Genomic DNA, 112,626 nt, shown 5'->3' on the forward strand with positions numbered 1-112,626 from the left:
GCCGATGGCATCGACCGGATCCCACAGGTTGATATGACCATCGCCGTTAAAGTCGACCGCATAGCTTTTGAAGGAGGAAGGCATGAACTGCCCGTAGCCCATCGCGCCGGCGAAGGAGCCACGCAGCTCGAGCGGATCGTCGCCTTCGGTGCGCGACATCAGCAGGAAGGTTTCCAGCTCACCGGCGAAGTAATCGGCGCGGCGCGGATAGTCAAAGGCCAGCGTCGCCAACGCATCGATAATGCGGGTTTTACCCATTACGCGGCCCCAGCGGGTCTCCACGCCGATAATCCCCACGATGATCTCCGGCGGCACGCCGTACACCTGCCAGGCACGCTGCAGCGCATCCTGATATTGGTTCCAGAACACCACGCCGTTCTGCACGTTATCCGGCGTAATAAATTTGTTGCGATAGCGCAGCCAGGAGCCATTCGGCCCGGTTGGCCCCTGGGTAGACGGCGTCGGCGCTTGCCTGTCCATCAGCCGCAGCACCGAATCCAATCGTCGGGCCTGCGCCAGCACATCGTGCAGCTGCTGCCGATCAAAGCCGTGTTCCTGCACCATCTTATCGATAAAGCGCGCGGTATTCGGGTTATTGGCGAAATCCCCCCCCAGCGGCGCGCCGCTGTGCGCCGGGCTCAGCAAAAAGCCGCCTTTTACCGGGGCGTTCTGCGGCGTAGCGGTGGTACTGGGTTTCGGCGTGCTGCTACAGGCAGCAAGCAAGGTAATCAGCGGTAAAAGCGCAACCAGGTGACGCATCGGATATCCATATAGCCATGCAAGAGATAAGTGAGAGTTATGTTAATGCATTGTTCGGTGCGAACAAACAGGATTATGTCGCCAATTACCGCCTCAGGTAGCCAAACGTGCCAAATTGTGACGTTTTACGTGATGGAAGGACGCCTGAGGCGGTCACGCTGAATCTCAACCGCGAATAAATGATAATAATTATCACCTTGACGCTCCCGGTTACCCGGATAAAATGCCCCGCTGTTTGCCCTGCTTACCGCCAGACGGCGATTCATCGCCATTATCGCGACAACGGACTGTTATGGAATCTCTCGGACAACTCGCTAAAGGCCTCTATCGTGGGCGCGTCTCGCGCAAAACCTTTATTTTTTCGCTGGCCATCTTCGCCATCGGCATCGCGCTGCTGTCGTTTCTGTCGACCTATCTGGACAAAAATCATTTTCGCGCCCATGCACACAGCGATACCGCCGAATTCGTCGCGGTGCTGCTGTATCTGCTGTGCATTATGGTGTGGGCGCTGTTCTGCTTCGGTCTGGTGACGTGGTTCATGGCCAAAACCGCGTTCCGGTTCAACGATATCGGTCTGCCCGGTTGGGCGCTGGCCGTGGCGTGCTATGTGTGTTCGGTGCTGAACAATTACTCCCCTGGCCCGGTGGCCCGCTGGCTGCCGCTGTTCAGTCTGGCGGGGATGATCTGCGCCCTGCTGTTGCCGCCCGACGGGCTGCGCCGCAAGCCGGACGGCAACGCTGACGACTAACGCAGCTGCACCACCTTGTTCGCTGCCGGTTCGGCCGCCGTCAGCCTGCCGCTGACCTGGCTGATGCCGCCGCCGCTGTTATGGGACACCACGGCGATCGGCAAACGCCGCAGCTGCCGGGTCAGCTCCGGCGTGATATAGCCGATGTGGGTGTTCTGTTGCTGTTTCCGCCAGCGGCCAGCGGCCCTGCGGCGGGAGAAATACTGGTTGTATTTGGCCCAGGCGATCAACGTGACGGCATTGAACAACGCCACAATGATATACAGCGAGATCACCTCCAGCAGCGACAGGGCAGAACCCACCCCGTGCTGATCCATCACCGACATCAGGCCGCGGCTGAACAGATAAAGGAAGCCGCACCAGGCGAAAAGCGTCAGCAGGCTGTCTACCACGCGCGGCAGCAGGCCGCGTTCGGAATAAATCAGGACATCTGTCATTCTTTGATCCTCCCAATGCCCCGATCGGGGCTGATCCAGCGCGCACGCCCGCGCCGAGCTTTCAACATGACTTTGGAAAACGCCACCAGCGTGGTCAGCAGGCTGAGCAGCCAATACACCAGCGGATACCAGATGATCCAGAACAGCGAGCGGCCGAAGCCCTTCTCATAGCGCTTCTCCAGCAGCAGGCTAACGGTGAACTGCAGCAGGCACACCACGCCCAGCACCAAGCCGGTAAACGCCGGCGTCAGCAACGAGTGAATGCGGATGCCCTCCGGCAGCGGCACCGCCAGCCCGGCCAGGAAAATCAGCACGCTGACCAGGTAAGTGAACGCCCACAACGTAGAAAGGCAATACTCGGCGAACAGCAGCCACATATGCCGGTGCTCCCAGGCCCACAGGTTGCGCAGATTCTTTAAAAACACCTCGGCGCCGCCCTGCGCCCAGCGCAGGCGCTGCTTCCACAGCCCTCGCAGGGTCTCTGGCATCAGGATCCAGCACAGCGCCCGCGGTTCGAAGAAGATAGCCCAGTGCTTGAGCTGTAGCTTCCAGCTGATGTCGATGTCTTCGGTGATCATGTCCTGGCTCCAGTAGCCGACATCGGTAAGCGCTTGCTTACGAAACGCGGCCACCACGCCGGAAATGGTGAACAGGCGGCCATAGACGCGCTGCGTGCGCTTGATAAGGCCGATGATCGACGAAAACTCGCCGACCTGGATGCGGCCGATCAGCGTGGAGCGCGTGCGGATGCGCGGGTTGCCGGTCACGGCGCCGACGTGCGGATTGGCCAACAGCGGCGCCACCAAATAGGCCGCCGCATCGCGATCCAGCAGCGCATCGCCGTCGATGCACACCAGAAACTCGCTGCGCGCCGCCGCCGCGCCCGCCTGCAGCGCGATCGCTTTGCCCTGATTTTGCGCCAGATGGATCACCCGCAGGCGGGGGAACTCCAGCGTCAACTGATCCAGCACCTCGGCGGTGTCATCGCTGGAACCGTCGTTGATGGCGATCACTTCGATATTTTCATAGCGCTGCGCCATCGCCGCCGAAATGGTTTCACGCGCGTTCAATCCCTCGTTGAAACAGGGGATCAGCACGCTGATCGACGGGTTGCCCGGCAGCACCGGCGCGGGCATGTCCGGGCTCCAGCGCCAGTGGCGCTCGCGGTGCAGCCAGAAATAGATGCCGCCGGCGATCCAGATACCGGACATGAACAGCGGCCAGAAAAACACGAAGTTGAGCAGCACTTCGCCAGTAAACAGCAGGACGATGCCGAAAGGCACGCTCAACACCAGACACAGGATAAATAAGGCAATTAAACGATCGGTCATGGCAGTGGGAACCAGGCTGAGGACAACACCGGGCGAACGGCATCCAGCTTAGGCCGATCGTCGAGGAAGTTGTCGGGGTAATAACCAAAGCTCTGAGCGCCATTGCGCTGCAGGCGACGCATCCATTCGGCCAGCAGTTGACCGTCATCCAGGCTGATCCGGCGCTCCTTGCGCCAGTCGACGGCCTGCAACTCAAACACCGTTTTATCGAGCGCGCCGGGGTAAACGGCCACTTTGCCCACCAGTTGATCCAGCCAGCGGCCGCTGTCGGCGCGCGACACGTTTTCCATCAGCGGCATCGCCATCGGCGCCACCCAGTCGTAGGCCTGCAGGAAATCCGCCAGATTCTGGCCGAACCAGGCTTCGCTGGCAGGATCGAGCACCGGCATCGCATAGATGTTGCGCGCGGTTTGCACCTGCGGGCCGCGGATCGCCCGCACCCGCTCGGTCAGCGACTGGGTAAATGCGATCAGCGCCCGGCTCTTGAAGCGCGTCCAGCGCGCCATCGCCTGCGGATCCTGGCGTATCGCCGCCACTGAATCGGCGAAGCCGGCCTGGCGGTAGGCCGCAACGGCGTCGGGGCCAGCGTCTTCGAAGTCCGACAGCAGGGCATCGTCGTGGAACAGTATCCCTTTAAAGGTGGCGTGGGCCGCCAGATCCTCGTAGATCTCACCGATGCGCTGGCGCGCCACAGCGCTGAACGGCGACAGGCGGCGGTACTGCTTGTCGTCTACCGACAGCTGCCCGCTTTGCGGATCGAGGCGCTGTACGCGCGGCACGTCAGAGCCCAGCTCGAACGCCAGCACCGGCATCCAGGCATACACGGCCACGCCGGTGCGCGAAGAGAGCTGCCAGGAGACCCGGTTGAACAGGTCGGCCTTCATCGGCAGCCAGCGGTTGGGGAAATAGAGCTCGCGCACGTTGCCGTCGCCTTTTGGATCGGCGAACGCCTGCAGGAAAACGGTATTGATGCGCAGGTCGTAGATGCGCTGGATCAACTTGTCGAGGTTTTTGGCCTGCTGCTGCGGATCGGGATCGTAGAGGTAGTCGAGATCGACGTGCGCCACCCGCATGATCTGCCGGTTCTGTATCTGCGTCAGCTGCTGGGCGAAGCTCGTCAGCGACGGATTGCCGGCCACCAGCATGCGCGGCACGTTCTCAGGCGCGTTGACGTCTCCCAGCCCGTTCTCCAGCGTCAGCGCCATGCGGTAACCGTGCTTGCGCGCGATGTCCAGTGCCACGCCGCCGGCCGCGCCGTAAGGCCAGACCCACACGCGCGGCGCCTTACCGGTGGCGGCGGTGATGCGCTGGGTTATCAACGCCACGTCCTTCTCGATACGTTGGCGATATTCCGCCTCGCTTTCGTAGCGGCCCTGTTTGGCGTCATACAGCCGATTAGCGACCGCCGGTTCGGTATTGCCCTGCGGGTTGGCGATGCCGCCGTAATGCGACGCGTAGGTGTGTGCGCCGATCTCCACCAGCCCGGAGTCCGACACCTCCCGCACCTGCTGCCAGGTGAGGAAGCGATCGCGCGGCGTCATCAGGCCGCCGAAGTCGACCGGCTTGCCGGCCGGCGCATCCAGCCAGACGCCGACCGGCGCCAGCACCGCCGGCCAGTTGTAGGCCTTCAGCAGCGGGAAGACCCGGCTGTAGAAGCTGCGGTAGCCGTCGTCGAAGGTCAGCAGCACCGCCTTGTTCGGCAACGCCGGGCCGCCGTTTTGCGCCTGCAGGATCTGCTCGACCGACACCGGCTGGTAGCCGTTTTGCTTCAGCCAGGCGAACTGTTCGTTGAGCGCGCTGGTGCGCACCGACATGTAGCGCTGGTCCGCCGCGCCGTCTTCCACGTCGTGATACGCCAGCACCGCGTAACGGTTGGCCGGCCACGGGCGTTCCATCGGCCCCACGGGGCGCTCCGCCGGCGGCGTGAAGCGCGGCACGTCCACCTGGCTGCAGGCGGTGGTCAGCAACGCGGCCAACACGAAAAGCGAGGATCGAATAAGCATGATTATTCCTTTAAAAACGATAATTCAGATCAAACGTCACGCCGATGTTCCGCTCGCGTTTGCCGTCGTACGGATGCTTCTCAAACTGCAGCATCGCGCCGGCGTCCAACACCCCGTTCCAGCTGATGCGCTGGCCGTAACCCAACTGGGTGATCGGCTTGCGCGCATAGTCCCGCTGCCAATAGCTGCCGGCACCGGCCTGGAACTGCTGGCTCCACTCGGTCTGATAATGGCGATACAGAGTGTGATCGAGCGTTAACGACGGCAGCAGCGTGAAGTCGCGCTTCGGGTTGTAATACGGCACGTTCTCCTGGCTGTTGCGACTGCCGGACAGCGTCAGGTTCATGTCCAGCCGATAGCGGGCGCCGGCGAGCAGCCGTTGCCGCCCTTCTAGGCCGTATTCCAGCCGGTTGTTGCCGTCCGAGAAGTGCGAAGGCGCCACGCTGGCACGCAGCTCGCGGCTTTCGTTCTGCTGCCAACGCAGCCACAGGTTACCGCCGTTGGCGCTGATGCCGTTGGTCAACGCACGCAGCGGCGTCTCGGCCGACAGCCGCGCCACCGAACCGCCGAGGCGCCATTGATCATTCAGGTCATACCAGGATGAGAGACGCAGGCCGAGCTCATTGCCGTGGCCGTAGTTGCGGTTGGCCACCTCGGCCTCCAGCCACAGATCGCGCGAGCGCCACTCGGCGCCGGCGCTGAGATCGCGATTGATGCCCTTGCCCTCCTCGAACTGGCCGGTGTTGAATCCCCAGCCGGTGAACAGCCGCCAGTTGTCGTCGATCGGCGGTGAATAGAGCGCGGCGTGAATGCCGAAATCGTGGCTGCCGCTGACCGGCCCGTCTGAATCGATGCCCTGATTGCCGCTGATGCGCAGTTCAGACATGTGGTGAATGCGGCGCGAACGCTCGAGCTGCTGAGCGGCGACGCTTTCCGGCGCGCGCTGGATGACATCGTCGGCCAGCAAATCGAGCTGCCGCCACGCCTGCAACTCCTGAGCGACATAGCCCTGCTGGATCTCCAACGGCAGGCTGCGCGGCTCCAGCCCTTCCACCTGCTTCAGCTCCTCCTCCGCGCGGCGCGGCCAGCCGCGCGCCAAATAAACGCTGGCCAAGGAGATGCGCAGACCCTGATTGCCCGGCGCCGTGCGCGCCAGATGGGTCAGCTGCCGTTCGGCCTCGGCCAGATCGCGTTGATAAACCCGCGACTGCGCCAACAGCGATTGGCCGACCAGCCAGTCATCGTTGTAGGCCAGCGTCGGCAGCTGGTACAGGCGGGTCGCGTAGGGATAGCGCTGGCTGACGCGCTGCGCCAGCAGCGCCGCCTGATCGATGCGTTCGTTCTCCGCCTGCGCGTAAAACAGATCGGTTTCGTCTTCGGCGGTCACCGCCTGCGGTGCGGCGGCGTTCAGGCGGCCGAAAATGGCCTGCGCCTTGTCCGGCTGCTGCAGATAGAGGTAGGCGGACGCCGCCCAGCGCTGGGCATAATCCGGCACCGTGCGCCCTTCCGCCTGCAGGGTTTGATACTCGCTCACCACGTCGGCCATTCGATAACGCGCCAGCAGCGCGCCAAGGCGATCGATACGCGCCTGTTGATAGCTGTCCTGCGCCTCCGGCAGCGGCCGCCACTGCGTCAGCAGTTGGTCATAGCGCGCCAGCGCGCGATCGGCGATGACGAAACGTTCCTGTTCGCCGCGAGCATCGATAAACGACAACCGCACCAGCTCGGCGGCTTCATCCGCCTGCAGGCGCCGCTGCTGCACGGGCGGCAATGTCAGCCCCTGGCTTTCACGCAGTGCCGGATCCGCAACCCGATTCGCCGCCAGCAGCGTCACGTAATAAGCCTGAATTCCGGTGTCGGACGGCGTCAGCGCACGGGCATGGGTAACGTTTTCCAGCGCCGCCCAGCTGCGGCCGGCGGTCTGGTCCACATAGGCGCGCGTCAGATACCACGTTGCCGGCTCCAGCAGCTTCTCCGCTTTTGCTGCTTCCGTTTGCGCCTGCACATCCTGCCCGGCATCCGCCAGCGTCATCACATAGCCGCGCTGCAGACCGCCGTCGGCGGGAGCGAGCTGCAACGCCGCACGCCACAGGCGCAGCGACGGTTGCCACTGCTTCAGGTTGCGATAGGCGCGGGCCGCCGTCGCCAGACTGGCGCTATCCCGCTGCAGCGCGGCGCCGTCGGCACGCCAAAGCGCGACCACCTCTTCATCGTGGCCGGCCCAGCCGGCCACCTGGATATAATCGGCTCGCTGCTGCAGGCTCAACCCCTCCCGAGCGCGCCGCTGCGATAAATACGCCAGCACCGGCGCGGTATCACCCGACCTGGCCTGACGGATCAGTGCGTCATAGCGTTCATCCGCCAGCGCGGCGGCCGGCAGGGATAAACCGATAAACAGCAATGACGCCGCATATTTGGTGGCGTGGCGTTCGGTAAAGCGTAATGAACGCGAGTTAACTTTAGGCACGAGGCATTCCTTTAATCCGTGAGCTGCTGTCCTGGCAAAGTGGAAATGCGAGCAGGCACCCGAAAAATCGGCTAAGGCCGTCGGGTAATAAGCATGGAGTAATGAATATTTCTGTCTGGCGCACGCTTAAATAGAATCGAATGCGCCTTTGCCTAAAAAGAGTATTTTATAAATCTGCCGATGAATACCGCAGCCAGGTGATATCTGAATAAAAATGGAATTTCACAATTGTTAATAAGTGAAATAATAAAAATTAAACCCATAAAAATCATAAACATAAATTTATATCATAATCAATATTCTTACTTTCACTCTACCATGTGAAATTGTATAAAAACCGGTGTGATATTTGATTTTAATTATCATTATCACCCATCGACAGGGTTATTAATCCAAGTGACTAATTAAATAATCTTTCTTGCCGGCAAAAATAATAAGAATATTGCTCACCAGAAAATTAAATTTGCCTGCTAATAATTATTGCTTTCAATTTAAATTCCCCTACGGCTACGTTCCTGCTGGCTATCTCCCGGACATGCCGTCACAATAGCGCCTCATTCAGATTTTCATCAGGGATCGCCATGTTCAGCCACTACCCCGCCCATTACCTCTTCGACCGCGACAGCGACGCCTGGCAGATCGGTTTCCACGACTTCCCCGAGTGGCAATCGGCCTGCTATAAACGCGAAGACATCGAGCTGGAAGCGCAGGAAAGCCTGCTGGCCGCCATCGCCGCCGCGATGGACGAAGGGCTGCCCCTGCCCGCCCCTTCCCCTCTGCAAACCGATGACTTGAGGGTACACCTGCCGGCGCTGGTGGCGCTGAAGATCGAGCTGCACAACGCCATGCTGCGCAAAAACATCGGCAAAGCGGCGCTGGCGCGCCAGCTGGGATTCAACGGCGGGCAAATGGAGCGGTTGCTGGATATCGGCTACGCCTCGAAGGTTGAAGCGCTGGAACAGGCGCTGTATCTGTTGGGCTATGAAGTGCGCGTGACAATAAGCGAAGTTTGCCAATAAGTTAGCTGCAGGTAAGCAAAATATTATCCGCAAGGGCTAAATTTTCCCCAGTTGGCGCCGATGTGATCGTTACCTAATCACTTGTCGCAACAACGAAGGCTAAAAATGGAGTGGAGTCGCCGTCATATTTGGGCCGTTATTCTGCTGTCTTGTCTCGTTTTTTGGGCCATTTTGGTGACCGGCATCAACGCCCTCGCCTGAGCGCCTGCCACCGCATTGCCACCCCCCGATTTTGCAGCCCGCCACGGCGGGCTACTTCCTGTCGCTTGCCGATGAAAAGCGTTATAAAACAGCACAGGCAGGTCAAAAAACAGCCAAAAATTGTGATCAAAAACACAGTATTGAAATCAGACCAGTATTGAGAGTACATTAGCGCCGATCCTGTCGCGGTTCAGATTTTACCTCACGGAGCATGAGGCGCGACAACCGGACAACCCGCGCTCGAGGACGTTGTTCTTTCGCTTGGAAGAACCCGCCCGACAAGCTGGTTGCCCATAAAATACTCAGCACAACAATCGGGATCATTGCTGGCGAGGACTCCAGACAGGAGTTGTTCAGTGAAATATTTTTTGATGGGCGTGTCATTCATGCTGGTTGCCTGGGTTGGCACCTTCATGTTGATGGTTGCCTGACCAGGAATACAGCCAAAGGGACGCGCAAGCGTCCCTTTGTCGTTTCAGTCTACGATTATTTTCCCGGCATCATGCGGCGCAAGGTGTCGTCCTTACGCAGGTAGTGGTGATACAGCGCCGCCAGCGCATGCGCGCCAATGATAAAGTAGCCGATGTTGGCCAACGTCTCATGCACCGTTTTGACCAACTTGCGCATCACCGGATCCGGCGTCACCCATTGCGGTACCGGCCATCCCAGCAACGTCCACGATTTTCCGCCGTAGGCTAGGGTTAACATCCCCAGCAGCGGCAACATCAAGAACACTACGTACAGCAGCCAATGGAAGATCTTGGCGCCCACTTCCTGCCATTCGGCCAACGGTGGCGTGGTCGGCGGCGCCGCGTGAAAGGTGCGCACCGCCAATCGAATCAGCATCAGGGCAAAGACCGACACCCCAAAGTTAAAGTGCAGATTTTTGACCATCGGCGCCCACTCGTCCGGCACCGAATCCTTCAGCAACATCGCCGCATAGGTGAGGATCACCATCAGCAACGTCAGCCAATGTAAAACGATTTGCGATCGCGCGTAGCGGTTGCTCATACACTCTGTCCAAAAAATAAAACTCAGCGTAGTCGAGCATAATGGGGAAATAATGAAGAAAACCTTGGGTCGGAAAAAAATAAGGCCGGGCGGGCGCCCGGCCTGACGGGATTATTTGGCGCCGCCGCCTTTGCCCGGCTTCAGCAGTCCGTCTGCGCGGAACATCGCCTTGATGCCGCGCACCGCCTGACGAATACGGTCCTGATTCTCGATCAGCGCGAAACGCACATGAGTATCGCCGTAATCGCCGAAGCCGATGCCCGGTGAGACGCAAACCTTCGCTTCCGCCAGCAGACGCTTGGCGAACTCCAGCGAGCCGAGGTGGGCATAAGGTTCGGGAATTTTCGCCCACACGTACATCGACGCCTTCGGATTTTCCACCATCCAGCCGGTCTCATGCAGCCCCTTCACCAGCACGTTGCGGCGCTGCCGATACTGTTCGGCGATATCGCGCACGCACTGCTGATCGCCTTCCAGCGCGGCGATGGCCGCCACCTGCAGCGGCGTGAAGGTGCCGTAGTCGTGATAACTTTTGATGCGCGCCAACGCGCTGACCAGCTCGGGGTTACCGACCATGAAACCGATGCGCCAGCCGGCCATGTTGTAGCTTTTCGACAGGGTGAAGAACTCCACCGCAATGTCTTTCGCCCCCGGCACCTGCATGATCGACGGCGCTTTCCAGCCGTCATAGACGATGTCGGCATAGGCCAGATCGTGGATCACCAGCACGTTGTACTGCTTGGCCAGCGCCACCACCCGTTCGAAGAAATCCAGCTCCACGCACTGCGCGGTCGGGTTGGACGGGAAGCCGAGGATCATCATTTTCGGACGCGGAATGGTTTCCCGAATGGCGCGCTCCAGCTCACCGAAGAAATCCACGCCGTCCACCAACGGCACCGAACGCACCTGTGCGCCGGCGATCACCGCGCCGTAAATGTGGATCGGGTAGCTGGGGTTCGGCACCAGCACGGTATCGCCGTGATCGAGGGTCGCCAGCATCAGGTGCGCCAGCCCCTCTTTCGAACCGATGGTGACGATGGCTTCGCTTTCCGGATCGATATCCACCTGATAACGATCGGCATACCAGCGCGAGATGGCGCGGCGCAGGCGCGGAATGCCACGCGAGGTGGAGTAACCGTGGGTGTCGTCGCGCTGGGCGACGGCGCACAGTTTTTCCACGATGTGCGGCGGAGTCGGGCCGTCGGGGTTACCCATGCTGAAGTCGATAATATCCTCGCCGCGACGGCGTGCGGCCATCTTCAGTTCGGCGGTGATGTTGAATACGTAAGGGGGAAGGCGTTCAATGCGCGTGAAACGGCGCTGTGGACTGTTATCAGCCATAGGGGATTCCTCGATAAACGTTAGCGCCCGGACCGTCCGAGCGACGCTGGCCAGCGAACTGACCGAATATCGAACATAGCGCAGCGCCGACGAGCTTGTCGATACCCGGCGCGATATTTTTATTTGCCGCCCTGAAACTCCGCCGCCAGCAGCCCGAACAGCCAGTCGTCTCGCCACTCTCCCGCCAGGCGGAAGTTATCGCGCAGCGTGCCTTCCAGCTGAAAACCGCACGACTCCAGCAGACCGCGCGAGGCGAGGTTGCCGGAGGTCACGGTAGCGGTCAGCTTGTGAAAACCGCAGGCGTTCACCGCAAAATCCAGCACCGCCCGCAGCGACTCCTTGCCATAGCCCTTGCCCTGCCCGGCAGGCAAACTGCCGTATCCCACCTCCGCTTGCCGATACGGCAGCCACTGCGGGCGAAAGCCGGTAATGCCCACCGCCTCCCCGCTGTGCTTCTCACGCATCACCAGGCACAGCCACTGATCGCCGTGTTTGTCCCAGGCCGGCAGCCGCGCGTCGAAACGCTCGCGGATCGCCGCTTCGCTGAGCGGATCGGCGATATAGCGGATCACCTCAGGATCCTGGTAAAGGCGCAGAAACAGCGGCCAGTCCTCGGCGGTTATCGACTGTAAGTGCAGACGTTCAGTGACCAGCTTCATAAAATCTCCGAAAAACGAAAAAGAGGAACTTACGAATGAAAGATATCTCTTTATTTTCCCCGATTGGTTGCCGATAATCATTCACGTTAAAACCACAAAACCATAACGTCTTGCCCGATTCCCTACAACTGCCCGCCGCAGTCACTCACGCGGCACCAGGAGAACACTATGGCCTCTTTAGTCATCGACGATATTCCGCAGGCGATTGTTAACGTCAAGCGCCAGCTGCGCCAGGCATTGCCGAACTACCGCGAAGTCTTTCAGGCGCTGGAAGAGAACATCCGCGGCCAAGTCGAACAGATCCGACGCGAGCTGGCCGCCGGCCACAATCCGGTGCCGCAGATCGACGCGGAAGATATCCTGCAGCAACGCGTCAGCGAGCAGCACATAGCGCTGATCAAGCAGCGCGGCGCCTGCGCCATTCGCGGCGTGTTTCCGCGCGCCAAAGCCGAGGGCTGGAATCGCGAAATCGGCGACTACCTCGAGCGCAACAACTTCGTCGAGCGGTTGAAAAACGCCGCCGAAGACAACTATTTCGGCAAGCTGGCCGCCAGCAAGCCGCAAATTTACGGCATCTATTGGTCGAAACCGCAGGTTGAAGCGCGGCAGGATGCGCGCATGCACGCAGTGCAGGTGTTCCTCAACAGCCTGTGGGCCACCGAGAGCAACGGCAAACAGCATTTCGATCCGACCCGCGTCGCCACCTACGCCGATCGCACCCGCCGCCGCCCGCCGAACTCCTCGTCGCTGGGCCTGTCGCCGCACGTCGACAGCGGCACCATCGAGCGCTGGCTGGACGAAAACTTCCGCTATGTGTATCGCCACGTGTTCTCCGGCGACTGGCAACAGTACGACCCCTTCGCCGCCGACGGCCGCACCGAGGTGCGCGAGATAGCCTCCCCGGCGGTCTGCTCGATGTTCCGCACCTTCCAGGGCTGGACGGCGCTGACGCCGCAGCGCACCAACGCCGGCACGCTGAACCTGGTGCCGATCGCCAACGCCATGGCCTACGTGCTGCTGCGCGCGCTGCAGGACGACGTCGCCGACGACGATCTGTGCGATGCGGCGCCGGGCCGCGCGCTGTCGATCTCGGAAAAATGGCATCCCCTTTTATTAAGTGGGATTTCCCCTATTCCCGACCTAGAGCCGGGCGACACGGTATTTTGGCATTGCGACGTGATCCACGCGGTGGAGAACGAGCATAACGGCAAGTTCGACAGCAACGTGATGTACATCGCCGCCGCACCGGGCTGCGCGAAAAACGACGCCTACCTGCAGCGCCAACTGCCGAGCTTTATCGACGGCAGAACGCCGCCGGACTTCGCTCCCGACGACTTCGAAGTGGATTTTGACGGCCGCGCCACCGCCGATCTGCTGACGCCGCTGGGCAAAACGCAGCTCGGCATGCGCTGACCGCCGGCCTGAGCCACGGGCCTTTCTCGCTGTGGTATACTGCCGCCATCCGTAGGCCGCAGCGAGAACCCGTCGTGCACCCTTTTTTTGAAATGCTGTTGGCGGTGTTTGATCGCGCCGCGCTGATGTTGATCTGTCTGTTTTTCCTGACCCGCACCCGGCTGTTCCGCCAACTGCTGCAAAAAGAAGATCATACGCCGCTCGAACTCGGCATCGTCACGGCGATCTTCTCACTGTTTGCGCTGTTCAGCACCTATTCCGGCATCAACGTTGAGGGATCGCTGGTCAACGTGCGCGTCATCGCCATCATGGCCGGCGGCATCCTGTTCGGCCCCTGGGTGGGGATCGTCACCGGCATCATCGCCGGTGTGCACCGCTACCTGATCGACATCGGCGGCATCACCTCGGTGCCCTGCCTTATCACCAGCATCATCGCCGGCATCAGCGCCGGCTACATCAATCTCAAGGTGAAAAAAGAGCAGCGCTGGCGCGCCGGCATCGTCGGCGGCATGCTGTGCGAATCCCTCACCATGCTGCTGATCGTGCTGTGGGCCAAACCGACCGAGCTCGGGCTGGATATCGTGTCGCAGATTGCCCTGCCGATGATCCTCGGCACGGTGTGCATCGGCCTGATCGTGCTGCTGGTGCAGAGCGTCGAAGATGAAAAAGAGGTGATCGCCGCGCGTCAGGCCAAGCTGGCGCTGGATATCGCCCACAAGACGCTGCCCTATTTCCGCAATATCAACAGCGAATCGCTGGCCACCATCTGCGATATCATCCGCCAGGACATCCGCGCCGATGCGGTGGCGATCACCGATACCCATCAGGTGCTGGCCTACGTTGGCGTGGGGCGCGAAGCCTACCCGATCGGCCGCGAAGGGTTGAGCCGCGTCACCCGCGAAAGCATTCGCCACGGCAAAATCATCATCAAGAACAACCTGGAAAACCCGGCCGCGCCGCAGATCCATTCGCAGCTGGTGGTGCCGCTGTGGGAAAAAGGCGAAGTGACCGGCGCGCTGAAGATTTACTACTGCCACGCCCACCAGATCACCAACACGCTGAAGGTGATGGCGGTCGGGCTGTCGCAAATCATCTCCACGCAGATGGAGGTTTCCCGCATCGAGCACCTGCGCCAGATGGCGGACAAGGCCGAAATGCGCGCGCTGCAGAGCAAAATTAACCCGCACTTCCTGTTCAACGCGCTGAACGCCATCTCTTCCTCTATCCGGCTGAATCCGGACACCGCGCGCCAGCTGATCATCAACCTGTCGCGCTACCTGCGCTACAACCTGGAGCTGAACGACGAGCTGATCGATATCCGCAAGGAACTGCACCAGATTCAGGACTATATCGCCATCGAACAGGCGCGCTTCGGCGCCAAGCTGACGGTGATTTACGACATCGACGACGACGTCTCGGTGCGCATTCCAAGCCTGCTGATCCAGCCGCTGGTGGAGAACGCCATCGTGCACGGCATCCAGCCCTGCAAGGGGAAAGGGGTGGTGGTGATCGCGGTGAAAGATCAGGGCGACCGGGTGAAAATTTCGGTGAAGGACACCGGCCACGGCATCAACCAGGACACCATCGACCGGGTGGCGCGCAACGAGATGCCGGGCCACAATATCGGCCTGCTCAACGTGCATCATCGCGTGTCGTTGCTGTACGGTGAAGGCTTGCATATTCGCCGCCTGGAACCGGGCACCGAAATCGCGTTTTACATCAGCAAAAACGGCGGCAAACTGCATCAGGAACCGAGCGCGCCGCCGATCGGGGAGGCCTCATGAAAGCCATTATCGTGGAAGACGAATTCCTCGCGCAGGAAGAACTCAGCTACCTGATCAAGAAACACAGCAACATCGATATCGTCGCCACCTTTGAGGATGGCCTCGATGTCCTCAAATACCTGCAGACGCACCAGGTCGACGCCATTTTTCTCGACATCAACATCCCGTCCCTGGACGGCGTGCTGCTGGCGCAAAACATCAGCAAGTTCGCCCATCGGCCGTCGATCGTGTTCATCACCGCCTATAAAGAGCACGCGGTGGAAGCCTTCGAGATAGAGGCGTTCGACTATATCCTCAAGCCTTATCACGAAGCGCGCATCGTCACCATGCTGCAAAAGCTGGAGGCATTGCATCAACGCCCCGCCGGCGCGGCCGAGCCGGCCAGCGCGCCAAGCCGCGGCAGCCACAGCATCAACCTGATCAAAGACGAGCGGATCATCGTTACCGACATCAACGATATCTATTACGCCGCCGCCGATGAAAAGGTGACGCGGGTCTATACCCGCCGGGAAGAGTTCGTGATGCCGATGAACATCACCGAGTTTTACGGCCGGCTGCCGGAAGAGCATTTCTTCCGCTGCCACCGCTCTTACTGCGTTAACCTGGCGAAGATCCGCGAGATCGTCCCCTGGTTCAACAATACCTACATTCTGCGGCTGAGCGATCTCGAGTTTGAAGTGCCGGTCAGCCGCAGCAAGGTGAAAGAGTTCCGCAAGCTGATGCGCCTGTAAGCGCTTACCAGCGCGGGCCCGGACGGTAGTAATAGCCCGGCGGCGGCGGTGGCGGCATGCGGTAATGCGGCCGATCGCGCCAGTCGCGCGGCGGCGGCCCGTAGTAGATCACCCGTGGCGGCGGGCCATAGTAGTAACCGCGCGGGCGTTCATACCGGTGGTGATCGGCCCACCAGCGCGGATCGCGCCAGCGATAGCCGTCCCAGTAGTGGCCGCGATTGTCGCGATCGCCGATATGCAACGACAGGCCCGGCACGTTCACGCCGATGGACACATCGGCCTGGCTCGCCAGCGGCAGCGCCAACAGCGCAGCCAGTAACAACAGCGTTTTTTTCATTTCATGGACTCCTGCAGAACGGACCTTGTCCGATCGCAGATAACATAGTCCCGCGCTCACCGCCGCTCTATAGGCGCAATGCCGATTTACGCCTTTCAGACGCATCCTTCACAATTTCACCACAATCGTTCACCGGCGATTAACAATAAATCGTTGATATCTTTGATGTAGATCACGTGTCACCCGCGGCATTTCACGCGCTTTTCGGCGCAAAAACGGCAACTCACGCCGCATAAAATGCATTTCATTCCTTCCGTCGTGCAACTCATTCCCGATCCGCCGTCCACCGGGAGAGCCGGCCATATAATAAGCCCATACCGCGGGAACGTTGATTCACCCCGCAAATTTCAGCCAGCGGCTCACGCCCGGCAACGCACACACAGGAAGGAGACCGGCCATGAACACCAAACCGGCAAATCGCAGCTTAATCGTTCTCGGCACCATCATCTGTCAGATGGGTCTGGGCACCATCTACACCTGGAGCCTGTTCAACCAGCCGCTGGTCGACAAGTTCCATTGGGGGCTGGCGGACGTCGCCACCACCTTCTCCATCACCAGCTTCTTCCTGGCCTTCGCCACGCTGTTCGCCGGCAAACTGCAAGAGCGTTTCGGCATCCGCAACCTGACGCTGTGTGCCGGCATTCTGGTCGGCCTGGGCCTTATCGCCAGCGCCCACGTCAGCTCGCTCGACATGATCTACCTGCTGGCCGGCGTAGTGGTGGGCTTTGCGGTCGGTATCGCCTACATCTCCACCCTGTCCAACCTGATTAAGTGGTTCCCGGCCAACAAAGGCCTGATTTCCGGCATCTCCGTCGGTGCCTTCGGCAGCGGCAGCCTGCTGTTCAAATACGTCAACGCCGCCCTGATCGCCGACGTCGGCGTTTCCGGCGCCTTCTTCTACTGGGGTGTCATCGTGATGGGCCTGATCGTCGTCGGTTCGCTGCTGCTGAAAGAGCCGGTGCTGGCGACCCGCACCGCACAGCAAGGCGCCAACGGCCTGGGCAACGACTTCAGCGTGCGCCAGATGCTGGCCACCAAAGAAGCCTACCTGCTGTTCACCATCTTCTTCGCTGCCTGCATGAGCGGTCTGTACCTGATCGGCATCGTGAAAGACATGGGCGTTCAGCTGGCCGGGATGGACTTGGCTACCGCCGCCAACACCGTATCCGCCGTCGCTATCTTCAACACCGCCGGCCGCATCATCCTGGGCACGCTGTCCGATAAAGTGGGCCGTATGCGCGTCATCAGCTTCACCATGCTGGTTACCGTGCTGGCGATTGTCGCACTGAGCTTCATGACGCTGAACCACACGCTGTTCTTCATCTGCGTCGGTGCAGTAGCCTTCTGCTTCGGCGGCAACATCACCGTGTTCCCGGCGATTGTCGGCGACTTCTTCGGCCTGAAAAACCACAGCAAGAACTACGGCATCATCTACCAGGGCTTCGGCCTGGGCGCGCTGGCCGGTTCGTTCGTCGCCAAATACTTCGGCGGCTTCCACGCCACCTTCATGGTGATTGGCGTCCTGTCCGCCGCCTCCCTGCTGATTACGCTGTTCATCAAAGCGCCGAAAGCAGTGGAAGTGGAAACCGAAGAAACCGCACAGGCGGCGGAGCTGGCCAAAGCCTGATCCCCGCGAAAACGACAAGGGGCGCAACCTGTGGGTTGCGCCCCTTTTTATTGTTCTGCCGCAGAGCTTACAGCTGCATGCCCAGCGTCTGGCGCAGATGCGCGCCGGCTCCCAGCAGGCCCGGTTGGCCATGCGTGATCATGAACACCGGGATGTCGCGCACATAGTCGCGGAAGCGCCCCTTGTCTTCAAAGGCGGCGCGGAAGCCCGAAGCCTTGAAGAATTCCATAAAGCGCGGCACGATGCCGCCGGCGATGTACACGCCGCCAAAGGTGCCCAGAGTCAGCGCCAGGTTGCCGCCGAAGCGCCCCATGATCACGCAAAACAGCGACAGCGCACGGCGGCTGTCGATGCAGCTGTCGGCCAACGCCCGCTCGGTGATGTCCTTCGGCTCCAGCTTTTCCGGCAGGCGGTTGTCCGCCTTGACGATGGCGCGATAAAGGTTGACCAGGCCCGGCCCGGACAACACGCGCTCGGCGGAAACGTGCCCCACTTCCGCGCGCAGCACCTCCAGAATAATGTCCTCTTCTTCGCTGTTCGGCGCGAAATCGACATGGCCGCCCTCGCCCGGCAAGCTGACCCAGCGGCGATCGACCTGCACCAAATGGGCAACGCCCAGCCCGGTGCCGGCGCCGTACACTGCGATCGGTTTGCCCGGCTGAGCCTCGCCGCCGCCAAACTGCAGCACGTCGTCCGGCGAGAGCATCGGGATCGCCATCGAGACGGCGGTGAAATCATTGATCACCTCCAGATGACTCAGCCCCAGGCTGGCCTTCATCGCTTTGATCGAGAACGCCCAGCTGTGGTTGGTCATCGCCACCCAGTCTTCGGTCACCGGGCAGGCGATGGCGATACAGGCGTCCTGCACCTCGATATCGCACTCTTTCAGGTAGTGGCGGATCACCGCCTCCAGGCTGTCGAACTCCAGGCCGGAATAGGTTTTCGCCTGGGTAATCTCACCCGTCGCAACAGTGCACAACGCCAGGCGGGCATTGGTGCCGCCAACATCACCTACGAGGGCATAGGTCATTGATTTCGTCTCCGTAAAATGAAAAATAAACAGCTGCCCACACTGTAAAATCCTGCCGCAAAAACAACAATCACCCGCCTCGGATCTGCGCCCCAATAGCGATCCGGATCACAAAAAACGTTTCAGCTTGCCCGCCACGCCGCGTTTTGAAACAAATTGCGGCAAAAAACGCCCCCCGGCGACTGTTAACCGTCATCGACGCCGGGCAATATCAGTGCGTGCCTGCACGCCGATAGTCTGGCAAGCTGTGGCCACTGTCCAATCACCCGCTCTCCTTGCCCGGCATGGAGGCATCGACAAGGGAATACCCATGCTGCATCCGCGCGCCAATGCCATGTTGGCCTTTGCTTTGCCTGCGCTGATTATCGGTTCCGCATCCAGTCTGGTGCTGCTGTTGGTGATGAACGTCGCCGCCACACTGCAGCAATGGCTGTGGGTGACGCTGCCCGATATGCTGAGCCTGGACGCCCAGTCGCCCTGGTGGCCGGTCGCGATGCTGACGCTGACCGGCGTGGCGGTGGGCCTGATCGTGCGCTATATGCCGGGCCACGCCGGGCCGGATCCGGCGACGGAATCACTGATCGGCATGCCGCTGCCGCTGCCGCTTTCCGCCCTGCCGGGGCTGGGGTTGGCGCTGATCGTCGGCCTGGCCGGCGGCGTCAGCCTGGGGCCGGAGAACCCGATCACCGCCATCAATATCGCGCTGGTCGCGGCGGCTGGGGCGCGCCTGCTGCCGAAGGTGCCGCGCATGGACTGGATCATCCTGGCGGCTGCGGGCACCATCGGTGCGATGTTCGGCACCCCGGTCGCCGCCGCGCTGATCTTCTCGCAAACCCTGGCGGGCAATAACGAAACGCCGCTGTGGGATCGGCTGTTTGCCCCGCTGGTCGCCGCCGCCGCCGGCGCGGTCACCACCCAGATGTTCTTCGTGCCCAGCTTCGCCCTGCAGCTCGACGCCTACGATGTAACGCGGCTGCCGGACATCTTCAGCGGCGCCATCGTGGCGCTGATCGCCATCGCACTCGGCATGGTGGCGCTGTGGTGCTTCCCGCACGTTCACCGCCTGTTCCATTCGATAAAGAACCCGGTGTTGATGTTAGGGCTGGGGGGCTTTGTGCTGGGCCTGCTGGCGCTGGTGGGCGGAGAGATTACCCTGTTCAAAGGGCTGGATGAAATGAAGCGCCTCGCGCAAGACGATGGCTATTCGGTGCCGGCGCTGTTGACCATTACCCTGACCAAGCTGGCGGCGCTGGTGATCGCCGCCGCCTGTGGCTTTCGCGGCGGGCGCATCTTCCCGGCGGTGTTCGTCGGCGTGGCGCTGGGGCTGATGCTGCACCAGCATGTGCCGGCGGTGCCGGCGGCGATCACCGTCTCCTGCGCCATCATGGGGCTGGTGCTGGTGGTGACGCGCGACGGCTGGCTCAGCCTGTTCATGGCGGTGGCGGTGGTGCCGGATCTGCACCTGCTGCCGGTGCTGTGCATCGTGATGCTGCCCGCCTGGCTGGCGCTGGCGGGCAAACCGCTGATGCTGGTGAACCGCCGGCGGCCGCCGCACGACGATTAGGCCAGCGCGAACGCCGCGGCGGCACGGGCGTGGATCGCGGTGGTGTCGAACACCGGCACCGACGCATCCCGCTCGCTCACCAGCAAGCCTATTTCGGTGCAGCCGAAAATAATCCCCTGTGCGCCCTGCTGCTCCAGATCGCTGATGATCCGGCGATACTCGTCGCGCGAGGCGTCGCGAATTTTACCCAGGCACAGTTCGTCATAGATGATGCGGTGTACGATGTCGCGATCGGCGCTGACCGGCGTCACTACGTCGATGCCTTGCAACTCCTGCAGGCGGCCGCGGTAGAAGGTCTGCTCCATGGTAAAGCGCGTGCCCAGCAGCCCGACGCGGCGAATGTTTTTTTCCCGCACCTGCAGCGCCGTGGCATCGGCGATATGAATCAGCGGCAGGCCGCTGGCCTGCTCGACCGCCTCCGCCACCTTGTGCATGGTGTTGGTGCAGATCACGATAGCTTCGGCGCCGGCGGCGCGCAAAGCCACGGCAGCGGCGGCCAGCAGCCGGCCGGCACCGTCCCAATCGCCCTGGTGCTGCAAGCGTTCAACCTCCTGAAAATCGACGCTATAGAGCACGATTTTGGCCGAATGCAGCCCGCCGAGGCGCGCCTTTACCTGCTCGTTGATAGTGCGGTAATAAGGAATGGTGGATTCCCAGCTCATGCCGCCCAGCAAGCCCAACACTTTCATCATTCGTTCCTCAGCATTTTCCGACGATCCTCTGACCTTACCTGAGAATCGCCGGGCTGACGACGCCTTATTTGGCGCCGGAATTGATCGGCTGGCGCGCTTCAAACCAGCGCTGGCGCAGCGTGTCGTACAGCCAGTTGTAGGCCATGGTGTACGGCAGGAAGAACAGGAAGAAACCGATTTCCAGCATAAACGCCTGCCCCCAGGAAATGCTCAGCATCCAGGCGGCGATCGGCACCCCGATCAGGATAAAACCGGCCTCAAAGCCGACGGCGTGCAGCGCACGCACTTTCAGGTTACGCACCACCCGGCTGACCGGCCACAGACGGTCGAACACCGTGTTGTAAACCATGTTCCACAGCATCGCGACGGTGGAGAGCATCACCGCCAACGCACCGACCTGCACCATTGAGCGGTTGAGCAGCCACGCGCCCAGCGGGGCGCAAACCATCACGGCGATGGCCTCGAAACCGACGGCGTGGACGATACGTTCAATGAGAGACTTGTTTTGCAGTTGCATACATCACCTTTTATTCGACAGTTGTTGCGAAAGCCAGGTGATTATCATCGCTTTTTTGGGTAGATTAAAAATAGATTCCATCGATAAAGTAGATACATATGCACTACTCACCGGAAGCGTTACAAGCCTTTGTGGAAGCCGCCGCCCTCGGCTCATTTTCCGCCGCCGCGCGCAAGCTGCGTAAAAGCCAATCCACCGTCAGCACCGCCATCGCCAATCTGGAAGCAGACCTGGCCTTGACGCTGTTCGATCGCAGCGCGCGCCAGCCGGTGCTCACCGCCGCCGGCCGCAAAGTGTTGGGGCACGTACAGGAGATCCTGGCCGCCAGCGAGCGGCTCGATGCATTGAGCATTCAGCTGGCGGGCAACGTCGAACCGCGCCTGAGCATGGTGTTTTCCGACACTTACCAGCCCAAGCACCACGACAGCCTGATGCAGCGGTTCGAACAGCGTTATCCGGAGATTGAACTGGAATGGATGATCGCCGAAGAAGGCGACGTCATCGATCTGCTGCAGAGCGGCCGCGCGCACCTGGGCATGGTGGAAGTGCAAAAAACCTATCCGCCGGATATTGCCTTTTCCCGGCTGCCTGAACAGACCGAAATGGGGCTGTTCGTCGCCCATCAGCACCCGCTGGCGCAGGTCGCTGCGCCGACGCCGGAACAGTTATCCAGCACCCGTCAGCTGATCCTGAACACCTACACCGGCGCCGAGGCGGCCAGGCAAGGAGGATTGGTGTGGTCGGCGCCCAGCTATCTGCTGCTGCTGGAGATGGCGGAACAGGGATTCGGTTGGGCGGTGTTGCCGCACTGGCTGGTGCAGCAATACGGCCACGGCAGGCTCACCCAGCTGCGCCCGCGCGGCTGGCCCAAACTGATTTCGGTGGATGCGGTGTGGTCGAAACTGACCCCGCCGGGCCCGGCGGGGTACTGGATGCTGGAGCGGCTGTTGGAAGACGACGCGGCTCAAGCGGCGGCGTTGCGCGAATGAATCACGCGCGAGAGGGTATCGAGCAGTTCGGGGATGTCCCTCTTCGGCAGCATCACTTCGATGAAAGCCAGCCGATCGCCGTCCGCTACCTCACGCAGCGCCTGGCTCAACCCCTCAGCATCGCTGACGCGCAACGCCTTCACCGGCCGATCACCTGCCAGCGCCGCCGGCAGCTGTGTCCAATTCCAAGCCGCAATGTCATTGTAACTCTGCTCCGGCCCGTGGATGGCGCGCTCGATGGCGTACCCCTGATTATTCAGCACGAAGATCACCGGTTTAAGCCCGTCGCGCAGCATCGATCCCAGTTCCTGCACGGTGAGCTGTGCGGCGCCGTCGCCGATCAACAGCACGACCCGACGCTGCGGTTCGGCGGTTTGCACGCCGAACGCCGCCGGTAAGGTATAGCCGATCGATCCCCACAGCGCCTGCACGATCATCCGGCTGCCGCGCGGCAGCGTTAACGTGGCCGCACCAAAACAGGCCGTGCCTTGATCGGCCAGCACGATATCGTCCGGCCGCAGGAAATCCTGCATCTGTCGCCAGAAAGCGTGTTGATCCAGCCCTTCACCCGCCGCTTCCGGCAGCGGCGGGCGGACGATCGTCGGCAACGGCCAGCGCGCCGCCAGCGACAGGCTCAGGCGATGCAGCGCCAGCACGGCATCTCGCATCGGGATGCGGTTGAACCGCCGCCGCCCTACCCAGGCTTCGAACGGCTGGATATCGATGCACTTTTCCATCGGCAGATGATGAGTGAATCCCCCGGTGATGGTGTCGGTGAAGCGCACGCCAACGTTGATCACCACGTCGGCGTTTTCGATCGACTGTTGCACCGCCGGATCGCTGGCGCCGCCGCAGTAGGTGCCGACAAAACCGGCGCGGTTCTCATCCAGCACGCCCTTGCCGAGCAGCAGGCTGGCGTGTGGGATCGCCACTTCCTGCATCCAGCTATCCAGCGCCGTTTCAACGCCGAAGCGATCGGCCAAAAAATCCGCCAGCAGCGACACCCGCCGCGCCCCCAGCAGCTTTTCACGCGCCGCCGCGATAAACGCCCGCAATGCGTTTTGCGACAACCCGGCCTGACGCAGCATCAGCGGCGCCGGTTTGGCCGGCAGCGGCGCTTGCGCGACGTCGCTGGGCAACATCAGGTAAACCGGGCGATGTTCCAGCAAGGCAGTAGCGATCAGGCGATCGATCTCCACGGCGGCGTTGTCGGCGGTCAGATTAGCCTGGGCAACGCTGACCTCTTTGGCGATCCGGGCGAAGTGGGTGAAGTCGCCATCCCCCAGCGAATGGTGCAGCAAATCGCCGGCGCGCTGGGCGCGCAGCGCCGGGGTGCCGACGACGTGGATCACCGGCAGATATTCGGCATAGCTGCCGGCTACGCCGTTCAGCGCGCTCAACTCACCGACGCCAAACGTGGTCAGCAGCGCCGCCGCCGGTTTGCAGCGCGCATAGCCGTCAGCCGCATAGGCGGCGTTCAACTCGTTGGCGCAACCTACCCAGCTGACCTGCGGATGCGCAATGACGTGATCGAGGAATTGCAGGTTGTAATCCCCCGGCACGCCAAAGACGTGGCGGATGCCAATCTGAGCCAGACGATCGAGCAGATAATCGGCCACCGTATAGATCTGAGTCATGATCATCACCTGTCTGCAGCTGGAGCGATTATCTTTAAGTATCGAAGATGTTGTTCAAATTTCGAACGATGGCTCTCGCCTCAATCGGCAACCTGGCGTTACATGCCGGCCTTGTGATCCTTCCCCCGGCAGCGCGGAGTGAAAACGCATACACTTAAAGCACTTCACCTCTCGTCGACAAGGATACCCATGTCCTACCAAGCCTCTCCCTCCCGTTATCAAGAGATGGAATACCGGCGCTGCGGCCGCAGCGGACTGAAGCTGCCCGCGGTCTCGCTCGGGCTGTGGCACAACTTTGGTGACGCCACGCTGTATGACAACGCCCGCGGCCTGATCCGCTGCGCCTTCGATCGCGGCATTACCCATTTCGATCTGGCTAACAACTACGGCCCGCCGCCCGGCGCCGCCGAGGAGAATTTTGGCCGCATTCTCCACGCCGATCTGCGGGCCTGGCGCGACGAGCTGATCGTTTCATCCAAAGCCGGTTACACCATGTGGCCCGGCCCCTATGGCGACTGGGGCTCGAAAAAGTACCTGGTCGCCAGTCTCGATCAGAGCCTCAAGCGCATGGGGTTGGAATATGTGGATATCTTTTATCACCATCGTCCAGACCCGGAAACGCCGCTGGAAGAAACCATGGCGGCGCTGGATCTGCTGGTGCGTCAGGGCAAAGCGCTGTATGTCGGCCTGTCCAACTACCCCGCCGAGCGCGCGCGGCAGGCGTTCGACATTCTGCAGCGCCTCGGCACGCCGTGCGTGATCCACCAGCCCAAGTATTCGATGTTGGAACGCGGACCGGAGGCGGGGTTGCTGGATGCATTGACTGAACATGGCGTCGGCGCCATCGCCTTCTCGCCGCTGGCGGGCGGCCTACTGACCGACCGCTACCTGCACGGCGTTCCGCAAGATTCCCGCGCTGCCAGCGGCAGCCGCTTCCTGCAGCCGGAACAGCTGACCGCCGAACGGCTGGACAAGATGCGCCGCCTCGACGCGCTGGCGCGGCAACGCGGGCAGAAGCTGTCGCAGATGGCCCTGGCCTGGGTGCTACGCGGCGATCGCGTCACCTCGGTGCTGATCGGCGCCAGCAAGAATGCGCAGATAGAAGACGCGGTGGGCATGCTGACCAACCGTCGCTTCAGTGAAGAAGAGCTCGCGCAGATCGAGCAAATCTTATTGTAATCGCTTACAAATAACGCCGCTCAATCGAGCGGCCATACCCCAGAAAAATCTCAAATCTCGGCCTGCGGCGTCCTTTTCAGAGTTGTTCTCAGATTCAACCCTAATTGTCGGCGCTATGATGCCGATATTGCAGTAAAAATAACGATAAGGCCGCTTTTTAAACTGATGAACGCGCTTCATAAAGTGATCAACGGCCAAGCCGCGCAAGCGGGAAGGAGAAGTCATGTTTAAACCTCTGCTCTTGGCCGCCATCCTGGCGGCGACGGTGCTGCCCGCCGCACAGCAGGCGCATGCCGAAGGCCTCAGCATCGATCTGATGCCGGGCGTTTCATTACGCATCGGCGATCAGGACAATCGCGGCCGTTATTGGGACGGTTACGACTGGCGCGATCGCGATTGGTGGCGCTCACATCAGGGGCGTTATCTCGGTGACCGCAGCCCGCGCGGCTATTACTGGGATGGCTATCGCTGGCGCGACGGCGGCTATTGGCGCAAGCATTATTACTATCACGAGGGGCGTTACCGTAAGTACGACAAGCACTACGATAAACACCACTGGAAGAAAGAGAAAAAACACCACCACGATCATGACCGCGATCGCTGGCGCCGCCACGGCGACGACGACCGCGATTAACCACGACGGGCCGGCGCAAAGCCGGCCCGCGCCGTTTCGCCTACAGCACGCTGCCGATCAGCAGATAGCCGTTCAACCCAACCACCACCACTACGATCAGTTTACCCAGGTTTTGCACCACCGGACCGTTGACCATCTCGCCCATCAGCGCCCGATTGCCGGTGAAAGCCAGCAGCGGCACCAACGCCAGCGCAATGCCGAAGCTCAGCAACACCTGGCTCAGCACCAGAATGCGCGTCGCGTCCATCCCCAGCATGATGACGATAAACGACGGCAGCATGGTCACCGCACGGCGCAGCCACAGCGGGATATGAAAATGCACGAACCCCTGCATCACCACCTGCCCCGCCAACGTGCCCACCACGGTAGAAGAGAGGCCGGCAGCCACCAGGCTCAGGCCGAACACAGTCGCGGCGGCGTGCCCGAGCAGCGGTTGCAGCGTCAGGTAGGCCACGTCGAGATCGGCGATGCCGCTGTGGCCGCTGAAATGAAATGCGGCGGCAGCGGTGGCCATCATCGCCAGATTAACGAAACCGGCGATGGTCATGGCCACGGCGACGTCGACTTTGGTGGCGGCATAGCGCTCCGCCTTGTCGTGCTCGCCACCGATTTGGGTGAGCGATGAATGCAGATAGATCACGTGCGGCATAATCGTGGCGCCCAATACCCCGGCGGCCAGGAATACCGCATCGCCGTTAGGCAAATCGGGCAGCGCCATGCCCTGCAACAGCGGCGCCAGCTGCGGTTGTGAGAACGCCAGTTCGACGATGTAGGCGGCAGCGACGAACAGCAACAGGCCACCAATCACCAGTTCCAGCGGCTTTTGCCCACGCTTTTGCAGCATAAGAATTAAAAAAGTGGCGATGCCGGTCAGCACCGCCCCCTGCAGCAGGGAGACGCCAAGCAGCAACTTAAAGCCGATCGCCGCGCCGATAAACTCAGCCAGATCGGTCGCCATGGCGATGATCTCCGCCTGTACCCAATAAGCCCATACCGCCGGCCGCGGAAAGCGATCGCGAATATGCTCGGCCAGGTTTTTTCCGGTGGCGATCCCCAGCTTGGCGGACAACAGCTGGATCAGCATCGCCATCACGTTGGCCCAGACCACTACCCACAGCAGGCTGTAGCCGAACGAAGCGCCGGCCTGAATGTTGGTGGCGAAGTTGCCGGGATCGATATAGCCGATAGCGGCGATAAAGGCGGGCCCCATCAGCGAGAGTTTGATTTTTCTGGCGGAGCGACCGGAGGTGGTTTCAACCACGCGACTGTTCAGCATATGTTGAACCCTTACTGAAATTACGTTTATCTCCACTCTATATAAATGATAATAATTATCAAGCGCATTTAGAGCGGTAAAACTTATCTCTGTAATAGCCAACATTAACGGTTTTATCGCCGGGTTCAGCGCGGAGCTGGCCGATTTCCGTGCTTTTCTGATGGGATTTTGGCTGCAATACCCCTGAAAGACAGGTTAGCACAAGAATACGAATTTCCTATTCCTGCTTTAACATCTTGATTTTTTATGCTTTTACGCAACACTTTAGGAGAACTCCCACTATGATTTTCCATATTTGCAATAGAAGTCTCGTTTTTAAACGTAGCGTTACATAAAATGACAGCCGAAATTCAGCCTGCCTCAAATTTGGAGCAAACATGTCCCATATTGCGCACTTTGCGTTGGCGATAGTGGTGGTGACGATCCTGGCCCTGTTGGTGTGCCGCGATCGCAAGAGCATCCGCATTCGTTATGTTATTCAATTACTGGTTATCGAAGTACTGCTGGCCTACTTTTTCCTGCATTCGGAAGCGGGTTTGGGCTTCGTAAAAGGATTCGCCGCGCTGTTTGACAAACTGCTCGGGTTTGCGGGACAAGGGACTGATTTCGTATTCGGCGGCATGGGCGACAAAGGCCTGGCGTTCTTCTTCCTGAAGGTGCTGTGCCCGATCGTCTTCATTTCTGCGCTGATCGGTATTCTGCAGTACATCAAAGTGCTGCCGTTCATCATCCGCATTATCGGCACCGTGCTGTCGAAAGTGAACGGCATGGGCAAGCTGGAGTCGTTCAACGCCGTCAGCTCGCTGATCCTGGGGCAGTCCGAAAACTTCATCGCCTACAAGGATATCCTGGGCAAGATGTCGGAAAAGCGCATGTACACCATGGCGGCGACCGCGATGTCTACGGTATCCATGTCCATCGTCGGCGCCTACATGACCATGCTGGACGCCAAGTTCGTGGTGGCGGCGCTGGTATTGAACATGTTCAGCACCTTTATCGTGCTGTCGCTGGTCAACCCGTACGACACCAATAAAGAAGAAGAGCTGCACCTCGGCAACCTGCACGAAGGCCAGAGCTTCTTCGAAATGTTGGGCGAGTACATCCTGGCCGGCTTTAAAGTAGCGATTATCGTTGCCGCGATGCTGATCGGCTTCATCGCCCTGATCGCCGCGCTTAACGGTGTGTTCAGCGCCATCTTCGGCCTGAGCTTCCAGGAAATCCTCGGCTACTTCTTCTACCCGTTCGCCTGGATCATGGGCATTCCTAAGCACGAAGCCTTGCAGGTTGGCAGCATCATGGCCACCAAGCTGGTTTCCAACGAGTTCGTGGCCATGATGGAGCTGCAGAAAGTGTCTGCCGAACTGTCGCCGCGCAGCCTGGGGATCCTGTCGGTGTTCCTGGTGTCCTTCGCCAACTTCTCTTCCATCGGTATCGTGGCCGGTGCGATCAAGGGCCTGAACGAACACCAGGGCAACGTGGTGTCGCGCTTTGGCCTGAAGTTGGTGTACGGCTCTACGCTGGTCAGCATCCTGTCCGCTTCCATCGCGGGCCTGGTGCTGGGCTAAGCCTCTCGAACCTACTGCGATAACAAGGCGCCTGCGGGCGCCTTTTTTGTTGACCTGCATTCGGCGAAGGTGAAATGACGCAAAGCAAAAAGCCGACCCTGAGGTCGGCTTTTTAAATGGTGGTGGAGCTAGACGGGATCGAACCGTCGACCTCTTGCATGCCATGCAAGCGCTCTCCCAGCTGAGCTATAGCCCCACAAAAGTGGTACGCATTGACCGGCGTTACGGTATCCCCAACCTTGCTGAGAAGAAGGTTGGTGGAGCTAGACGGGATCGAACCGTCGACCTCTTGCATGCCATGCAAGCGCTCTCCCAGCTGAGCTATAGCCCCGTTCCACAATCACTTTGTGCTGTGAACGGGGCGCATAATATGAAACCCGCTCAAAGCTGTCAACGGCTAAATTGAATTACTGAATCAAGCGTTGAAAAAGCCGCCAAATCAGCATGTTTGGCACCAAAAAATCATCACTTTGCGCAGAGTTCAGCCATTTTGAGCGTTACATCTCAAAATGGCGAAAGACCCTGCATATCACGTTGATTTTTAATTGACGGAATGTTAGTGAAATGCGCTTGAGTCGGACTCCTGCGCGGCATAGACTGCCCGCGCCTTAAACTTCATTACTATAAACCGAGTCCGTCATGTCTTTGCATTCACCAAAAGAAATCGCCACCCTCGCCGTTCAGGCCGGGGTGAACAAAAGCCGCGCCCCTCTCGCTAATCTGTTGATTCTGGGCTTTCTCGCCGGCGCCTTTATCGCTACCGGCTTTCTGCTGGATATTCACGTCATCGGCACCCTGCCGGCCGAATGGGGCTCTTTCGGCGCCCTATTAGGTGCGGCGGTGTTCCCTATCGGCCTGATCCTGACCATTCTGGCCGGCGGCGAACTGCTGACCGGCAACATGATGACCTTGCCGATGGCCTGGTTCGCCCGCGAAATCCCCGCTATCGCCGTGCTGCGCAACTGGTTTTGGGTCACCCTGGCCAACTTCGCCGGCAGCGTGGCCGTTGCCTACTTCTTCGGCCATCTGCTGGGCCTGACCGAGGGCGCGTTTTTGCATAAAACGCTGGCCATCGCGCAGGCCAAAGTGGATGCGGACTTCCTGCACGCCTTTATTTCCGGCGTCGGCTGCAACTGGCTGGTGTGCCTGGCGGTATGGTTAGCCTTCGCCAGCAGGGATGTACCGGGTAAAGTCATCGGCATGTGGTTCCCGGTCATGGCTTTTGTCGCCATCGGCTTCCAGCACGTGGTGGCGAATATGTTCATCATACCGGCGGCCATCTTTGCCGGCGGCATGGGTTGGGAGCAATACCTGCCTAACTTTGCTGCGGTATTCCTCGGCAACGCGCTGGGCGGGGCCGGCTTTGTCGGGTTGATGTATTTCCTCGCCTATCGCCCGGGATTGCCGGCCGGCGAACAAGCCTGATAAACGACAATAAAAAAGCCCCGGGATCGCTCCTCGGGGCTTTTTCTTTATGGATGGCGTATCAGCCTAATCAGGCCTGCGCTTCACGCTCGGCGATGTAAGCCAGCGCCATATCGATGCGCTGCAGCGAACGCTTCTGGCCGATCGCATGCACGGTCACGTCCATGCCCGGTGACTGACCGGCGCCGGTCACCGCCACGCGCAGCGGCATGCCAACCTTGCCCATGCCGACGCCCAGCTCGTCCGCCGTACCCTGAATGGCATCATGCACGTTTTCCGGCGTCCAGACGGTGATGGCGGCCAGCTTGGCGCGCACCGCTTCCAGCGGCTGACGTGCAACCGGGCGCAGGTGTTTCTTGGCGGCGTCGGCGTCGAACTCGCTGAAGTCTTCGTAGAAGTAACGGCAAGACTCCGCCATTTCCTTCAGCGTCTTGCAACGCTCGCCCAGCAGCTTGACGATCTCCTTCAGTTCCGGGCCGTTGCGGGTTTCAAGACCCAGTTGCTCAACGTGCCACGCCAGATGCACCGCCACTTCTTCCGCCGGCATGTGGTTGATGTAGTGGTGGTTCAGCCATTGCAGCTTCTCGGTGTTGAACGCACTGGCAGATTTGTTGATCGCTTCCAGCGTGAAGAACTCTTTCATCTCATCGATGGAGAAGATCTCCTGATCGCCGTGGGACCAGCCCAGACGCACCAGGTAATTCAGCAGCGCCTGCGGCAGGTAGCCGTCATCGCGATACTGCATCACGCCCACCGCGCCGTGGCGCTTGGACAGCTTTTTACCGTCGTCGCCGAGGATCATCGACACGTGCGCGTATTCCGGCACCGGCGCGCCCAGCGCTTTGAGAATGTTGATCTGGCGCGGGGTGTTGTTGATGTGGTCTTCACCGCGGATCACATGGGTGATTTCCATGTCCCAGTCATCGACGACGACGCAGAAGTTATAGGTTGGCGAACCGTCGGTGCGGCGGATGATCAGATCGTCCAGCTCCTGGTTGCTGAATTCGATCGGGCCGCGAATTTTGTCGTCGAAAATCACCGAACCTTCCTGCGGGTTGCGGAAACGCACCACGTGCGGCTCGTCGTCGGTGTGGCTGCACTGGCTGTCGCGGCAGTGGCCGTCATAACGCGGCTTCTCGCCGTTTTCCATCTGCTTCTCGCGCAGCGCTTCCAGGCGTTCCTTGGAGCAATAGCATTTATAGGCGGTGCCCTGCTCCAGCATCTCGTCGATGACCGCGTTATAGCGATCGAAACGCTTGGTCTGGAAATACGGGCCTTCATCCCAATCCAGGTTCAACCAGTTCATGCCATCCATAATTGCGTCGATCGCGTCCTGGGTGGAGCGTTCCAGATCGGTATCTTCGATACGCAGAACGAACTCACCGCCCGCATGGCGGCTGAACAACCAGGAATAAAGTGCGGTACGCGCGCCGCCGACGTGAAGATAGCCGGTCGGGCTCGGTGCAAAACGGGTTTTGATTTTCATTGGGTTCACTGCCTTATTACGCAACGCGTGTCGGCGGTTGCCGACGATTGCTCGGAATTGAAAAAAGAGTGGACGACATTGTATCACCACGCGCTAATTCCTCAACGCCGACACGATATTGCACCGGTCGATTTCACGCGATTTGCGGCCAGTTCCGCATAACATTGCGCAAAGAATCGGCGTCTCTGGCGATAATTATCGCGCCCTGCCTAAATTTGCGGCGAACGATTGAAATCATTTTAAAAACCGTTGACTCACTTTGAACTATCCCTATAATGCGACTCCAACAAGACGGGGCGATTAGCTCAGTTGGTAGAGCATCTCCTTTACACGGAGGGGGTCGGCGGTTCGAGCCCGTCATCGCCCACCATCTTGTTGAGAAAAAATGAGAACGAATGAGGGTGATTAGCTCAGTTGGTAGAGCATCTCCTTTACACGGAGGGGGTCGGCGGTTCGAGCCCGTCATCACCCACCATCATTCTCTCGTTTAGCAGTAACCTGGAAGTCCTGAAGTGGGTGATTAGCTCAGTTGGTAGAGCATCTCCTTTACACGGAGGGGGTCGGCGGTTCGAGCCCGTCATCACCCACCACTTCTGCGGGTCGTTAGCTCAGTTGGTAGAGCAGTTGACTTTTAATCAATTGGTCGCAGGTTCGAATCCTGCACGACCCACCAATTCAGAAAAAAGCGCCTTTTGGCGCTTTTTTCGTTTCTGCCGCACTCACTTTCCCTTCTTCTTATTCTCTCTATTCACCACGCGCTGAGATACGAATGGTTATCATTTTGGCCGCTTGAATGGTAAATTAGCGGGCAACCCCCACGGCCACTCCGCCGTCGGATTGATACGCCTTTGTGCAAGGAAAGAAAGAGCCCGCTCATGACCCTATCCTTACGTCAGCTGTTTATTTCATTCATCGCCGTTTCCACCTTGCTGCTCAGCGGCTGCGGCCCGGACGACAAGAGCGACGAGCAGAAACCGTCCGCCCCCGCTGCCGACAGCAGTTGGCCGCGCACCATCGACAGCGCCAAAGGGAAATTTACGCTGGAAAAACCGCCGCAGCGCATCGTGTCCACCAGCGTCACCATCACCGGCACGCTGCTGGCGATCGACGCCCCGGTGGTCGCCAGCGCCGCCACCAGTCCGAATCCCCTGGTAGCCGATAAACAAGGTTTCTTTACCCAATGGAGCGAAGTGGCCAAACAGCGCCACGTCGAGCGGCTGTATCAGGTGGAGCCGAATGCCGAAGCCGTCGCCGCCACCGCGCCGGACTTGATCGTCGTCGCCGCAACCGGCGGTGATTCTGCGTTAAAACTGTACGATCAGCTGTCTGCCATTGCGCCGACGCTGGTGCTCGATTACGGCGACAAAAGCTGGCAACAGCTGGCGAGCGAGCTCGGCGAGATCACCGGCCATGAGGCCGGCGCCAAACAGGCGGAAGATCGTTTCGAACAGCGCGTGGAGCAAGTGAAGCAGGCGATTACCCTGCCGCCGCAGCCGACCACCCCGCTGGTGTATGCCGATAATGGCCGCGAGGCCATGCTGTGGACGCCGGGCTCCGCCCAGGGCAAGCTGCTGACCCAGCTCGGCTTCCAGTTGGCCACTCCGCCGGAAAGCGCCAAAGGCAACACCAGCATGGGGAAACGCCATGACATCATCCAGATCTCCGGCGAGAAAATGGCCGAGGGCCTGAACGGTAAAACGTTGATCCTGTTCGCCACCAATGAACGCAAAGTGCAGGAGCTGTTGGCCAACCCGTTTCTCAAGCATCTGGAGCCGGTGGAGCAACGGCACGTCTACGCCGTCGGCAACGACACCTTCCGCCTCGATTACTACAGCGCCACCAACATGCTGAACCAAATCGAGCAGTTGTTCAAAAAGCCCTGAATCACGCTGTCGGCAGGCCAATCCCCTGCCGACGCTTTCCGCAAACGGATCGGCAGTTCACATTCAATCAATTGAAATATCAATAGTTATTAACATCCTCAACGCAGCTAAACCACGAACCGACGGGTGCATGCGGGCGTAAACTCGTGCTACTATTTGGCGCCCGTTATAAACGCAAATAGCAATGAGAATAAAAATCATAAAGGAGTTACCGGTGTGAACGTACCCACTCCGACTGAGCGGACGCTTTCGTCCGCGCCGCACGCAGCTTACGCCAGTGGCTTCAAACGCATCGCCGGGTTCGGTATCGGTTTGGCGCTGTTGCTGCTGTGCGTCATTGCCAGCCTGATGCTGGGTTCCAAAGCCATTCCTTTCCATACCGTCTGGCTCAGCCTGCAGGGCGTAGCGAGCGGTTCCGACAGCACCATCATTCTCAACGCCCGGGTGCCCCGTACGCTGGCGGGCATTTTGGCCGGCATGGCGCTCGGCGCCGCCGGCGCGCTGATTCAGGCGTTGACGCGCAACCCGCTGGCCGATCCCGGCGTGCTCGGCATCAACGCCGGCGCCAGCTTCGCCGTGGTCATCGGCATCATGTTTTTCGGTGCCGCCACCACCGAAAGCTATATGGTCTACGCCTTCGCCGGCGCCGCCGTCACTACCCTGCTGGTCTACCTGATCGGCACGCTGGCGGGCGGGCGCATCAACCCGGTACGGCTGACGTTGGCCGGCGTGGCTATCGGCGCGGTGCTGCTCGGCATCACCACCGGGCTGTCGCTGATCGATCCGCAAACCTTTGACCAACTCCGCTTCTGGCAGGCCGGCACGCTGGATATCCGCACGCTGTCCACGCTGCCGGTGACCGCCCCCGCCATTCTGCTCGGCTGCCTGCTGACGCTGCTCATCGCCCGGCCGCTGAATACCATCGGCATGGGGGAAGATCTGGCTATCGCGCTCGGCGCGCGCGTGGTGCTGACTCAGGTGATCGCGGTGATCGCCATCACCTTGCTGTGCGGTGCAGCAACCGCCACCGTCGGCCCGATCAGCTTCATCGGCCTGATGGTGCCGCATATCGCTCGTTGGTGGGTCGGCCCCGACCAACGCTGGATCCTGCCCTACTCCATGCTGCTGGCGCCGATTTTACTGCTGTGCGCCGACGTAGTCGGCCGCTTGCTGGCGGCCGGTGAACTGCGGGTGTCCATCGTCGCCGCCTTTATCGGCGCGCCGGTGTTGATCTGGCTGGTGCGACGCAAGAAAACGCTGGGGGGCTTGTGATGAGTCTGCCCCACACTCTGCATATTGGCCGCCCGGACGGCATCATCAACTGGCGCATGCCGCTGCGCCTGCTGCTGGTCAACCTTTCGCTGCTGGCTTTGTGCCTGGCGATGGCGGTTGCCGCGCTGTGCTACGGCACGCTGCAGCTCTCGCTGGAGCAGGTCTTTGCCGCGCTCAGCGGCGAGGCGCCGAAAAACCTGGTGACTGTGGTCACCCAATGGCGCTTGCCTCGCATCGCCATGGCGCTGTTGTTAGGCGCCGCGCTCGGCATGAGCGGCGCCATTTTCCAGTCGATTATCCGCAACCCGCTCGGCAGCCCGGACGTGATCGGCTTTAATATGGGGGCTTACACCGGCGCGCTGATCGCCATCACCCTGTTCAACGGCGGCTACTATTACGTCGCCGGCGGCGCGCTGGCCGGCGGCATTCTCTCGGCGCTGGCCATCTATCTGCTGGCCTGGCGGCAAGGCATTGCCGGCTTCCGGTTGATCATCGTCGGCATCGCCATCAGCGCAGTGCTGGTCTCCACCAACACCTGGCTGATCATCACCGCTTCGCTCGAGCGCGCCATGGACGCCGCCATGTGGCAGGCCGGTTCGCTCAACGGCATGACCTGGCAAAAAGCCCAGCCCGCGACGGCGTTCATCGTGCTGGCGGCGGCCGCCGCGCTGCTGATGGGCAAACGGCTGCAGCTGCTGGAAATGGGCGACGACACGGCGCGCGCGCTGGGCGTCAATGCCGAAAGCAGCCGGCTGTGGCTGATGCTGTTCGGCGTCACCCTCACCGCCGCCGTCACCGCCACCGCCGGGCCGATTTCCTTTATCGCGCTGGCGGCACCCCAGATCGCCCGTCGCCTGGCCGGACAATCCTCGGTCACCCTGACCTCCTCGGCGCTGATGGGCGCGGCGTTGTTGCTCGGCGCCGACGTGGTGTCCCAACATCTTTTCGCGCCGATCCAACTGCCGGTCGGGGTCGTGACCGTCTGCATCGGCGGCCTGTACCTGATTTGGCTGCTCATTCGAGAGGCCCGCAGATAATGAAGAGTGATAATGCCATGAGCCACCGCCTGCACGCCTCGCACCTGAAGCTGGGCTACGACAATAAAATCATCGCTGACGATCTGAGCGTGGCGATCCCCGACGGCGCCTTAACGGTGATCGTCGGGCCGAACGCCTGCGGAAAATCGACGCTGTTGCGCGCCCTGTGCCGCCTGCTGAAACCCAGCGCCGGCGAGGTGATGCTGGACGGCAAGAACATCAGCAGCTTCGCCACCAAGGCGCTGGCACGCGAGCTTGGCCTGCTGCCGCAAACCTCGATCGCGCCGGACAGCATCACCGTGGCGGACCTGGTGTCGCGCGGCCGCTATCCGCACCAAAGCCTGCTGAAACAGTGGACGCAGGCCGACAAACAGGCGGTGGAAGCTGCCATGGCGGCCACCAACGTCAGCCAACTGGCGGATCGCAGCGTCGACGAGCTGTCCGGCGGGCAGCGTCAGCGCGTCTGGGTGGCGATGGCGCTGGCGCAGCAAACGCCGCTGCTGCTGCTGGATGAGCCGACCACCTATCTGGACATCGCGCACCAGATCGAGCTGCTGGATCTGTTCCGCCAGCTCAACCGCGAGCGCGGTCAAACCCTGATCGCGGTGCTGCACGATCTCAACCACGCCTGCCGCTATGCCGATCACATCATCGCCATGCGCGACGGCAAGATCGTGGCGGAAGGGAAACCGACGGAGATCATCACCGCCGAACTGGTGGAGCGGGTGTTCGGCATGCCATGCATGATCATCGACGATCCGCTGTCCCACACGCCGCTGGTGATCCCGCGCGGCCGCTATCACTGCGACGCGCCGCAGGCATGAAAAAGGCCGGGTTAACCCGGCCTCGTGGTTATTTCTCCAGCGACACCTGTTTGAAGATGTGTTTGCCGAACGGGTCTATCTCGTAGCCTTTTACTTCCTTACGCACCGGTTCGAAGATGGTCGAGTGCGCGATCATCAGCGCCGGCATCTGATCGTGCATCACCACCTGTGCCTGCTGATACATCGCCACCCGTTTGGCGTGATCGTTCTCTTCGCGCGCCTGCAGGATCAGCTGGTCGAACGGTTTGTAGCACCATTTCGCCGAGTTGGAGCCGCCGAGCGAAGCGCAGGTGAACAGCGGGCCGAAGAAGTTGTCCGGATCGCCGTTGGCGGTGGTCCAGCCCATCAGCGCGGTCTGGTGCTCGCCGTTTTTAATCCGCTGCAAATACTCGCCCCACTCGAAGGTGACGATTTTGGCGCGCACGCCGATCTTGGCCCAGTCGGCCTGGATCATCTCCGCCATGCGCTTGGCGTTGGGGTTATAGGGCCGCTGCACCGGCATCGCCCACAGATCGATATCGAACCCCTGCCCCAGCCCGGCCTCCTGCAGCAGCTGCTTCGCCCGTTCCGGCGAATACGGATAATCTTCAAGCTGCGCGTTGCTGCCCCATTGGGTCGGCGGCAGCAGATTCTTGGCCGGCTGGCCGGCGCCGTGGAACACCGCGTCGATGATCGCCGGCTTGTTGACAGCCAGCGCCAACGCCTGGCGCACCTTGACGTTATCCAACGGCTTCTTCTGGGTGTTGAACGCCAGGAAGCCGATATTCAGGCCGGATTTTTCCATCACCTGCAGGTTGCCGTCCTGCCGCATGCGCGCCAGATCCGCCGGGTTGGGGAACGGCATCACCTGGCACTCGTTCTTTTGCAGTTTGGCGTAACGCACCGTCGCATCCGGCGTGATCGAGAACACCAGCCGATCGATCTTCGGTTTGCCTTCCCAGTAGCGGTCGAACGCCTTGTAGAGGATTTTTGCGTCCTTCTGGTACTGCACCAGCTGGAACGGCCCGGTGCCGATCGGATCGTTGTCCACCCGCTGCGGCGTGCCGGCCTTCAGCATCGCGTCGGCATATTCCGCCGATAAAATGGTGGCAAAGTACATGCCCAGATCGGCGACGAACGGCGCCTCGGCGCGGGAGAGCTCAAAGCGCACGGTGTGGTCATCCACCTTGACGATCCGGTCAATCAGCGTGCCGAACTCCATCGACTCGAAGTTGGTGTAGGCGCCGTTGGAGACCTTGTGATACGGGTTGTTGGCGTCCTTCTGGCGCATAAACGAGAAGATGACGTCATCGGCGTTGAAATCGCGGGTGGGGGTAAAATATTTATTGCTCTGGAATGCCACGCCCTTGCGCAGGTGGAAGGTATAGCGCTTACCGTCTTCGCTGACCTCCCAGCTTTCCGCCAGGCTGGGTTGCAGCTCGACGGTACCGGGTTTGAAATCCACCAGCCGGTTATAGATCGCCGCCGAGCTGGCATCCACCGTGGTGCCGGAGGTGAACAGCTGCGGGTTGAAACCTTCCGGCGAGCCTTCAGAACAGTAGACCAGCGTATTGGCCCGCGCGCCGCCGGCAATCGCCAACGCCAGCAGCCCGATCGTTATTGCTTTTCTTTTCATTGCGCTATCCCCAGTGGTGAAAAAACAGCCCAACGGATAGCAATAAATCATGTAGTTAGCGATGTAAAGGACAAATTCCGCGCATAAAAACGGGCAGGCGCGCAAGCGGCCTGCCCCGGTGAAACCACGCGATGATGAAATTAAATCATCTGGCTGAAGTTCATCTGCGCCATCAGCTTATAGTTGTCGGCATAGTCGACCGGAATGGCCACCACCACCGGCCCCTGGATCGCCATCGCCTTGCGCAGCATCGGCCGCAGATCGTCCACCGACTGTACGGCGAAACCGACCGCGCCGCAGGATTCCGCGTAGGCCTTGAAGTCAATCGGCCCGAACTCCACGCCGGATTTGCGCTGGTATTTGTTCACCTCCTGCATCTCCACCATGTTATAGGCGTTATCCACCCAGATGACGTGCACGATGTTGTTTTTCAGCCGCACCGCGGTCTCCAGCTCCATGCTCGACTGCATGAACCCGCCGTCGCCGGAGATCGACACCACCTTGTCGCCGGGGCGCACCAACGCCGCGCCGATGGCCCACGGCAACGCCACCCCCATGGTTTGCTGGCCGTTGGAGATCAACAGCTGGCGGGCGCGGAAGCTGTAAAGATAGCGGGCGATCCAGATGTGGAAGCTGCCCATGTCCACGCACAGCGTCACGTCGTCGCTGACGATGTCCTGCAGCTCCTTGACGATGCGCAGCGGGTGGATCGGCATACCGCCGCGCCGCGCGGCGCGCTCCGCCAGTTCAGTGCGTTGACGGCCGAGATCGGTGAGGATCAGTTCCACCTCGGGCGGCACGCAGACTGCCTCACTGAACGCTTCGGTCATCATGTTCAGCGTGGCGCTGATGTTGCCCACCAGCTCGACGTCCGGACGATAACAGGTATCGATATCCGCCGGCAGCACGTCGAGATGCACCAGCTTCAGCCGCCCGTGGCTGTTCCACATGCAGGGATCGTATTCGATCGGATCATAGCCGACGCTCACCACCAGATCGGCCTTCTGCAGCAACTGATCGGCCGGCTGGTTGTTGAACAGACCGACGCGGCCGGCAAAACGGGCGAAGTGATTGACGTCGATCACCCCCGCCGCCTGATAGGTGCCGACCACCGGCATATGGGTGCGGTACAGCAGATGGCGCACCGCCTCGCTGTTCTCTGGCCGGCTGGCCTGCAAACCGAGCAGCAATACCGGGCATTTGGCCTGGCGGATCAGTTTCACCGCCGCCTGAATGTCGTCCGCCGCCGCGGCCCCCATGCGCGGCAAGCGGCAGCCGGCCAGCACCGGCGCCGTGACCGGTTCATTGACGATATCCATCGGCAGGCTGACGAACGACGCCCCCGGGCGGCCGAACTCGGCGCGGCGGAAGGCGTTGGCGATCACCTCGGAAATCGCCGAGCCGGCGTGCACTTCGGCGCAATACTTGGTCACCGGCCGGAACATGCTGACGGTATCCATGCTCTGGTGCGTCTGCTTCAGGCTGTCGGCGCGCTTCACCGCTCCGCCGAAGGCCACCACCGCATCCCCTTCCGAGGTGGCGGTGGCCAGCCCGGTGATCAGGTTGGAACTGCCCGGCCCGGAGGTGACCAGCGCCACCCCGGCCTTGCCGGTCAGGCGGCCGACCGCCGCCGCCATAAAGGCCGCGTTGGCCTCATGCCGCACCACCACTGTTTCGATCGACGGTGCGTCCTCCAGCGAATCGAACACCCGGTCTATCTTGGCGCCCGGAATGCCGAAAACGTGTTTGACGCCCTGCGCTTCCAGGTTTTTCACCACCAAATCGGCGCCGCATTGCCAGTCATTGCCTGTTTTTTCCTGTGCCATGGTTCCACCTCCTAAGAAAACGATCGCCGGGGTTAGCCCTCGGCGGAACGAATCGCGCGGTCCAAATCCTCTGGGCAGAGGTTGGCGCGCAAGAAATCCGCATCATGCGGCAACTGAAGATTGAGACGGGTGATGACGCCGAACTGCAAGCGGCCGTGATCGAGCTGGTAGTCCAGCACGTGGCCGCCGCCGCTGCGGTCGTCGGTAACGAAATGTTCGTGATAGCCGGCCACGCCGATGCCCTGCATGTAATCCGGCGAGCGGAAGCCGACCAGCGTGCCGCGCCGCTGATGGAACGAGAAGGTCGGCTGCTCTTCTATCGCTTCCAGCATCGGGCGATAGGGCCGTTCCTGACGCGGCACGGTGCGGGTTTCCACATGGCTGAACTCGCCATCAACCCTTACCGCGCAAAACAGGTTCGGCGAGGCGACCTGCTCGTCGATGCACTGGTGCAGCTGCGCCTTGGTGATCGGCCGGTCGAACTGCTGGCTGACGCTGGGCTGGAAAAAGGTGACGACGGCGAAAGGGGTTTTCTGTTGCAGACCGGCTGGGCGGGCGCTGCCGTCGGCGCGCAGCTGGTGTATTTCCTGGTCGAAGGCGATCAGTTCGCCATCCAGATGATTGAAGGTGCCGAGGCCGAAATCGCCGTGTTTGAGCAGCTCGGCAATGGTGGTTTCGCCCTCGTAGACCCCGTCAATGAGCGCGCTCATCAGCGAGATTTGATAGATTTCGCCCTCCCCGGCGTTGATCGACTGCCTGGCGAAACCCTGCGCCAAATGGCGCGCACAGGAACACCCGTGTTTTTCGTTCATGACTAACTCCTCCACCAGCGCGGAATCGCGGTTCCGCGCGTTCAAAAGACCCACCGGCGGTGAGCCAAGATGCCGCCCAGGTCGCGTTCATCAGTTGGAACGATTCAGCCTGAGGCGACAAAAAAACCGGCACGGCTGGCCGGCCGATATCCAGAACTCACGGCATAATGCGTGACAGTAAAGGCTCACTAATCATTAATACCGAGTCGGATATCAAATTGAACGGTTAATCTGGTGTTGGAGCGACAATCAACTCCGCAGGCGGCTTGTGCAGCCTGGGAAAAACATCTGTTATTTAGTGCTAAGCGCCGCGAGGTTTATGCGTTTTCTCTCTATACGGCCGGGATGCGGCGGCGTTGAAGCCCGCCGTCAACCCGCAGCCAGAGTAGCCGCAGCGCCGCCGACAGAGAAGCGGGTATTCATAAGAAACGCTTTTGCATATAATGCAAAAATGAATGACGCCCGTTATGTTGAACATCTACCGATCTTTCTCGACGTGGCCCGCCTGGGCAGCTTTTCCGCCGCCGCACGCCGGTTGGGCATGGTGCCCTCCTCGCTGGTGCGCCATATCGACGCGCTGGAAAGCGCGCTCGGCGCCGCGCTGTTCGTCCGCTCCACCCGTGGGCTGCTGCTGACCGACGCCGGCGAGCTGCTGCTGACGCGCGCCGCCGCGCTGATGACGGACATTACCGGTATTCACGCCGAGCTGAGCGCGTTGAACGAAACGCCGCAGGGCACGCTGCGCATCAGCTGTCTGCCGACCTTCGGCAAAACCTATGTGTTGCCGTTGCTGCCGACGCTGACGGAGCGCTATCCGCAGCTGTGGATCGATCTCGATCTGACCGAACGCCAGACCGATCCGACGCAGGAACCGCTGGACGTCGCCATCCGTATCGGCGAGCAGAAGGACAGCGCGCTGTACGCCAGCCGTATCGCCACCCAACGCTGGGTTATGTGCGCCAGCCCCGCCTACGTCGCGCGCTATGGCCTGCCGACCGATCTGGAGGCGCTGCCGCAGCACCGGCTGATCGCCCGCTACCACAAACAGCAGCCGGCCTGTTGGGCGCAGATCCTCGACGCGGCGCTGATGAGCCGCTGCACCATGGCGCTGCGCTGCGACGACTTCACCGCGCAGCGTCAGGCCGCGCTGCTCGGCCTGGGTATCGCTTTTCTGCCCAACTGGGTGGTGGGGCCGGACGTGCAGAACGGACAACTGGTGCAGATGCTGGAAGATCCGCGCCATGAGCAGCAAGGCATCTACCTGCTGCGGCCAATGGCGAAGGTATCCGCCCGGCTGGCGGCCTTCACAGCCCTGCTGCAGCAAACCATCGGTCAGCCGCCCAGTTGGGCGTAAAGCGGCGTGACCCGATTGTGCAGCGCCGGGTTGTCGCTCTCGTCCTTCAGCTCGATGCCGGTCAATCGCCGCTGAAACGCCTGCTCCAGCAGCCAGGCCAGGCGGAACGCCGCCTGCGGATAATCCAGCCCCTCAGGCCGCACGTTGGAGATGCAGTTGCGCTCAGAGTCTCTTCTGTGCGAGTTCGGCTCCCAGGTCAAATAGACGCCCAGGCTGTCCGGCGACGACAGCCCCGGCCGTTCGCCGATCAGTACCGCCACCGCCCGGGCTTGCAGGCATTCGCCGATCTCATCCCCCAGCGCCACCCGCGCCTGATGCGCCAGCGCCACCGGCGCGACGGCCAGCCCCAGCGTCTCGAGGTAGGGCAACAGCGCCTGCAGCAACGGCAGCGCCTGGCGATGCACCGCCTTGGAGGAGAGGCCGTCCGCCACCACCAGTAACAAATCGATGCGGCGCGGCGGCAGACCGAGCAGCAGGCTGCGGCTGTCCGGCGCCAGTCGCCGCCCCAGATCCGGCCGACGCAGGTAGGCGGCGCGGTCAGCAGCCTGGCTGCGCACCGCCAGCGAGGGCCAACCGGCCTCGTGCAGATCCGCCGCCAGCCGCTCGCTGTCGAAAGGCTGATGCACCGCGTCGCGCGCCTGGGCATGGGCCAGGCCGAAGCGCAGCAGCTCGTCGGTCGGCAGGCTGGCGCCGGTGCGCCCCAGCGCGATGCGCGCATCGGTAAAGGCGCGCAGCGCGTCCCAGCTGTTGACGTGTACCGGTTTGCTCATGTGCGTTCTCCCTGCAGCGCCAGCAACAGCGGGTGATTGGCGGCGGCATCGCGCAGCCGCCCGCGCTCGTCGGTGATGTTCATCGCCGCCAGCCAGGCGGCGAATTCCGGCGCGTGTTTCAGCCCCAGCAGCTCGCGGATATAAAGCGCATCATGGAACGAGGTGCTTTGGTAGTTAAGCATGATATCGTCCGCGCCCGGCACGCCGATCAGGAACGTCAGCCCGGCGGCGGCCAACAGCGTCAGCAAGGTATCCATGTCGTCCTGATCGGCTTCGGCATGGTTGGTATAGCAGACGTCGCAGCCCAGCGGCAGGCCGAGCAGCTTGCCGCAGAAGTGGTCCTCCAGCCCGGCGCGGATGATTTGTTTGCCGTCATACAGATACTCCGGGCCGATAAACCCCACTACGGTGTTGATCAGCAGCGGCGAAAAATGGCGCGCCACCGCATAGGCGCGTGCCTCGCAGGTTTGCTGATCGACGCCGTGATGCGCGTTGGCCGACAGGCAACTACCCTGCCCGGTTTCGAAATACATCACGTTATCGCCCAATGTGCCGCGCTTGAGGCTCAGCGCCGCCTGCTGCGCCTCCGCCAGCAGCGCCAGACTGATGCCGAAACCGCGGTTGGCCGCCTCGGTGCCGGCGATCGACTGAAACACCAGATCCACCGGCGTGCCGCGCTCCATCAGCCGCAGCGTGTTGGTCACGTGGGTCAGCACGCAGGATTGGGTGGGAATGGCGAAGCGCTGGATCACATCGTCCAGCATGTAGTTGAGTTTTTCCAGCAGCGGCAGGCTGTCGCTGGCCGGGTTGATACCGACCACCGCGTCGCCGCTGCCATACAGCAGGCCGTCCAGCATACTGGCGGCGATGCCCTGCAGGCTGTCGGTCGGGTGATTGGACTGCAGCCGCACGCTGAGGTGGCCCGGCAGGCCGATCGTATTGCGAAAACGCGTCACCACTCGGCATTTCTTCGCCACCAGGATCAGATCCTGATTGCGCATGATCTTGCTGACCGCCGCCGCCATCTCCGGCGTTATGCCGGCGGCCACCTGCGCCAGCATGGCGCTGTCCGCCTGCTCGCTCAGCAGCCAGTCGCGAAAATCGCCGACCGTGAGGTGCGAGATGGGCGCAAAGGCGACGGCATCGTGGCTGTCGATAATCAGGCGCGTCACCTCGTCCTGTTCGTACGGCACCAGCGGCTGCTGCAGGAACGCCTTGAGCGGCACATCCGCCAGCGCGATGCGCGCCGCCATGCGCTCTTCGGCGCTTTGCGCTGCCACTTCCGCCAGATAATCGCCGGAACGCGCCGGCGAAGCCTTCGCCATCAGCTGGCGCAGGTCGCCGAAGCGATAACCGCGTTGGCCCAACGTTGCCTGATACATAGCCCCCTCCCTTGCCCTGCGTGACGAGATACAAGCCCTGCACCAAGTGTAGTCAGCGGGAGAAGAAAATTATTTTGCCGGCGATCGCCGCCATCATGCTTTCCCCCATTTCACCCACCGCCGCTTCGGGTTACAGTAGCCGCGAAAACGGGAGGGGTGATGGATCCGCAACGGCAAATTATCGAATGGCTGCAACAAGATAACACTCGCATGGCGGCCCTGCGCACCGTGCGCAGGCTCGGCCTGAATGACTGGTGCCTCGGCGCCGGCTTTGTACGCAATCTGGTGTGGGACCGGCGGCATGGCTACGCCGTGGCGACGCCGCTCAACGATATCGACGTGATTCATTTCGATGCGGAGCGTGCGCAGGCCGAACGCGATCGCATGCTGGAAGCACGTTTGCAACAGTGGCTGCCGCAGCCGTGGTCGGTCAAGAACCAGGCGCGCATGCACCTGCGCAGCGGCCGGGCGCCCTACCGCAACAGCGAAGAGGCCATCAGCTTCTGGACCGAAGTGGAAACGGCGATCGGCGCACGCCTGAACGCCGACGACAGCATCACGCTGGTGGCCCCCTTCGGGCTCGCGGCGCTGTTCAACGACACCATCACCTTCAACGTGAAAAACGGCGACCGCGCCGCCTATGCCCAGCGGGTGCTCGACAAAGGCTGGCTGCTGCGCTGGCCGCATCTGCGGCAGGTAAAGATTTAGCCGCCGCTGCCGATACCCTGAACAGCGATATACCGACTCAGGGAGAGCATCCATGTCGACCACCATCACCATGATAGTACCGATCAAAAATACCGTTCCCGGCGTCAGCAACGTGTTCAGCGCGCCGGGCCATCAGGGCGAACTGCTGATGGCCAAACCGGTCAACAACCAGCCGCAGGGCGGCAAGATGGAGAAAAACGAACGCGCCAACGGCAATGACGAACCGGTCAACCTCAACGAAAGCCGCGCCTCGGCCCGCATCAAGGCGCTGAACCGGCAGATTCAGGCGCTGCAGCAAAAGTTGGTGGAGCTAAAGGACTCCGACGCCGATCCTAAGGAAATCGAAAAGCAGAAGCAGCTGATCGAAGCGCAGATCAAAATGTTGCAGGCAGAAATCGCCCGCATCCAGAAAGAAGAAATGGAAAAGCAGCAGCAGGAGCAGATGGCAAAAGCCGCGGCGCAATCCGGCGACGGCGTAAACCGCCCAACGCCGCTCAACGCTGTGGACGTCTATATCTGAGTCAATATTCCGCGTTTTCCTGCCGGCGCTGTTGCAGCAGCGCCGCCTGCTGACGCGCCACCTGCCAGATGGCCTCCGCCGCCGGCGTCAGCGAACGGTTCTTGCGCCGCACCAGCATCAGAGCACGGTTGATCTCCGGCACCAGCCGCCGCACCCGGAGCCGCCCCCCTTCCGGCAGCGGCAACGCCAACGCCGGGAAAATGCTGATGCCGATCCCCTCCGCCACCATCGGGAACAGCGTCGCCGGATGGCCGATTTCCTGCACTACCGGCGCCTCCACGCCCTGCTGTCTCAGCGCGCTGTCGATCAGCGGTCGGCTGCCCGACGCATAGTCCTGCAACACCAGGCGGCAACCGTTCAGCGCCGACCAATGTACCGCCTGCTGCGCCGCGAACGGATGATCGTCGCGGCACAGCAACAGGAACGGCTCGTGCAGCACCGCTTCGCACTCCAGATCCACCGCCTGTACCGGATCGACCACGATGCCGAAATCCACCTCCGCGTTGCGCACGCTGTGCAGCACCTGCTGCTGCGCCTGATCGCGCAGCATGATGCGGATCTCCGGGTATTCGCGCTCACCGGCGGCGATGCACTGCGGCATCAGATGGGCGGAAATGGTTTGGCTCGTCGCCACCCGCACCGTGCCGCTGCGCTGTACGCCAAAGCTGCGCGCATCCAGCAACGCGGCCTGCAGTTCGTCCAGCAGCCGCTCAACCCGATTGGCCAGCCGCAGGCCGGCGTCGGTCAGCACCACTTCACGCGTGGTGCGATCCAGCAGGCGCACGCCGACCTCTGCTTCCAGCTCTTTCACGCTGTGGCTGACCGCCGATTGCGTCAGACCAATCGCCTCACCGGCGCGGCTGAAACTGCCGTGGCGAGCGATGGCGACGAACACCCGCAGCTGTTTGAGTGAGTAATTCATGTGTTTTATTCATATATGAATTAAATAAATCAATTTAATTATTATATGCCCACGCGGGAGAATAGCCCCATCGATTTTCTACCCTGAGCGCACCGCCATGAGATTTCTGCCCGATCGTTTTACCCTGACGCTGATCGCCACCGTATTGCTGGCGTCGTTCCTGCCGGCGCGCGGCGAGTTCGTCGGCTGGCTCAACGCCCTGACCATCGCCGCCATCGCCCTGCTGTTCTTCATGCACGGCGCCAAGCTGTCGCGCGAGGCCATCCTGGCCGGCAGCAATAACTGGCGGCTGCATCTGTGGGTGATGTTCAGCACCTTCATCATTTTTCCGGCGCTGGGCATGCTGTTCGCCTGGTGGGCGCCGATCGACGTCAGCCCCGAGCTGTACGCCGGTTTCATCTACCTGTGCATCCTGCCCGCCACCGTGCAATCGGCCATCGCCTTCACCTCGCTGGCGGGCGGCAACGTGGCGGCGGCGGTGTGCAGCGCTTCCGCCTCCAGCCTGCTCGGGATCTTCGTGTCGCCGCTGCTGGTCGGCCTGCTGATGAATGTGCACGGCGATACCGGCAGCCTGCGGCAGGTCGGCTCGATCGTGCTGCAGCTGCTGGTGCCGTTCGTCGCCGGCCACCTGCTGCGGCCGCTGATCGGCGGCTGGATCGAACGCCATCGCCCGCTGATCGGCAAAACCGACCAGACCTCGATTCTGCTGGTGGTGTACGCCGCCTTCAGCGAAGCGGTGACGCACGGCATCTGGCATCAGGTCGGGCTTGGTTCGCTGGCGTTTATCGTCGGCGGCAGCATCGTGTTGCTGACGATCGTGCTGGTGGTGAACACTTACATGGCGCGTTGGCTGGGGTTCAGCAAGGCGGACGAGATCACCATCGTGTTCTGCGGCTCGAAGAAAAGCCTGGCGAACGGCATTCCGATGGCCAATATCCTGTTTCCGGCGGCTCAGGTGGGGATCATGGTGCTGCCGCTGATGGTGTTTCATCAGGTGCAGCTGATGACCTGCGCAGTGTTGGCGAAGAGGTACCAGCGTAAGCGGCAGACGCAACAGGCGGTGCCCAACGCACAGGCGTCGCGCGGGTAAAAAAAAGACGGGCCAAGGCCCGTCAGATCAGCTTTTCTTCAGCGGCTTGACCAGGTGGTCAAGCCCTTCGATTTTAATCGCCAGCGTCATCTCCATCAGCATACCGAGCTTGCCTTTGGGGAATTCGCCTTTGCGAGCGAACCACAGCAGGTACTCTTCGGGCAGGTCGATCAGCACCCGCCCCTGGTACTTGCCGAACGGCATCACGGTATTGGCGATCTCCAGCAGGTTTTCTTTTTCCATCAGTCACCCAGCAGGCGGATCATCTCCGCTTCATCGATCACCGCGATACCCAGCTCCTGCGCCTTCGCCAGCTTGGAACCGGCCGCCTCGCCGGCGATCACCAGGTCGGTTTTCTTCGATACGCTGCCGCTGACCTTGGCGCCCAGCGCCGTCAGGCGATCTTTGGCTTCGTCACGCGACAGCTGGCTCAGCGAACCGGTTAACACCACGGTTTTGCCGGCGAACGGGCTGTCTATCTCGTCCGCCACCACCACCACCGGCGCCGGCCAATGAATGCCGATCTCGGCACCCACCAGCTCGTTGATCACCTGCTGATTGAGCGCTTCATCGAGGAAGTTGCGGGTGTGTTTGGCCACCACTTCACCGACGTCCGGCACTTCTTTCAACGCCTCAATATCGGCGGCGAACAGCTTCTCCAGCGAACCGAAATGCGCCGCCAGGTTGGCAGCGGTCGCCTCACCGACCTCGCGAATGCCCAGCGCGTACAGGAAGCGGGCGAAGGTAGTCTGCTTGGATTTCTCCAGCGCGTTGACCAGGTTCTGCGCCGATTTCGGCCCCATGCGATCCAGGCCGGTCAGAATGCCGGCGGACAGGCGGAACAGATCGGCCGGATTCTTCACGTACTCCTTGTCCACCAGCTGCTCGATGATCTTGTCGCCCATGCCCTCTACGTCCAGCGCGCGACGGGAAACGAAGTGCTTCAACGCCTCCTTGCGCTGCGCACCGCAGATCAGCCCGCCAGTGCAACGCGCCACGGCCTCGCCTTCCACGCGCTCAACGTCGGAACCGCACACCGGGCAATGCAGCGGGAACACCACTTCGCGCGCATCCTGCGGCCGGCGGTCTTCCAGCACCCCCACCACCTGCGGGATCACGTCGCCGGCGCGGCGCACGATCACCGTATCGCCGATGCGCAGCCCCAGACGCTCGATTTCATCGGCGTTGTGCAAGGTCGCGTTGCTGACGGTCACCCCGGCCACCAGCACCGGCTCAAGGCGGGCCACCGGCGTAATCGCGCCGGTGCGGCCAACCTGAAACTCCACTTCGCGCACCACGGTGATCTGCTCCTGCGCCGGGAATTTGAACGCCGTCGCCCAGCGCGGCGCGCGTGCCACGAAGCCCAGCGTTTCCTGCAGGTCGATGTCGTCAATCTTGATCACCACGCCGTCGATGTCGAAACCGAGCTGCGCGCGGTCCTGCTCGACCTGGCGATAAAACGCCAGCACTTCCTCGCTGCCGGTGCGACGCTGGGCGCGATCGCTGACCGGCAGACCCCAGGCTTTGAACTGCATCAGGCGCTCAAAGTGGCTGCGCGGCAGCTCGCCGCCTTCCAGCAGGCCAACGCCATAGCAGAAGAAGGTCAACGGACGTTTGGCGGCAATACGCGGATCGAGCTGACGCAGCGATCCGGCGGCGGCGTTGCGCGGATTGGCGAACACCTTGCCGTCTTTGCGCCGGGCTTCTTCGTTCATTTGCTCAAAACCGGCCTGCGGCATAAACACTTCACCGCGCACTTCCACCCGGCGCGGGATGTTGTCGCCGGTCAGGCGCAGCGGGATGGCGCGGATGGTACGCACGTTGGCGGTGATGTTCTCACCGGTGGTGCCGTCGCCGCGCGTCGCCGCGCGCACCAGCTCGCCGTCTTCGTACAGCAGGCTGACCGCCAGGCCATCCAGCTTCAGCTCGCAGCAGAAGGTCAGCGGATCGCTGCTCTTGAGCCTATCTTGCACGCGCTTGTAAAACGCCAGGAAGCTCTCTTCGTCAAACACGTTGTCCAGCGACAGCATCGGCACTTCGTGACGCACCTGGTCGAACGCCGCCAGCGGTGCCGCGCCCACGCGCTGGGTCGGCGAATCGGCGGTGACCCACTCAGGATGCGCGCTCTCCAGCTCGCGCAGCTCGCGCATCAGGCGGTCATATTCCGCATCCGGCACTTCCGGCGCATCCAGCACATGATACTGGTATTCATGATGGCGCAATGTGGCTCGTAGTTGATTGATTTGTTGGATTATCGATTCCATGGCTCACCATCAAAGATAAAAAACCCCCGGCTAGCGGGGGCTTTGTTGTTACGGATGTTCAGTGCGCGCGGCAACCCGGTCAGGCGTTGTTTTCCAACACTTCACGGATGCGCGCTTTGTAGGTTTCCAGCTTCTGCGGCGTCATCATGCGGCGCTCGTCGTCCAGCACCACGCCGCCCACGTCGTCGGCGATGCGCTGCGCCGACTGCAGCATCAGCTTGAAGTTCTGATTGGCGTCGCCGTAAGACGGCACCATCATGAACATCGACACGCCCGGCGTGGAGAAGTCGGACATCATGTCAGGATCGAACGATCCCGGCTTGACCATGTTCGCCAGGCTGAACAGCACCGGGCCGCTGCCGGCCGGGCTGATATGGCGGTGGAAGATGCCCATCTCGCCAAACTGGAAGCCCGCCTGCAACACGCTCTGCAGCAGCACTTCGCCGCCGATCACGCCGCCCTGATGGGCCGCGACGTGCAGCACCAGCACGGTCTCTTTCAGCTTAGCCGGAATTGGCGCAACCGCCGGCTGTTGTGGCTGCGGCGCAGGTTCCTGCGCCGGCTTCGCTGCCGGCGCGGGCTGCACAGGGGCCGGTTCGGCGTGGAATGCCGGTTCCGCCACCTGCGGCGCCTCATGTTCATGCGGCAGATCGTCGACGCGCGGCTCGCGGCGCGCGGCCGGTTGCGGTTGCTGCGGCTCGGCCTGTTCTTCGTCCGGCGCGTAGTTGTTCAGCAGGATGTCATCATACTCCGGCCGCTGAGACAGCGGAGGCGGTGTCTGATGAGCGGCCGGCTGAACGGCGCGGGGCGCTGGCGCAGCCGCCGGAGCGGGCTTCGGCGCGGCCACGGGTTCTTCGCGTGCGGCATCGAAATGGCCGAATGACGGCTCGTCTTGCGGGTGAGCGGCGCGCACGCGCACCTCACCGACGCCTTCTTCGAGATCGTCGATCGGAGTTTGTTCACGTTCCTTTTGGGAACGTTTGGCTGGGCGATCGCGGAAGAGCGCTGACCGTTCTTTGCGACTGGTCCACAGACCGTGCAATAACAGCGCTATTATGGCGATCGCGCCAACAACGATTAATATCAGACGCAAATCCTGCATCATTGCTATCTCTGTTGTTCCAATACATTGCCACCGCGGCAAACATTCACTCTTTAACTCTATTTGCCCGCGCACACAAGTGCAAGTCCGTGCTGAACTTTATGCCAATAAAGATGATTATACTGCCTTTTTCTGCTGGTTTTTCAGCCAACCCTACCCTAGCCAGTGGAAAATCATCCCTATATGATAATGATGCCTGTTCAGACAACGAGATAACTTAAGATATGTCCTATACGCAGCCCCCTTCCCGCCCGACCAGCGGCATTCACTATTTTGCCGAAGGCTGGCGCCTGATTTCACGCCCGGGGATTAAACGCTATGTGGTCCTGCCGTTGCTGGTCAACGTGCTGCTGATGGGCTCCGCTTTCTGGTGGCTGTTCAGCCGGCTCGGCGACTGGATCCCGGCGATGATGAGCCACGTGCCCGACTGGCTGCAATGGTTGAGCTACCTGCTGTGGCCGCTGGCGGTCGTTTCGGTGCTGCTGGTGTTCAGCTATCTGTTCAGCACCATCACCAATCTTATTGCCGCGCCGTTCTGCGGCCTGCTGGCGGAACAGCTCGAAGGCAGCCTGACCGGCAAACCGCTGCCGGACACCGGCCTGCTCGGCATCGCCAAAGATCTGCCGCGCATCATGGCGCGCGAATGGCGCAAGCTGATGTATTACCTGCCGCGCGCGCTGCTGCTGCTGGCGCTGTATTTCGTGCCCGGCATCGGTCAGACGGTGGCGCCGGTGCTGTGGTTCCTGTTCAGCGCCTGGATGCTGGCGATCCAGTATTGCGACTACCCGTTCGACAACCACAAGGTGAGCTTTGCCGACATGCGCCGCGCCTTGCGCCAGCACAAAACCGACAACCTGCAGTTCGGCGCGCTGGTCAGCCTGTTCACCATGATCCCAATCCTCAATCTGGTGATCCTGCCGGTCGCCGTCTGCGGCGCCACCGCGATGTGGGTCGATCGCTACCGCTCGCAATTCGTCCGATAATCGCCGTTTTTTACCGCCGATAGCGCGGGAATTTTCGACAGGGCGCGCATTTCGCGCCCTTATCATTGTGCTTAAAACTTATTTCCTAATAACATATAGATATACCAATTCTTTACTTCCCTGCCGGTACTGTTAGCGTATGCTTTCGATGTTCCCCACATTTTCATAGAGTTAAAGGACGGGCTATGAGCAAGATATATGAAGACAACTCATTAACAATCGGCCATACGCCGCTGGTTCGTCTGAACCGTATCGGCAACGGACGCATTCTGGCCAAGGTTGAATCGCGCAACCCGAGCTTCAGCGTCAAATGCCGCATCGGTGCCAATATGATTTGGGATGCGGAACAACGCGGCGTGTTGACCGCCGGCAAGGAACTGGTAGAGCCCACCAGCGGCAACACCGGCATCGCGCTGGCCTTCGTCGCCGCCGCGCGCGGTTACAAGCTGACGCTGACCATGCCGGAAACCATGAGCATCGAGCGCCGCAAGCTGCTCAAGGCGCTGGGCGCCAACCTGGTGCTGACTGAAGGGGCGAAAGGCATGAAGGGCGCCATCGCCAAAGCGGAAGAGATCGTCGCCACCGATCCGAACCGTTACCTGATCCTGCAACAGTTCAGCAACCCGGCCAACCCGGCGATCCATGAGAAAACCACCGGCCCGGAAATCTGGGAAGACACCGATGGGGAAGTCGACGTGTTCATCTCCGGCGTCGGCACCGGCGGCACGCTGACCGGTGTCAGCCGCTACATCAAGAACACCAAAGGCAAAGCCATCACCACCGTGGCGGTCGAGCCGACCGACTCGCCGGTCATCAGCCAGGCGCTGGCTGGTGAAGAGCTGAAACCGGGCCCGCACAAGATTCAGGGCATCGGCGCCGGTTTCATTCCGGGCAACCTCGATCTGGACCTGGTGGATCGCGTCGAGAAAATCTCCAACGACGAAGCCATCAGCATGGCGCGTCGCCTGATGGACGAAGAAGGCATCCTGGCGGGTATCTCCTCCGGCGCGGCGGTCGCGGCAGCGGTAAAACTGGCCGAAGAACCGGCGTTCGCCGACAAGACCATCGTGGTGATCCTGCCGTCTTCCGGCGAACGTTATTTGAGCACCGCGCTGTTTGCCGATCTGTTCACCGAGCAGGAATTGCAACAGTAATTCCAGCACTGCACAAATCGCTAAAAAAGCACCCTGCGGGGTGCTTTTTTGTGGACTGGATCAAACTTTATAGCAGTCCAAGATTGCTTTTGCCCGTCTCCTTTAGTATTTAACGGTGCATTATTTCGATGCGCAAAATTAATCACCCCCCGAGCCCGGTCAAGGCTGAATCGATTTACTCATCTGTCGCCGACGCGTCGAATCGGGCATAATGGGGAGCGGATTGGAACGACGTCTAAAGCCGAGTTTTTTGATCTGAAGTGCCTAACGCGTCGTTTTCTGTTGCATCAACGTTCGCCCCTGTCCATAGTCAGGCGCTATAACCAGGCAAGCTAAAGTCAGGCCCCTGGGCTAAACTTTAGCACCACAACATTAATCCAATAAGTTGGGGAAACATCAATGTTCCAGCAAGAAGTTACTATTACCGCTCCGAATGGTCTGCATACTCGCCCTGCCGCTCAGTTCGTTAAAGAAGCCAAAGGCTTCACGTCTGACATCACCGTGACCTCCAACGGCAAAAGCGCCAGCGCTAAAAGTCTGTTCAAACTGCAAACTCTGGGGCTGACTCAAGGGACCGTAGTGACCATCTCCGCTGAAGGTGAAGACGAGCAGAAAGCCGTTGAGCACTTGGTAAAACTGATGGCAGAGCTTGAGTAATCGGCCCGTCTTTTTAGTTAACACCAGTCAAGAGTAAGGTAGGGTTATGATTTCAGGCATTTTAGTATCACCGGGCATCGCTTTTGGTAAGGCTCTCTTGCTGAAAGAAGACGACATTGTCATCAACCGGAAAAAAATCTCTGCTGATCAAGTAGAGCAGGAAGTCTCGCGTTTTCTGGCCGGCCGCGCGAAAGCGTCCGAACAGCTGGAAGCGATCAAGACCAAAGCTGGCGAAACCTTCGGCGAAGAGAAGGAAGCTATCTTCGAAGGCCACATCATGTTGCTGGAAGACGAAGAGCTTGAGCAGGAAATCATAGCCCTAATCAAAGATGAGCTGGCCTCCGCAGACGCCGCCGCCTACACCGTGATCGAAGGTCAGGCGAAAGCGTTGGAAGAGCTGGACGACGAATACCTGAAAGAACGCGCCGCCGACGTGCGCGACATCGGCAAGCGCCTGCTGCAGAACATCCTGGGCATGCCGATCGTCGATCTGGGCTCCATTCAGGACGAAGTGATCCTGGTGGCCACCGATCTGACCCCGTCAGAGACCGCGCAGCTGAACCTGGACAAAGTGCTGGGCTTCATCACCGACCTCGGCGGCCGTACCTCCCACACCTCCATCATGGCGCGCTCCCTGGAGCTGCCGGCGATCGTCGGTACCAGCGACGTGACCAAGCAGGTGAAAAACGACGACTACCTGATTCTGGACGCGGTTAACAACAAAATTTACGTTAACCCGACCGCTGACGTTATCGATCAGCTGAAAGCCGCCCAGAACCAATACATCACCGAGAAAAACGATCTGGCCAAGCTGAAGGACCTGCCGGCGATTACGCTGGACGGCCATCAGGTTGAAGTCTGCGCCAACATCGGCACCGTGCGCGACGTCGCGGGTGCAGAGCGCAACGGCGCGGAAGGTGTCGGCCTGTATCGTACCGAATTCCTGTTCATGGACCGCGACTCGCTGCCGACCGAAGACGAGCAGTTCCAGGCTTACAAGGCCGTGGCGGAAGCCATGGGTTCGCAAGCGGTGATCGTCCGCACCATGGACATCGGCGGCGACAAAGACCTGCCGTACATGAACCTGCCGAAGGAAGAGAACCCGTTCCTCGGCTGGCGCGCCATCCGCATCGCGATGGACCGCCGTGAAATCCTGCATGCCCAGCTGCGCGCCATCCTGCGCGCCTCGGCGTTCGGCAAACTGCGCATCATGTTCCCGATGATCATCTCCGTGGAAGAAGTGCGCGATCTGAAAGGCGAAATCGAGACGCTGAAGGCGCAGCTGCGCGAAGAAGGCAAGGCGTTTGACGAGAGCATCGAAGTGGGCGTGATGGTGGAAACACCGGCTGCGGCGGTCATCGCTCACCACCTGGCGAAAGAAGTCGACTTCTTTAGTATTGGGACAAACGATCTAACCCAGTATACTCTGGCGGTAGATCGCGGCAACGAGCTGATTTCTCATCTCTATAACCCGATGTCCCCATCAGTACTTGGCCTGATTAAACAGGTTATTGATGCATCTCACGCGGAAGGCAAGTGGACCGGCATGTGCGGTGAACTGGCTGGCGATGAGCGTGCTACACTGTTGTTATTGGGCATGGGGCTGGATGAGTTCAGCATGAGTGCGATTTCAATCCCGCGCATCAAGAAAATTATTCGCAACACGAATTTCGAAGATGTGAAGGCGTTGGCAGCGCAAGCCTTGGCACAGCCAACGGCACAAGACCTGATGAATTGCGTCAATAAATTCATCGAAGAAAAAACGCTCTGCTAAACTTCCACGACACTGGAACGCCGCCCAATTTAATGCTTAGGAGAAGATCATGGGTTTGTTCGATAAACTGAAATCTCTGGTTTCTGATGACAAGAAAGACACGGGCACTATCGAGATCGTCGCTCCCCTTTCTGGCGAAATCGTCAATATCGAAGATGTGCCGGACGTAGTGTTCGCTGAAAAAATCGTTGGCGACGGTATCGCTATCAAACCGGCCGGCAACAAAATGGTTGCTCCGGTTGACGGCACCATCGGCAAGATTTTCGAAACCAACCATGCATTCTCTATCGAATCCGACAGCGGCATTGAGCTGTTCGTCCACTTCGGCATCGATACCGTAGAACTGAAAGGCGAAGGCTTCAAACGCATCGCCGAAGAAGGTCAGCGCGTCAAGAAAGGCGACGTCGTTATCGAGTTCAACCTGCCTCTGCTGGAAGAGAAAGCCAAGTCGACCCTGACGCCGGTCGTTATCTCCAACATGGACGAGATCAAAGAGCTGATCAAACTGTCCGGCAGCGTAACCGTTGGCGAAACCCCGATCATCCGCATCAAGAAGTAATCGCGGATGATCAATAAAAAACGGCGCCCTCGGCGCCGTTTTTTTTATCCCTTCGGGGTATCCCCATCTCGCTGCGTCATGACGACCAGCGCGGCACGCGCAGAGTGATGATCAGCCCCTCTTTGTCGCCGTTGCGCGCCTCAACCTGGCCGCCGTGCGCCAGCACCACCTTGCGGGTAATCGCCAGCCCAAGGCCGTAGCCCTTGCCCGACAGCGCCGATTTCACGCGCACGAAAGGATCGAAGATGCTCGACAGCTTCGACTCCTCGACGCCCGGCCCCTGATCGCTGACGGCGATCTGAAACTGATTGTCGACGCGCGACAGCGCCACCGTCACCCGCTGACCGTGGCTGGAAAAGCGCAACGCATTACGCACGACGTTATCCACCGCACGCCGCATCAGCTCCGCATTGCCCTTGACGGTGTACTCCACATCCGATTCGGCCTGCAGCACGATATCCACGCCGGGCACCTGCGCCTCGTAGCGCGCATCGCTCACCACCGCGTCCACCAGACCATACAGATCGAAATACTCTTCGTCCGGCAAGCTGCTGTGTTCGGTACGCGACAGCGCCAGCAGTTCGCCGATCATTTTGTCCAACCGCCCCGACTCATGTTCGATACGCTTCAGCGAGGTTTCGACGTTGCCGGCATTCTGCCGCGCCAGGCCGATGGCCAACTGCAGGCGCGCCAACGGTGAACGCAGTTCGTGCGAAACATCGTGCAGCAACTGCTCACGGGCGCTGACCAGCAGCTCCAGCCGCTCGGCCATGGTATCGAAATCGCGCGCCACGTCAGACAGTTCGTCATGACGCCGCCGCATATTCGGGTACAGCCGCACCGACAGATCGCCCTGCGCCACCCGATCCAGGCCGCCGCGCAGCTGACGCATCGGGCGGGTCAGGTTCCAGGCCAGCACGGCGCTGAACAGCAAACCGCCCAGCCCGCCGACCCACAGCATCGGCGCTGGAATGTTGAAGAAGTGGGAACGCCGCTCCGGCCGATACTCTTCCCGCAGCCCGCGCACGTTATAACTCAGCCAGTACCCCTGCCCTTCTCCAGTTTGCACCCAGGCGGAAATCTCTTTCGGCATCCGCCGCCCTTCAAACACCGGTTCTTCCGGCTCAGGCGGCGGTTGGGTCATCGGCGTAACGGACAGCAGACGCCGATCGTCCTCCGGCCAGTCGCGCATCAGGGCTTCCAGCGCCGGCATGCCGCCGCTGCCCAACTGGGTGGTGGCGGAGGTCAGCAGCAAGCCGATCGCCCGCCGTGCCATGGAATTCTCCGGCGGCACATAGCGGTCGCCATAAAGAGAAAATGCCACCCACAAGGCCTGCGTCATAATGAGGAAGGTCAGCCAAAAGCCGAGCAAAATTTTCCAGAACAGTCTTCCGCGCATGTCTGGTTACCGTATGCGATAGCCGATGCTGCGCACCGTCTCGATGCTCAGCTTACTGCCGGCCAGCGCGCTCAGCTTCTGGCGGATATTGCTGATATGCACGTCTACGCTGCGATCATAGGCCTCGCGCGGGCGCCCCAGTCCTTTCTCGGACAGTTCGTCCTTCGACACCACGCGATCCGGCGCGCGCAGCAACAGCTCCAGCAGATTGAATTCCGAAGCCGTCAGATCAAACGCCTTGCCCCGCCATTCGCTGCTGCGGGTAGAAGGGTTCATCGTCAGCTCGCCGAAGCTGATGGCGGCCTCGTCGTCCGCCTCTTGCGGCCGCTCTTCGAAACGGCGCAGCACCGCGCGCAGACGCGCCACCAATTCGCGCGGATAGCATGGCTTGGGCATATAATCGTCGGCCCCCATCTCCAGGCCAATCACCCGATCGATGTTGTCGCCTTTGGCTGTCAGCATGATGATCGGCAGCCGGCTCTTTTTACGCACGTCGCGCAGCACGTCGATGCCGCTCATGTCCGGCAGCATGATGTCGAGGATCATCGCGGTATAATCGCCCGACAGCGCGCCTTCGACCCCCGCCTTGCCGGTCAGCACCAGCGTGGCGTCGAAGCCTTCGCCCGTCAGGTATTCGCTCAGCATGGTGCCAAGCTCCAGGTCATCGTCGACCAGTAAAATTTTCATGCCTTGCTCCTTCACCGATTTTCGTTATTTTCCCGCCAATTCCGCCGGCCCGCAGCCGGTTTTACTCAATCCTTACACATCGCTCTTTGCGTCTCGCCACCGTTATTGTGGCCGCTGTTGCGCGATTTCTCTACTTCAGTCAGGGGATTGGCGCGCGAGCAGGCGATAGCCGCCGCTTCGGCGGGCCGGACAGGCAGTCTGTAACAGGGAGGTGAGAAGGCGTTTCCCGGCGGGACGCGCCGCCGGGAGGGGGACTCAGTCGAATACGCCGGTGGAGAGGTAGCGATCGCCGCGATCGCAGACGATCGCCACCACGACGCTGCCGGGGTGAGCCGCCGCGACGCGCAGGGCGCCGACTACCGCGCCACCGGAGCTGACGCCGCAGAAGATACCTTCACGCTGCGCCAACTGACGCATGGTCTGCTCGGCATCGCCCTGTTCGATATCCAGCACCTGATCCACCAGCTCCGGGCGGAAAATGCCCGGCAGGTAAGCGGGTGCCCAACGGCGAATACCGGGGATGCTGCTGCCTTCCGCCGGCTGCAGGCCGATGATCTGCACCTGCGGGTTCTGGCTCTTCAGGTAACCGCCCACCCCGGTAATGGTGCCGGTGGTGCCCATGCTGGAAACGAAGTGCGTGATGCGCCCTTCGGTCTGGCGCCAGATCTCCGGACCGGTAGTGGTGAAGTGGGCATAGGGGTTGTCCAAGTTATTGAACTGATCCAGCACCTTGCCCTGCCCCTGGCGCTGCATCTCCAGCGCCAGATCGCGCGCGCCTTCCATTCCCTGTTCACGGCTGACCAGGATCAGCTCGGCGCCGTAGGCACGCATCGCCGCCTGCCGCTCCAGGCTCATGTTCTCCGGCATCAGCAGCTTCAGCGTATAGCCTTTCAATGCAGCGATCATCGCCAGCGCAATGCCGGTGTTGCCGCTGGTGGCCTCGATCAGCACGTCGCCGGGCTTGATCTCACCGCGCAGCTCCGCCTGCTGGATCATCGCCAACGCAGCGCGATCCTTCACCGATCCCGCCGGGTTATTGCCTTCCAGTTTGACCCATACTTCGCTGCCCGCCTGGGCGGCCAGCCGTTGCAGTTTTACCAGCGGGGTATTCCCGATGCATTGTTCGAGCGTTGTCACGATCTTTGCCTGTGTGTTGTTGATGTACGTAAAGTAAAAAGGCAACCCTGGGGTTGCCTTGAATAAAAGGGCAGCTAAAACCTATCAGGCGCTTTTGGCTAACGCAACAGGTTGCAGCAGTTGATCGCCGGCATACAGCCGCGCATTGAGGCTGCCGACGTAATAGCGGCCGCCGCGCACCGGCGTGGCGTTGCCTTCCGGCAGTACCACGCTGATCGGTTCCTGGTGCCAGCCGATCGGTTGCACCGTCAGCTGCCAGAAGTGGCCGCGCGGGCTGACTTCCAGCACCTGTACCGGCAGCGGGCAGCGCTCGCTGCTCTCAGTCGCCACTTCCATTTCCCACGGGCGCAGGAACAGATCGACGCTGCCCTGATGCATCGGCTGGAACGACAGCGGCCACTGGTGCGCGCCGACGAACAGCTGGGAACCGCGAATTTCGCCGTTCAGGCGGTTCACTTCCCCCATGAATTCCAGCACGAAGCGGCTGGCCGGTTCGCGCATGATTTCGATCGGCGAACCGACCTGTTCGATATTGCCCTGGCTCATCACCACGATGCGGTCGGCCACTTCCATCGCCTCTTCCTGATCGTGGGTGACGAACACGCTGGTGAACTTCAGCTCTTCATGCAACTGACGCAGCCAGCGGCGCAGCTCTTTGCGCACCTGCGCATCCAGCGCGCCGAACGGTTCGTCCAGCAGCAGAATTTGCGGTTCCACCGCCAAGGCGCGCGCCAGCGCCACGCGCTGTTTCTGGCCGCCGGACAGCTGCGACGGATAGCGGCTGGCCAGGTGGCCCAGCTGTACCATTTCCAGCAGCTGAGTGACTTTCTGTTTGATCGCCGCGGCGTTCGGACGCTCGCGACGCGGCAGTACGGTCAGGCCAAAGGCGATATTGTCGAACACCGTCATGTGGCGGAACAGCGCATAGTGCTGAAACACGAAGCCCACACGCCTGTCGCGCGCGTGCATGTGGCTGACATCGGTGCCGTGGAAGCCCAGTTTGCCGCCGCTCTGGCTTTCCAGCCCGGCGATGATGCGCAGCAGCGTGGTCTTGCCGGAACCGGACGGCCCGAGCAGCGCCACCATCTCGCCGGAAGCAATATCGAGCGAGATATCGTTCAATACCTTGGTGCGACCGAAGTACTTGTTGATGCCGTTAATCTCAATGCTCATGATTTTCCTCCCGCTCGAGACGCGCGTTCTGGCGTTCCAGACGCCACTGCAGCGCACTCTTCAAAAATAGGGTAACGATCGCCATCAGGGTCAACAGCGCGGCGGCGGTAAAGGAGCCGACGGTGTTGTAATCCTGCTGCAACAGCTCGACCTGCAGCGGCAAACTGTAGGTTTCGCCGCGAATCGAACCGGACACCACCGACACCGCGCCGAACTCGCCGATGGCACGCGCGTTGGTCAGCACCACACCGTATAGCAACGCCCAGCGAATGTTGGGCAGCGTCACGCGGCGGAACATCTGCCAGCCGGACGCCCCCAGAAGAATGGCGGCCTCGTCTTCCTGGCTGCCCTGGCTGAGCATCATCGGCACCAGCTCGCGCACCACGAAGGGACAGGTGACGAAAATGGTCACCAGCACCATGCCCGGCCAGGAGAACATGATCTGGATGTTATGCGTGTCCAGCCAGCCGCCCAGCAGGCCGTTGCTGCCGTAAAACAGCAGGTAAATCAGCCCCGCCACCACCGGTGAAACGGCGAACGGAATGTCGATCAGCGTCAGCAGCAGCTGGCGGCCGGGGAAGGTGAAACGCGTCACCAGCCACGCCAGCAAGGTGCCGAACACCAGGTTGAACGGCACGGTGATCAGCGCGATCAAGACCGTCAGCCAGATGGCGTGCAGCATGTCCGGATCGAGCAAGTTGCTCCACATCGCGCCGAACCCTTTGGAGAAGGCCTCGGCGAAAATCGACATCATCGGCACCACCAGCAGCAGCACCGAAAACAGCGCGCCGATGGCGATCAGCGTCCACTTGCCCCAGTTGACGCGCGGGCGCTCGGCGCCGTTGAAGGCGGAAACATCAGCCATCAGTGCCCTCCTCCCAAACGTCTGCCGAAGCGGCTTTGCAATACGTTAATGCTGAACAGCAGCAGCAGCGACGCCGCCAGGATCACCGAAGCGATAGCGCTGGCCGCCGGGTAATCAAACTCCTGCAAACGTACAAAAATCATCAGCGAGGTCACTTCCGTCTTCCAGGCGATGTTGCCGGCGATGAAAATCACCGCGCCGAACTCGCCCAGGCTGCGGGTAAAGGAAATGGCGGTGCCGGCCAGCAGTGCCGGCGCCACCTCGGGCAACACCACGCGGCGAAAGCTCTGCCAGCGCGTGGCGCCCAGCGTCTCGGCCGCCTCTTCGTATTCCGGCCCCAGCTCTTCCAAAACCGGCTGCACGGTGCGCACCACAAACGGCAGGCTGGTGAACGCCATCGCCACCGCGATCCCAAGCCAGGTGAAGGTGACCTTAATGTCAAAGTGCGCCAGCCACTGACCGTACCAGCCAGTGGTGGAAAACAGACCGGCCAGCGTCAGGCCGGCCACCGCCGTCGGCAGCGCGAACGGCAGATCGATCAGGCCGTCCAGCAGCGAACGGCCGGGAAAACGGTAGCGCGTCAGGATCCAGGCCATCAGCATGCCGAACACCGCGTTGAACAGGCTGGCGACGCCGGCGGCCAGCAGCGTCACTTTGTACGCCGCCACCACCTGCGGGTTGGAAATCACTTCCCAATATTGCGCCAGGCTCATCTGCGCCAGCTGCATCACCAGCGCGGTGAGCGGCAGCAGCAGGATCAGACAGGTATAAAACAGGCTGCTGCCGAGGCTGAGGCCAAATCCGGGCAGCACCCGCTTACTGGACGACAACGCCAACATTTACTTGCGCCCTGCCGCTAACAGCTGATCCAACTCGCCGCCGGTGGCGAAGTGAGTTTTCATCACCTGCGGCCAACCGCCGAACTGGTCTTCCACCCGGAACAGTTTGGTGTCCGGGAATTGCCCTTTCGCCGCCGCCATCGCTTTCTGGTCATAGACGCGGTAGTAGAAGCTGGTGATCACCTGCTGCGCCGCCGGGCTGTAGAGGTAGTTCAGATAGGCTTTGGCCGCCTGCTCGGTGCCGTTGCGCTCGACGTTTTTGTCGACCCAGGCCACAGGAAACTCCGCCAGAATATCGACCGGCGGCACGATCACTTCGTACTTGTCTTCACCGTATTGCTTACGGATGTTGTTCACTTCGGACTCGAAGCTGATCAGCACGTCGCCCAAGCCGCGTTCGACGAAGGTGGTGGTCGCGCCGCGGCCACCGGTATCGAACACCAGCACGTTTTTCAGGAAGCGGGTCATAAAGGCGCGGGTCTTGGCCGGATCGTTGCCGTCAGCCTGGCTGGCGGCGCCCCAGGCGGCCAGATAGGTGTAGCGGCCGTTGCCGGAGGTTTTCGGATTCGGGAACACCAGCTTCACGTCGTCGCGCACCAAATCGTTCCAGGTGTGGATGCCCTTCGGGTTGTCCTTGCGCACCAAAAACGCCATGGTGGAATAGAACGGCGAGCTGTTGTTGGGCAGGCGCGCCTGCCAGTCCGCCGGGATCAGCTGCCCACGATCGTGCAGGATCTGCACGTCGGTCACCTGGTTGTACGTCACCACGTCGGCGCGCAAGCCCTGCAGGATAGCCAGCGCCTGCTTGGAGGAACCGGCGTGCGACTGTTTGATGGTCAGCTTGTCGTTCGGGTGCTGTTGATTCCACTGCTGTTCAAAGCCGGGGTTCAGCGCGACGAACAATTCACGGGAAACGTCATAAGAACTGTTCAGCAATTCCGCCGCCGACGCTGCGCCGCTCGCCAACAGCGCAGCCGCCAGCCAACCTTTCAGCACGAGATTTTTAACCCGGTTTTGTTTCATTCTGCACCTTATCACTGAGTCAGTCCTTCAGGCTTTCGCCTTATTGACGACCAGTGTATTTATAACTCGGTGCGGAGCTGTAACGCTTTTATATACCGTTTAGTGATTTACAAGCATCAAACGCTATAAGGCAGGAAAAGAGCGGCGTTTTCGGGTCGGGAATGCGGGCCGAAGCCGGGCGCGCCGGCTTCGGCAACGGCGTCAAAGTGACAGCAGGCGTGTCAGCGATGGCGCAAAGTAGTAGCTGCCGGTCACCGCTCGGCTGAAACGCAGCATCGCGTCGCGTTTGCCGTCCAGATCGCCGAACATGCTCAGCAGCTGCTGCTCGATATTGTGCAGGCGCGCGCAATAGGCGATGAAGAACAGGCCGTGCTTGCCGCTGGCGGTGCCGTAAGGCAGGCTCTGGCGCAGAATCTTCAGGCCCTTGCCGTCCTCTTTCAGATCGACACGGCTGACGTGCGAAGTATCCGGGCGCTGGTCCGCCGGCAGCTCTTCGCTGTCGTGCTTGGTGCGGCCGATGATCTGCTCCTGCTGTTCGGTGGTAAAACGCTGCCACTGGCGCAGGTTGTGCTCGTAACGTTGCACCAGCACGTAGCTGCCGCCCGCATCCTCTTCACCCTCGGCGATCGTCGCCACTGCCGGGCGCTGGTCGCCCTGCGGGTTTTCGGTGCCGTCGATGAAGCCGCTCAGATCGCGCTCTTCCACCCAGCGGAAGCCATGGGTTTCTTCTTCGATCTTGATGACGTTGCCGAACGCCGCCAACGCGGCCTGCGCCAGCGTAAAGTTGACGTCGTGGCGCAGCGACTGAATGTGGATCAGCATATCGCGCTGGGTGGCCGGCGCCAGTCCTTTGCCGAGCGGCGTAAACGGCTTCAGTTCTTTCGCGCCCTGGCCGCTGGAGAGATCGTGCCAGACGTCATAGCCGAAAGCGATAACCGCGCCGAGGCGCGCATCGGGAAACTGCTGTTGCAGCTCGCTCAACGTCTGACAAAACTGTTTGCAGCCCTGGCGCAAATCGGCGAATTCGCCCTGTACGCTGGCTTCCATAAAAATGGCGAAACGGCAGTGCTCCAGCAGAATGCCGCTCTGAACCTGTGTCATGTTGTTATCCTCAATACCAGAATCCGGCAACAGGTATGGCGGTTGACGCGCGGGTTCCCTGTTACAAACGCGCGCTATGATACCGCAAGCACGGGCGATTGCCTTGCAGCAGCGCAAAGAAAATAGGGGTAATGGCTTGAAAAGGCAGGCGCCGCGCACCGGCGCCCGTTGACAGCGTTACTGCTGCGGTTTGGCGTGCCAAACGATCTTGCTGACCGTCCAGCTTTTCAGGGTGTCGTCCGGCGGGATGATATCCTGCGCCCCGGCCCACTTGCCGCTGAAGATGTAGGTGACGTACTTGCTCTGCTCCGCCACGCACTCCACCTTGCCGGCGTCTTCGCCGCTGCCCGGTTTACAGGAACCGAACGCCTTGCTGTACATGTCGCCGAACGGCGTGCCGAGCTTGTTGCCCCACTCCGTCGCCACTTTAGGATCCATCACGTCCACCCGCTGCAGGCGCCCTTTCGGTTCGCCGGTGATCACCAGCTTCACTTCGTCGCCGGACAGCGCCTGATAGTAAGAGACGATCTGGCCGTTGTTGGTCGCCATGCCGCCGCGCAGGCGGTAGTTGCCGTCCAGCCCGTCGTTGATGGCGCTTTCCGACATCGGCGTGCCGGCGTTGAGCTTGCCGACGCCCTTGGCGCCGACCTCCAGGCTGCTGCCGAACCAGTTGAACGGCGACAGGCTGGACCAGGAGAAATTGGACATGCTCGAACAGCCGGTCAGTAACAGCGGAAGCCCTAACAGCAGGGGGCGAATATTCATCTCTAGCTCCTTAAACATCAATGGCACGGGGCGGTAATCCGCCCCTGCCGCACTCGGCGTTTTGCTGCGTGCCAGCCTCTCACAACGGCCCGCACTACGCCAACGGTTGCCTGCTTGGAGTGCGGAAAATGCGAAAAGTGCCGCACTTCTCGGCAATTAGTCAGCCTGCTCCGCCGGCGCGAAACAGGCTTTCAGGCGCGCATTCAGCAGCAGATAGCTCAGCGCCAGCGCGTCGAACAGCGCCAACGCCAACTCCAGCCCCGGCGCATCGCCGTCCTGGCGCCACAGGCTGAACAGCGAGCCGCCGAGCGACGCCAGCAGAGAGGCTGCCAACACCCAGCGCCAGCCGCGCCACAGCCGCGGCCATTGGTGGCGACGGCCGCTCAGCAAAAACGCCAGCGCCGCCGGCAGACCGAGCAGCATGCCGTACCAAAAGCGTTGGGTATCCGGATAAAACAGCGCCAGCAAGCTTTCGCCCTGCTCGCGCGAAGCGCCGGCCATCACGAACAGCAGCCAGGTGCGCGCCTGCAGAATCAGCACGGCCCAAAACCCCAGCGGCAGCCGCAGCGTGCCGTGCTGATCGAAATCGTCCGGGGAAAAGCGGGGTGAGAATGGCTTCAACGGTCGTTCCTTGCCAACAGAATAAAAAGACTATGGCTACAGATGGGCGCCGGCGATGGGAATTTCAATGCGTCGGCTTAAGAAGCTCTTAAGATCGGCGTGTTTTAATCCTTATCACCAAGCAAGCACCCGATATCAGCGGGATGTGATTTTCGATAACGATAAGGAAGCGCAACATGAAAAAACTGACTCTGGCCGCTCTGATCGCGCTGTGCAGCGCACCGGTACTGGCGCAACAAGGCGGGTTCCTCGATCCGGCCGCGCCGCAGGCGCAAACACAGCCTGCTCCGCAGGGCGGTTTCTCCGGCCCCAGCGCGGCGCTGACCACCGTGGACAAGGTGAAATCGCTGAGCGACGACACCTGGGTGATGCTGCAGGGCAACATCGAACAGCGCATCGGCGACGAAACCTATACCTTCCGCGACGCCACCGGCACTCTGACGGTCGATATCGACCGCAAACGCTGGAACGGCCAGACCGTTACGCCGAAAGACAAGGTGCAGTTGGAAGGTAAAGTGGATAAAGACTGGAACAGCCTCGAAGTGGACGTGAAAACCGTCAAAAAGCTGCCGTAATGCGCTGCGGCGGGCGGTGCAACGCCGCCGCCCGCTGCCTGCTCAATATTCCTGATCTTCGATCAGCCGCTTGCCCAGGCTGGTGATGCCCTGGATCTCGTAGCCGAGCTTCTCGTACATCTCGACCACCGTGTCGTTGTCTTCGCGCACCATAATCTGGATCTTCGGGCAGCCACGGGCGATCAACTTCTTCTCCAGACGGTTGATCAACGCATTGGCGATGCCGCGCCCGCGATAGTCGGGATGCACCCCGAGGTAATAAGCCGATCCGCGGTGGCCGTCATAGCCGCCCATCACCGAACCGACCACTTCACCGCCAACCTCCGCCACCAGGAACAGCTCCGGGTCGTGGTTCAGCTTGCGCTCGATGTCCATTTCCGGATCGTTCCAGGGGCGCAGCAGATCGCAGCGCTCCCACAGGGTAATGACTTCTTCAAAGTCGTCTTGTCGAAATACGCGAATTTCCATCGATGTTGGCCGCTGTTAATTAAGGTGTTTATCTGATTATCGCGTGATTATTCACTTACGCAATATCAAACTGCGATTTACCGCGCTATTTGCCCAGAAATCGCCGGTAACAGGCGTAATAAATGGAAATAGTTATCGGGTCGATTAATGATTATCAATACGATATAACGTCGCAAAATAGAAACGTCGATGGAGCGTTGCGTAATGAAAAAGCAGGGTAAACCATTCCTCAATTTTAAACCGCTTGCCGTTTCCCCGACGCGACGCCAACTTTTGCTTTCCGGCCTGGCGGTGGCGCTGCTCGGCGTAAAAAGCCAAAGCGCCAAGGCGGAAGGCCTGCTGCGCAATCAGCACAGCAAACCGGCGGCAAAACCGATCGGCGGCAAAAAGCTGGTGATGATCGATCCCGGCCACGGCGGCATCGATTCCGGCGCGGTCGGCCACGAAGGCTCGCAGGAAAAACACATCGTGCTGGAAATCGCCAACCACGTGCGCCGTTTTCTGCATGAGCACGACCACGTCGAAGCGCGCCTGACGCGCGAAGAAGACGAGTTCATTCCGCTGTTCCAGCGGGTGGAGATCGCCCACCAGCACCAGGCCGATCTGTTCATTTCGATTCACGCCGACGGCTTCACCAGCCCATCGGCCTCTGGCGCTTCGGTGTTCGCCCTCTCCAACCGCGGCGCCAGCAGCGCCATGGCGCGCTACCTGTCCAATCGTGAAAACGCCGCCGACGACGTGGCGGGCGGCAAGTACAAGGATCAGGACAACTACCTGCAGCAGGTGCTGTTCGATCTGGTGCAAACCGATACCATCAACAACAGCCTGACGCTCGGCCGCCACGTGCTCGGCCAGATCCGCCCGGTGCACCACCTGCACAGCGACAGCACCGAACAGGCGGCGTTCGCGGTGCTGAAATCGCCGTCCATTCCCTCAGTACTGGTAGAAACCTCGTTCATCACCAACCCGAACGAAGAGCGGCTGCTGGGCACCACCGCGTTTCGCGAGAAAATAGCCCGCGCCATCTCGGACGGCATCATCAATTTCTTCGATTACTTCGATGCCCACCAGCGCAAACCCCGCTGATGCCGCGGGCGGCGAATAAGAGTATACTCAGCGCCTTGTTCAGCCAGACGCTATAAAGACCCCGCATGAGTTTACCTAACATCGCTGAAGTAAAATCCTTCCTGCTGGCGCTGCAGGATCATATCTGCGCGCAGCTCGCCCAGGCCGACGGCGGCGCCACGTTCACCGAAGACCAATGGACGCGTGAAGAAGGCGGCGGTGGCCGTAGCCGCGTGCTGACCAACGGCGCGGTGTTCGAACAGGCGGGGGTCAACTTCTCGCACGTCTCCGGCGCCACCCTGCCGGCCTCGGCCACCGCGCACCGTCCGGAACTGGCCGGGCGCAGTTTCCAGGCGATGGGCGTCTCATTGGTGATCCACCCGCTCAGCCCCTACGTGCCCACCAGCCACGCCAACGTGCGCTTCTTCATCGCCGAAAAGCCGGGCGAAGCGCCGGTGTGGTGGTTCGGCGGCGGCTTTGACCTGACGCCGTTCTACGGTTTCGCAGAGGATGCCGTGCACTGGCACCGTACCGCGGCCGAGCTGTGCGCGCCGTTCGGCGACGAGGTTTACCCCAAATACAAGCGGTGGTGCGACGATTACTTCTTCATCAAGCACCGCAACGAAGCGCGCGGCATCGGCGGCCTGTTCTACGACGATCTGAACACCCCGGACTTCGACCACTGCTTCGCCTTCACCCGTGCGGTGGGCCAGGGCTTCCTCGACGCCTATCTGCCGATCGTCGAAAAACGCAAGGCCTTGACCTGGGGCGAGCGTGAGCGTCAGTTCCAGCTCTATCGCCGCGGCCGCTACGTGGAGTTCAACCTGGTGTGGGATCGCGGCACGCTGTTCGGGCTGCAAACCGGCGGGCGCACCGAGTCCATTCTGATGTCGATGCCGCCGCTGGTGCGTTGGGAATATAACTACCAGCCGGAAGGCGACAGCCCGGAAGCGGCGCTGGCGCGCGATTTTCTGCCGGTGCGCGACTGGCTGCAGGAGCCGAAATGATGCAGATTTGGGTCGATGCGGACGCTTGTCCGAACGTGATCAAAGAGGTGCTGTTCCGCGCCGCCGATCGCACCGCCATCACCGTGACGCTGGTGGCGAACCAGCCATTGCGCACGCCGCCGTCGAAGTACATCCGTTCACTGCAGGTAGCGGCCGGTTTCGACGTGGCCGACAACGAGATCGTGCGCCGCTGCGAAGCGGGCGATCTGGTGATCACCGCCGACATTCCGCTGGCGGCGGAGGTGATAGAGAAAGGCGCGGTGGCGCTGAACCCGCGCGGCGAGCGCTATACGCCGGACACCATCCGCGAGCGCCTCAACATGCGCGATTTTATGGATACCCTGCGCGCCAGCGGCATTCAGACCGGCGGCCCGAACGCCCTGAACCAGCGCGACCGCCAGCAGTTCGCCAACGAGCTGGACAAATGGCTGCTGCAGGCAAAACGGGCGCAGTGACTGCGCCCTGCTCTGCTGCGGTTTAGAAGCGTACCTCACCGCCGAAGATATAAGTCCGCCCACGGGCGGTGTTGGTCGGCGTCTCATACTGCGACTGCGACGGCAGCGAGTTCATCTTGTTCAGCGCGTCCGAATAGTCTTTGTCCATCAGGTTTTGCACGCTGAGCTTCAGCAACAGATTGCGATTCACCTGATAGGTGCCGTAGAGATCGATAATGGTCGGAATATGCGGCGCCGGCTCTTTCAGCAACTGCTCATTCTCATCGTAATCAGAGTCCGGCGACAGGCGCACCGCTTTGCCGGTGTATTTCACCACCCCGCCCAGCGTCAGTTTCTCGTCCAGCAGGCGTACCCCGCTGTCCAGCGTGAAGTAGAATTCCGGCAGTTCGCTGACATCACCCGCGCCGAACACGTTGCTGGCCTGGTTGGTCGGCTGGGAGGTATGCTCCTTGCTTAACGACAGCTTGGTGAAGGCGAAACCGGCGTCGTACAGCGCTTCGAGCTCCACCCCGCGCATTTTGACCGGTTCGGGGGCGTTGCTGTACATGGTCATGCTGACATTGACGTCCGCGTTATCCCACTCTTCCTGCGTCGCCTGCGAACGGTTGCACTTCTGGCGGTTTTTACACACCAGGTAGGTTTGGCTGGATATGTAGTTTTTGATCCTGGTTTCGAAATAGACCGCTTTCAGTTGGAAGCTGTCCTGCTTGAATAACAGATCGTGGGCATTGGCATTGAACCCGCCCTGCCAGGTCTCCGCTTTTTCGCCCTTCAGGAACGGGTTCATCGACTGACCGCCGCTGTTGGCGAAGAACACCTCCTGGATATTCGGCCCGCGCATCGACTTGCTGTAGCTGACGAACGGCTGCAGCCACGGCGTGACCTGCGCCGACAGCATTACCGACGGGTTGAAACCCTGTTCATTGCGGGTGATATTGCTGGCGCCCTGCGGGAAGCATTCTACGCGCTCGTCACAGGCCGGCTTATAGCCGGAGAGGCGATAGGCGGTGTAGTTCAGATCGAAATTCCCCTGCCAGATGCCGTAGTTAGCTTGTAACCCGCTGTACAGGCTGGAGATATCTTGTTTGCCGGCAATGCCCACCGGCATGCTTTCCGCCTGATCGTCATCCGTCACCAAGCCGGAGGCCTTTTTCTTATACTCGTTGCGCACCAGCTTGCCGCCGTAGCTGAAGGCGAAATCGACGTCCTGCAGGCTGAAACGGCTGGTGTTGTTGATATCCAGCGCATCGGAGATGTTTTTCGCCGTGCTGTCGCTGAACCCCGCCATGTTGTCGGACATGAACTTTTGCTCGCCGCGGCTGGTGCTGGCGGTCAGGTTGAAATCTATCAGCTCGGAGAACGGCGCATAGTGGTATTTGAGGTAGAAATCGTCGCTGTCGATGTGGCGGCGGGTGATTTTATTCTGGTAGCTGCGCGCCGACAGTTCGATGCTGTTGAAGGCATCCGGCTTGATGTCCACTTTGAACAGCTGGGATTTCGGGTTCTGGCGGTAGGTTTTATCGACGTTGAACATCTCACTGTCGAAACCGGCGCCGTTTTTGTAGTTGGAGGTGATGGAGCTGCCGCTGATCGCCGCCATCGCCCCCAGGCTGCCGCCGTCGGCAAAGGCGGCGGTTTTGGCGCCGACGGCGATCATGCCGCTGCGGCCGATGCCGTTATTGCCCACCGAGAATTTGGTGCGCACGCCGAACGGGTTATCGGAAAACACCACGTCGTCCACGCCGATAGTGCGGAAGTTGGCGCTGCCCGCCAAGGCGTTGACGCCGTCGGAACCGGTGGCGTTGCCGCGCGCCACGTCGACGCCGACGATAAAGTTAGGATCGATCAGCGCCCCGAACTGGCTGGTGGGCAATCCCCCGTGCGCTGCGTCGCTCGGCGAGTTGCCGTAGTAGTTTTGCGTGATGCCATCGACCATGGTGTTGACCCGGCCGAAACCGCTCAGGCCGCGGATATTGACGCTGACCGATCCCTGGCCGGGATCGATCTGGGTATAGGTGCCCGGCATACTGCGCAGAATGCTGTCCACCGACTCCAGATTTTTGTTTTCGTCGCGCGAGCTGAATGCCCCCGGCCTGGCCAACGCGTCTTTTTCGCTGCTTTTGCCGCTGTCGGCGGCCGAGACGTTGAGCGGGCTGAACGCCACGCTGCCTTTATTATTTTCCGCCTGTTCCTGCGCGGCCGCAGCCGGCCCGTGCAACGCCAGTCCCGCGCCGATCAGGCTCGCTATCATTTTGATTTTCATATATCCCCAGAAATAGCCAATAAGGTTTGATGGCCGACAATGCCCAGCAAAAAGCCCGCCGAAAACGCGGTAAATAAGGTTGTTATTGTTTTATTGCGCCGCAGCAGGCCGCGGCGCTAAAGATTATTTCTGCGCCTGCCGATCCGCCGCCAGAATAAAGGCGTATTCCAGCGCGCCGTTTTCCAGCCGCGCCAGGCGGCCCGATTTGCCGCCATGGCCGGCGGTCATGTCGGTGGAGAGCAGCAGCAGTGAATCGCCCTGTTTGAAACGCCGCAGCTTCGCCACCCATTTGGCCGGCTCCCAATACTGCACCTGCGAGTCGTACAAACCGCTGGTGACCAGCAGGTTCGGATAACGCTGCTTGCGCACGTTGTCGTACGGGCTGTAGGACTTCATCAGCGCATAGGCGGCCGGCTGGTTCGGGTTGCCCCACTCCTCGTATTCGCCGGTGGTCAGTGGAATGCTGTCGTCCAGCATGGTGGTCACCACATCGACGAACGGCACCTGCGCCACCACCGCGTTGTACAGCTGCGGCGCCTGATTGATCACCGCCCCCAACAGCAAGCCGCCGGCGCTGCCGCCCATGGCGTAGATGCGCCCCGGCTGGCCGTAGCCGTCTTTGATCAACACCTGGGTGGCATCGATGAAGTCGTTGAAACTGTTCGGTTTGTGCGTCAGCTTGCCCTGTTTGTACCAGCTCTGCCCCAGCTCGCCGCCGCCGCGCACGTGGATCAGCGCATAGACAAAGCCGCGATCCAGCAGGCTGATGCGGTTGGCGCTGAATGCCGGATCCATGCTCATGCCGTAAGCGCCGTAGCCGTAGACCAGCAGCGGGTTATGGCCGTTTTTGAACAGCGATGTGCGATACACCAGCGAGACCGGCACCTTCACGCCATCGCGCGCCGTTACCCAGATGCGCTCGCTGTGATACAGGCTGGGATCGACGCCTTTCACTTCCTGCTGCTTGAGCAGGGTACGCTCGCCCTTATTCAGATCCCACTCATAGGTGCGGGTCGGCGTGGTCATCGCCGAATAGCCGTAGCGCAACCGATCGCTGTCCGGCTCCGGGTTATAGCCCAGCCAGGCCATGTAGCTGGCGTCGTCGAACGGGATGGCGCGCTCGGTTTTACCGTCCCAGCTGATTTGCCGCAGCTGTACCAGCCCGTTGGCGCGTTCCTGCACCACCAGCCAGTCACGGAACAGGCTGAAGCTTTCCACCTCGTGCTGCGCCTGCGGCGCAATCAGCGTCTGCCAGGGTTTACCCGCCGCAGCCGTACGGTACAGGCCAAAATTCGGGTCCTGATGGTTGGAACGCAGATAGAACTCGCCGCGGTAGTGATCGAGGTAATACTCGCGGCCGTTTTGTCGGGCGGCGAACAACTGCGGCTCGCGCTGCGGCTGGCTGGCGTCGATCAGGCGCACTTCGGAAGTGGTATTGCCGCTGATGGTGAGTATCAGGTAATCGCGTGAGGATGAGCGGCCGAGGCTGAGGTAAAACGCCGGATCGTTTTCCTGGTACACCAGCTTATCTTGCGCCGTCGGCGTCCCGTACTGATGGCGGTAAACCTGATACGGCAACAGCGTTTGCGGGTGGTTGCGCACGTAGAACAGGGTTTGATTGTCGTTGGCCCACAGCATGTTGCCGGAGGTATTTTCCAGCGTTTCCGGCGACCAGCTGTCACTGCCTAATTCGCGCAGGGAAATGCGGTATTGGCGGCGGCCCTGCAGATCTTCGGCCACCGCCAGACGGCGGTTGTCCCGGCTGACGTCCATTGCCCCCAGTCGATAATAGGCCTGGCCGGCCGCGCGCTGATTGGCGTCCAGCAAGGTTTGCCACGGCGCGTCGGCGGTGAGCGCCTGGCGCTGATACAGCGCGAACTCTTTACCGGCGGCGTAGCTTTCCTGATAGCGATAGCCGTTGAGCTGATAGGGCACCGAACGATCGTCAGGATTCATGCGGCCCAGCATCTCCTGATACAGCGTGGCGCGCAGCTTCTGGTACGGCGCCATCATTTGCTCGGTGTAGCGGTTCTCCGCCTTCAGGTAGTCCAGCACCTTCTGCTCTTTTCGGCTGTCGTCGCGCAGCCAGTAATAATCGTCGATGCGCGTCTCGCCGTGGGCAGTTAGCACTTTCGGCGCGCGTTCCGCCAACGGCGGCTGCGGTTGCGCCAGCGCGGCGCCGGCGACGCCTAAAGAAAGCCAGAACGCGGCCGCAATGCGGCGGCGCGGGGTGAATAACAGCGGGTTCATAATCCCTCACGAAGTTTGAAAAGGCGGACGGCGGCGAGGCGGCGTCTGCCAGCATTAACGGCGGGCGTTCAGCTCCGCCAGATTGAAATCGATCGGCATCGTCACCCTGACGGCCCCCTGCTGCAGCATCTCCGGCGGCGGCGGCGGCAACGGCTGCGCGCGCGACACTACCGCCACCGCTTCCCGATCCAGCGACGCGGTGCCGGAACGCACCTGCAGGCTCACATTCGACACGCGCCCCTGCGCATCGACGCTGAAACTGACCTGCGGCATGCCGCTACGCCGGCGGCTGCGGGCATCCAGGGGATATTCCTTGATGCGGTTCAGCTTGCCCTTCACCAGACTCTCCCACGACAGCTTGGCCTGCGCGTTGCTGTTGGCATCGCTGTTGATCGGCGCGGCGGTTTGGTGGGAGAGCGTCTGCGCCTGCGGCGCGGCGGCGCTGGACGCGGCGGCACTGCGCGTCTCTTTGGCCTGTTCCTGCGGTTTCGGCTGCGCTTTTTGCGGGGGGCGGTGTTCGGCGCGCTTCTTCTGCGCCGTCACGATTTTCGCGTTATCGGCGCGCGCCAGCTTGGGCAGATCCGGCTGTTGCTGCTGCTCAGCGGGCTGCGCCGCGGCGGACTCCGCTTGCTGCACGCCCAACGGCAGCGGCTTGCTTTCCGGCGCTTCAATCTGCGCCGCCCAGCTCATCATCACCGCCGGCGGCGGCAGCACCACCGGTTCCAGCGCCGTCTGCGGCCAATAAAACAGCAATACCAACGCCGCGTGCGCCGCCAGGGCGAGCAGCAGGCCGCGCGCCCAGCGCGGCTGCGGCAGCTCAAAGGCCGGAAGGGAATAAGACTGACTTAACATAGGGGCATTAGCTTGCTTAATTGCGAATGATTGCAGATCACATTTACTAATGATAATCATTTGCAAATATAATTAACACCCCTTTTCACTGTCTTAACGTATTCATTTCACTGATGGTGTGATCCACAGGTAGTCCGCTGTGTTCGCATCAACCTGTACGCCCGGCTCTGCCAGCATCAGCACCGTCGAGGCCGCCGCCGGTTGCAGATCCCGCACGTGCAGCGGCACGCCCACCGATTTGGCGGCGTGATAGCCACCGGCGATCAACAGCGCGGGCGTGGGCGCCGCCAGCAAACGTTCCGCCATACGCCGATCGCGCTGCTGCTGGATCGCCAGCATCGCGTGCAGTTGGTCGGCCTCAATCTTGCCGCCGTGCGAAGTGCGGATGGTCTCTTCCAGCGCCTTGCGCACCGCCGGCTGCGCCGATAACTGCCCCGCCGGGAACTGCGGCTGCTGATAGAACGCCGTAATCTCGCTGCGATCCAGGTTGGCTGACCACAGCGGGTATGGCGCACGCATCGCCGCCATCGTCACCCCGCCATACAGTTCCCACTTCCAGCCCGGCTGCCAGGCGATCAGTTCCGCCACGCGGCCGTCACGCACTGTGGGATCGCTCTGCAGCCACTGCTTGACTTTGTCCACCTGCGCCTGCTGGTTCGGGTTGATCATCTCCATCAGCACGCTGCCCTGCGGCCGCCGCTGCGGCAGCTGCTGCACCAGCCATTGCTCAATCTGATGGTGGTAAGGATTGTCATGCTTTTCCCCGACGATCACCCGCGGCTGCTGCGCCAATCGCGTCAACAGCTGCTCAGGCGTCAGGGTCGCGCCGCTGTGCAGATCGGTGATATTACCCAGGTTGTCGATGCTGTTGGCCGGCGTTTGCACCGAGTTTTGGCTGCAGGCGCCGAGCGCCAACGCCGCCAATAAAATCAGATATCTCATCATGTTGCCCCATTATCGAAAATGGCGACATTATAGATAATAATTATCATTTGCATATAGATCCGACTTAACGATTTTTTTACGTGGCGATCGCCGGTGGCGCATTGCGTTGGAAAGGCATTGCGGGTATAACCAATAGCCATTCAGATATTTAGACGTCTATACGGATAGATTATTATGCACGCATCGGCGCCCGCCGCAGGGCAGTTCAAACGCAGCATGAAGGCCCGGCACCTGGTGATGTTGTCGCTGGGCGGTGTGATCGGTACCGGGCTGTTTTTCAACACCGGTTATATCATCTCTACCACCGGGGCGCTCGGCACCCTGCTGGCCTACCTGATCGGCGCGCTGGTGGTGTACCTGGTGATGCTGTGCCTGGGTGAGCTGTCGGTGGCGATGCCGGAAACCGGCGCTTTTCACGTCTATGCCTCGCGCTATCTGGGGCCGGCCACCGGCTATGCCGTCGCCTGGCTGTACTGGCTCACCTGGACAGTGGCGCTCGGCTCCAGCCTGACCGCCGCCGGATTCTGCATGCAGTACTGGTTCCCGCAGTCGCCGGTGTGGCTGTGGTGCCTGATCTTCTGCGCGGCCATTTTTCTGCTTAACGTGGTGACCACCCGCTTTTTCGCCGAAAGCGAATTCTGGTTTTCGCTGATCAAAGTGGTGACCATTCTGGCGTTTATCATTCTGGGTGGCGCCGCCATGTTCGGTCTGCTGCCGATGAAAGACGGCACCCCGGCGCCGTTCCTGCACAATCTGACCGCTTCTGGCTGGCTGCCGCACGGCACGCTGCCGATCCTGATGACCATGGTGGCGGTGAACTTCGCCTTCTCCGGCACGGAACTGATCGGCATCGCCGCCGGTGAAACCGAGAACCCGGAAAAAGTCGTGCCGCTGGCGATCCGCACCACGGTGATCCGCCTGATGCTGTTCTTTATCGGCACCGTGTTCGTGCTGGCGGCGCTGATCCCAATGGATCAGGCGGGGATCGTCAAAAGCCCGTTCGTGCTGGTGTTTGAACGCATCGGCGTGCCTTACGCCGCCGATATCTTCAACTTCGTGATCCTGACCGCCATCCTGTCGGCGGCCAACTCCGGCCTGTACGCCTCCGGGCGCATGCTGTGGTCACTGGCCCACCAGCGCACCCTGCCGGCCTACTTCGCCCGCGTCAATGCACGCGGCATTCCGATCAATGCCCTGACCTTCAGCATGCTCGGCGGCGTCCTGGCGCTGCTGACCAGCGTGATCGCGCCGGATACGGTGTTTGTCGCCCTGTCGGCAATCTCCGGCTTTGCGGTGGTGGCGGTGTGGCTGAGCATCTGCGCCGCCCACTATGCTTTCCGCCGCGCCTACCTGCGCAGCGGCCAGCCGATAAGCGGCCTGAAATACCGCGCGCCCGGCTACCCATTGACGCCGATCCTCGGCTTTGCGCTGTGCCTGCTGGCCTGCATCGGACTGGCGTTCGATCCGGAGCAGCGCATTGCGCTCTACTGCGGGCTGCCGTTTGTCGCCCTGTGCTACCTCACCTATTTCCTGACCCGGCGCGCCGGGCAAAAAACCGCTTTGGGAGAACAACATGTCGGTTAACAACCCCGTCGCCCACCTGCTGGCCGAACAGCCCACGCTGATCCTGGACGGCGCGCTGGCCACCGAACTGGAAGCGCGCGGCTGCGATCTGACCGATCCGCTGTGGTCGGCCAAGGTGCTGATTGAAAATCCCGAGCTTATCTATCAGGTGCATCTCGATTATTTCAACGCCGGCGCCCAGTGCGCCATCACCGCCAGCTATCAGGCCACGCCGCAGGGCTTCTTGCGCCGCGGCCTGGATCAGGATCGGTCGCTGGCGCTGATCGCCAAAAGCGTGCAGCTGGCGCAACGCGCGCGCCGCGATTATCTGGCCGAACACCCGCAGGCCGCGCCGCTGCTGATCGCCGGTTCGGTAGGCCCATACGGTGCCTATCTGGCCGACGGATCGGAATACCGTGGCGACTATCGGCTGGCGCAGGATGACATGATCGCCTTCCACCGCCCGCGCCTCACCGCGCTGGCCGCCGCCGGCGTCGATCTGCTGGCCTGCGAAACGCTACCGTCTTTCGCTGAACTGCAGGCGCTGCTGACGCTGCTGCAGGAGTTCCCGACGCTCGGCGCCTGGTTCGCCTTCACCCTGCGCGACAGCCAACACCTCAGCGACGGCACGCCGCTGACGGAGGTCATGTCCGCGCTGCGCGGCAACCCGCAGGTGCTGGCCATCGGTATCAACTGCATCGCGCTGGACAAGGTCGCCCCGGCGTTGCGTCAGCTGAGCGCGCTGGCCGACAAACCGCTGCTGGTCTACCCGAACTCCGGGGAGCATTACGATGCAGTCAGCAAAACCTGGCACGCCTGCGGCAGCGAGCACGGCAGTCTGGTCGATCAGGCGGTAGAGTGGCGCGCGCTCGGCGCACAATTGATCGGCGGCTGTTGCCGCACTACCCCGCAGGATATCCGCGCCATCGCCGCGCGCTGCAAGAAATGAGAAAGGGGGTTATTCGGTTAACCGGCGCAGTTGCTCCGCGGCTTGTTCGACGTTGAGGCGGCCTTGAGCAGCCTCGACCGTGAGTTCAACCAGCTGCGCATCTTCACGCAGTGCAATGCCATTGATACCGAGAAATAACGCCATGCTTTGGAAGGCCGTGCGCTTATTGCCATCAAGAAAAATATGACCATGACTGATAGCAATGAGATAAAGTGCGGCCAAACGGTAAACGTCGGTGACGTTCTCATAGTGGTAAGCATTGAGCACGCGGTTGGCTACGGCCTCAACTTTACTGCCATCCTGGCGGCCGTGAGGCACAATTTCAGCATTGAATTCCGCAATATCCTCTGCGGTCAAAAAGATCATCTATTGGCCAGCGCCTTAATCGTATCCGCGTGTTTAGCCTGAATGCGCGCTTTCACCTTGGCTTTGACCAAAACCTCATAGTCTGCCTTACTGATGATGTAAACCTCATCGTGTCCGCGGCGCGTCACTTCCACCGGCTGTTTTTGCGCTTCCAAAAGCACCTCGGCAAGGTTGTTTCTGGCCGCCGTGTAGCTAATCGTAGTCATTTTCTTTACCTGTACATGTACATGTTTGACGATTATTTGTACCACGTCCGCTGGAAATAAAAAAGCCCCCGGCGCCAAGGGCGCAGGGGGCCAGTCACTCAGCCCGGCCTTACAGCGGTTCGGTCTGGGCTTCCACTACCGCCAGCGCCACCATGTTGACGATGCGGCGCACCGAGGCGATCGGCGTCAGGATGTGCACCGGCTTGGCGACCCCCATCAGCACCGGCCCGACGGTCACCCCTTCCGAGCAGGAGACGCGCAGCAGGTTGTAGCTGATGCGCGCGGCTTCCATGTTCGGCATGATCAGCAGGTTGGCCGAGCCTTTCAGCGGGCTGTCCGGCATCAGATCGTGACGAATGCTTTCCACCAGCGCGGCATCGCCGTGCATTTCGCCGTCGATCTCCAGCTCCGGCGCCAGCTCATTCACCAGCTCCAGCGTTTTGCGCATCTTGCGCGCCGCCGGGCAGTCAGACGAGCCGAAGCTGGAATGAGACAGCAGCGCCACCTTCGGCTCAATGCCGAAGCGACGCACGGTTTCCGCCGCCATCAGGGTGATCTCCGCCAGCTGTTCCGGCGTCGGATCGTCGTTGACGTAGGTGTCGGCGATAAAGGTGTTGCCGCTCGGCAGCAACAACGCGTTCATCGCACCGGCGACGTGCGCGCCTTCACGGAAACCGAATACGTTCTTCACCACGTCGTAATGCTCGTGGTAGCTGCCGATGGTGCCGCAGATCATCGCATCCGCTTCGCCGCGATGCAGCATGATGGCGGCGATCAGCGTCGGGTTGCCGATCACCGCGCGCCGCGCCTGCTCTTGCGAAACGCCGCGGCGTTTCATGATCTGGTAGTACTCGCCCCAGTATTCGTTGAAGCGCGGATCCGACTCGTTGTTCACCACTTCGAAATCTTTGCCCGGCGTCAGCTGCAGGCCCAGCTTTTTCAAGCGCATCTCGATCACGCTCGGACGGCCGACCAGGATCGGGAAGGCCAGCCCCTGCGACACCAGTTCCTGCGTGGCGTGCAGCACGCGCTCTTCCTCTCCTTCCGCCAGCACCACCCGCTTCACCTCTTTGCGTGCCTGAGAGAAGATCGGTTTCATGAACAGGTTGGTTTTGTAGACGAACTCCGCCAGCTTCTCCACATAGGCATCGAAGTCTTCGATCGGTCGCGTCGCCACGCCGGAATCCATCGCCGCCTTGGCCACCGCCGGCGCGATCTTGACGATCAGGCGCGGATCGAACGGTTTCGGAATGATGTATTCCGGCCCGAAGGAGAGATCCTGGTCGTCATACGCAGAAGCCACCACGTCGCTCTGCTCCGCCAGCGCCAGATCGGCGATGGCATGCACGCAGGCCAGCTTCATCTCTTCGTTGATGGTGGTCGCGCCCACGTCGAGCGCGCCGCGGAAGATGAACGGGAAGCACAATACGTTGTTCACCTGGTTCGGGTAGTCGGAACGGCCGGTGCAGATGATGGCGTCCGGACGCACCGCTTTGGCCAGCGGCGGCAGAATTTCCGGTTCCGGGTTAGCCAGCGCCATGATCAGCGGATCGCGCGCCATGGTTTTCACCATATCCTGCGTCAGGACGCCCGGGCCGGAGCAACCGAGGAAGATGTCGGCGTTCGGGATGGCATCGCCCAACGTGCGCTGGCCGTTATCCTCGATGGCATAGGCGGCCTTGGTCTGCTCCATGTTGGCGTCGCGGCCTTTATAGATGACGCCCTTCGAGTCACAGACGGTGATGTTCTGTTGACGCAGCCCCAGCGCCACCAGCAGGTTCAGACAGGCGATAGACGCCGCGCCGGCGCCGGACACCACCAAACGCACGTCGGAGATATTCTTCTTCACCACGCGCAGGCCGTTGAGCACCGCCGCAGTGGTGATGATCGCCGTGCCGTGCTGGTCGTCGTGGAACACCGGGATCTTCATGCGCTCACGCAGTTTCTGCTCGATGTAGAAACACTCCGGCGCCTTGATGTCTTCCAGGTTGATACCGCCGAAGGTCGGTTCCAACGCGGCGATAATGTCGATTAATTTGTCAGGGTTATGCTCATCCACTTCGATATCAAATACATCAATACCGGAAAACTTCTTGAACAAAACGCCCTTGCCTTCCATCACCGGCTTACCGGCCAACGCGCCGATATTGCCCAGCCCCAGTACCGCCGTGCCGTTGGAAATCACCGCCACCAGATTGCCGCGCGCGGTGTATTTGTACGCCGCCAGCGGATCTTCGGCGATCTCGAGGCAAGGCGCGGCAACGCCCGGCGAATAGGCCAGCGCCAGATCGCGCTGGGTCGCCAACGGTTTGGTGGGGGAAACCTGGATCTTCCCTGGGACAGGAAACTGATGGAAATCAAGGGCACTCTGTTTGAGCTGTTCGTCCATTATGGATTCCTTTGTTTTTTGCTTTTATGTTGAGGTAAGGCTTTGAGGCTGCGCCCTGCCGTGGGCCATGGCGCCCAGGTACAATGACAGGGCACAGCCTTGAAGTATAGTGAGAGAAACATCACAAACTTTGAAGCACGCCATAACCTTGGTCGAAATACCGTTTTAAAAGTAAAAAAAGAAGGCCTGCGGGACGAGTCAGAGAAGCGCCGCCGTCAGTGCGACGGCAGCGTGGCGCGCCAGGCGTTGAGCGTCTCCACCTGGCCGGCGCAAATGTGTAACGAGGTTTGTAACGCCAGGGTATAGCTTACCGCATCACCCCAGGTCTCCCCCTGCAGCTGCGGCTGTTCGCAGGGCGCGAACACCGACTCAGGGGGCAACAGCGGCACGGCCTGCGGCGCCGGCGGCCGGGCGCAGGAGCTCAAGCACAGCGCCAGGCAGAGGCCGAGCGGCGCAGGGATCGTTTTTAATCGCTTCACGGTATTTCCTCTGATAAGCGTCGTGTTGCTGGCGCAGCTGCTGTTCCTGCCGCTGCTGCGCCGCCATCAGCGCGCGGTTTTGCGCGTCCTGAGTCTGCAAGGTGGCGATAAGCCCCGCCTGCTGCGCCAGGCTTTTCTGCAATTCCGCCGCCTGTTGCCGCGCGGAGGCCAACTGGTGCGACAACAGCGAGCTATAGCCGCCGAGGCAAATGGCCGCCAGCAACAGCAACAACAACCCGCCCTGCGCCAGCTTCTGCAGCCAGCCGCTCATGCCGGGTAGTCCCGAAACGGCAGCTGGAAGTGCGGGCCATCCTTGAGGGTTTTCCATTCGCCGCCCCATTCGACGTTGATACAGCATTCACGCGCCGCGCGCCGTACCGCCACCGCAATCTGCGCATAGTAATCCCACTCCCAGGAGACCACGCCCGCCGGCATCGCCACCACGTCCACCGCATGGCCGGTCAGGTGGCGGCTGCGCAGCGTTTGGCTGCTGCCGGCACGCACCATTTCCCGCTGGCGTGCCATGCTGCGCAGCCCCTCGCTGACGGAAAACGGCACCAGTGAATAACGCAGCGCCAAACGAATAACGCGCACCAAATCCGGATGCACGCCACGCAGATTTTCTTCGCTGCGGGCGGTAAAGCGAATATCTTCGATGTCATTTAACATTTTTAAACCCCGTCTTTTTACCGATAAATTTTTTAATTAGGGCGTTGATGTAATCCGCCCCCATAAAACCAATCAGTACGCTGGCCAAATTCGCCCATTTTAATTCCAGGCCCCTCAGCGCTAACGCATCGCGCACCGTCCAGGCCAACAGCGCACACATCGCCGCATTCAATAAGCGTCGCCGAATGCCCACGTTGCGATAGGCGCCATGTAATAACGCCATCACGCCAGCCAGAATGGCGTTCAATACCGGCTGAAGATATTCACATACTCGCTGGACTATTAAGCCAACAGCGTCAGGCTCTATGCTGGACATAGCTCATCTCCTTTTTATTTTTAATTAAATGCCAATCACGGCCGGTGGGACATCGGATAATCAGAATCTAGTTAAGGATGCTATTACAAAGCAAATGAATAAATACAGGACCTATGGTCGAATTCATTCATGCTGAACGCTGGCACAACAGATTAGCGCCCGTGGATGCGACAGTTAATAAAATTTCATTATTATCGTGATTTATTTCGACTTTTGTTTTTACGAAAAATAAACATTAATGGCGGTGGGAAATACTTCCCCATCATAAAAACATCCACTCTGGAGAAATACCATGTCCACACGCAAAGCCGTTATTGGGTATTATTTTATTCCAACCAACCAAATCAATAATTACACCGAGTCCGATACCTCCATCGTGCCATTCCCGGTATCCAACATCACGCCGGCCAAAGCCAAACAGCTGACGCACATCAACTTCTCTTTCCTGGATATCAACAGCAACCTGGAATGCGCCTGGGATCCGGCCACCAACGACGCCAAAGCGCGCGATGTGGTCAAGCGCCTGACCGCGCTCAAAGCGCACAACCCCAACCTGCGCATCATGTTCTCCATCGGCGGCTGGTACTACTCCAACGATCTGGGCGTGTCGCACGCCAACTACGTCAACGCGGTGAAAACCCCGGCGTCGCGCACCAAGTTCGCCCAATCCTGCGTACGCATCATGAAGGATTACGGCTTCGACGGCGTGGACATCGACTGGGAGTATCCGCAAGCGGCAGAAGTGGACGGCTTCATCGCCGCGCTGCAAGAGATCCGCACCCTGCTGAATCAGCAAACCGTCGCTGACGGCCGCCAGGCGCTGCCGTATCAGTTGACCATCGCCGGCGCCGGCGGCGCCTTCTTCCTGTCGCGCTATTACAGCAAGCTGGCGCAGATCGTCGCGCCGCTCGATTACATCAACCTGATGACCTACGATCTGGCCGGCCCCTGGGAGAAGATCACCAACCACCAGGCGGCGCTGTTCGGCGACGCGGCCGGGCCGACCTTCTACAATGCGCTGCGCGAAGCCAATCTGGGCTGGAGCTGGGAAGAGCTGACCCGCGCCTTCCCCAGCCCGTTCAGCCTGACGGTCGATGCCGCGGTGCAGCAACACCTGATGATGGAAGGGGTGCCGAGCGCCAAAATCGTGATGGGCGTGCCGTTTTACGGCCGCGCCTTCAAGGGCGTCAGCGGCGGCAACGGCGGGCAATACAGCAGCCACAGCACGCCGGGCGAAGATCCGTATCCGAGCACCGACTACTGGCTGGTGGGCTGCGAAGAGTGTGTGCGCGACAAGGATCCGCGCATCGCGTCCTATCGCCAGCTGGAGCAGATGCTGCAGGGCAACTACGGCTATCAGCGGTTGTGGAACGACAAGACCAAAACCCCTTACCTGTATCATGCGCAGAACGGGCTGTTCGTCACCTATGACGACGCCGAGAGCTTCAAATACAAAGCGAAGTACATCAAGCAGCAGCAGCTGGGCGGCGTGATGTTCTGGCATCTGGGGCAAGACAACCGCAACGGCGATCTGCTGGCCGCGCTGGATCGCTATTTCAACGCCGCGGACTACGACGACAGCCAGCTGGATATGGGCACCGGCCTGCGCTACACCGGCGTCGGCCCCGGCAACCTGCCTATCATGACGGCGCCGGCCTACGTGCCGGGCACCATTTACGCGCAGGGCGCGCTGGTGTCCTATCAGGGTTACGTCTGGCAGACCAAGTGGGGGTACATCACCTCTGCGCCGGGTTCAGACAGCGCCTGGCTGAAGGTGGGCCGCGTGGCGTAAGCCATAAAAAAACCCCGTAGCCGAATGCTGCGGGGTTTTCATTGAGTTAACCGTTTGATTTTCGCGTCCCTTCGTCTCTATTCCTTCAGTTATGGCACCATGGATAACCGCCATCCCGCACCACTTCGCGGCCCATCAGGCTGTAGACATCGCTTTTGCGCGTCAGCCGCTCATGCCACCAGTTAAACCCGGCGCCCTTGCTGGCCGGATGCCACGCCAGCCAAATCATTTCGTCGCCCTTTTGCATCTCCACCGGCACCGTCACCAGTTCACCGCTGGCCAATTCCTTTTCGATCAGCGCAGGCGGCAAAAAAGCGTGGCCGATGCCGCGCTTGAGCAGCGCCAGGTTGCTTTCCACATCGCATACCACCAGTTGACGCTGCAGAGGCAGCGTGCCGTGATTGCGTTTGGGCAGCTCATGGCTGCTGTCGGCGATCACTACCACGATGTCGTTCAGCCGCTGCTTCTTGCATACCGGCTTTCTCTGCGCCGCGAACGGGTGGGAAGGCGATACACACATCACGAAATTGAGCTTGCCGAGCATCAGGGTTTTGGCCTGCACGCTGTCGGGGATTTGGCCGATGGCGATGATCAGATCCGCCCGGTTGTTCTTCAGCGCATCCCAGGTGCCGTTCAACGCTTCCCGCTGCACCGAGATATTGGCGTTCGGGCAATGTTGAATATAGTCGCGGATATCCTGCGTCAGCGTTTCCAGCGGGAAGAAGGTGTCTACCGCCAGGCGGATATTATTGTCCAGCTTGGGGATGTTGCGCACCCGGCTTTCCAGATCCTGCACCGCATTTAAAATCCAACTGCCTTCCTGCAGGAGAAACTCCCCTTCATCCGTCAGGGTAATCATAGGGCCATTGCGATGAAAAAGTTTCACACAGAGTTTGCTTTCAATATTGGAAACCCGATAAGAGATCGCCGAAGGCGTTTTATGCAACGCCTCCGCCGCCATAGAGAAAGAGCCGGTGCTCTTGATGGTGCTGATTATTTTAATCGCGTCCAGGGATAATCTAGTCATACAAATTCCTCTTTAAAATAAAATAAGAAAAATGACACTAAATTCCCGAGGTGGTGGCGCACAAAAATCGATCAAGTCGAACAAGGGTACTCAAGGCAACAAGCAATATACTTCATAAATGAGAGCGCTATCTTAAATACTATTCATCACTACATGATATAAATTTCATCATAGCGCCGTGTTTTTACACTGTGACAGTTAAATAAATTCAGCCTAACGATCAAAGATCGTCATCATGATAATTTTCGTTAATAGCCGTTAAAACATTCCGCTCTATCGCACAACCAGAATGATAAAAATAAAACAAGCCGACAAGAAGGGTTATTTCCAATTGCGTTATTAGTCTCTCATTTTGTCGGTGAAATACGCTCAACTTACAACATAATTTCAGTCAGGAGTGACTTATGAACAAAACTTCCCGTACCCTGCTCTCTCTGGGCCTGCTGAGCGCGGCCATGTTCGGCGTTTCGCAACAGGCGAATGCCCACGGTTATGTCGAGTCGCCGGCCAGCCGCGCCTATCAGTGCAAACTGCAGCTCAACACGCAGTGCGGCAGCGTGCAATATGAACCGCAGAGCGTCGAAGGCCTGAAAGGCTTCCCGCAGGCCGGCCCGGTTGACGGTCACATCGCCAGCGCCAACAAGTCCACTTTCTTCGAGTTGGATCAGCAAACGTCGACGCGCTGGAACAAGCTCAACCTGAAAACCGGCCCGAACTCCTTTACCTGGAAGCTGACCGCACGTCACAGCACCACCAGCTGGCGCTATTTCATCACCAAACCGAACTGGGACGCTTCTCAGCCACTGACCCGCGCTTCCTTTGACCTGACGCCGTTCTGCCAGTTCAACGATGGCGGCGCCATCCCGGCCGCTCAGGTCACCCACCAGTGCAACATACCGGCAGATCGCAGCGGTTCGCACGTGATCCTTGCCGTGTGGGACATAGCCGACACCGCCAACGCCTTCTATCAGGCGATCGACGTCAACCTGAGCAACTAATCCGTCAAAAGGGGGACATCTCTGGAGGGTTCAGCCTGGCGCTGAACCCTTTTTTTTGCAGGTGCCGCTATTGCGACATGTTGAGGATAGTGCGCACATTGAGCGCGCTGGTGGCGATAATATCGATGGCGCCGGTGCGCAATGCCCCCAGAATCGCCAGCGCCTTGGTATTCTCGGAAGCAATGGCGATCACACAAGGAATTTTGCGCAGTTCATCAATGCTCAGCCCGATCACTCGGTCATTCATCACCGTGTCGACGTGCTGCCCCTGAGCGTTGAAAAAGTCATAGCCGGCGATATCGCCGATCACGCCCTGATTAAGGCTGGCGTCGATAATCTCATGCGGCGTGAACCAGCCCAACTTCACCATGTAGCTGTTTTCATTCATATCGCCAATGCCAACCAGCGCCACATCGGCTTTACGGGCGCGATCCAGCGTTTCCTTAATCGTGCCGTTCTGCATGAAAGCCTCTTTCAACGCGCGATTTTCGACGTAGGCCGGCGCATAGAGCGTCTCGCTGCTGCCGCCGAACTTCTTCGCCAAACGCCGGCTGATGTGGTCGGCGTTGATCGCATCGCCCGGACGGTGCGTGCCGCCGATGCCGCAGATAAACTTGCAGTTGCGTTCCGTCACGCTGCCGACGTGATCGGCGATCGCCGCCACGTTGCGTCCCTGCCCGACCGCCAACACCATTTCGTCTTTCAACGACATTGCCAGATAGTTGGACACCAGCGCCGCCACCTGTCGCCGCTGCTCCTCTTCGTCCTGATGGTCGAGCGCAATCAGCGCGCGGCTGATGGGAAAACGCTCCAGCATTTGTTGCTCCAGCCGGGTACTGAATACCGGGTGATAACGCACGTTGATCTCGACGATGCCCTCTTCCTTGGCGCGTTTGAGCAAGCGACCGACTTTGATCCGCGAGATGCCGAACTTCTTGGCGATCTCTTCCTGCGTGATCTCATCCTGATAATAAGCCACGGCGATTTCAGTCAGCAGTTCGTTATCCTGGGACACAGTTTGTTTTTCCATCCGTTAGACGTTTCCCCACGGCAGGCCGGTTGATGATGGCGGAGGGACGATACGCCGCCCTCCGACAAGGCTGAATGCCCGCTAGTATAACGCGTTCAAGCGGCAACGGTATTCAGTCGTTGCTCCACCTCGTCCGCCAATCGGGTCAAGAGCAGACAACAAGAGACCGCACCGGCGTCCAGTACGCCGCGCGAACGCTCGCCCAGACGACTGGCGCGGCCGATTTTCGCCACCAGCTCGCGGGTGGAGTCCCGCCCGCGCTCTGCGGCGATTTTCATTTGTTCCAGCGCTGCGGCAAAGTCGTCACCGCGCCCCGCCGCTTGTTCAAATGCCGTTACCGCCGGTATCAGCGTATCCATCAGACACTTGTCGCCCACGCCCGCGCTGCTGATGTCCTGCAGTTCGCTCAATCCGCCGTGCAACATCGCCAGAAACGCCTGCTTATCCAGCACGCTGCGCTCACGAACGCTCTCCGCCATGCCCATGAACAGGCTACCGTACAACGGTCCCATCGAACCGCCGATGCCCTCCATCAGCGCATCCGAAACCGCATCGAACGCCTGCGCCAGCGTGAGCTCGCGGCCGCGAATGGCGTCGCCGCACATCGCGAATCCCTTCGACATATTAATGCCGTGATCACCGTCGCCGATGGCGCCGTCGATTTCGCTCAGGTATTCGCGGTTGCTGACAATGGTTTCTATCAGCCCCGCAACGATCTCACTGCCGTACCGGGTTGAAATTTGTTCCGTCATGATTCACTCCACCTGCGTTAAACCTAAGGATTGCGCCGGCATGTCCAGCAGCGTTTTCAGTTCGTCATCCAGCGTCATCAGCGTCAGCGTCACGCCCATCATTTCCAGCGACGTGAAGTAATTGCCGACGTAGCGCCGATGCACCCGCACGCCTTTCGCCGTCAACCGGCGCTCGATTTCGGCGTAATAGATATACAGCTCCATCACCGGCGTGGCGCCGAGCCCGGAGATCAGCAACGCCACCTCCTGGCCCTGTTCCAGCGGCATGTCGTTGAGCACGAAGTCGAGCATGGTGCCGGCCATCGCCGACGCCGACTGGATCGGCGATACCTCAATACCCGGTTCGCCGTGATGGCCGATGCCGATCTCCATCTTGCCGTCTTCGATATGAAAATTGGGTTTGCCGACCGCGGGAATGGTGCAGGAACTGAGGCCGACGCCGATCGAACGACACCGGTCGATGGCTTTTTGCGCCGCGCCGATCACGCCGTCCAGATCGTAGCCCTTGGCCGCCGCCGCCGCGCCGACCTTCCACATCAGAATTTCTCCGGCCACGCCGCGTCGCTTCTCGATTTCACTGGCCGGCGCCGAGGCGACATCATCATTGGCCACCACGGTTTTCACCCGTATGCCGGCCGCCGTGGCCTTCTTGATCGCCATCTTGACGTTCATGTTGTCGCCGGCGTAGTTGCCGTACAAACAAGCCACGCCGGCACCGCTGTCCGCCGCCTTGAAGGCGTCGAGAAACGCCCCTGCCGTAGGAGAAGAAAAAATTTCGCCAATCGCAACGGCGTCCAGCATGTTCTTGCCGACATAACCCAGGAACGCCGGCTCATGACCGGAACCGCCGCCGGTGACAATGCCCACTTTACCGGCGATCGGCGCCGCCGGGTATTTCAACACCCGCGCATTGTCGGTGGCGGCGTAATAGTTCGGATGGGCCAGCTGATAGCCCTGAATGGCGTCTTCCACTACGTGATCGGGATCGTTAATGATTCTGTTCATCGCGGCCTCTCTGTCGCCTGAATAAGGAATTATTGAATGGTGTATCCGCCGTCGACCACCAGGTTGGCGCCGGTGATCATCGCTGCCGCGTCACCGGCCAAAAACAGAGCGCTGGCGGCGATATCTTGCGGCTCGGCGAAGCGCCGCAGCGGAATTTTCTGCTTCATCTGCTCCGCTACCTCGCCAGACCAGGCTTTGCGCCCCAGCTCCGTCAAAACCACGGTGGGTGAAATGGCGTTGACCCGCACGTTGTACGACCCCCACTCCAACGCCAGCACCTGGGTCAAGCCGATAACGCCCGCTTTGCTGGCGCAATAGGCCAGGTGATTAGGCAAAGCCACTACGCCGGCCTGCGAGGCGAGATTGATGATGCTGCCGCCGCGCTGGCGAATGAAACGGCGCCCCACCGCCTGGCAGGTGAGAAACACGCCTTTCAGATTGACCGCCAGGGTTGCATCCCACGCCGTTTCCGGCAGCTCCTCGGCCGGATGCAGCGCGACGATACCGGCGCTGTTGACCAGCACGTCCAGCCGCCCGAAATGCGCTTCGGCCTGCGCCACCGCCCGGTCCACCGAGGCCGAATCGGTCACGTCAGCCACAACGCCCAACGCCGCCTCGGCGTGCAGTTGCCGCGCCACTTCCACCACCTGCGGTGCACGGTCAAGCAGCACCACGCGTGCGCCGTTTTGCAGATAGCGTTCGGCGATCGCGAGACCGATACCCGCAGCGCCGCCGGTAATCAACGCCACCTTGCCCTGCAGCGAGAGTTCGCGTGGCGGCATAGTTTGATGATTAATCATAAATTTCCCCTTAAAACTGTGAACTTCACCATCGGTCAGGATATTTTCGCCAAACTCGCGCCGCGTTCTTCCGCCGCCGTCGCGTTTTCCTTCGGCAGCGTGACGAATTTCATCAGCACGCCGCTGAACAGGTACAAGCCGGTAAAGATCCAGATCACGCCAACGGTGCCCAGGCTGCCGATAAACAGCCCCACCACCGCCGGGCCGACAAAGGTGCTCAAGCCGGCGCCCAGATTGAGAATCGACATCGCCGCGCCCTTATTGTCCGGCGCCAGCGACGGCATGATGGCCGACAATGGCACGAACGCCGCCAGGCAGGCGCCGAACAAACCGGCGGCGCAAACGGTCAGCAGGTAGTTGGCGCCGAAGAATTGCGGCACGTAGTAGAACATCAGCGTGGTCAGGGCGCAGCCGACGCAGCCGAACCACATCACCACATTGCGCCAGCCGAGACCGTCGCTGATCACGCCGAAAATCAGGTTGAAAATGATGTTGACCGTCCACAGCGCGGCGTACATCTGCAGCCAATGCGTACGGGTGAAGCCCATATCCATCATGTACATCGGCATGAATACGACGAAGCCGTAAGCCGCAGAGGTATTAATGGTGCGCACGATGCCGCCCAGGCCGATCTTCGGGTTTTCGAACGCGATGGTGATGCCTTTCAGAACGTAAGCCAGCGAGGCTTTTTCCCGATTGCCGCGCTCCGCGGTGCCTTCGCTGCGATTGAGCATCAGCGCAATCACCGCGCCCAGCACGACGAAGATAAGCGCGCTCCACAGCGTGTGGATTTCGCCGAGATAAGGCAGCATGATGCTGGAATACAGCACCCCCAACACGCTGAGCCCGCCGCTGTAGACGAACCAGAAAATCCCCACCGCCGACCCCAGCCTTTCCGGCGGCGCCTCATACGCCACCCACACCAGAAAACCGTAAGCGAACAGCGGATAACCCAAACCTCGCAGCGCATAGGTCGGCACCATGATCGACAGGTTGTTGCTCGGCAACCCGAACGTCAGAAAACACACCGAACCGAACAAAAACAGCAGCAAACCCGCCAGCATGACTCGCCGGGCGGTGAAGATCTCCGCCAATACCCCGGAAAACCAGGCGGCGATTGCGGCGGCGAAGCCATAAACGCTGAACAACAACGCCGATTCTTGAATGCTAAGCCCCTTGCCGATCAAATAAGGCGACAGCCATCCTTGCTCCAGCCCTTCGCCCATCATGAACACCAGCACGCCGGCATAGCCCAGCAGCAATTTCGGTGACAGACCAATGCGATGAATCAGTCCATGCAACATAGAACACCCCAGCACATGTGATTATGGAGGCGCGGGCTCACCCGCACCCGAGGAACGACGCAGGCTTCAGAGGTTTGGATTGAGCACCACTTTGATTGAACCCACGCCGCGCTTCATCAGTTCGAAGCCCTCGGCGAACTGTTCCAGCGGCAACGTATGCGTCACCACGCCTTCGGTCGGCAGATCGCCATTGGCGATGCCTTCGATCACCAGCGGGTAGCAGTAAGGGCCGAGGTGCGAACCGAGCACGTCCAGCTCCTTGCGGTCGCTGATGATGCTCCAGTCGACGGTCACCGGATCTTTGAAAACGGAAAATTCGACGAAGGTGCCGAGCTTGCGAATCAGCGTCAGGCCTTGTTCCACGGACTTTTGCGCGCCGGTCGCCTCGATATAGATGTCGCAACCGTAGCCGTCGGTCATCGCTTTAATGACCGCAGGCACGTCGTCACGGGTCGGATTCAGCGTCACATCCGCGCCGAAGCGCTTCGCCAGGGCCAGACGATCGTCGGACAGATCCAGCACCACCAGCTTCGAGGGCCCGGACTTTTTGATGGCCCCGATCATGCCCAACCCCAGGGTGCCGGCCCCGGCCAACACCACGACGTCCCCCAGCTTGATATTGGCGCGCTGCACCGCATGGAAGGAGCAAGCATAGGGTTCGATCAGAATGGCTTTTTCGATCGGCAGATCGGCCGGCACATGATAGTTGATCGCCTCTTTGGTGAACTTCATGTACTCAGCCATGCCGCCGTTGACATTTTTCTGGAAACCGTACAGGTCATGCTTTTCGCACATCCAATACTGGCCGCGGTTGCAGAAGCGGCATTGCCAGCAGGGGACAATTTGTTCTGATATCACCCGATCGCCGATCTTGAACCCCTCAACGCCATCGCCATATCCCACCACGTGGCCGATAAATTCATGACCTGGGATCATCGGCGCCTTAATATACGCCGGCTGTTTTTCATCGCCCCAGAAGCTGGGCGCCCCCTCGAACGCTTTAACATCGCCGGCGCAGATGCCGCAGGCCTCGATCTTCACCAGGATCTCTTTCGGGCCAACCTTCGGTACCGGCACCTGTTCCAGGCGGTAATCTTTAGGAGCGTACGCCACTACCGCCTTCATGATCTCGGGGATACCGTCCGCCATTTTCGCCTCTGTTATGCAGGTCTGACACATAGCACTCTCCTCTGGTAGGGTGATTTCTTTTGATCATTAACACAAACAAAGAACAAATGAACACTAACGCCAAGCGTTCAATTTGCCCACAGCGAACTTGTTAAAGTGTGATATCGCTCAAAAACCCACCTACCCAAGGATGAGTAACGCTTTAAAACCCTTAATCAGTGACACAAATCACCTTTTTAGTGGAACAAAGAAGAGCAATACGAAAAAACAAAAGATCATCAATTGAACATTTGATAAAACAGAGATACGGTAATGAACGTGGCGCCACCGAGGATCGCCGCCCTTTTCGTTATCAACCAGGAGACCGCTATGCTGCCTATCGCCATCGGCGCCGATGATGCCGCCATTGAACTCAAGGATCTGATCGTCGCCCACCTGCAACAACGGGATATCCCCGTCATTGACTACACGACGGATCGCGCCGCAGAAGCCGGGATCTATCCCGATATCGCCTATCGCGTCGCGCAGGCGATACGGGAGGAAAAACATCGGCGGGGGATCCTGCTGTGCGGCACCGGCATCGGCATGAGTATCGTGGCCAATAAAGTGCCCGGCATTCGCGCGGCGCAATGTCACGATACTTACTCCGCCCAACGGGCGCGCAAAAGCAATGATGCGCAAATCATCACGCTGGGCGCGCGGGTCATCGGCGCAGAGCTGGCGAAAACCATCGTCGATGCCTGGCTGGAATCGGAATTTGAAGGGGGCGGTTCAGCGCCGAAGGTCGAACGAATCGGCTACTACGAAAACGTGGTCGGGCGGCGTTAAACCGCTTTCAGCCTCGATGGCGGTCGCGCGCAAGCCGCGCTCCGCCTGGGTTTACTCGGCATCCATTGTTATTATCCATCGCAACAATCAGAAAAAGCGCATTTTCATTCCCGACCCGATGATGCAGTGTGTTCCCCCTATGATGAAAAAGGTTCTCATTTCCCTACGTTGAGCTTGGTCAAGGAGCTTATCAATGAATCAATTAGACGCACTCAAGCAGCTGACCACGGTGGTCGCCGACAGCGGCGATATCGAATCCATCCGCCAGTTCGAACCCCAGGACGCCACCACCAACCCTTCGCTGATCCTGAAAGCCGCCGCGCTGCCGCAGTACAAAGCGCTGATCACCGAAGCGCTGGAATATGCCCGCCGCCAGGGTGGCAGCAAGGAAACCCAGCTGATCAACGCCAGCGATAAGCTGGCGGTCAACATCGGCGTCGAGATCCTCAAAAGCGTGCCGGGCCGCATCTCTACCGAAGTGGACGCCCGTCTGTCGTTCGATCGCGGCATGTGTGTCGCCAAAGCGCGTAAGCTGATCGCCATGTATCAAGAGCAAGGCATCGACAAGTCGCGCATTCTGATCAAGCTGGCCTCCACCTGGGAAGGCATCAAAGCCGCCGAAGAGCTGGAAAAAGAAGGCATCAACACCAACCTGACGCTGCTGTTCTCTTTCGCTCAGGCCCGCGCCTGCGCCGAAGCCGGCGTGTATCTGATCTCGCCGTTCGTCGGCCGCATCTATGACTGGTATCAGGCTAAACAGCCTGCCGCCGACTACGATGCCGATCAGGATCCGGGCGTGAAGTCGGTGCGTACCATCTATGAATACTACAAGCGTCATCGTTACCAGACGGTGATCATGGGCGCCAGCTTCCGCAAGGTTGAGCAAATTCTGGCGCTGGCCGGCTGCGATCGTCTGACCATCGCGCCGAACCTGCTGGAACAGCTGAAAAACAGCGACCGGCCGGTTGAGCGCAAGCTGACCCCGTCTACCGAAGGCTTCCACCAACCGGCTCCGCTGGCCGAAGCGGAGTTCCGCTGGCTGCACAACCAGGACGCCATGGCGGTGGAGAAACTCGCCGAAGGCATTCGCCTGTTCGCCGTCGACCAGCAGAAGCTGGAAGACATGTTGGCCGCTCAACTGTAACCGTACTGGAGTTTCGTTATGTCTTCTCGTAAAGAGCTTGCCAACGCCATCCGCGTACTCAGCATGGACGCCGTACAAAAAGCAAATTCCGGCCACCCGGGTGCCCCTATGGGCATGGCGGACATCGCCGAAGTCCTGTGGCGTGACTACCTCAACCACAACCCGACTAACCCGCACTGGGCTGACCGCGACCGTTTCGTGCTCTCCAACGGCCACGGCTCCATGTTGATTTACAGCCTCCTGCACCTCACCGGCTACGACCTGCCGATGCGCGAGCTGGAGAACTTCCGTCAGCTGCATTCCAAAACCCCGGGCCACCCGGAGTACGGCTACACCCCGGGCGTTGAGACCACCACCGGCCCGCTGGGCCAGGGCATCGCCAACGCCGTCGGCTTCGCCATCGCCGAACGCACCCTGGCGGCGCAGTTCAACCGCCCTGGCCACGACATCGTCGACCACCACACCTACGCCTTCATGGGCGACGGCTGCATGATGGAAGGTATCTCGCACGAAGTCTGCTCCCTGGCCGGCACCCTCAAGCTCGGCAAGCTGACCGCTTTCTACGATGACAACGGCATCTCCATCGACGGCCACGTCGACGGCTGGTTCACCGACGACACCGCCCTGCGTTTCGAAGCCTACGGCTGGCACGTGGTGCGCAACGTCGACGGCCACAACCCGGACGCCATCAAGGCGGCGATTGAAGAAGCCCGCAAGGTGACCGACAAGCCGTCGCTGCTGATGTGCAAGACCGTTATCGGCTTCGGTTCGCCGAACAAGGCCGGTACCCATGACGTGCACGGCGCCGCGCTGGGCGCAGCCGAAGTGGCCGCCACCCGCGAAGCGCTGGGCTGGAAATACGCCGCCTTTGAAATCCCGCAGGACATCTACGCCCAGTGGGACGCCAAGGAAGCCGGTCAGGCCAAGGAAGCGGCCTGGAACGACAAGTTCGCCGCCTACGCCAAGGCCTTCCCGGAGCAGGCTGCCGAGTTCAAGCGCCGCATGAACGGCGAGCTGCCGGCCGACTGGAAAGCCGACGCCAAAGCGTTCGTGGAAAAACTGCAGGCCAACCCGGCCAACATCGCCAGCCGCAAGGCGTCGCAGAACGCGCTGGAAGCGTTCGGCAAGGTGCTGCCGGAGTTCCTGGGCGGCTCCGCCGACCTGGCGCCGAGCAACCTGACCATGTGGTCCGGCTCGAAAGCGCTGAACGTTGACCCGGCGGGCAACTACATTCATTACGGCGTGCGCGAGTTCGGCATGACCGCCATCACCAACGGCATCGCGCTGCACGGCGGCTTCCTGCCGTACTCGGCGACCTTCCTGATGTTCGTGGAATACGCCCGCAACGCGGTGCGCATGGCGGCGCTGATGAAGCTGCGCAACGTGTTCGTCTACACCCACGACTCCATCGGTCTGGGCGAAGACGGCCCGACCCACCAGCCGGTGGAGCAGCTGGCGAGCCTGCGCGTGACCCCGAACATGAGCACCTGGCGCCCGTGCGACCAGGTGGAGTCGGCGGTGGCGTGGCAGTACGGCATCGAGCGCAACGACGGCCCGACCACCCTGGTGTTCTCGCGCCAGAACCTGACCCAGCAGCCGCGCACCGCAGAGCAGCTGGCGAACGTGTACCGCGGCGGCTACGTGCTGAAAGACTGCGCGGGCACGCCGGACGTCATCCTGATCGCCACCGGCTCCGAAGTGGGCATCACGGTGGAAGCGGCGGACAAGCTGACCGCGGCGGGCCGCAAGGTGCGCGTGGTGTCGATGCCGTCGACCGATGCGTTCGACAAGCAGGATGCGGCGTACCGCGAGTCGGTGCTGCCGGCGGCGGTAACGGCGCGCGTGGCGGTGGAAGCGGGTATCGCGGACTACTGGTACAAGTACGTGGGGCTGAACGGCGCCATCGTGGGCATGACCACCTTCGGTGAGTCGGCGCCGGCGGAGCAGCTGTTCGCCGAGTTTGGCTTCACCGTGGACAACGTGGTGGCCAAGGCGCAGGCGCTGCTGAAGTAAGCCGCCTGGCGTCAGCCGATAAAAAAGCCGGTCATCATGACCGGCTTTTTTTTATTCCATCACCCGATGAATCTGCAAATACTGCAGCAGCATGATGGTCTTGCCGTCTTTAATCCGGCCATCGGCGATCATCGCCACCGCTTCGCTGAACGGCAACTCGATCACCTCAATATCTTCATCTTCAATGCCGCCGCCGGCCGCACGACGCTCATCGTCATGGTATTCGGCGATAAAGAAGTGCACGATCTCGGTCACGCCGCCCGGCGACATGTAGGCTTCGAAGATTTTCTTGACCTCGCCCACCTGGAAACCGGTCTCCTCTACCGCTTCGCGGCGCGCGCACTGCTCCGGCGAATCGGCGTCCAGCAGGCCGGCGCAGGCCTCGAGCAGCATGCCGCTCTCGTTGCCGTTGACATAGGTCGGCATGCGGAACTGGTTGGTCAGCACCACCGTGCCCTTGGCGCGGTTGTACAGCAAAATGGTGGCGCCGTTGCCGCGATCGTAGACCTCGCGCATCTGCTGTACCGAACCGCCGTTTTTGCGTTTCAGATCGAACGTATACTTGTGCAGCACATACCAGTTGTCCGACAGCAGCTCTTTCTTCACATTCTCAATTTTCGACGACATGACCCTTTTCCCTTGGTTGCAACCTGAAAATCATACCGCGATTACGCCACGCAGCGGCAGGCTATTTGCAACAAAAATCGTACCGCGTCCCGCCAGCCAAGTCGGGACTTAATATCGCTTAAAATAATGAAAAATAAGTCGAGCCCAGACGCATTACATTGCATAAAACCCAGTGCGATTCGCCCCCCAAAGACAAATCGCCAGAGGAAATCGACCCGCCGCCGAAAAACAGCGGGCATTTTGCTATTCATTTGATTGTGCAACGACAATTGTTCCCGTTTTGTTGACAACTTGATACAAATCGCGGTGCATTTTAGTTGCAAAAGTTATAGTTTTGCTTTCGAATGAAACTGGCGAAGCGCCTCACCTGAGAGAGAAGGATCCTTGATTGCTTGTTAAACGTACCGTGACCGGCAGCCTGGCCAGGGCGTTGTTCGGCATCGTGATACTGTCGGTGCTCGCCACCGGGTTGGCGTTGACCGCCGTCGCCGGCAGCCAGAGCGACGCAGAAGCGATCAATATCGCCGGTTCGCTGCGCATGCAAAGCTATCGATTGGCCTACGATCTCGACCGGCAGAGCGCCGAGCTGGAGCTGCATCTGCAGCAGTACCGGCAGTCTTTGCAGGCGCCAGCGCTGCACAAGCTGACGCGCTTCTACGTGCCCGCCGAGGTGCGCGATCATTATCTGGGGCTGCAGCAAGCGTGGCAAACGATGGAGCGGCAAATCCGCGACGGACAAGCGGCCGCCTACCGGGCGGAGGTCGCCGGCCACGTCAACCGCGTCGATCATTTCGTTTCCGCCCTGCAGCGCTATTCCGAGTTGAAACTGAGCCTGGTGGCCGTCGTCAGCATACTGGGCTACGCCGCCATCATCGGGCTGGTGTTGTTCTGCATCCGCTTTATGCGCCGCCAGGTGGTTGCGCCGCTGCAGCATCTGGTCGACGCCAGCCAGCGCGTGCAGCAACGCGATTTCAGCCACCCGCCGCTGGACGTGGCGTTGCCGAACGAACTCGGCGTGCTGTCGCAAACCTTCAGCGCCATGTCGGACGAACTGGCCCGGCTTTATCAGTCGCTGGAGCTGAAAGTACAGGAAAAGACCCAGCGTCTGCAGCAGGCCAACGAAACGCTGGAGGTGCTGTATCGCTGTTCGCAAGCGCTGAGCGTGCGCCAGATCGATCAGCAGGCGTTCGAAAATGTGCTGCGCATCGTGCGCCACAGTGAACGGCTGCGCTGCATCCGGCTGAACGTCGTGGACGATCATGGCCAGTGGCAACTGAGCGAAGGAGAAGCGGCGCCGACGCAAGCCTGGGATGCGCTGCCGATCACCCAGGGCGAAAAACCGCTGGGCGAGCTGCGCTGGCAGCCCGAAGCGCACCCGCCACATCCTCAACTGATGCAAAGCCTGGCCAACATGCTGGGCCGCGGCGTCTACTTCAACCGGGCGCAGAAGCAGCACCAGTATTTGCTGTTGATGGAAGAGCGCGCGACCATCGCCCGCGAGCTGCACGATTCGCTGGCGCAGACGCTGTCATTCCTGCGCATCCAGCTGACGCTGCTCAGGCGCACCGCCGATCGGCCGGCGGAGCAGACGATCATCGACGATTTCGATCGCACGCTGGCCGATGCCTATCGCCAGCTGCGAGAATTGCTGGCCACCTTCCGCCTCAACATTCAGGAGGCGGATCTGAACGCCGCGCTGGAGCAGCTGTTGCAGCCATTAAAGGCTCTAACCACCGCACGGATTCAGTTACACTGTCGGCTGTCATCGCAGGCGCTCAACGCCCAGCAGCAGGTGCACGCGCTGCAGATCGTGCGCGAGGCGGTGCTCAACGCCGTCAAGCACGCCGGGGCGGACGAAATCGTGGTTTGTTGCGAGGTCAACGCCGCGGGCGACAACCTATTCAGCATTACCGACGACGGTTGCGGCATCGCCAGCCTGGAGGAGCCGGAAGGACATTATGGTTTGACCATCATGAGCGAACGTGCAGCGCGATTGGGAGGAACGCTGCGTATCCGGCGCAGAAGCAGCGGCGGCACGGCGGTCTGCCTGACCTTTCCGCCCTGACCTCGCGGCTGTTCACCTTGCGTTACGGTTGCCGCCAGCCGGAATGCCGCCCGATCAGGTTTTCGGCGCAGATTGCCGCTATTTTTGAAGAGACAGTCCCACTGTGAAGCACGCCGTAGGGCGCGTTTGAGTGGCTTTACTTGCTACAGGGAGCATATTTCATGGTGATGAAGCAATACCGAGTCATGATCGTTGACGATCATCCGTTGATGCGGCGCGGCATCAAACAACTGCTGGGACTGGATGCGCGATTTGAGGTGGTGGCGGAGGCCGGCAACGGCAGCGAGGCGGTTGCGCTGGCGCTGCAGCACGCCCCGGACGTGATCTTGTTGGATCTGAACATGAAGGGCATGTCCGGATTGGATACGCTGCAGGCCCTGCGTGAGGAAGGCGTGGACGCACGCATCATCGTGCTGACGGTCTCCGACGCGCGCAGCGATCTGTATGCGCTGATCGATGCCGGCGCCGATGGCTACCTGCTGAAAGACAGCGAACCGGAGCAGCTGCTGGAACACATCAACGCCGCCGCCGAAGGGCAGAATGTGATCAGCGACGCCATGGCGGATTACCTGCTTGCACGCGGCGAGCAGCGCAATCCCTTTGCCGCCCTGACCGAACGCGAGCTGGACGTGTTGCAAGAAGTGGCGCGCGGCCTGTCCAACAAGCAGGTGGCAGCGCAGCTGCATATCTCTGAAGAAACGGTGAAAGTGCACATTCGCAACATACTGCGCAAGCTGGACGTGCGTTCCCGCGTGGCAGCGACGGTGATGTACCTGGAGCAGAAGAACCAATGATCGCCCGCCCCGGCCGTGCGCCGGGGCAGCTTACTCGATGGCGCTGAGCAGCGCCTGATGATGCTGGTGCACCCAGCTCTTGTTGAACGGCCCCCAGCTTTCCAACTGATAGAAACCGTCATTATTGCGCACACCCTGCTGCACGAACTGCAGTTCGACGCCCATGCCGGGCAGCGCCTTCAGCACATCCTGCAACGTGCGGCGCGGCCAACCGGTCAGCGCCATCAACCGCGGCACATTGGGCCGCTCACTGTGGCTGATCAGCCAGCACAAATAAAGCCGACGGGCAAATACCGGGTTAATTCCCATGCCAAGCTCCTGCTGTAAAGTGAGTCCGGTTTACTTTCCGGTTCCCTGCGACGAAGGGGCGCGCAAGGCCTTTGATAGTAATAAAAATGTCTTAATAGACGGCAATAACCGGCGCCAATGCGCCAACGCGGTTTCCCGCTACCGTTATTTACACTATCTCCTTTTTTTCTCCACGCTTTACTCGGCTATCCCGAGTAAAGTGCAATAGCGCCGGAATCCTTCCCTGCCGCTGAAATGTATAATTCTGATGCGTTTTAAAGATAGAACAAGTCATAACGAGGTTCGCGCTGCATGGCCAATTTTTTTATTGATCGCCCGATTTTCGCCTGGGTACTGGCAATTATTCTTTGCCTGACCGGGGCGTTGGCGATTTTTTCTCTGCCGGTGGAACAATACCCGAATTTAGCGCCGCCGAACGTGCGCATCAGCGCAACTTACCCAGGCGCTTCGGCGCAAACGCTGGAAAACACCGTCACGCAGATCATTGAACAGAATATGACCGGGCTCGACAACATGATGTACATGTCGTCGCAGAGCACCAATACCGGTCAGGCGACCGTCACGCTGACCTTCGAAGCCGGCACCGATCCCAACGAAGCGATGCAGCAGGTGCAAAACCAGCTGCAGGCGGCGATTAAACGCCTGCCGCAGGCGGTGCAGAATCAGGGGGTTACGGTCTCCAAATCCGGCGATACCACGCTGATGATGGTGGCGTTCGTCTCCACCGACAACAGCATGGACAAGCAGGACATCGCCGATTACATCGTCTCCAACCTGCAGGATCCGCTCAGCCGCATCAACGGCGTCGGCAGCATGGACGTGTACGGTTCGCAATACGCCATGCGCATCTGGCTCGATCCCAACAAGCTCAACAGCTACCAGCTCACCACCCAGGACGTCGTCAAAGCCATTCAGTCGCAGAACGCCCAGGTGGCGGTCGGCCAGCTGGGCGGCACGCCGTCGGTCGATAAACAGGCGCTGAACGCCACCATCAACGCCCAGTCGCAGCTCCAGACGCCGGAGCAGTTCCGCCAGATCACTCTGCGCGTCAACCAGGACGGGTCGCTGGTGACGCTGGGCAACGTCGCCACCGTCGAGCTGGGCGGCGAGAACTACAACTACCTGAGCCGCTACAACGGCATGCAGGCCGCAGGCATGAACATCAAGCTGGCCTCCGGCGCCAACGAACTGCAGACCGACCAACTGGTGAAGGACAAGATCGCCGAGCTGTCGCAATACTTCCCGCACGGGCTGGAGGCCAAAGTGGCCTATGAAACCACCCCGTTCGTCAAAGCCTCGATCAAGGACGTGGTGAAAACGCTGCTGGAAGCCATCCTGCTGGTGTTCCTGGTGATGTATCTGTTCCTGCAGAACTTCCGCGCCACGCTGATCCCCACCATCGCCGTGCCGGTGGTGCTGATGGGTACCTTCGCCATCCTTTCCGCCTGCGGCTTCAGCATCAACACCCTCACCATGTTCGCCATGGTGTTGGCGATCGGCCTGCTGGTGGACGACGCCATCGTGGTGGTGGAGAACGTCGAACGCGTGATGAGCGAGGAAGGCCTGCCGCCGCGTGAAGCCACGCGTAAATCCATGGGGCAGATCCAGAGCGCGCTGGTCGGCATCGCGCTGGTGCTGTCGGCGGTGTTCGTGCCGATGGCGTTCTTCGGCGGCACCACCGGCGCCATCTATCGCCAGTTCTCCATCACTATCGTTTCCGCCATGGTGCTGTCGGTGCTGGTGGCGATGATCCTGACGCCGGCCCTGTGCGCCACGCTGCTAAAACCGATCGCCAAGGGCCATCACCACGGCAAGCGCGGCTTCTTCGGCTGGTTCAACCGCATGTTCAACCGCAACGCCGAACGCTATGAGCGCGGCGTGGGGCGGATCCTGCACGCCAGCGGCCGCTATATGGTGATTTATCTGCTGCTGCTCGGCGGCATGGCGCTGCTGTTCATCAAGCTGCCGACCTCATTCCTGCCGCAGGAAGACCGCGGCATCTTCACCGTGCAGGTGCAGCTGCCGGCGGGATCGACCCTGCAGCAAACCTCCAAAGTGGTGGAAAAGGTCGAGCAGTATTTCCTCACCGAAGAGAAACAGGACGTGCTGTCAGTATTCGCCATCATCGGCTCCGGGCCCGGCGGCAACGGCCAAAACGTGGCGCGCCTGTTCGTGCGGCTGAAAGACTGGGATCTGCGCACCTCGGGCGCCAACAGCTCGTTCGACATCATCGACCGCGCCACGCTGGCATTCAACAAGATTAACGAAGCCCGGGTGATCGCCAGCAGCCCGCCGGCTATCACCGGCCTCGGCAACTCCTCCGGCTTCGATATGGAGTTGGAAGACCACGCCGGCCTCGGCCACGCCAAGCTGATGGCGGCGCGCGATCAGCTGCTGCAGCTGGCGGCGCAAAACCCGCTGCTGTCGCGCGTGCGCCACAACGGCCTGGACGACAGCCCGCAGCTGCAAATCGATATCGATCAGCGCAAGGCCCAGGCGCTGGGCGTATCGATCGACGACATCAACAACACCCTCTCCACCGCCTGGGGCTCGACCTACGTCAACGACTTCGTCGATCGCGGCCGGGTGAAAAAAGTCTATGTGCAGGCTGCGGCGCCGTTCCGCATGCTGCCGGATGACATCAACAAATGGTATGTGCGCAACAGCGCGGGCGGCATGGTGCCGTTCTCGGCCTTCGCCACCTCACACTGGGAGTACGGTTCGCCGCGGCTGGAGCGTTATAACGGCAGCTCGGCGCTGGAGATTGTCGGCGAGGCGGCCAACGGCGTCAGCACCGGCACCGCCATGGCGGAAATGGAGAAACTGGTCAGCCAACTGCCGACCGGCTTTGGTCTGGAATGGACAGCGATGTCCTATCAGGAACGGCTGTCCGGCTCGCAGGCGCCGGCGTTGTATGCCATCTCGCTGCTGGTGGTGTTCCTGTGCCTGGCGGCGCTGTACGAGAGCTGGTCGATACCGTTCTCGGTGATGCTGGTGGTGCCGCTGGGGGTGATCGGCGCAGTCGCCGCCACCTGGTTGCGAGGGCTGGAGAACGACGTCTATTTCCAGGTCGGCCTGTTGACCATCATTGGGCTGTCGGCGAAAAACGCCATTCTGATCGTCGAGTTCGCCAATGAGCTGAACCATAAAGGGCAGGATCTGATGTCGGCAACGCTCGACGCGTCACGCATGCGTCTGCGGCCGATCCTGATGACCTCACTGGCGTTCATCTTCGGCGTGCTGCCGATGGCCACCAGCAGCGGCGCCGGTTCCGGCAGCCAGCATGCGGTCGGCACCGGGGTGATGGGCGGCATGATCTCCGCCACCCTGCTGGCGATTTTCTTCGTGCCACTGTTCTTTGTGCTGGTGCGGCGCCGATTCCCGGGTAAAGCGCATCCGGCCACCACGACAACCGCCGCCGGCGAGTGATCGGCGGCGCATAAAAAAAGCAGCGTCGGGTTACCGATGCTGCTTTTTTCGAACGATAATCTCGTTCCCAAGGTGTTTCAGTGACTTTCCAATGACTCAACCTTGCCATCTGCTTCAACGCTGTGTCAGTTGCCCAACATCTCATCAATGAAGTCTTTCCAGTTTCCTAATTCACGATCAACCATAATACTTTACAACCTCAATTATTTGACGAAGCGGATTCTACGCCTGTTTTTTGACCATGTGAAGGGAAACGGGAACGATGCCGGGCCCGAAAACCGGGGTTAGCGCACATTTTCGTATTTATCTGATCAATGTGCAGTGCAGCTATTCCCTTGTGATATCAATTTCTCCACGATAGCGTGTAAAAGGTATAAAAATACGCCAATGGAGCCCAGTTCATGTCCACTTCTTTGTCTCTCTTAGAGTTAAAAACGCAGGGGCGCTATCAGGAAGCCACTGCGCTGGCATTACGGCAACTGGCGGAGGAGCCGGAAGCGGCAACGCTGCACTTTCAGTTGGCCTGCCTGTATGACGTGCAGGGCCTGGAGCAACAGGCCATCCCCCACTACCTCGCGGCGCTGGCTCGCGATTTGCCGTCCGCCCAGCGCCGTGAAGCCTGGCTGGGTCTCGGCAGCACTTACCGCGCTCTGGGTGAATATCCGGCTTCGCTGCGCGCTTTCGACGACGGCCTGAGCGAGTTCCCTCAGGCCAAAGAGCTGATGCTGTTTCGCGCCATGACCCGGTACAACCTGGGGGACGGTAAACAGGCCGTGGCCGATCTGTTGCTGCTGCTGGCGGAAACCTCGTCAGATGCCGACATCCGCAGTTATCAACGCGCCATTCGGCACTATGCCGCCGATCTCAGTCTTATTGGTTAGAGGAAAACGATGGAAATCATCACGGATATGAGCCGCCGCGCCGTCGACTGGCAACGGCTGTGTGAATTGCTGGAGGCTGCCGGGCTGGGCAAACGCGATCCTCATACGCTGCAACGCGTTTACCAGCACAGTCAGTTTTGCTATTGGGGATTTATCGGCGATGAGCTGATAGCCACTGCGCATGCCATCAGCGATCTGACATCGGTCGCCTATCTGGCCGACGTGGCGATCGATCCGCGCTTTCAGGGGCAGGGGTTGGGGCGCCGGTTGATGGATCGGGTGATGCAAGATCTGGCGCCGCTCGGCAAGATATTCATCTATTCGGTGCCGGAAAAACTGGCTTTCTATAAGAAGTACGGCTTTCACGATTTAACCACCGGCATGGTGTATGCGGACGGCACCTCCCTGCAGCGTCTGCAACAGGGGGGCTACGTGCGTTAAGCGCGCATCACAGCGTTTTGGTCATAAACACCCGGCTGGTACCCGGCGGCAGGCATGGCACCTCCCCCATTCGCCGCCAGCCATGCCGTTGATAAAAGCCCGGCGCCTGAAAACTGATGGTGTACAACACGGCGGAAAGGCAACCCCGACGGCGCCCTTCCTGCTCGAAACGGCGCAACAGTTCGCTGCCCACCCCCGCGCCGCGCAGCGCCTCCGGCAGATAAAAGAGCTCAAGAAACAGCAAGCCCAGCGAGGATCGTCCGGTAATCCCGCCCAGGACTTCACCGCTGTCGGGATCTTTTATCACCACCGCCAGCGGCTGGCGATCGCCGTAGCCGATATATTCATCGTTAAAACGGTCCAATCCGTCCGCAATACAGGACGTTATTTCCGATGTTACCCGATCGGAAATTTCGATATGGTATTCTTTCACGCCAACTCTCCGTATCAATCAACTGCGTTTGCGTTCCGATCGCAGCTTAAAACATCGCATTCTCTTTGTTTAGATTTATCTTCGCGTCAATTTTGGCGACATTACCTTATCTCCATAGCCAACGATTAAAATAAAGCCGCTATCGTCGGTAAAAACAAGAAACTTCTTAGTTATTAACCCATTAAGGCAGTGATTGCCACCCTTGACGATCGATAAAAACGATCGAATAAAAAATAATGATAGCCAATCCCTATGTTAATTCCTTTTAATCCTCGGGGTATTAATAGAGGATTTCTATTCTGTTGAGCGTTTCCCGAGCAGAGTATTGATTAAAAATAAAATTTACTCTTTATAAATCATGGTAGTATATGAGGCTTACCTTGCTTGCCGCGTCCGAGGAGGCGTCTCTGCCTGCGGCGCCAGATCAATTCAATATGAAATTATTTATATTATTTGTTTTTTTATGTTTTAAGATATCAATCCTCACCGGGAAATAGAAAGTAAAGGATTATAATAAAATGGAAATTGATATTTTCAGCGAGTGTACCTATACCGCCATCGGCATCCGGCAGCTTATCACCCAAACCTGGGGAGAAAAACGTGCGCCTGCCGGCTTTAACCGCAAAAAGGTCTGCTTTATCGATGTCACCCTCGACAATTTTGAAGCGCGCTACCGCGACGAATATGCCAACCCTAACACCTATAAAATAGTCATTATCACCGACTGTCCGCATGAAATGGTTATTGTCGACAGAAAGACCATTATATTATCAAACCTTATATCATTGAGCCGCTTCAGCCACCTGATCGGCGACTTATATAAGCGTTACAGCCACTATACCGAGCCGCCGCAACTCTCTCAGCGCGAGTCGCTGTTCCTCTCGGAATGGTCGACGGGAAAATCGCTGAGCGACATCAGCCATGCCATGAATATCCAAAGTAAAACCGCCAATCATTACAAATCGCGAATCATGAAAAAACTCGGCGCCAGCCGAATAAAACCGCTGTTGCATATTACCCGCGTACGGTGTTTAACCGATCGTTTAAACATAAGAATAAATAAAGAGTAGCCTTCTCTCCCTCAGCTCCGTCCATACGACTGGGCCTTTCGCCGGCGCCTTTCACTAGCGCCGTCGGCGAAGGCTGCCATGTAACTGCGTCGCCGGCCTCATCAATCGCACTACGGGCGCATCGTTGCTGGATCTCGTCGCTGCTTTACTGGCATTATCTCTGCTATCGCCGGGCGGCGAGAGGGCCAAAGATCGCGCCCGCCGCTCAGTATCGACTCGACGAGACAGGTAGCTTTACGCCATGGCAAATAAACCGCAACAGACAACGCTGACGATGTACGGCATCAAAAACTGCGACACCATCAAAAAAGCCCGCCGCTGGCTGGAAGATCAGGGCGTGGCCTATCATTTTCACGACTACCGCGCCGACGGCCTGGATGAACAACGGCTACGCGGCTTCGTCGCACAACTGGGCTGGGAGCCGCTGCTCAATACTCGCGGCACCACCTGGCGCAAGCTGGATGAAGCGCAGCGCAACGCCTGCGATAACGCCGATGCCGCCATCGCGCTGATGCTGGCGCAGCCGGCTATCATCAAACGCCCGCTGCTGGACGCCGGCGACGGGCGCGCCCTGCTCGGCTTCAACGCCGACGCTTATCAGCAATTTATTGCCGAGGTTGCCGTATGACTTGCCCGGTTATCGAACTGGCCCAGCAGTTGATCAAACGCCCTTCTCTCAGCCCGAATGATGAAGGCTGCCAGCAGCTGATGATTGAACGTCTACAGGCGATCGGCTTCACCGTCGAGGCGATGGACTTCGAAGACACCCAAAACTTCTGGGCATGGCGCGGCGAAGGACAAACCCTGGCGTTCGCCGGGCACACCGACGTGGTGCCGACCGGCGATGAAAAACGCTGGGATAACCCGCCGTTTGAACCGACGATCCGCGACGGCATGCTGTATGGCCGTGGCGCAGCGGACATGAAAGGGTCATTGGCCGCGATGGTAGTGGCGGCGGAACGCTTTGTCGCCGCTAATCCGCATCATCAGGGCCGCCTGGCTTTTCTGATCACCTCAGATGAAGAGGCCAGCGCCACCCACGGCACGGTTAAAGTGGTTGAAACGCTGATGGCGCGCAACGAGCGATTGGATTACTGCCTGGTCGGTGAGCCGTCCAGCACCGAGCGCGTCGGCGACGTGGTGAAGAACGGCCGTCGCGGTTCGATCACCGCCAACCTGCATATCCACGGCGTACAGGGGCACGTTGCCTATCCGCATCTGGCGGACAACCCGGTGCACCGCGCCATGCCGGCGCTGAATGAACTGGTGGCGATCGAATGGGATCGCGGCAACGAGTTCTTCCCGCCGACCAGCATGCAGATCGCCAACGTGCAGGCCGGCACCGGCAGCAACAACGTGATCCCGGGCGATCTTTATGTGCAGTTCAACTTCCGTTTCAGCACCGAACTCACCGATGCGATGATCAAACAGCGCGTGGAAGAGCTGCTGGAACGCCATCAGCTGAATTACAGCATCGAATGGCGCCTGTCCGGCCAACCCTTCCTCACCTCGCGCGGCGCGCTGGTGGATGCGGTGGTCAACGCCGTCGAGCACTATTCAGAATTGACGCCGCAGCTGCTGACCACCGGCGGCACCTCCGATGGCCGCTTCATCGCGCAAATGGGCGCGCAGGTGGTGGAGCTGGGGCCGGTCAACGCCACCATCCACAAGGTCAACGAATGCGTCAACGCCGCGGATCTGCAGCTGCTGAGCCGCATGTATCAACGCATCATGGAGCAATTGGTCGCATGATCACCGCAGAGATGCTCACTGGCCGCTCGACCGAACACCTGACGCCGCTGAGCGGCAACCATCGGCTGCAGCCGCAGGCGGCCAACGCCTTCCTGGCGATGCAGCAGGCGGCGCGCGCGGCGGGATTCGATCTCCAGCCCGCCAGCACCTTCCGCGACTTCGATCGGCAACTGGCTATCTGGAATGGCAAATTCTGCGGCCAGCGGCCAGTATTAGATAAGGACAGCCGGCCGATCGACGTCGCGCCGCTGTCCGCCGCCGAGCGCTGTGAGGCAATCCTGCGCTGGTCGGCCCTGCCGGGCGCCAGCCGCCACCACTGGGGCAGCGATCTGGACGTGTACGATCCGTCGCTGCTGCCGGAAGGGCAAAAGCTGCAGCTGGAGCCGTGGGAATATGAGGAAGGCGGTTATTTTGCGCCGCTCAACCAATGGCTGACGGCGCATATGGCCGAGTTCGGTTTCTACCGCCCCTTTACCGAAGACTGCGGCGGCGTGGCGGTGGAGCCGTGGCATCTGAGCTACCGGCCGCTGGCGCAAGAGGCCGAACATTTGCTGACCCCGGCGCTGTTGCTGGCGGCCTGGCAAGACAAGGAGGTCGCCGGTGCCGAATGGCTCGAACGCCATCTGCCATCGATTTTTTCGCGTTTCATACGCAGTGAAGGAAAGGAGTAGCTATGCAATGGTTAGCTGATTACTGGTGGATTATCCTGCTGGTTCTGGTGGGGATGGTCGTCAGCGGCATCAAGGAACTGCGCCGCGTTGACGTCAAAAGCTATCTGGCCAACAAGCCGGAGATACCGCCGCACCGCGACAACAACGCCCAGTGGGATGACGAAGACGACTGGCCGAAAAAGAAATGACAACAGGGCGCTCATCGGCGCCCTGAGTTTTTAACGGAAGGCGATCAGCTCGCCGCGCTTGCCGGACAACGCCTCGTCCCAGTAGCGCTGCGGCACATAGTAATGCAGCCTTTCCAACGCGGCGTTCATCATGTCCTGATTGATCGCATGCCCGACGTTCTCTTCCACGTCCAGCGTGAAATCCACGCCGTTGGCCCGTAACGCATCTGCCGCCGCGTGAGCGTGTTGCACCGCGATCACCGCATCCTCCTCGCCGTGGATCAAATGCACCACGCTGTCGCCGAAAGCCTGTTCAGGCAGCCGGGCGAAACGCCCGCTGAACGCCACCACGCGCCCGGCCAGCCGGGTTTCGGCTTTCAACGCCTCCAGCGCCATGATCGCCCCCTGCGAGAACCCTACCAGAGCAGTACCGGCATAGCCCACGCCGCTCAGCTGCTGCCAATGGCGCACCACGGCCACAAACTGCGGCATCACTTCAGCGATGCGCGCCGCTCGGTTCTCTTCGGTCACATCCTGCACCGAAAACCACTGGCGCCCGCCGCCGTTGCCGAAAGCGTCGGGGCCACCGATGCTCACCACCTGTGCCTGGGGAAAATCTTTGGCGAAATAGCGGCCGATCTCCCCCATCGCCAGCGGGTTGTCGCCGACACCGTGAAACAGCAAGATCAGCTGCGCCGCCGGGGTTGCCGGGCTTTGGACAACGAAATGCTCATGTTTCATCGATGACTCCTTAATAGTATTCAAATCTGGCGCAGCGACAGTCGTCGCCGCACCGCTGACAGCTACTATACGCCGCTGAGAAATCGGGAAAATCGGGTTTTATTGAGCGAGTTCTTCAATTTATTGCAACGACTGCGACCAGTCGCGCCAGTAGCGGCAGTGCTGCGCATTCAGCTGCTCCAGCGCCTGCGCCGTTTCGTGTCGCCAGTGGCGCAGCAAGGCTTTCTGGCCGTTGACGCCCGCCTGCTCCGCGCAGGCCGCCGGAGATTGCCGCCGCTGCAGGTGGCCGCGCAGCGCAGGCAGCGGCAGGTTGCTGGCCAACAGCAAGCGCTGCAACGCCCCCAGGCTGGCTTCGAGCGGCCGATGGGCGAAGGCGAAACCGGCCAGTTCGCGCCAGTCCTCTTCGCCGAGCGACGTGTCGCCGTCATCGCCCGGGATCGCCAGCACGAGTTCGACACGCTGCCGCAGCCAGGGCCAGTCGCGCGCCAGGTGCTTGTGCGCCGCATGTCGCAGCGCCTCCCCTTGCTCGCTCAAGGGCAAGATGGCCATCGCGGTATAGCAGCCGCTGCTGGCCTCCGGCTTGCTGCCAATGCGCACCAGCTCGAACCCGCAGGATTGCCAAAAGCGCCATAGCGGCTCGGTATAGCCGAAGCTGACCGACAGAAAATCCAGCCCCTGCGCCTGGCGGCGTTGCCGCTCGACCAGCTGACGCGCAATGCCCTGTCGCCGCAACGCCGGCAGCGTCGCGATGCGGGTAATGCGCCGTGAGCGCAGCGTCGGCGCCCACCATTGTCCGCCATGGGCCGCCAACGACTGCGCCACCAGATTGCCGCGCGGCCGGCGCCGGCCGGCCCACACCTCGTGCGCCAACTCGGCGCTCAATCCGCCTTCGTCCACCAGCCACACGGCGCCGACCACCTCCAGTCCGGCCTGCGCCAGCCCGAAATGCATGCCGGGCGCGTCCATCAGCCGGCGCAAATCCAGCGGCGAGGTGCGGTAATGCGCGCTGCTCAGCAACGCGTAGAAGCGCGCCAGCCGCTGCGGCTCGGCGCACAGCTCAGGCTGTTCCGCCTGGCTGTAATGGATCGCCTGGCCATCCGCCGGCCAGACGGGCAATTCGTTGAACAACAGTGCATTGTCCGTTACCCGCTCCAGCGCATCGCCCTGCGCCCAGCGCATCGGCTGTTGCAGGCTCAGTGGCTGGTAGGACGGCAGCTCAGCGCAAAATTTCAGTAAAAAACCACGACCGGTGCCTTCATAGCCCTGCACCGTGGTAGTTAACAGCACGCGCGGGAAATAGCCGATCAGCTGCTGCAACAGCGGCGCGGGGATCGCCGCCGCCTCATCCACCAGCAGCCACCCCACGGCGCTGACGTCCCCCTCCCGGCACTGCGCCAGCAAAGCATCGGGAGCCCAAAACTGCGCGCGCCCCTGCGCCCATTCCCCAGCCACCTGCGTAGCGGCGCGGCTCGGCCCGGTGATCCAGCAGATCAACGGCGACTGCGCCACCAGCATGCCGGCCAGCGTCGATTTGCCGCGGCCGCGGGCGGCGGTCAACACCCATACGCCGGATTCGGCCTGCAACAGCGTCGTCAGTATCGCCCGTTGTTCGTCGGTCGGTTGGCCATCCGGCGGCCGCCAGTCCGCGCGCGCCGGCAGCGCGGCCAGCGCCAGAGGCGCATCCTGCCGCCAGACAGTCACTTCGCTGTCGTCAGCCAGATGGTGCTGCAGATGGTGAATGAAATGCGGAGTGGTGATCGGCTGCGGGCAATCGCTCCAGCGCAGGCTGTCGCCGTCCGGCTGCTGCGGCCATTGCCGCCATGGCGGCGTCAGCAGCAGCAGCCAGCTGCCGGCGCGCAGCGCGCCGCACAGCGCCGCCAACGCTTCCACGTCCAGCGACTGGCCGGCGTCGAACACCGCGTGCAGCCGCTCTTGCCCCAGCAATTGGCGCACCGCGCCGCTCGCCAAAGCCGCCTGACCGGGCGGCGGGTTTTCCCCCACCCACGGCCAGTCGCCCGGCAGCGTCGCCGCCAGTCGCTGCGCCTGTTCGCGGCACCAGTCGGGCTCACCGCTGAGCACCAGCAGGCGCCGGATGCCCTGCCGCCGCATGAGTTGTTGCGCTGCCTGTAACATAAGGCTATCTCAATCCGAAAAAAATGCCGGAGTCAGGCTCCGGCACTTGAGGCGTTAACGGGATGCGAAGGTGTTGCAGGTATTGGGATCGCCGCTGTCGAAACCCTGTTTAAACCAGGTGTAGCGCTGCTGCGAGGTGCCGTGGGTGAAGCTGTCCGGCACCACACGCCCCTGGCTCTGCTGCTGCAGGCGATCGTCGCCAATCGCCTGCGCGGCGTTCAGCGCCGCCTGCAGGTCGCCCTCTTCCAGCATCTGCTGCTTCTCGGCGTATTTGCCCCACACGCCGGCAAAACAGTCCGCCTGCAGTTCCATTTTCACCGACAGGCGGTTTACTTCCGCTTGGCTGGCGCCCTGCTGCATCTGGCGCACCTTCGGCTCGATGCCCAACAGGTTCTGCACGTGGTGGCCGACTTCGTGCGCCACCACATAGGCCTGGGCGAAATCACCACCGGCACCCAGCTTGGTCTTCATATCCTGATAGAAAGACAGATCGAT

At 60.5% G+C, this 112,626-nt stretch carries 108 protein-coding genes and 6 tRNA genes (2 of these 114 cut by a window edge); 51 read left to right on the forward strand and 63 right to left on the reverse strand.

Annotated features, from left to right (window positions below; translation table 11 throughout):
• Positions 1-759, reverse strand: partial view of a lytic murein transglycosylase B gene (mltB, locus tag ATE40_RS14185; RefSeq protein WP_019453804.1) — the 5' portion only. 330 nt of this gene lie to the left of the window's left edge; only the first 759 of its 1,089 coding nucleotides appear in the window; it begins with the start codon at positions 757-759; the stop codon falls past the left edge of the window.
• Positions 760-1,051: 292 nt separating this feature from the next.
• On the opposite strand from mltB, the gene ATE40_RS14190 reads away from it, so the two are divergent.
• Positions 1,052-1,507, forward strand: a complete 456-nt coding sequence (locus tag ATE40_RS14190) for a DUF805 domain-containing protein (RefSeq protein WP_063919808.1) — start codon at positions 1,052-1,054, stop codon at positions 1,505-1,507.
• Here the strand turns inward: ATE40_RS14190 and pgaD are convergent.
• From pgaD to pgaA, 4 genes are read right to left on the reverse strand one after another with little or no spacing between them, the layout of a single operon-like run.
• Positions 1,504-1,944 (reverse strand): poly-beta-1,6-N-acetyl-D-glucosamine biosynthesis protein PgaD, encoded by a 441-nt coding sequence (pgaD, locus tag ATE40_RS14195; protein WP_019453806.1) that lies wholly within the window; start codon positions 1,942-1,944, stop codon positions 1,504-1,506. The genes ATE40_RS14190 and pgaD overlap by 4 nt on opposite strands.
• The gene (gene pgaC / locus ATE40_RS14200; RefSeq protein WP_063919809.1) at positions 1,941-3,275 is read right to left on the reverse strand and encodes a poly-beta-1,6-N-acetyl-D-glucosamine synthase; all 1,335 of its coding nucleotides are present in this window, start codon (positions 3,273-3,275) and stop codon (positions 1,941-1,943) included. The genes pgaD and pgaC overlap by 4 nt, the downstream gene beginning before the upstream one ends.
• Complete coding sequence (gene pgaB / locus ATE40_RS14205; protein ID WP_063919810.1) at positions 3,272-5,278, reverse strand: poly-beta-1,6-N-acetyl-D-glucosamine N-deacetylase PgaB; 2,007 nt, start codon at positions 5,276-5,278, stop codon at positions 3,272-3,274. The genes pgaC and pgaB overlap by 4 nt, the downstream gene beginning before the upstream one ends.
• A 10-nt stretch (positions 5,279-5,288) precedes the next feature.
• Positions 5,289-7,745, reverse strand: a complete 2,457-nt coding sequence (gene pgaA, locus ATE40_RS14210) for a poly-beta-1,6 N-acetyl-D-glucosamine export porin PgaA (RefSeq protein ID WP_071892027.1) — start codon at positions 7,743-7,745, stop codon at positions 5,289-5,291.
• 581 nt (positions 7,746-8,326) lie between these two features.
• Between pgaA and ATE40_RS14215 the strand changes: the two genes are divergently transcribed.
• On the forward strand, positions 8,327-8,764 hold the full coding sequence (locus ATE40_RS14215) for a type II toxin-antitoxin system HicB family antitoxin (protein ID WP_019453810.1): 438 nt from the start codon (positions 8,327-8,329) through the stop codon (positions 8,762-8,764).
• A gap of 557 nt (positions 8,765-9,321) precedes the next feature.
• Complete coding sequence (gene ypdK / locus ATE40_RS24745; protein WP_099782600.1) at positions 9,322-9,396, forward strand: membrane protein YpdK; 75 nt, start codon at positions 9,322-9,324, stop codon at positions 9,394-9,396.
• A gap of 55 nt (positions 9,397-9,451) precedes the next feature.
• On the opposite strand, the gene ATE40_RS14220 is transcribed toward ypdK, so the two are convergent.
• From ATE40_RS14220 to ATE40_RS14230, 3 genes are all read right to left on the reverse strand, one after another.
• Positions 9,452-9,976 carry a cytochrome b gene (locus tag ATE40_RS14220; RefSeq protein ID WP_019453811.1) on the reverse strand — a complete coding sequence of 175 codons (525 nt, stop codon included), beginning with the start codon at positions 9,974-9,976 and terminating at the stop codon, positions 9,452-9,454.
• Between the two features lie 111 nt (positions 9,977-10,087).
• Entirely contained in the window at positions 10,088-11,317 is a 1,230-nt protein-coding gene (gene alaC / locus ATE40_RS14225; protein ID WP_063919811.1) for an alanine transaminase, read from the reverse strand.
• A gap of 119 nt (positions 11,318-11,436) precedes the next feature.
• Positions 11,437-11,976, reverse strand: coding sequence for a GNAT family N-acetyltransferase (locus ATE40_RS14230; protein WP_019453813.1), 540 nt, complete (start codon positions 11,974-11,976; stop codon positions 11,437-11,439).
• A 168-nt stretch (positions 11,977-12,144) separates the two neighbouring features.
• On the opposite strand from ATE40_RS14230, the gene ATE40_RS14235 reads away from it, so the two are divergent.
• From ATE40_RS14235 to ATE40_RS14245, 3 genes are all read left to right on the forward strand, one after another.
• Positions 12,145-13,389: a DUF1479 domain-containing protein gene (locus ATE40_RS14235; protein ID WP_063919812.1), complete on the forward strand. Its 1,245-nt coding sequence runs from the start codon at positions 12,145-12,147 to the stop codon at positions 13,387-13,389.
• Between the two features lie 92 nt (positions 13,390-13,481).
• Positions 13,482-15,173, forward strand: coding sequence for a sensor histidine kinase (locus ATE40_RS14240; RefSeq protein ID WP_063919813.1), 1,692 nt, complete (start codon positions 13,482-13,484; stop codon positions 15,171-15,173).
• Complete coding sequence (locus ATE40_RS14245) at positions 15,170-15,904, forward strand: LytR/AlgR family response regulator transcription factor (RefSeq protein WP_019453816.1); 735 nt, start codon at positions 15,170-15,172, stop codon at positions 15,902-15,904. The genes ATE40_RS14240 and ATE40_RS14245 overlap by 4 nt, the downstream gene beginning before the upstream one ends.
• Positions 15,905-15,908: 4 nt before the next feature.
• Here ATE40_RS14245 and ATE40_RS14250 read toward each other — a convergent pair whose 3' ends face one another.
• Positions 15,909-16,241 (reverse strand): DUF2502 domain-containing protein, encoded by a 333-nt coding sequence (locus ATE40_RS14250; RefSeq protein ID WP_019453817.1) that lies wholly within the window; start codon positions 16,239-16,241, stop codon positions 15,909-15,911.
• 397 nt (positions 16,242-16,638) lie between these two features.
• On the opposite strand from ATE40_RS14250, the gene ATE40_RS14255 reads away from it, so the two are divergent.
• Complete coding sequence (locus tag ATE40_RS14255; RefSeq protein WP_019453818.1) at positions 16,639-17,868, forward strand: L-lactate MFS transporter; 1,230 nt, start codon at positions 16,639-16,641, stop codon at positions 17,866-17,868.
• A 67-nt stretch (positions 17,869-17,935) separates the two neighbouring features.
• Here the strand turns inward: ATE40_RS14255 and glk are convergent, their stop codons facing one another.
• A complete protein-coding gene (gene glk / locus ATE40_RS14260; RefSeq protein WP_063919814.1) occupies positions 17,936-18,898 on the reverse strand; it encodes a glucokinase in 963 nt (320 codons plus the stop codon).
• Positions 18,899-19,208: 310 nt separating this feature from the next.
• On the opposite strand from glk, the gene ATE40_RS14265 reads away from it, so the two are divergent.
• On the forward strand, positions 19,209-20,462 hold the full coding sequence (locus ATE40_RS14265; RefSeq protein WP_063919815.1) for an ion channel protein: 1,254 nt from the start codon (positions 19,209-19,211) through the stop codon (positions 20,460-20,462).
• On the opposite strand, the gene ATE40_RS14270 is transcribed toward ATE40_RS14265, so the two are convergent.
• Together ATE40_RS14270 and ATE40_RS14275 are read right to left on the reverse strand one after the other, a co-directional pair.
• Positions 20,459-21,151 carry an aspartate/glutamate racemase family protein gene (locus tag ATE40_RS14270; protein ID WP_063919816.1) on the reverse strand — a complete coding sequence of 231 codons (693 nt, stop codon included), beginning with the start codon at positions 21,149-21,151 and terminating at the stop codon, positions 20,459-20,461. The genes ATE40_RS14265 and ATE40_RS14270 overlap by 4 nt on opposite strands.
• Positions 21,152-21,218: 67 nt before the next feature.
• Positions 21,219-21,671 carry a multidrug/biocide efflux PACE transporter gene (locus tag ATE40_RS14275; RefSeq protein ID WP_019453822.1) on the reverse strand — a complete coding sequence of 151 codons (453 nt, stop codon included), beginning with the start codon at positions 21,669-21,671 and terminating at the stop codon, positions 21,219-21,221.
• Positions 21,672-21,769: 98 nt separating this feature from the next.
• Between ATE40_RS14275 and ATE40_RS14280 the strand changes: the two genes are divergently transcribed.
• Positions 21,770-22,660, forward strand: a complete 891-nt coding sequence (locus ATE40_RS14280) for a LysR family transcriptional regulator (RefSeq protein WP_025160151.1) — start codon at positions 21,770-21,772, stop codon at positions 22,658-22,660.
• On the opposite strand, the gene ATE40_RS14285 is transcribed toward ATE40_RS14280, so the two are convergent.
• A complete protein-coding gene (locus tag ATE40_RS14285) occupies positions 22,636-24,297 on the reverse strand; it encodes an alpha-keto acid decarboxylase family protein (protein ID WP_063919972.1) in 1,662 nt (553 codons plus the stop codon). The two genes, ATE40_RS14280 and ATE40_RS14285, sit on opposite strands and share 25 nt — an antisense overlap.
• 189 nt (positions 24,298-24,486) lie before the next feature.
• Between ATE40_RS14285 and mgrA the strand changes: the two genes are divergently transcribed.
• Positions 24,487-25,476 carry an L-glyceraldehyde 3-phosphate reductase gene (gene mgrA / locus ATE40_RS14290; RefSeq protein ID WP_063919817.1) on the forward strand — a complete coding sequence of 330 codons (990 nt, stop codon included), beginning with the start codon at positions 24,487-24,489 and terminating at the stop codon, positions 25,474-25,476.
• Here mgrA and ATE40_RS24750 read toward each other — a convergent pair.
• Positions 25,468-25,701, reverse strand: coding sequence for a hypothetical protein (locus tag ATE40_RS24750; RefSeq protein WP_156785432.1), 234 nt, complete (start codon positions 25,699-25,701; stop codon positions 25,468-25,470). The genes mgrA and ATE40_RS24750 overlap by 9 nt on opposite strands.
• On the opposite strand from ATE40_RS24750, the gene ATE40_RS14295 reads away from it, so the two are divergent.
• Positions 25,700-26,110: a DUF2502 domain-containing protein gene (locus ATE40_RS14295; protein WP_063919818.1), complete on the forward strand. Its 411-nt coding sequence runs from the start codon at positions 25,700-25,702 to the stop codon at positions 26,108-26,110. The genes ATE40_RS24750 and ATE40_RS14295 overlap by 2 nt on opposite strands.
• Before the next feature lie 40 nt (positions 26,111-26,150).
• Here ATE40_RS14295 and ATE40_RS14300 read toward each other — a convergent pair whose 3' ends face one another.
• Positions 26,151-27,386 (reverse strand): Nramp family divalent metal transporter, encoded by a 1,236-nt coding sequence (locus ATE40_RS14300; RefSeq protein ID WP_019453827.1) that lies wholly within the window; start codon positions 27,384-27,386, stop codon positions 26,151-26,153.
• Positions 27,387-27,763: 377 nt separating this feature from the next.
• Here ATE40_RS14300 and ATE40_RS14305 point away from each other — a divergent pair, with 377 nt between their 5' ends.
• Positions 27,764-28,951 carry a NupC/NupG family nucleoside CNT transporter gene (locus ATE40_RS14305; RefSeq protein WP_019453828.1) on the forward strand — a complete coding sequence of 396 codons (1,188 nt, stop codon included), beginning with the start codon at positions 27,764-27,766 and terminating at the stop codon, positions 28,949-28,951.
• A 120-nt stretch (positions 28,952-29,071) separates the two neighbouring features.
• Here the strand turns inward: ATE40_RS14305 and ATE40_RS14310 are convergent.
• Positions 29,072-29,147, reverse strand: a tRNA-Ala gene (locus ATE40_RS14310).
• A gap of 59 nt (positions 29,148-29,206) precedes the next feature.
• Positions 29,207-29,282: transfer RNA gene (locus ATE40_RS14315), tRNA-Ala, on the reverse strand.
• Positions 29,283-29,590: 308 nt separating this feature from the next.
• On the opposite strand from ATE40_RS14315, the gene ATE40_RS14320 reads away from it, so the two are divergent.
• Complete coding sequence (locus ATE40_RS14320; protein WP_063919819.1) at positions 29,591-30,376, forward strand: formate/nitrite transporter family protein; 786 nt, start codon at positions 29,591-29,593, stop codon at positions 30,374-30,376.
• 70 nt (positions 30,377-30,446) lie between these two features.
• Here the strand turns inward: ATE40_RS14320 and gltX are convergent, their stop codons facing one another.
• Positions 30,447-31,862 (reverse strand): glutamate--tRNA ligase, encoded by a 1,416-nt coding sequence (gene gltX, locus ATE40_RS14325; protein WP_063919820.1) that lies wholly within the window; start codon positions 31,860-31,862, stop codon positions 30,447-30,449.
• A gap of 294 nt (positions 31,863-32,156) precedes the next feature.
• Here gltX and ATE40_RS14330 point away from each other — a divergent pair.
• From ATE40_RS14330 to ATE40_RS14365, 8 genes are all read left to right on the forward strand, one after another.
• Positions 32,157-32,232, forward strand: a tRNA-Val gene (locus tag ATE40_RS14330).
• A 29-nt stretch (positions 32,233-32,261) separates the two neighbouring features.
• Positions 32,262-32,337: transfer RNA gene (locus tag ATE40_RS14335), tRNA-Val, on the forward strand.
• 39 nt (positions 32,338-32,376) lie between these two features.
• Positions 32,377-32,452, forward strand: a tRNA-Val gene (locus ATE40_RS14340).
• A gap of 7 nt (positions 32,453-32,459) precedes the next feature.
• Positions 32,460-32,535, forward strand: a tRNA-Lys gene (locus ATE40_RS14345).
• Between the two features lie 202 nt (positions 32,536-32,737).
• Positions 32,738-33,745 carry a Fe2+-enterobactin ABC transporter substrate-binding protein gene (fepB, locus tag ATE40_RS14350; RefSeq protein ID WP_063919821.1) on the forward strand — a complete coding sequence of 336 codons (1,008 nt, stop codon included), beginning with the start codon at positions 32,738-32,740 and terminating at the stop codon, positions 33,743-33,745.
• A gap of 216 nt (positions 33,746-33,961) precedes the next feature.
• Positions 33,962-35,017, forward strand: a complete 1,056-nt coding sequence (fepD, locus tag ATE40_RS14355) for a Fe(3+)-siderophore ABC transporter permease (protein WP_019453832.1) — start codon at positions 33,962-33,964, stop codon at positions 35,015-35,017.
• Positions 35,017-36,054 carry an iron-enterobactin ABC transporter permease gene (fepG, locus tag ATE40_RS14360; RefSeq protein WP_063919822.1) on the forward strand — a complete coding sequence of 346 codons (1,038 nt, stop codon included), beginning with the start codon at positions 35,017-35,019 and terminating at the stop codon, positions 36,052-36,054. The genes fepD and fepG overlap by 1 nt, the downstream gene beginning before the upstream one ends.
• Before the next feature lie 17 nt (positions 36,055-36,071).
• On the forward strand, positions 36,072-36,878 hold the full coding sequence (locus ATE40_RS14365; protein WP_063919823.1) for an ABC transporter ATP-binding protein: 807 nt from the start codon (positions 36,072-36,074) through the stop codon (positions 36,876-36,878).
• A 28-nt stretch (positions 36,879-36,906) separates the two neighbouring features.
• On the opposite strand, the gene ATE40_RS14370 is transcribed toward ATE40_RS14365, so the two are convergent.
• The 3 genes from ATE40_RS14370 to budA all read right to left on the reverse strand — a co-directional run bounded on the left by ATE40_RS14370 (position 36,907) and on the right by budA (position 41,131).
• Positions 36,907-38,493 carry an ABC transporter substrate-binding protein gene (locus ATE40_RS14370; protein ID WP_004936411.1) on the reverse strand — a complete coding sequence of 529 codons (1,587 nt, stop codon included), beginning with the start codon at positions 38,491-38,493 and terminating at the stop codon, positions 36,907-36,909.
• A 140-nt stretch (positions 38,494-38,633) separates the two neighbouring features.
• Complete coding sequence (gene alsS / locus ATE40_RS14375; protein ID WP_019453835.1) at positions 38,634-40,319, reverse strand: acetolactate synthase AlsS; 1,686 nt, start codon at positions 40,317-40,319, stop codon at positions 38,634-38,636.
• Between the two features lie 32 nt (positions 40,320-40,351).
• Positions 40,352-41,131: an acetolactate decarboxylase gene (budA, locus tag ATE40_RS14380; RefSeq protein WP_033643951.1), complete on the reverse strand. Its 780-nt coding sequence runs from the start codon at positions 41,129-41,131 to the stop codon at positions 40,352-40,354.
• Between the two features lie 451 nt (positions 41,132-41,582).
• On the opposite strand from budA, the gene ATE40_RS14385 reads away from it, so the two are divergent.
• A complete protein-coding gene (locus tag ATE40_RS14385) occupies positions 41,583-42,485 on the forward strand; it encodes a LysR family transcriptional regulator (RefSeq protein ID WP_063919824.1) in 903 nt (300 codons plus the stop codon).
• Here ATE40_RS14385 and eutC read toward each other — a convergent pair.
• Together eutC and ATE40_RS14395 are read right to left on the reverse strand one after the other, a co-directional pair.
• Positions 42,464-43,255, reverse strand: coding sequence for an ethanolamine ammonia-lyase subunit EutC (gene eutC, locus ATE40_RS14390; RefSeq protein ID WP_019453837.1), 792 nt, complete (start codon positions 43,253-43,255; stop codon positions 42,464-42,466). The two genes, ATE40_RS14385 and eutC, sit on opposite strands and share 22 nt — an antisense overlap.
• Positions 43,252-44,637: an ethanolamine ammonia-lyase subunit EutB gene (locus tag ATE40_RS14395; protein WP_063919825.1), complete on the reverse strand. Its 1,386-nt coding sequence runs from the start codon at positions 44,635-44,637 to the stop codon at positions 43,252-43,254. Before ATE40_RS14395 ends, eutC begins: the two co-directional genes overlap by 4 nt.
• 159 nt (positions 44,638-44,796) lie before the next feature.
• Here ATE40_RS14395 and ATE40_RS14400 point away from each other — a divergent pair, with 159 nt between their 5' ends.
• Complete coding sequence (locus tag ATE40_RS14400) at positions 44,797-45,345, forward strand: nucleotidyltransferase family protein (RefSeq protein ID WP_019453839.1); 549 nt, start codon at positions 44,797-44,799, stop codon at positions 45,343-45,345.
• Positions 45,346-45,397: 52 nt separating this feature from the next.
• Entirely contained in the window at positions 45,398-45,865 is a 468-nt protein-coding gene (locus ATE40_RS14405) for a FlxA-like family protein (protein ID WP_019453840.1), read from the forward strand.
• 1 nt (position 45,866) lies between these two features.
• Here ATE40_RS14405 and ATE40_RS14410 read toward each other — a convergent pair whose 3' ends face one another.
• On the reverse strand, positions 45,867-46,787 hold the full coding sequence (locus tag ATE40_RS14410) for a LysR family transcriptional regulator (protein WP_063919826.1): 921 nt from the start codon (positions 46,785-46,787) through the stop codon (positions 45,867-45,869).
• 97 nt (positions 46,788-46,884) lie between these two features.
• On the opposite strand from ATE40_RS14410, the gene ATE40_RS14415 reads away from it, so the two are divergent.
• Complete coding sequence (locus tag ATE40_RS14415) at positions 46,885-47,877, forward strand: bile acid:sodium symporter family protein (protein ID WP_019453842.1); 993 nt, start codon at positions 46,885-46,887, stop codon at positions 47,875-47,877.
• A 27-nt stretch (positions 47,878-47,904) separates the two neighbouring features.
• Here the strand turns inward: ATE40_RS14415 and ATE40_RS14420 are convergent, their stop codons facing one another.
• The 3 genes from ATE40_RS14420 to zipA all read right to left on the reverse strand — a co-directional run bounded on the left by ATE40_RS14420 (position 47,905) and on the right by zipA (position 51,246).
• Positions 47,905-48,120: a DUF3820 family protein gene (locus ATE40_RS14420; RefSeq protein WP_004936441.1), complete on the reverse strand. Its 216-nt coding sequence runs from the start codon at positions 48,118-48,120 to the stop codon at positions 47,905-47,907.
• Positions 48,120-50,141, reverse strand: a complete 2,022-nt coding sequence (gene ligA / locus ATE40_RS14425; protein ID WP_063919827.1) for an NAD-dependent DNA ligase LigA — start codon at positions 50,139-50,141, stop codon at positions 48,120-48,122. Before ligA ends, ATE40_RS14420 begins: the two co-directional genes overlap by 1 nt.
• Before the next feature lie 79 nt (positions 50,142-50,220).
• Positions 50,221-51,246 (reverse strand): cell division protein ZipA, encoded by a 1,026-nt coding sequence (gene zipA, locus ATE40_RS14430; protein ID WP_063919828.1) that lies wholly within the window; start codon positions 51,244-51,246, stop codon positions 50,221-50,223.
• 221 nt (positions 51,247-51,467) lie between these two features.
• Here zipA and cysZ point away from each other — a divergent pair, with 221 nt between their 5' ends.
• From cysZ to crr, 5 genes are all read left to right on the forward strand, one after another.
• Positions 51,468-52,226, forward strand: coding sequence for a sulfate transporter CysZ (gene cysZ / locus ATE40_RS14435; RefSeq protein WP_019453845.1), 759 nt, complete (start codon positions 51,468-51,470; stop codon positions 52,224-52,226).
• Positions 52,227-52,411: 185 nt separating this feature from the next.
• Positions 52,412-53,380 (forward strand): cysteine synthase A, encoded by a 969-nt coding sequence (gene cysK, locus ATE40_RS14440; RefSeq protein WP_016926786.1) that lies wholly within the window; start codon positions 52,412-52,414, stop codon positions 53,378-53,380.
• 399 nt (positions 53,381-53,779) lie between these two features.
• On the forward strand, positions 53,780-54,037 hold the full coding sequence (ptsH, locus tag ATE40_RS14445) for a phosphocarrier protein Hpr (RefSeq protein ID WP_004936458.1): 258 nt from the start codon (positions 53,780-53,782) through the stop codon (positions 54,035-54,037).
• A gap of 46 nt (positions 54,038-54,083) precedes the next feature.
• On the forward strand, positions 54,084-55,811 hold the full coding sequence (gene ptsI, locus ATE40_RS14450) for a phosphoenolpyruvate-protein phosphotransferase PtsI (protein WP_025160148.1): 1,728 nt from the start codon (positions 54,084-54,086) through the stop codon (positions 55,809-55,811).
• Between the two features lie 49 nt (positions 55,812-55,860).
• Positions 55,861-56,370, forward strand: coding sequence for a PTS glucose transporter subunit IIA (gene crr, locus ATE40_RS14455; protein WP_004936467.1), 510 nt, complete (start codon positions 55,861-55,863; stop codon positions 56,368-56,370).
• 76 nt (positions 56,371-56,446) lie between these two features.
• On the opposite strand, the gene ATE40_RS14460 is transcribed toward crr, so the two are convergent.
• From ATE40_RS14460 to ATE40_RS14505, 10 genes are all read right to left on the reverse strand, one after another.
• Positions 56,447-57,769 (reverse strand): ATP-binding protein, encoded by a 1,323-nt coding sequence (locus ATE40_RS14460; RefSeq protein WP_063919829.1) that lies wholly within the window; start codon positions 57,767-57,769, stop codon positions 56,447-56,449.
• Between the two features lie 6 nt (positions 57,770-57,775).
• Positions 57,776-58,456, reverse strand: a complete 681-nt coding sequence (locus ATE40_RS14465; protein ID WP_063919830.1) for a response regulator transcription factor — start codon at positions 58,454-58,456, stop codon at positions 57,776-57,778.
• Positions 58,457-58,711: 255 nt separating this feature from the next.
• Positions 58,712-59,593: a cysteine synthase CysM gene (gene cysM / locus ATE40_RS14470; RefSeq protein WP_063919973.1), complete on the reverse strand. Its 882-nt coding sequence runs from the start codon at positions 59,591-59,593 to the stop codon at positions 58,712-58,714.
• 84 nt (positions 59,594-59,677) lie between these two features.
• Positions 59,678-60,766, reverse strand: a complete 1,089-nt coding sequence (gene cysA, locus ATE40_RS14475; protein ID WP_063919831.1) for a sulfate/thiosulfate ABC transporter ATP-binding protein CysA — start codon at positions 60,764-60,766, stop codon at positions 59,678-59,680.
• Positions 60,756-61,631, reverse strand: a complete 876-nt coding sequence (gene cysW, locus ATE40_RS14480; RefSeq protein ID WP_063919832.1) for a sulfate/thiosulfate ABC transporter permease CysW — start codon at positions 61,629-61,631, stop codon at positions 60,756-60,758. The genes cysA and cysW overlap by 11 nt, the downstream gene beginning before the upstream one ends.
• Positions 61,631-62,470 carry a sulfate/thiosulfate ABC transporter permease CysT gene (gene cysT, locus ATE40_RS14485; RefSeq protein ID WP_019453852.1) on the reverse strand — a complete coding sequence of 280 codons (840 nt, stop codon included), beginning with the start codon at positions 62,468-62,470 and terminating at the stop codon, positions 61,631-61,633. The genes cysW and cysT overlap by 1 nt, the downstream gene beginning before the upstream one ends.
• Positions 62,471-63,493 carry a sulfate ABC transporter substrate-binding protein gene (locus tag ATE40_RS14490; RefSeq protein WP_019453853.1) on the reverse strand — a complete coding sequence of 341 codons (1,023 nt, stop codon included), beginning with the start codon at positions 63,491-63,493 and terminating at the stop codon, positions 62,471-62,473.
• A gap of 201 nt (positions 63,494-63,694) precedes the next feature.
• Complete coding sequence (locus ATE40_RS14495; RefSeq protein WP_019453854.1) at positions 63,695-64,594, reverse strand: Dyp-type peroxidase; 900 nt, start codon at positions 64,592-64,594, stop codon at positions 63,695-63,697.
• A 177-nt stretch (positions 64,595-64,771) separates the two neighbouring features.
• Positions 64,772-65,359, reverse strand: a complete 588-nt coding sequence (locus tag ATE40_RS14500) for an RpoE-regulated lipoprotein (protein WP_019453855.1) — start codon at positions 65,357-65,359, stop codon at positions 64,772-64,774.
• Between the two features lie 156 nt (positions 65,360-65,515).
• A complete protein-coding gene (locus tag ATE40_RS14505) occupies positions 65,516-65,980 on the reverse strand; it encodes a DUF2919 domain-containing protein (RefSeq protein ID WP_063919833.1) in 465 nt (154 codons plus the stop codon).
• 176 nt (positions 65,981-66,156) lie between these two features.
• Between ATE40_RS14505 and ATE40_RS14510 the strand changes: the two genes are divergently transcribed.
• Positions 66,157-66,555 (forward strand): YgiW/YdeI family stress tolerance OB fold protein, encoded by a 399-nt coding sequence (locus tag ATE40_RS14510; RefSeq protein ID WP_019453857.1) that lies wholly within the window; start codon positions 66,157-66,159, stop codon positions 66,553-66,555.
• 42 nt (positions 66,556-66,597) lie between these two features.
• Here ATE40_RS14510 and ATE40_RS14515 read toward each other — a convergent pair whose 3' ends face one another.
• Positions 66,598-67,023, reverse strand: coding sequence for a GNAT family acetyltransferase (locus tag ATE40_RS14515; protein WP_004936504.1), 426 nt, complete (start codon positions 67,021-67,023; stop codon positions 66,598-66,600).
• A 204-nt stretch (positions 67,024-67,227) separates the two neighbouring features.
• On the opposite strand from ATE40_RS14515, the gene amiA reads away from it, so the two are divergent.
• The 3 genes from amiA (at position 67,228) to ATE40_RS14530 (ending at position 69,550) form a co-directional block, all read left to right on the forward strand.
• Entirely contained in the window at positions 67,228-68,109 is an 882-nt protein-coding gene (gene amiA, locus ATE40_RS14520) for an N-acetylmuramoyl-L-alanine amidase AmiA (RefSeq protein ID WP_019453858.1), read from the forward strand.
• Positions 68,110-68,174: 65 nt separating this feature from the next.
• Positions 68,175-69,095, forward strand: a complete 921-nt coding sequence (gene hemF, locus ATE40_RS14525) for an oxygen-dependent coproporphyrinogen oxidase (RefSeq protein ID WP_019453859.1) — start codon at positions 68,175-68,177, stop codon at positions 69,093-69,095.
• Complete coding sequence (locus ATE40_RS14530; RefSeq protein ID WP_004936514.1) at positions 69,095-69,550, forward strand: YaiI/YqxD family protein; 456 nt, start codon at positions 69,095-69,097, stop codon at positions 69,548-69,550. The genes hemF and ATE40_RS14530 overlap by 1 nt, the downstream gene beginning before the upstream one ends.
• Positions 69,551-69,572: 22 nt before the next feature.
• On the opposite strand, the gene ATE40_RS14535 is transcribed toward ATE40_RS14530, so the two are convergent.
• The 4 genes from ATE40_RS14535 to ATE40_RS14550 all read right to left on the reverse strand — a co-directional run bounded on the left by ATE40_RS14535 (position 69,573) and on the right by ATE40_RS14550 (position 75,857).
• Entirely contained in the window at positions 69,573-71,813 is a 2,241-nt protein-coding gene (locus ATE40_RS14535) for a TonB-dependent receptor domain-containing protein (protein WP_063919834.1), read from the reverse strand.
• 123 nt (positions 71,814-71,936) lie between these two features.
• The gene (locus tag ATE40_RS14540) at positions 71,937-74,063 is read right to left on the reverse strand and encodes a S9 family peptidase (RefSeq protein WP_084799164.1); all 2,127 of its coding nucleotides are present in this window, start codon (positions 74,061-74,063) and stop codon (positions 71,937-71,939) included.
• Positions 74,064-74,117: 54 nt separating this feature from the next.
• Positions 74,118-74,915 carry a TonB family protein gene (locus ATE40_RS14545; protein WP_019453862.1) on the reverse strand — a complete coding sequence of 266 codons (798 nt, stop codon included), beginning with the start codon at positions 74,913-74,915 and terminating at the stop codon, positions 74,118-74,120.
• Between the two features lie 102 nt (positions 74,916-75,017).
• Positions 75,018-75,857, reverse strand: coding sequence for a ChaN family lipoprotein (locus tag ATE40_RS14550; protein WP_063919835.1), 840 nt, complete (start codon positions 75,855-75,857; stop codon positions 75,018-75,020).
• A 177-nt stretch (positions 75,858-76,034) separates the two neighbouring features.
• On the opposite strand from ATE40_RS14550, the gene mmuP reads away from it, so the two are divergent.
• Positions 76,035-77,444 (forward strand): S-methylmethionine permease, encoded by a 1,410-nt coding sequence (gene mmuP, locus ATE40_RS14555; protein ID WP_015378686.1) that lies wholly within the window; start codon positions 76,035-76,037, stop codon positions 77,442-77,444.
• The gene (gene mmuM / locus ATE40_RS14560; RefSeq protein WP_063919836.1) at positions 77,434-78,372 is read left to right on the forward strand and encodes a homocysteine S-methyltransferase; all 939 of its coding nucleotides are present in this window, start codon (positions 77,434-77,436) and stop codon (positions 78,370-78,372) included. The genes mmuP and mmuM overlap by 11 nt, the downstream gene beginning before the upstream one ends.
• Positions 78,373-78,381: 9 nt before the next feature.
• On the opposite strand, the gene ATE40_RS14565 is transcribed toward mmuM, so the two are convergent.
• From ATE40_RS14565 to ATE40_RS14590, 7 genes are all read right to left on the reverse strand, one after another.
• Positions 78,382-78,738, reverse strand: coding sequence for a type II toxin-antitoxin system death-on-curing family toxin (locus ATE40_RS14565; RefSeq protein WP_019453865.1), 357 nt, complete (start codon positions 78,736-78,738; stop codon positions 78,382-78,384).
• The gene (locus ATE40_RS14570; protein ID WP_004936539.1) at positions 78,735-78,944 is read right to left on the reverse strand and encodes a type II toxin-antitoxin system Phd/YefM family antitoxin; all 210 of its coding nucleotides are present in this window, start codon (positions 78,942-78,944) and stop codon (positions 78,735-78,737) included. The genes ATE40_RS14565 and ATE40_RS14570 overlap by 4 nt, the downstream gene beginning before the upstream one ends.
• Before the next feature lie 109 nt (positions 78,945-79,053).
• Positions 79,054-81,333, reverse strand: coding sequence for an NADP-dependent oxaloacetate-decarboxylating malate dehydrogenase (gene maeB, locus ATE40_RS14575; protein ID WP_016926766.1), 2,280 nt, complete (start codon positions 81,331-81,333; stop codon positions 79,054-79,056).
• A gap of 215 nt (positions 81,334-81,548) precedes the next feature.
• Positions 81,549-81,722: an Rz1-like lysis system protein LysC gene (lysC, locus tag ATE40_RS24895; RefSeq protein ID WP_172837464.1), complete on the reverse strand. Its 174-nt coding sequence runs from the start codon at positions 81,720-81,722 to the stop codon at positions 81,549-81,551.
• Positions 81,703-82,083, reverse strand: coding sequence for a DUF2570 family protein (locus ATE40_RS14580; protein WP_063919837.1), 381 nt, complete (start codon positions 82,081-82,083; stop codon positions 81,703-81,705). Before ATE40_RS14580 ends, lysC begins: the two co-directional genes overlap by 20 nt.
• Complete coding sequence (chiX, locus tag ATE40_RS14585; RefSeq protein WP_476707432.1) at positions 82,080-82,460, reverse strand: L-Ala D-Glu endopeptidase ChiX; 381 nt, start codon at positions 82,458-82,460, stop codon at positions 82,080-82,082. The genes ATE40_RS14580 and chiX overlap by 4 nt, the downstream gene beginning before the upstream one ends.
• A 10-nt stretch (positions 82,461-82,470) precedes the next feature.
• Positions 82,471-82,797: a phage holin, lambda family gene (locus ATE40_RS14590; RefSeq protein WP_063919839.1), complete on the reverse strand. Its 327-nt coding sequence runs from the start codon at positions 82,795-82,797 to the stop codon at positions 82,471-82,473.
• 292 nt (positions 82,798-83,089) lie between these two features.
• Between ATE40_RS14590 and chiB the strand changes: the two genes are divergently transcribed.
• Positions 83,090-84,589 (forward strand): chitinase ChiB, encoded by a 1,500-nt coding sequence (gene chiB / locus ATE40_RS14595; RefSeq protein WP_063919840.1) that lies wholly within the window; start codon positions 83,090-83,092, stop codon positions 84,587-84,589.
• An 85-nt stretch (positions 84,590-84,674) separates the two neighbouring features.
• On the opposite strand, the gene ATE40_RS14600 is transcribed toward chiB, so the two are convergent.
• Positions 84,675-85,616 (reverse strand): LysR family transcriptional regulator, encoded by a 942-nt coding sequence (locus tag ATE40_RS14600; RefSeq protein WP_019453871.1) that lies wholly within the window; start codon positions 85,614-85,616, stop codon positions 84,675-84,677.
• A gap of 404 nt (positions 85,617-86,020) precedes the next feature.
• Here ATE40_RS14600 and cbp21 point away from each other — a divergent pair, with 404 nt between their 5' ends.
• Entirely contained in the window at positions 86,021-86,614 is a 594-nt protein-coding gene (cbp21, locus tag ATE40_RS14605) for a chitin-binding protein/chitosanase CBP21 (RefSeq protein ID WP_063919841.1), read from the forward strand.
• Between the two features lie 67 nt (positions 86,615-86,681).
• Here the strand turns inward: cbp21 and ATE40_RS14610 are convergent, their stop codons facing one another.
• The 6 genes from ATE40_RS14610 to ATE40_RS14635 form a co-directional block, all read right to left on the reverse strand.
• Entirely contained in the window at positions 86,682-87,644 is a 963-nt protein-coding gene (locus tag ATE40_RS14610) for a sugar-binding transcriptional regulator (RefSeq protein ID WP_063919842.1), read from the reverse strand.
• A gap of 95 nt (positions 87,645-87,739) precedes the next feature.
• Positions 87,740-88,396 carry a dihydroxyacetone kinase subunit DhaL gene (gene dhaL, locus ATE40_RS14615; RefSeq protein WP_063919843.1) on the reverse strand — a complete coding sequence of 219 codons (657 nt, stop codon included), beginning with the start codon at positions 88,394-88,396 and terminating at the stop codon, positions 87,740-87,742.
• A gap of 3 nt (positions 88,397-88,399) precedes the next feature.
• Positions 88,400-89,401 carry a dihydroxyacetone kinase subunit DhaK gene (locus tag ATE40_RS14620; RefSeq protein WP_063919844.1) on the reverse strand — a complete coding sequence of 334 codons (1,002 nt, stop codon included), beginning with the start codon at positions 89,399-89,401 and terminating at the stop codon, positions 88,400-88,402.
• 29 nt (positions 89,402-89,430) lie between these two features.
• Positions 89,431-90,201 (reverse strand): SDR family oxidoreductase, encoded by a 771-nt coding sequence (locus ATE40_RS14625; RefSeq protein WP_063919845.1) that lies wholly within the window; start codon positions 90,199-90,201, stop codon positions 89,431-89,433.
• Between the two features lie 35 nt (positions 90,202-90,236).
• Complete coding sequence (locus tag ATE40_RS14630; RefSeq protein ID WP_063919846.1) at positions 90,237-91,505, reverse strand: MFS transporter; 1,269 nt, start codon at positions 91,503-91,505, stop codon at positions 90,237-90,239.
• A 66-nt stretch (positions 91,506-91,571) separates the two neighbouring features.
• Positions 91,572-92,684, reverse strand: coding sequence for an MDR/zinc-dependent alcohol dehydrogenase-like family protein (locus ATE40_RS14635; RefSeq protein ID WP_063919847.1), 1,113 nt, complete (start codon positions 92,682-92,684; stop codon positions 91,572-91,574).
• Positions 92,685-93,002: 318 nt separating this feature from the next.
• On the opposite strand from ATE40_RS14635, the gene rpiB reads away from it, so the two are divergent.
• The 3 genes from rpiB to tkt all read left to right on the forward strand — a co-directional run bounded on the left by rpiB (position 93,003) and on the right by tkt (position 96,618).
• Entirely contained in the window at positions 93,003-93,461 is a 459-nt protein-coding gene (gene rpiB / locus ATE40_RS14640; RefSeq protein WP_063919848.1) for a ribose 5-phosphate isomerase B, read from the forward strand.
• 193 nt (positions 93,462-93,654) lie between these two features.
• On the forward strand, positions 93,655-94,605 hold the full coding sequence (tal, locus tag ATE40_RS14645) for a transaldolase (protein ID WP_019453873.1): 951 nt from the start codon (positions 93,655-93,657) through the stop codon (positions 94,603-94,605).
• 18 nt (positions 94,606-94,623) lie between these two features.
• Positions 94,624-96,618, forward strand: a complete 1,995-nt coding sequence (tkt, locus tag ATE40_RS14650) for a transketolase (protein ID WP_063919849.1) — start codon at positions 94,624-94,626, stop codon at positions 96,616-96,618.
• 51 nt (positions 96,619-96,669) lie between these two features.
• Here the strand turns inward: tkt and nudK are convergent, their stop codons facing one another.
• A complete protein-coding gene (nudK, locus tag ATE40_RS14655) occupies positions 96,670-97,245 on the reverse strand; it encodes a GDP-mannose pyrophosphatase NudK (RefSeq protein ID WP_019453874.1) in 576 nt (191 codons plus the stop codon).
• 388 nt (positions 97,246-97,633) lie between these two features.
• Between nudK and narQ the strand changes: the two genes are divergently transcribed.
• Together narQ and ATE40_RS14665 are read left to right on the forward strand one after the other, a co-directional pair.
• On the forward strand, positions 97,634-99,310 hold the full coding sequence (gene narQ / locus ATE40_RS14660; protein WP_019453876.1) for a nitrate/nitrite two-component system sensor histidine kinase NarQ: 1,677 nt from the start codon (positions 97,634-97,636) through the stop codon (positions 99,308-99,310).
• A gap of 161 nt (positions 99,311-99,471) precedes the next feature.
• Positions 99,472-100,104 (forward strand): response regulator, encoded by a 633-nt coding sequence (locus tag ATE40_RS14665; protein WP_063919850.1) that lies wholly within the window; start codon positions 99,472-99,474, stop codon positions 100,102-100,104.
• A 30-nt stretch (positions 100,105-100,134) separates the two neighbouring features.
• On the opposite strand, the gene ATE40_RS14670 is transcribed toward ATE40_RS14665, so the two are convergent.
• On the reverse strand, positions 100,135-100,413 hold the full coding sequence (locus tag ATE40_RS14670; protein WP_004941750.1) for a winged helix-turn-helix domain-containing protein: 279 nt from the start codon (positions 100,411-100,413) through the stop codon (positions 100,135-100,137).
• Positions 100,414-100,704: 291 nt separating this feature from the next.
• Between ATE40_RS14670 and acrD the strand changes: the two genes are divergently transcribed.
• A complete protein-coding gene (gene acrD / locus ATE40_RS14675; RefSeq protein ID WP_019453878.1) occupies positions 100,705-103,842 on the forward strand; it encodes a multidrug efflux RND transporter permease AcrD in 3,138 nt (1,045 codons plus the stop codon).
• A gap of 125 nt (positions 103,843-103,967) precedes the next feature.
• Here the strand turns inward: acrD and ypfM are convergent, their stop codons facing one another.
• On the reverse strand, positions 103,968-104,027 hold the full coding sequence (gene ypfM / locus ATE40_RS25025; RefSeq protein WP_100396732.1) for a protein YpfM: 60 nt from the start codon (positions 104,025-104,027) through the stop codon (positions 103,968-103,970).
• Positions 104,028-104,243: 216 nt separating this feature from the next.
• On the opposite strand from ypfM, the gene ATE40_RS14680 reads away from it, so the two are divergent.
• The gene (locus ATE40_RS14680) at positions 104,244-104,723 is read left to right on the forward strand and encodes a tetratricopeptide repeat protein (RefSeq protein ID WP_019453879.1); all 480 of its coding nucleotides are present in this window, start codon (positions 104,244-104,246) and stop codon (positions 104,721-104,723) included.
• Between the two features lie 9 nt (positions 104,724-104,732).
• On the forward strand, positions 104,733-105,164 hold the full coding sequence (locus ATE40_RS14685) for a GNAT family N-acetyltransferase (RefSeq protein WP_063919851.1): 432 nt from the start codon (positions 104,733-104,735) through the stop codon (positions 105,162-105,164).
• Positions 105,165-105,171: 7 nt separating this feature from the next.
• Here ATE40_RS14685 and ATE40_RS14690 read toward each other — a convergent pair whose 3' ends face one another.
• Positions 105,172-105,597, reverse strand: a complete 426-nt coding sequence (locus tag ATE40_RS14690; protein WP_063919852.1) for a GNAT family N-acetyltransferase — start codon at positions 105,595-105,597, stop codon at positions 105,172-105,174.
• A 518-nt stretch (positions 105,598-106,115) separates the two neighbouring features.
• Between ATE40_RS14690 and ATE40_RS14695 the strand changes: the two genes are divergently transcribed.
• The 5 genes from ATE40_RS14695 (at position 106,116) to ATE40_RS14715 (ending at position 109,278) form a co-directional block, all read left to right on the forward strand.
• A complete protein-coding gene (locus ATE40_RS14695; RefSeq protein WP_019453882.1) occupies positions 106,116-106,667 on the forward strand; it encodes a helix-turn-helix transcriptional regulator in 552 nt (183 codons plus the stop codon).
• A gap of 241 nt (positions 106,668-106,908) precedes the next feature.
• Entirely contained in the window at positions 106,909-107,295 is a 387-nt protein-coding gene (locus tag ATE40_RS14700) for an ArsC family reductase (RefSeq protein WP_025159572.1), read from the forward strand.
• A complete protein-coding gene (dapE, locus tag ATE40_RS14705) occupies positions 107,292-108,419 on the forward strand; it encodes a succinyl-diaminopimelate desuccinylase (protein ID WP_063919853.1) in 1,128 nt (375 codons plus the stop codon). The genes ATE40_RS14700 and dapE overlap by 4 nt, the downstream gene beginning before the upstream one ends.
• Complete coding sequence (locus tag ATE40_RS14710; protein ID WP_019453885.1) at positions 108,416-109,090, forward strand: M15 family metallopeptidase; 675 nt, start codon at positions 108,416-108,418, stop codon at positions 109,088-109,090. Before dapE ends, ATE40_RS14710 begins: the two co-directional genes overlap by 4 nt.
• 2 nt (positions 109,091-109,092) lie before the next feature.
• The gene (locus tag ATE40_RS14715; protein ID WP_004941720.1) at positions 109,093-109,278 is read left to right on the forward strand and encodes a YpfN family protein; all 186 of its coding nucleotides are present in this window, start codon (positions 109,093-109,095) and stop codon (positions 109,276-109,278) included.
• A 30-nt stretch (positions 109,279-109,308) separates the two neighbouring features.
• Here the strand turns inward: ATE40_RS14715 and ypfH are convergent, their stop codons facing one another.
• From ypfH to ypfJ, 3 genes are all read right to left on the reverse strand, one after another.
• A complete protein-coding gene (gene ypfH, locus ATE40_RS14720; protein ID WP_063919854.1) occupies positions 109,309-109,998 on the reverse strand; it encodes an esterase in 690 nt (229 codons plus the stop codon).
• A gap of 120 nt (positions 109,999-110,118) precedes the next feature.
• Positions 110,119-112,131, reverse strand: a complete 2,013-nt coding sequence (locus ATE40_RS14725; RefSeq protein ID WP_063919855.1) for a tRNA(Met) cytidine acetyltransferase TmcA — start codon at positions 112,129-112,131, stop codon at positions 110,119-110,121.
• A gap of 54 nt (positions 112,132-112,185) precedes the next feature.
• Positions 112,186-112,626: the 3' portion of a KPN_02809 family neutral zinc metallopeptidase gene (gene ypfJ / locus ATE40_RS14730; RefSeq protein ID WP_063919856.1), read on the reverse strand. It continues 426 nt past the right edge of the window; the window shows 441 of its 867 coding nt (coding positions 427-867); its start codon lies off the right edge, out of view; it ends in the stop codon at positions 112,186-112,188.

Origin of the sequence: Serratia surfactantfaciens (assembly GCF_001642805.2) — a bacterium.
Classification (GTDB): domain Bacteria; phylum Pseudomonadota; class Gammaproteobacteria; order Enterobacterales; family Enterobacteriaceae; genus Serratia; species Serratia surfactantfaciens.

Excerpts from the sequence above, each read along its gene's own strand:
- ATE40_RS14250 (WP_019453817.1), bottom strand. The coding sequence starts at position 16,241 with ATGAAAAAAACGCTGTTGTTACTGGCTGCGCTGTTGGCGCTGCCGCTG.
- ATE40_RS14620 (WP_063919844.1), bottom strand. The coding sequence starts at position 89,401 with ATGAACAGAATCATTAACGATCCCGATCACGTAGTGGAAGACGCCATT.
- cysK (WP_016926786.1), top strand. The coding sequence starts at position 52,412 with ATGAGCAAGATATATGAAGACAACTCATTAACAATCGGCCATACGCCG.
- ATE40_RS14235 (WP_063919812.1), top strand. The coding sequence starts at position 12,145 with ATGGCCTCTTTAGTCATCGACGATATTCCGCAGGCGATTGTTAACGTC.
- ATE40_RS14190 (WP_063919808.1), top strand. The coding sequence starts at position 1,052 with ATGGAATCTCTCGGACAACTCGCTAAAGGCCTCTATCGTGGGCGCGTC.
- budA (WP_033643951.1), bottom strand. The coding sequence starts at position 41,131 with ATGAACGAAAAACACGGGTGTTCCTGTGCGCGCCATTTGGCGCAGGGT.
- ATE40_RS14275 (WP_019453822.1), bottom strand. The coding sequence starts at position 21,671 with ATGCAACTGCAAAACAAGTCTCTCATTGAACGTATCGTCCACGCCGTC.
- nudK (WP_019453874.1), bottom strand. The coding sequence starts at position 97,245 with ATGTCGTCGAAAATTGAGAATGTGAAGAAAGAGCTGCTGTCGGACAAC.
- ATE40_RS24750 (WP_156785432.1), bottom strand. The coding sequence starts at position 25,701 with ATGACTTCTCCTTCCCGCTTGCGCGGCTTGGCCGTTGATCACTTTATG.
- ATE40_RS14305 (WP_019453828.1), top strand. The coding sequence starts at position 27,764 with ATGTCCCATATTGCGCACTTTGCGTTGGCGATAGTGGTGGTGACGATC.
- ATE40_RS14320 (WP_063919819.1), top strand. The coding sequence starts at position 29,591 with ATGTCTTTGCATTCACCAAAAGAAATCGCCACCCTCGCCGTTCAGGCC.
- ATE40_RS14295 (WP_063919818.1), top strand. The coding sequence starts at position 25,700 with ATGTTTAAACCTCTGCTCTTGGCCGCCATCCTGGCGGCGACGGTGCTG.
- ATE40_RS14695 (WP_019453882.1), top strand. The coding sequence starts at position 106,116 with ATGGAAATTGATATTTTCAGCGAGTGTACCTATACCGCCATCGGCATC.
- ATE40_RS14400 (WP_019453839.1), top strand. The coding sequence starts at position 44,797 with ATGGATCCGCAACGGCAAATTATCGAATGGCTGCAACAAGATAACACT.
- alsS (WP_019453835.1), bottom strand. The coding sequence starts at position 40,319 with ATGGCACAGGAAAAAACAGGCAATGACTGGCAATGCGGCGCCGATTTG.
- ATE40_RS14610 (WP_063919842.1), bottom strand. The coding sequence starts at position 87,644 with ATGGAAAAACAAACTGTGTCCCAGGATAACGAACTGCTGACTGAAATC.
- ATE40_RS14600 (WP_019453871.1), bottom strand. The coding sequence starts at position 85,616 with ATGACTAGATTATCCCTGGACGCGATTAAAATAATCAGCACCATCAAG.
- ATE40_RS14230 (WP_019453813.1), bottom strand. The coding sequence starts at position 11,976 with ATGAAGCTGGTCACTGAACGTCTGCACTTACAGTCGATAACCGCCGAG.
- ATE40_RS14285 (WP_063919972.1), bottom strand. The coding sequence starts at position 24,297 with ATGACTCAGATCTATACGGTGGCCGATTATCTGCTCGATCGTCTGGCT.
- ATE40_RS14670 (WP_004941750.1), bottom strand. The coding sequence starts at position 100,413 with ATGGGAATTAACCCGGTATTTGCCCGTCGGCTTTATTTGTGCTGGCTG.
- ATE40_RS14535 (WP_063919834.1), bottom strand. The coding sequence starts at position 71,813 with ATGAAAATCAAAATGATAGCGAGCCTGATCGGCGCGGGACTGGCGTTG.
- ATE40_RS14715 (WP_004941720.1), top strand. The coding sequence starts at position 109,093 with ATGCAATGGTTAGCTGATTACTGGTGGATTATCCTGCTGGTTCTGGTG.
- cbp21 (WP_063919841.1), top strand. The coding sequence starts at position 86,021 with ATGAACAAAACTTCCCGTACCCTGCTCTCTCTGGGCCTGCTGAGCGCG.
- ATE40_RS14300 (WP_019453827.1), bottom strand. The coding sequence starts at position 27,386 with ATGCTGAACAGTCGCGTGGTTGAAACCACCTCCGGTCGCTCCGCCAGA.
- ATE40_RS14710 (WP_019453885.1), top strand. The coding sequence starts at position 108,416 with ATGATCACCGCAGAGATGCTCACTGGCCGCTCGACCGAACACCTGACG.
- crr (WP_004936467.1), top strand. The coding sequence starts at position 55,861 with ATGGGTTTGTTCGATAAACTGAAATCTCTGGTTTCTGATGACAAGAAA.
- ATE40_RS14410 (WP_063919826.1), bottom strand. The coding sequence starts at position 46,787 with ATGAATTACTCACTCAAACAGCTGCGGGTGTTCGTCGCCATCGCTCGC.
- dapE (WP_063919853.1), top strand. The coding sequence starts at position 107,292 with ATGACTTGCCCGGTTATCGAACTGGCCCAGCAGTTGATCAAACGCCCT.
- ATE40_RS14465 (WP_063919830.1), bottom strand. The coding sequence starts at position 58,456 with ATGAAAATTTTACTGGTCGACGATGACCTGGAGCTTGGCACCATGCTG.
- cysA (WP_063919831.1), bottom strand. The coding sequence starts at position 60,766 with ATGAGCATTGAGATTAACGGCATCAACAAGTACTTCGGTCGCACCAAG.
- pgaD (WP_019453806.1), bottom strand. The coding sequence starts at position 1,944 with ATGACAGATGTCCTGATTTATTCCGAACGCGGCCTGCTGCCGCGCGTG.
- tkt (WP_063919849.1), top strand. The coding sequence starts at position 94,624 with ATGTCTTCTCGTAAAGAGCTTGCCAACGCCATCCGCGTACTCAGCATG.
- chiB (WP_063919840.1), top strand. The coding sequence starts at position 83,090 with ATGTCCACACGCAAAGCCGTTATTGGGTATTATTTTATTCCAACCAAC.
- ligA (WP_063919827.1), bottom strand. The coding sequence starts at position 50,141 with ATGGAATCGATAATCCAACAAATCAATCAACTACGAGCCACATTGCGC.
- fepB (WP_063919821.1), top strand. The coding sequence starts at position 32,738 with ATGACCCTATCCTTACGTCAGCTGTTTATTTCATTCATCGCCGTTTCC.
- ATE40_RS14240 (WP_063919813.1), top strand. The coding sequence starts at position 13,482 with ATGCTGTTGGCGGTGTTTGATCGCGCCGCGCTGATGTTGATCTGTCTG.
- ATE40_RS14570 (WP_004936539.1), bottom strand. The coding sequence starts at position 78,944 with ATGACTACGATTAGCTACACGGCGGCCAGAAACAACCTTGCCGAGGTG.
- ATE40_RS14460 (WP_063919829.1), bottom strand. The coding sequence starts at position 57,769 with ATGCGCGGAAGACTGTTCTGGAAAATTTTGCTCGGCTTTTGGCTGACC.
- ATE40_RS14515 (WP_004936504.1), bottom strand. The coding sequence starts at position 67,023 with ATGGAAATTCGCGTATTTCGACAAGACGACTTTGAAGAAGTCATTACC.
- rpiB (WP_063919848.1), top strand. The coding sequence starts at position 93,003 with ATGCTGCCTATCGCCATCGGCGCCGATGATGCCGCCATTGAACTCAAG.
- gltX (WP_063919820.1), bottom strand. The coding sequence starts at position 31,862 with ATGAAAATCAAAACCCGTTTTGCACCGAGCCCGACCGGCTATCTTCAC.
- ATE40_RS14220 (WP_019453811.1), bottom strand. The coding sequence starts at position 9,976 with ATGAGCAACCGCTACGCGCGATCGCAAATCGTTTTACATTGGCTGACG.
- cysW (WP_063919832.1), bottom strand. The coding sequence starts at position 61,631 with ATGGCTGATGTTTCCGCCTTCAACGGCGCCGAGCGCCCGCGCGTCAAC.
- ptsH (WP_004936458.1), top strand. The coding sequence starts at position 53,780 with ATGTTCCAGCAAGAAGTTACTATTACCGCTCCGAATGGTCTGCATACT.
- cysZ (WP_019453845.1), top strand. The coding sequence starts at position 51,468 with ATGTCCTATACGCAGCCCCCTTCCCGCCCGACCAGCGGCATTCACTAT.
- ATE40_RS14635 (WP_063919847.1), bottom strand. The coding sequence starts at position 92,684 with ATGTGTCAGACCTGCATAACAGAGGCGAAAATGGCGGACGGTATCCCC.
- mmuM (WP_063919836.1), top strand. The coding sequence starts at position 77,434 with ATGTCGGTTAACAACCCCGTCGCCCACCTGCTGGCCGAACAGCCCACG.
- ATE40_RS14490 (WP_019453853.1), bottom strand. The coding sequence starts at position 63,493 with ATGAAACAAAACCGGGTTAAAAATCTCGTGCTGAAAGGTTGGCTGGCG.
- ATE40_RS14245 (WP_019453816.1), top strand. The coding sequence starts at position 15,170 with ATGAAAGCCATTATCGTGGAAGACGAATTCCTCGCGCAGGAAGAACTC.
- ATE40_RS14725 (WP_063919855.1), bottom strand. The coding sequence starts at position 112,131 with ATGTTACAGGCAGCGCAACAACTCATGCGGCGGCAGGGCATCCGGCGC.
- tal (WP_019453873.1), top strand. The coding sequence starts at position 93,655 with ATGAATCAATTAGACGCACTCAAGCAGCTGACCACGGTGGTCGCCGAC.
- ATE40_RS14385 (WP_063919824.1), top strand. The coding sequence starts at position 41,583 with ATGAATGACGCCCGTTATGTTGAACATCTACCGATCTTTCTCGACGTG.
- ATE40_RS14530 (WP_004936514.1), top strand. The coding sequence starts at position 69,095 with ATGCAGATTTGGGTCGATGCGGACGCTTGTCCGAACGTGATCAAAGAG.
- ypfH (WP_063919854.1), bottom strand. The coding sequence starts at position 109,998 with ATGAAACATGAGCATTTCGTTGTCCAAAGCCCGGCAACCCCGGCGGCG.
- glk (WP_063919814.1), bottom strand. The coding sequence starts at position 18,898 with ATGACCTATGCCCTCGTAGGTGATGTTGGCGGCACCAATGCCCGCCTG.
- ATE40_RS14590 (WP_063919839.1), bottom strand. The coding sequence starts at position 82,797 with ATGTCCAGCATAGAGCCTGACGCTGTTGGCTTAATAGTCCAGCGAGTA.
- acrD (WP_019453878.1), top strand. The coding sequence starts at position 100,705 with ATGGCCAATTTTTTTATTGATCGCCCGATTTTCGCCTGGGTACTGGCA.
- ATE40_RS14625 (WP_063919845.1), bottom strand. The coding sequence starts at position 90,201 with ATGATTAATCATCAAACTATGCCGCCACGCGAACTCTCGCTGCAGGGC.
- maeB (WP_016926766.1), bottom strand. The coding sequence starts at position 81,333 with ATGGACGAACAGCTCAAACAGAGTGCCCTTGATTTCCATCAGTTTCCT.
- ATE40_RS14265 (WP_063919815.1), top strand. The coding sequence starts at position 19,209 with ATGCTGCATCCGCGCGCCAATGCCATGTTGGCCTTTGCTTTGCCTGCG.
- pgaB (WP_063919810.1), bottom strand. The coding sequence starts at position 5,278 with ATGCTTATTCGATCCTCGCTTTTCGTGTTGGCCGCGTTGCTGACCACC.
- ATE40_RS14370 (WP_004936411.1), bottom strand. The coding sequence starts at position 38,493 with ATGAAAAGAAAAGCAATAACGATCGGGCTGCTGGCGTTGGCGATTGCC.
- ATE40_RS14495 (WP_019453854.1), bottom strand. The coding sequence starts at position 64,594 with ATGACACAGGTTCAGAGCGGCATTCTGCTGGAGCACTGCCGTTTCGCC.
- ATE40_RS14405 (WP_019453840.1), top strand. The coding sequence starts at position 45,398 with ATGTCGACCACCATCACCATGATAGTACCGATCAAAAATACCGTTCCC.
- ATE40_RS14565 (WP_019453865.1), bottom strand. The coding sequence starts at position 78,738 with ATGATCTTTTTGACCGCAGAGGATATTGCGGAATTCAATGCTGAAATT.
- ATE40_RS14270 (WP_063919816.1), bottom strand. The coding sequence starts at position 21,151 with ATGAAAGTGTTGGGCTTGCTGGGCGGCATGAGCTGGGAATCCACCATT.
- ptsI (WP_025160148.1), top strand. The coding sequence starts at position 54,084 with ATGATTTCAGGCATTTTAGTATCACCGGGCATCGCTTTTGGTAAGGCT.
- cysT (WP_019453852.1), bottom strand. The coding sequence starts at position 62,470 with ATGTTGGCGTTGTCGTCCAGTAAGCGGGTGCTGCCCGGATTTGGCCTC.
- ATE40_RS14665 (WP_063919850.1), top strand. The coding sequence starts at position 99,472 with ATGGTGATGAAGCAATACCGAGTCATGATCGTTGACGATCATCCGTTG.
- ATE40_RS14255 (WP_019453818.1), top strand. The coding sequence starts at position 16,639 with ATGAACACCAAACCGGCAAATCGCAGCTTAATCGTTCTCGGCACCATC.
- ATE40_RS14550 (WP_063919835.1), bottom strand. The coding sequence starts at position 75,857 with ATGAGATATCTGATTTTATTGGCGGCGTTGGCGCTCGGCGCCTGCAGC.
- hemF (WP_019453859.1), top strand. The coding sequence starts at position 68,175 with ATGAGTTTACCTAACATCGCTGAAGTAAAATCCTTCCTGCTGGCGCTG.
- ATE40_RS14415 (WP_019453842.1), top strand. The coding sequence starts at position 46,885 with ATGAGATTTCTGCCCGATCGTTTTACCCTGACGCTGATCGCCACCGTA.
- ATE40_RS14500 (WP_019453855.1), bottom strand. The coding sequence starts at position 65,359 with ATGAATATTCGCCCCCTGCTGTTAGGGCTTCCGCTGTTACTGACCGGC.
- ATE40_RS14680 (WP_019453879.1), top strand. The coding sequence starts at position 104,244 with ATGTCCACTTCTTTGTCTCTCTTAGAGTTAAAAACGCAGGGGCGCTAT.
- ATE40_RS14280 (WP_025160151.1), top strand. The coding sequence starts at position 21,770 with ATGCACTACTCACCGGAAGCGTTACAAGCCTTTGTGGAAGCCGCCGCC.
- ATE40_RS14510 (WP_019453857.1), top strand. The coding sequence starts at position 66,157 with ATGAAAAAACTGACTCTGGCCGCTCTGATCGCGCTGTGCAGCGCACCG.
- zipA (WP_063919828.1), bottom strand. The coding sequence starts at position 51,246 with ATGATGCAGGATTTGCGTCTGATATTAATCGTTGTTGGCGCGATCGCC.
- ATE40_RS14395 (WP_063919825.1), bottom strand. The coding sequence starts at position 44,637 with ATGTATCAGGCAACGTTGGGCCAACGCGGTTATCGCTTCGGCGACCTG.
- ATE40_RS14630 (WP_063919846.1), bottom strand. The coding sequence starts at position 91,505 with ATGTTGCATGGACTGATTCATCGCATTGGTCTGTCACCGAAATTGCTG.
- mmuP (WP_015378686.1), top strand. The coding sequence starts at position 76,035 with ATGCACGCATCGGCGCCCGCCGCAGGGCAGTTCAAACGCAGCATGAAG.
- ATE40_RS14365 (WP_063919823.1), top strand. The coding sequence starts at position 36,072 with ATGAGCCACCGCCTGCACGCCTCGCACCTGAAGCTGGGCTACGACAAT.
- dhaL (WP_063919843.1), bottom strand. The coding sequence starts at position 88,396 with ATGACGGAACAAATTTCAACCCGGTACGGCAGTGAGATCGTTGCGGGG.
- ATE40_RS14215 (WP_019453810.1), top strand. The coding sequence starts at position 8,327 with ATGTTCAGCCACTACCCCGCCCATTACCTCTTCGACCGCGACAGCGAC.
- ATE40_RS14420 (WP_004936441.1), bottom strand. The coding sequence starts at position 48,120 with ATGGAAAAAGAAAACCTGCTGGAGATCGCCAATACCGTGATGCCGTTC.
- ATE40_RS14580 (WP_063919837.1), bottom strand. The coding sequence starts at position 82,083 with ATGAGCGGCTGGCTGCAGAAGCTGGCGCAGGGCGGGTTGTTGTTGCTG.
- amiA (WP_019453858.1), top strand. The coding sequence starts at position 67,228 with ATGAAAAAGCAGGGTAAACCATTCCTCAATTTTAAACCGCTTGCCGTT.
- ATE40_RS14700 (WP_025159572.1), top strand. The coding sequence starts at position 106,909 with ATGGCAAATAAACCGCAACAGACAACGCTGACGATGTACGGCATCAAA.
- pgaC (WP_063919809.1), bottom strand. The coding sequence starts at position 3,275 with ATGACCGATCGTTTAATTGCCTTATTTATCCTGTGTCTGGTGTTGAGC.
- ATE40_RS14685 (WP_063919851.1), top strand. The coding sequence starts at position 104,733 with ATGGAAATCATCACGGATATGAGCCGCCGCGCCGTCGACTGGCAACGG.
- fepG (WP_063919822.1), top strand. The coding sequence starts at position 35,017 with ATGAGTCTGCCCCACACTCTGCATATTGGCCGCCCGGACGGCATCATC.
- eutC (WP_019453837.1), bottom strand. The coding sequence starts at position 43,255 with ATGAGCAAACCGGTACACGTCAACAGCTGGGACGCGCTGCGCGCCTTT.
- alaC (WP_063919811.1), bottom strand. The coding sequence starts at position 11,317 with ATGGCTGATAACAGTCCACAGCGCCGTTTCACGCGCATTGAACGCCTT.
- ATE40_RS14545 (WP_019453862.1), bottom strand. The coding sequence starts at position 74,915 with ATGTTAAGTCAGTCTTATTCCCTTCCGGCCTTTGAGCTGCCGCAGCCG.
- mgrA (WP_063919817.1), top strand. The coding sequence starts at position 24,487 with ATGTCCTACCAAGCCTCTCCCTCCCGTTATCAAGAGATGGAATACCGG.
- ATE40_RS14540 (WP_084799164.1), bottom strand. The coding sequence starts at position 74,063 with ATGAACCCGCTGTTATTCACCCCGCGCCGCCGCATTGCGGCCGCGTTC.